This is a genomic window from Oleidesulfovibrio vietnamensis, from assembly GCF_055388115.1.
Genome location: NZ_AP042419.1, coordinates 3,062,244 through 3,177,586, shown reverse-complemented (window position 1 = coordinate 3,177,586; position 115,343 = coordinate 3,062,244). Strand labels below are relative to the sequence as shown.

The 115,343-nt window shown below is 59.3% G+C and carries 97 protein-coding genes, 2 tRNA genes and 1 pseudogene (1 of these 100 only partly in view); 31 read left to right on the top strand and 69 right to left on the bottom strand.

Annotated features, from left to right (window positions below):
- On the top strand, positions 1–673 hold the 3' end of the coding sequence (locus ACZ5D1_RS14250; protein WP_027182303.1) for a methyl-accepting chemotaxis protein. 1,139 nt of this gene lie to the left of the window's left edge; 673 of the gene's 1,812 nt are visible here — the last part of the coding sequence; the start codon falls outside the window, past its left edge; the stop codon is at positions 671–673.
- A gap of 276 nt (positions 674–949) precedes the next feature.
- Here the strand turns inward: ACZ5D1_RS14250 and ACZ5D1_RS14245 are convergent.
- Positions 950–1,025 (bottom strand) — tRNA-Thr (locus tag ACZ5D1_RS14245).
- Positions 1,026–1,229: 204 nt separating this feature from the next.
- Positions 1,230–1,306: transfer RNA gene (locus tag ACZ5D1_RS14240), tRNA-Pro, on the bottom strand.
- 205 nt (positions 1,307–1,511) lie between these two features.
- Between ACZ5D1_RS14240 and ACZ5D1_RS14235 the strand changes: the two genes are divergently transcribed.
- Both ACZ5D1_RS14235 and ACZ5D1_RS14230 read left to right on the top strand, forming a co-directional pair.
- The gene (locus tag ACZ5D1_RS14235) at positions 1,512–2,378 is read left to right on the top strand and encodes a rhodanese-like domain-containing protein (protein WP_464555219.1); all 867 of its coding nucleotides are present in this window, start codon (positions 1,512–1,514) and stop codon (positions 2,376–2,378) included.
- Between the two features lie 29 nt (positions 2,379–2,407).
- On the top strand, positions 2,408–3,394 hold the full coding sequence (locus ACZ5D1_RS14230; RefSeq protein WP_464555218.1) for a DUF362 domain-containing protein: 987 nt from the start codon (positions 2,408–2,410) through the stop codon (positions 3,392–3,394).
- 150 nt (positions 3,395–3,544) lie between these two features.
- On the opposite strand, the gene ACZ5D1_RS14225 is transcribed toward ACZ5D1_RS14230, so the two are convergent.
- From ACZ5D1_RS14225 to ACZ5D1_RS14170, 12 genes are all read right to left on the bottom strand, one after another.
- On the bottom strand, positions 3,545–5,350 hold the full coding sequence (locus ACZ5D1_RS14225; protein WP_011368989.1) for a methyl-accepting chemotaxis protein: 1,806 nt from the start codon (positions 5,348–5,350) through the stop codon (positions 3,545–3,547).
- A 151-nt stretch (positions 5,351–5,501) separates the two neighbouring features.
- A complete protein-coding gene (gene ldhH, locus ACZ5D1_RS14220) occupies positions 5,502–7,643 on the bottom strand; it encodes an L-lactate dehydrogenase (quinone) large subunit LdhH (RefSeq protein WP_011368988.1) in 2,142 nt (713 codons plus the stop codon).
- A gap of 3 nt (positions 7,644–7,646) precedes the next feature.
- Complete coding sequence (locus ACZ5D1_RS14215; protein ID WP_011368987.1) at positions 7,647–8,264, bottom strand: LutC/YkgG family protein; 618 nt, start codon at positions 8,262–8,264, stop codon at positions 7,647–7,649.
- Positions 8,265–8,280: 16 nt separating this feature from the next.
- Positions 8,281–9,342, bottom strand: a complete 1,062-nt coding sequence (locus ACZ5D1_RS14210) for a DRTGG domain-containing protein (RefSeq protein ID WP_011368986.1) — start codon at positions 9,340–9,342, stop codon at positions 8,281–8,283.
- Positions 9,343–9,442: 100 nt separating this feature from the next.
- The gene (locus tag ACZ5D1_RS14205) at positions 9,443–10,651 is read right to left on the bottom strand and encodes an acetate kinase (protein WP_011368985.1); all 1,209 of its coding nucleotides are present in this window, start codon (positions 10,649–10,651) and stop codon (positions 9,443–9,445) included.
- A gap of 33 nt (positions 10,652–10,684) precedes the next feature.
- Positions 10,685–12,799, bottom strand: coding sequence for a phosphate acetyltransferase (gene pta / locus ACZ5D1_RS14200; protein WP_011368984.1), 2,115 nt, complete (start codon positions 12,797–12,799; stop codon positions 10,685–10,687).
- A 156-nt stretch (positions 12,800–12,955) separates the two neighbouring features.
- Positions 12,956–14,248 carry a (Fe-S)-binding protein gene (locus ACZ5D1_RS14195; protein ID WP_011368983.1) on the bottom strand — a complete coding sequence of 431 codons (1,293 nt, stop codon included), beginning with the start codon at positions 14,246–14,248 and terminating at the stop codon, positions 12,956–12,958.
- A gap of 4 nt (positions 14,249–14,252) precedes the next feature.
- Positions 14,253–15,635: an FAD-linked oxidase C-terminal domain-containing protein gene (locus ACZ5D1_RS14190; RefSeq protein WP_011368982.1), complete on the bottom strand. Its 1,383-nt coding sequence runs from the start codon at positions 15,633–15,635 to the stop codon at positions 14,253–14,255.
- Between the two features lie 167 nt (positions 15,636–15,802).
- The gene (locus ACZ5D1_RS14185) at positions 15,803–17,515 is read right to left on the bottom strand and encodes an L-lactate permease (protein WP_011368981.1); all 1,713 of its coding nucleotides are present in this window, start codon (positions 17,513–17,515) and stop codon (positions 15,803–15,805) included.
- A 124-nt stretch (positions 17,516–17,639) separates the two neighbouring features.
- A complete protein-coding gene (gene nifJ / locus ACZ5D1_RS14180) occupies positions 17,640–21,293 on the bottom strand; it encodes a pyruvate:ferredoxin (flavodoxin) oxidoreductase (RefSeq protein ID WP_011368980.1) in 3,654 nt (1,217 codons plus the stop codon).
- Positions 21,294–21,738: 445 nt separating this feature from the next.
- Positions 21,739–23,166, bottom strand: coding sequence for a sigma-54-dependent transcriptional regulator (locus ACZ5D1_RS14175; RefSeq protein WP_011368979.1), 1,428 nt, complete (start codon positions 23,164–23,166; stop codon positions 21,739–21,741).
- 15 nt (positions 23,167–23,181) lie between these two features.
- A complete protein-coding gene (locus ACZ5D1_RS14170) occupies positions 23,182–26,637 on the bottom strand; it encodes a hybrid sensor histidine kinase/response regulator (protein WP_011368978.1) in 3,456 nt (1,151 codons plus the stop codon).
- Between the two features lie 138 nt (positions 26,638–26,775).
- Between ACZ5D1_RS14170 and ACZ5D1_RS14165 the strand changes: the two genes are divergently transcribed.
- The 3 genes from ACZ5D1_RS14165 to ACZ5D1_RS14155 all read left to right on the top strand — a co-directional run bounded on the left by ACZ5D1_RS14165 (position 26,776) and on the right by ACZ5D1_RS14155 (position 28,886).
- Positions 26,776–27,297, top strand: coding sequence for a hypothetical protein (locus tag ACZ5D1_RS14165; protein ID WP_464555215.1), 522 nt, complete (start codon positions 26,776–26,778; stop codon positions 27,295–27,297).
- 26 nt (positions 27,298–27,323) lie between these two features.
- Complete coding sequence (locus ACZ5D1_RS14160; protein WP_464555214.1) at positions 27,324–28,382, top strand: HDOD domain-containing protein; 1,059 nt, start codon at positions 27,324–27,326, stop codon at positions 28,380–28,382.
- 162 nt (positions 28,383–28,544) lie between these two features.
- The gene (locus ACZ5D1_RS14155; protein WP_027182324.1) at positions 28,545–28,886 is read left to right on the top strand and encodes a YbjQ family protein; all 342 of its coding nucleotides are present in this window, start codon (positions 28,545–28,547) and stop codon (positions 28,884–28,886) included.
- Between the two features lie 195 nt (positions 28,887–29,081).
- Here ACZ5D1_RS14155 and ACZ5D1_RS14150 read toward each other — a convergent pair whose 3' ends face one another.
- The 3 genes from ACZ5D1_RS14150 to pspF are packed head-to-tail and all read right to left on the bottom strand — an operon-like array spanning position 29,082 to position 32,671.
- Complete coding sequence (locus tag ACZ5D1_RS14150; protein WP_027182325.1) at positions 29,082–29,543, bottom strand: YbhB/YbcL family Raf kinase inhibitor-like protein; 462 nt, start codon at positions 29,541–29,543, stop codon at positions 29,082–29,084.
- Complete coding sequence (locus ACZ5D1_RS14145) at positions 29,540–31,540, bottom strand: molybdopterin biosynthesis protein (RefSeq protein WP_027182326.1); 2,001 nt, start codon at positions 31,538–31,540, stop codon at positions 29,540–29,542. Before ACZ5D1_RS14145 ends, ACZ5D1_RS14150 begins: the two co-directional genes overlap by 4 nt.
- 42 nt (positions 31,541–31,582) lie before the next feature.
- Complete coding sequence (pspF, locus tag ACZ5D1_RS14140; RefSeq protein WP_011368972.1) at positions 31,583–32,671, bottom strand: phage shock protein operon transcriptional activator; 1,089 nt, start codon at positions 32,669–32,671, stop codon at positions 31,583–31,585.
- Between the two features lie 168 nt (positions 32,672–32,839).
- Between pspF and pspA the strand changes: the two genes are divergently transcribed.
- The 3 genes from pspA (at position 32,840) to pspC (ending at position 34,331) form a co-directional block, all read left to right on the top strand.
- The gene (gene pspA, locus ACZ5D1_RS14135; protein ID WP_011368971.1) at positions 32,840–33,505 is read left to right on the top strand and encodes a phage shock protein PspA; all 666 of its coding nucleotides are present in this window, start codon (positions 32,840–32,842) and stop codon (positions 33,503–33,505) included.
- 137 nt (positions 33,506–33,642) lie between these two features.
- Positions 33,643–33,903: an envelope stress response membrane protein PspB gene (pspB, locus tag ACZ5D1_RS14130; protein WP_464555212.1), complete on the top strand. Its 261-nt coding sequence runs from the start codon at positions 33,643–33,645 to the stop codon at positions 33,901–33,903.
- Positions 33,900–34,331 (top strand): envelope stress response membrane protein PspC, encoded by a 432-nt coding sequence (pspC, locus tag ACZ5D1_RS14125; RefSeq protein WP_011368969.1) that lies wholly within the window; start codon positions 33,900–33,902, stop codon positions 34,329–34,331. Before pspB ends, pspC begins: the two co-directional genes overlap by 4 nt.
- Before the next feature lie 216 nt (positions 34,332–34,547).
- On the opposite strand, the gene ACZ5D1_RS14120 is transcribed toward pspC, so the two are convergent.
- From ACZ5D1_RS14120 to ACZ5D1_RS14080, 9 genes are all read right to left on the bottom strand, one after another.
- Complete coding sequence (locus ACZ5D1_RS14120) at positions 34,548–35,354, bottom strand: substrate-binding periplasmic protein (RefSeq protein WP_273192350.1); 807 nt, start codon at positions 35,352–35,354, stop codon at positions 34,548–34,550.
- A gap of 92 nt (positions 35,355–35,446) precedes the next feature.
- Positions 35,447–36,523 (bottom strand): 3-isopropylmalate dehydrogenase, encoded by a 1,077-nt coding sequence (leuB, locus tag ACZ5D1_RS14115; RefSeq protein ID WP_273192352.1) that lies wholly within the window; start codon positions 36,521–36,523, stop codon positions 35,447–35,449.
- Between the two features lie 42 nt (positions 36,524–36,565).
- On the bottom strand, positions 36,566–37,423 hold the full coding sequence (locus tag ACZ5D1_RS14110) for a damage-control phosphatase ARMT1 family protein (RefSeq protein ID WP_027182330.1): 858 nt from the start codon (positions 37,421–37,423) through the stop codon (positions 36,566–36,568).
- Positions 37,424–37,927, bottom strand: a complete 504-nt coding sequence (locus ACZ5D1_RS14105) for a 3-isopropylmalate dehydratase small subunit (RefSeq protein ID WP_011368965.1) — start codon at positions 37,925–37,927, stop codon at positions 37,424–37,426.
- Positions 37,928–37,943: 16 nt separating this feature from the next.
- Complete coding sequence (gene leuC / locus ACZ5D1_RS14100; protein WP_011368964.1) at positions 37,944–39,200, bottom strand: 3-isopropylmalate dehydratase large subunit; 1,257 nt, start codon at positions 39,198–39,200, stop codon at positions 37,944–37,946.
- Positions 39,201–40,724 carry a 2-isopropylmalate synthase gene (locus tag ACZ5D1_RS14095; RefSeq protein WP_011368963.1) on the bottom strand — a complete coding sequence of 508 codons (1,524 nt, stop codon included), beginning with the start codon at positions 40,722–40,724 and terminating at the stop codon, positions 39,201–39,203. It lies immediately after the preceding gene.
- A gap of 169 nt (positions 40,725–40,893) precedes the next feature.
- Complete coding sequence (gene pssA / locus ACZ5D1_RS14090) at positions 40,894–41,643, bottom strand: CDP-diacylglycerol--serine O-phosphatidyltransferase (protein ID WP_011368962.1); 750 nt, start codon at positions 41,641–41,643, stop codon at positions 40,894–40,896.
- A 36-nt stretch (positions 41,644–41,679) separates the two neighbouring features.
- On the bottom strand, positions 41,680–42,336 hold the full coding sequence (locus tag ACZ5D1_RS14085) for a phosphatidylserine decarboxylase family protein (RefSeq protein ID WP_011368961.1): 657 nt from the start codon (positions 42,334–42,336) through the stop codon (positions 41,680–41,682).
- 92 nt (positions 42,337–42,428) lie between these two features.
- The gene (locus ACZ5D1_RS14080) at positions 42,429–43,079 is read right to left on the bottom strand and encodes an HAD family hydrolase (protein WP_027182332.1); all 651 of its coding nucleotides are present in this window, start codon (positions 43,077–43,079) and stop codon (positions 42,429–42,431) included.
- A 64-nt stretch (positions 43,080–43,143) separates the two neighbouring features.
- Between ACZ5D1_RS14080 and ACZ5D1_RS14075 the strand changes: the two genes are divergently transcribed.
- The 3 genes from ACZ5D1_RS14075 (at position 43,144) to ACZ5D1_RS14065 (ending at position 45,239) form a co-directional block, all read left to right on the top strand.
- Positions 43,144–44,118, top strand: coding sequence for a YbgA family protein (locus ACZ5D1_RS14075; protein WP_011368959.1), 975 nt, complete (start codon positions 43,144–43,146; stop codon positions 44,116–44,118).
- 124 nt (positions 44,119–44,242) lie between these two features.
- Entirely contained in the window at positions 44,243–44,518 is a 276-nt protein-coding gene (locus tag ACZ5D1_RS14070) for an HU family DNA-binding protein (protein ID WP_011368958.1), read from the top strand.
- Between the two features lie 82 nt (positions 44,519–44,600).
- On the top strand, positions 44,601–45,239 hold the full coding sequence (locus tag ACZ5D1_RS14065; RefSeq protein WP_011368957.1) for a chemotaxis protein CheD: 639 nt from the start codon (positions 44,601–44,603) through the stop codon (positions 45,237–45,239).
- A 198-nt stretch (positions 45,240–45,437) separates the two neighbouring features.
- Here the strand turns inward: ACZ5D1_RS14065 and ACZ5D1_RS14060 are convergent, their stop codons facing one another.
- The 3 genes from ACZ5D1_RS14060 to ACZ5D1_RS14050 form a co-directional block, all read right to left on the bottom strand.
- Positions 45,438–46,283, bottom strand: coding sequence for a split-Soret cytochrome c (locus tag ACZ5D1_RS14060; protein ID WP_027182334.1), 846 nt, complete (start codon positions 46,281–46,283; stop codon positions 45,438–45,440).
- A 561-nt stretch (positions 46,284–46,844) separates the two neighbouring features.
- Positions 46,845–47,189 (bottom strand): DsrE family protein, encoded by a 345-nt coding sequence (locus tag ACZ5D1_RS14055; RefSeq protein ID WP_011368955.1) that lies wholly within the window; start codon positions 47,187–47,189, stop codon positions 46,845–46,847.
- Positions 47,190–47,296: 107 nt separating this feature from the next.
- Positions 47,297–50,032, bottom strand: coding sequence for a bifunctional acetate--CoA ligase family protein/GNAT family N-acetyltransferase (locus ACZ5D1_RS14050; RefSeq protein ID WP_027182335.1), 2,736 nt, complete (start codon positions 50,030–50,032; stop codon positions 47,297–47,299).
- 241 nt (positions 50,033–50,273) lie between these two features.
- Between ACZ5D1_RS14050 and acs the strand changes: the two genes are divergently transcribed.
- A complete protein-coding gene (gene acs / locus ACZ5D1_RS14045; protein WP_464555210.1) occupies positions 50,274–52,259 on the top strand; it encodes an acetate--CoA ligase in 1,986 nt (661 codons plus the stop codon).
- 168 nt (positions 52,260–52,427) lie between these two features.
- Complete coding sequence (locus ACZ5D1_RS14040; RefSeq protein ID WP_464555208.1) at positions 52,428–53,552, top strand: sensor histidine kinase; 1,125 nt, start codon at positions 52,428–52,430, stop codon at positions 53,550–53,552.
- Between the two features lie 217 nt (positions 53,553–53,769).
- On the opposite strand, the gene cydB is transcribed toward ACZ5D1_RS14040, so the two are convergent.
- From cydB to ACZ5D1_RS13955, 17 genes are all read right to left on the bottom strand, one after another.
- Positions 53,770–54,795, bottom strand: coding sequence for a cytochrome d ubiquinol oxidase subunit II (gene cydB, locus ACZ5D1_RS14035; RefSeq protein WP_464555207.1), 1,026 nt, complete (start codon positions 54,793–54,795; stop codon positions 53,770–53,772).
- A 46-nt stretch (positions 54,796–54,841) separates the two neighbouring features.
- The gene (locus ACZ5D1_RS14030) at positions 54,842–56,146 is read right to left on the bottom strand and encodes a cytochrome ubiquinol oxidase subunit I (RefSeq protein ID WP_011368950.1); all 1,305 of its coding nucleotides are present in this window, start codon (positions 56,144–56,146) and stop codon (positions 54,842–54,844) included.
- Between the two features lie 281 nt (positions 56,147–56,427).
- A complete protein-coding gene (locus tag ACZ5D1_RS14025) occupies positions 56,428–57,675 on the bottom strand; it encodes an iron-sulfur cluster carrier protein MrpORP (protein WP_011368949.1) in 1,248 nt (415 codons plus the stop codon).
- A 39-nt stretch (positions 57,676–57,714) separates the two neighbouring features.
- Positions 57,715–58,641, bottom strand: a complete 927-nt coding sequence (locus ACZ5D1_RS14020) for an ATP-binding protein (RefSeq protein ID WP_011368948.1) — start codon at positions 58,639–58,641, stop codon at positions 57,715–57,717.
- Entirely contained in the window at positions 58,638–59,588 is a 951-nt protein-coding gene (locus ACZ5D1_RS14015) for a nucleotide-binding protein (protein WP_234702968.1), read from the bottom strand. The genes ACZ5D1_RS14020 and ACZ5D1_RS14015 overlap by 4 nt, the downstream gene beginning before the upstream one ends.
- Positions 59,589–59,710: 122 nt before the next feature.
- The gene (locus tag ACZ5D1_RS14010) at positions 59,711–59,980 is read right to left on the bottom strand and encodes a hypothetical protein (RefSeq protein WP_273192379.1); all 270 of its coding nucleotides are present in this window, start codon (positions 59,978–59,980) and stop codon (positions 59,711–59,713) included.
- A gap of 34 nt (positions 59,981–60,014) precedes the next feature.
- Positions 60,015–60,374 carry a NifB/NifX family molybdenum-iron cluster-binding protein gene (locus ACZ5D1_RS14005; protein ID WP_273192381.1) on the bottom strand — a complete coding sequence of 120 codons (360 nt, stop codon included), beginning with the start codon at positions 60,372–60,374 and terminating at the stop codon, positions 60,015–60,017.
- A complete protein-coding gene (locus ACZ5D1_RS14000) occupies positions 60,371–60,637 on the bottom strand; it encodes a NifB/NifX family molybdenum-iron cluster-binding protein (RefSeq protein WP_155891402.1) in 267 nt (88 codons plus the stop codon). Before ACZ5D1_RS14000 ends, ACZ5D1_RS14005 begins: the two co-directional genes overlap by 4 nt.
- A gap of 336 nt (positions 60,638–60,973) precedes the next feature.
- Complete coding sequence (locus ACZ5D1_RS13995) at positions 60,974–62,458, bottom strand: sigma-54 interaction domain-containing protein (protein ID WP_464555200.1); 1,485 nt, start codon at positions 62,456–62,458, stop codon at positions 60,974–60,976.
- Positions 62,459–62,790: 332 nt separating this feature from the next.
- The gene (locus tag ACZ5D1_RS13990; RefSeq protein WP_011368942.1) at positions 62,791–63,996 is read right to left on the bottom strand and encodes an FprA family A-type flavoprotein; all 1,206 of its coding nucleotides are present in this window, start codon (positions 63,994–63,996) and stop codon (positions 62,791–62,793) included.
- Positions 63,997–64,166: 170 nt separating this feature from the next.
- Entirely contained in the window at positions 64,167–64,325 is a 159-nt protein-coding gene (rd, locus tag ACZ5D1_RS13985) for a rubredoxin (RefSeq protein WP_011368941.1), read from the bottom strand.
- A gap of 31 nt (positions 64,326–64,356) precedes the next feature.
- Entirely contained in the window at positions 64,357–64,737 is a 381-nt protein-coding gene (locus ACZ5D1_RS13980) for a desulfoferrodoxin (RefSeq protein WP_011368940.1), read from the bottom strand.
- 372 nt (positions 64,738–65,109) lie between these two features.
- Complete coding sequence (locus ACZ5D1_RS13975; protein WP_464555192.1) at positions 65,110–68,091, bottom strand: AIR synthase-related protein; 2,982 nt, start codon at positions 68,089–68,091, stop codon at positions 65,110–65,112.
- Positions 68,092–68,255: 164 nt separating this feature from the next.
- The gene (locus ACZ5D1_RS13970; RefSeq protein WP_011368938.1) at positions 68,256–70,814 is read right to left on the bottom strand and encodes an HDOD domain-containing protein; all 2,559 of its coding nucleotides are present in this window, start codon (positions 70,812–70,814) and stop codon (positions 68,256–68,258) included.
- An 8-nt stretch (positions 70,815–70,822) separates the two neighbouring features.
- Positions 70,823–71,791 (bottom strand): polyprenyl synthetase family protein, encoded by a 969-nt coding sequence (locus ACZ5D1_RS13965; RefSeq protein ID WP_011368937.1) that lies wholly within the window; start codon positions 71,789–71,791, stop codon positions 70,823–70,825.
- A gap of 47 nt (positions 71,792–71,838) precedes the next feature.
- Positions 71,839–72,600, bottom strand: a complete 762-nt coding sequence (gene mqnB / locus ACZ5D1_RS13960; RefSeq protein WP_234702969.1) for a futalosine hydrolase — start codon at positions 72,598–72,600, stop codon at positions 71,839–71,841.
- Between the two features lie 65 nt (positions 72,601–72,665).
- Positions 72,666–73,979, bottom strand: coding sequence for a nucleotide sugar dehydrogenase (locus ACZ5D1_RS13955; protein WP_273192397.1), 1,314 nt, complete (start codon positions 73,977–73,979; stop codon positions 72,666–72,668).
- A 111-nt stretch (positions 73,980–74,090) separates the two neighbouring features.
- Here ACZ5D1_RS13955 and ACZ5D1_RS13950 point away from each other — a divergent pair, with 111 nt between their 5' ends.
- Complete coding sequence (locus ACZ5D1_RS13950) at positions 74,091–74,321, top strand: DUF2065 domain-containing protein (RefSeq protein ID WP_011368934.1); 231 nt, start codon at positions 74,091–74,093, stop codon at positions 74,319–74,321.
- On the opposite strand, the gene ACZ5D1_RS13945 is transcribed toward ACZ5D1_RS13950, so the two are convergent.
- The 8 genes and pseudogenes from ACZ5D1_RS13945 to ahbB all read right to left on the bottom strand — a co-directional run bounded on the left by ACZ5D1_RS13945 (position 74,308) and on the right by ahbB (position 82,639).
- A complete protein-coding gene (locus tag ACZ5D1_RS13945) occupies positions 74,308–75,030 on the bottom strand; it encodes a ubiquinone/menaquinone biosynthesis methyltransferase (RefSeq protein WP_273192401.1) in 723 nt (240 codons plus the stop codon). The genes ACZ5D1_RS13950 and ACZ5D1_RS13945 overlap by 14 nt on opposite strands.
- A gap of 7 nt (positions 75,031–75,037) precedes the next feature.
- Entirely contained in the window at positions 75,038–75,214 is a 177-nt protein-coding gene (locus ACZ5D1_RS13940) for a hypothetical protein (RefSeq protein ID WP_011368932.1), read from the bottom strand.
- 248 nt (positions 75,215–75,462) lie between these two features.
- Positions 75,463–78,030, bottom strand: coding sequence for a hypothetical protein (locus tag ACZ5D1_RS13935; protein ID WP_464555190.1), 2,568 nt, complete (start codon positions 78,028–78,030; stop codon positions 75,463–75,465).
- A gap of 165 nt (positions 78,031–78,195) precedes the next feature.
- Entirely contained in the window at positions 78,196–78,588 is a 393-nt protein-coding gene (locus ACZ5D1_RS13930; protein ID WP_011368930.1) for a cytochrome c3 family protein, read from the bottom strand.
- Between the two features lie 240 nt (positions 78,589–78,828).
- Positions 78,829–79,578: a precorrin-3B C(17)-methyltransferase gene (cobJ, locus tag ACZ5D1_RS13925; protein WP_234702980.1), complete on the bottom strand. Its 750-nt coding sequence runs from the start codon at positions 79,576–79,578 to the stop codon at positions 78,829–78,831.
- Between the two features lie 27 nt (positions 79,579–79,605).
- Positions 79,606–80,736 (bottom strand): annotated as a pseudogene (locus ACZ5D1_RS13920) (cobalt-precorrin 5A hydrolase); the annotation flags it as partial.
- 101 nt (positions 80,737–80,837) lie between these two features.
- On the bottom strand, positions 80,838–82,106 hold the full coding sequence (hemL, locus tag ACZ5D1_RS13915) for a glutamate-1-semialdehyde 2,1-aminomutase (protein ID WP_420538518.1): 1,269 nt from the start codon (positions 82,104–82,106) through the stop codon (positions 80,838–80,840).
- Positions 82,107–82,162: 56 nt separating this feature from the next.
- Positions 82,163–82,639 carry a siroheme decarboxylase subunit beta gene (gene ahbB / locus ACZ5D1_RS13910; protein WP_464555188.1) on the bottom strand — a complete coding sequence of 159 codons (477 nt, stop codon included), beginning with the start codon at positions 82,637–82,639 and terminating at the stop codon, positions 82,163–82,165.
- Between the two features lie 157 nt (positions 82,640–82,796).
- Between ahbB and ACZ5D1_RS13905 the strand changes: the two genes are divergently transcribed.
- Entirely contained in the window at positions 82,797–83,789 is a 993-nt protein-coding gene (locus ACZ5D1_RS13905; RefSeq protein WP_273192410.1) for an NAD(P)H-dependent glycerol-3-phosphate dehydrogenase, read from the top strand.
- 45 nt (positions 83,790–83,834) lie between these two features.
- Here the strand turns inward: ACZ5D1_RS13905 and ACZ5D1_RS13900 are convergent, their stop codons facing one another.
- From ACZ5D1_RS13900 to ACZ5D1_RS13885, 4 genes are all read right to left on the bottom strand, one after another.
- Positions 83,835–84,134, bottom strand: a complete 300-nt coding sequence (locus ACZ5D1_RS13900) for an AzlD family protein (RefSeq protein ID WP_011368925.1) — start codon at positions 84,132–84,134, stop codon at positions 83,835–83,837.
- A complete protein-coding gene (locus ACZ5D1_RS13895) occupies positions 84,131–84,877 on the bottom strand; it encodes an AzlC family ABC transporter permease (protein WP_273192414.1) in 747 nt (248 codons plus the stop codon). Before ACZ5D1_RS13895 ends, ACZ5D1_RS13900 begins: the two co-directional genes overlap by 4 nt.
- A 101-nt stretch (positions 84,878–84,978) precedes the next feature.
- Positions 84,979–85,377 (bottom strand): secondary thiamine-phosphate synthase enzyme YjbQ, encoded by a 399-nt coding sequence (locus tag ACZ5D1_RS13890; RefSeq protein WP_027182352.1) that lies wholly within the window; start codon positions 85,375–85,377, stop codon positions 84,979–84,981.
- Positions 85,378–85,429: 52 nt separating this feature from the next.
- On the bottom strand, positions 85,430–87,001 hold the full coding sequence (locus tag ACZ5D1_RS13885) for an ABC transporter substrate-binding protein (protein WP_011368922.1): 1,572 nt from the start codon (positions 86,999–87,001) through the stop codon (positions 85,430–85,432).
- Positions 87,002–87,151: 150 nt separating this feature from the next.
- Here ACZ5D1_RS13885 and selB point away from each other — a divergent pair, with 150 nt between their 5' ends.
- The 3 genes from selB (at position 87,152) to rsgA (ending at position 91,267) form a co-directional block, all read left to right on the top strand.
- Positions 87,152–89,086 carry a selenocysteine-specific translation elongation factor gene (gene selB, locus ACZ5D1_RS13880; protein WP_464555186.1) on the top strand — a complete coding sequence of 645 codons (1,935 nt, stop codon included), beginning with the start codon at positions 87,152–87,154 and terminating at the stop codon, positions 89,084–89,086.
- A 570-nt stretch (positions 89,087–89,656) separates the two neighbouring features.
- A complete protein-coding gene (locus tag ACZ5D1_RS13875) occupies positions 89,657–90,193 on the top strand; it encodes a GNAT family N-acetyltransferase (RefSeq protein ID WP_011368919.1) in 537 nt (178 codons plus the stop codon).
- Positions 90,194–90,202: 9 nt separating this feature from the next.
- Positions 90,203–91,267, top strand: a complete 1,065-nt coding sequence (gene rsgA, locus ACZ5D1_RS13870; RefSeq protein WP_202795140.1) for a ribosome small subunit-dependent GTPase A — start codon at positions 90,203–90,205, stop codon at positions 91,265–91,267.
- 89 nt (positions 91,268–91,356) lie between these two features.
- On the opposite strand, the gene ACZ5D1_RS13865 is transcribed toward rsgA, so the two are convergent.
- From ACZ5D1_RS13865 to ACZ5D1_RS13820, 10 genes are all read right to left on the bottom strand, one after another.
- Positions 91,357–91,623, bottom strand: a complete 267-nt coding sequence (locus ACZ5D1_RS13865; RefSeq protein WP_464555185.1) for a hypothetical protein — start codon at positions 91,621–91,623, stop codon at positions 91,357–91,359.
- A gap of 387 nt (positions 91,624–92,010) precedes the next feature.
- Positions 92,011–94,263 (bottom strand): polyribonucleotide nucleotidyltransferase, encoded by a 2,253-nt coding sequence (pnp, locus tag ACZ5D1_RS13860; RefSeq protein WP_011368916.1) that lies wholly within the window; start codon positions 94,261–94,263, stop codon positions 92,011–92,013.
- Between the two features lie 155 nt (positions 94,264–94,418).
- The gene (gene rpsO, locus ACZ5D1_RS13855) at positions 94,419–94,688 is read right to left on the bottom strand and encodes a 30S ribosomal protein S15 (protein ID WP_011368915.1); all 270 of its coding nucleotides are present in this window, start codon (positions 94,686–94,688) and stop codon (positions 94,419–94,421) included.
- Between the two features lie 24 nt (positions 94,689–94,712).
- Complete coding sequence (gene truB / locus ACZ5D1_RS13850; protein ID WP_011368914.1) at positions 94,713–95,642, bottom strand: tRNA pseudouridine(55) synthase TruB; 930 nt, start codon at positions 95,640–95,642, stop codon at positions 94,713–94,715.
- Positions 95,643–95,646: 4 nt separating this feature from the next.
- Positions 95,647–96,654, bottom strand: a complete 1,008-nt coding sequence (locus ACZ5D1_RS13845) for a DHH family phosphoesterase (RefSeq protein ID WP_011368913.1) — start codon at positions 96,652–96,654, stop codon at positions 95,647–95,649.
- Between the two features lie 18 nt (positions 96,655–96,672).
- Positions 96,673–96,963, bottom strand: coding sequence for a DUF503 domain-containing protein (locus ACZ5D1_RS13840; RefSeq protein ID WP_027182357.1), 291 nt, complete (start codon positions 96,961–96,963; stop codon positions 96,673–96,675).
- 104 nt (positions 96,964–97,067) lie between these two features.
- A complete protein-coding gene (gene infB / locus ACZ5D1_RS13835) occupies positions 97,068–100,022 on the bottom strand; it encodes a translation initiation factor IF-2 (protein WP_464555183.1) in 2,955 nt (984 codons plus the stop codon).
- Positions 100,019–100,258: a YlxR family protein gene (locus tag ACZ5D1_RS13830; protein WP_011368910.1), complete on the bottom strand. Its 240-nt coding sequence runs from the start codon at positions 100,256–100,258 to the stop codon at positions 100,019–100,021. Before ACZ5D1_RS13830 ends, infB begins: the two co-directional genes overlap by 4 nt.
- Before the next feature lie 11 nt (positions 100,259–100,269).
- The gene (gene nusA / locus ACZ5D1_RS13825; RefSeq protein WP_027182359.1) at positions 100,270–101,559 is read right to left on the bottom strand and encodes a transcription termination factor NusA; all 1,290 of its coding nucleotides are present in this window, start codon (positions 101,557–101,559) and stop codon (positions 100,270–100,272) included.
- Between the two features lie 36 nt (positions 101,560–101,595).
- On the bottom strand, positions 101,596–102,111 hold the full coding sequence (locus ACZ5D1_RS13820) for a ribosome maturation factor RimP (protein ID WP_011368908.1): 516 nt from the start codon (positions 102,109–102,111) through the stop codon (positions 101,596–101,598).
- Between the two features lie 323 nt (positions 102,112–102,434).
- Between ACZ5D1_RS13820 and flgF the strand changes: the two genes are divergently transcribed.
- From flgF to fliW, 11 genes are all read left to right on the top strand, one after another.
- Positions 102,435–103,217, top strand: a complete 783-nt coding sequence (gene flgF, locus ACZ5D1_RS13815; RefSeq protein ID WP_464555180.1) for a flagellar basal-body rod protein FlgF — start codon at positions 102,435–102,437, stop codon at positions 103,215–103,217.
- A 27-nt stretch (positions 103,218–103,244) separates the two neighbouring features.
- Positions 103,245–104,030 carry a flagellar basal-body rod protein FlgG gene (gene flgG, locus ACZ5D1_RS13810; protein ID WP_011368906.1) on the top strand — a complete coding sequence of 262 codons (786 nt, stop codon included), beginning with the start codon at positions 103,245–103,247 and terminating at the stop codon, positions 104,028–104,030.
- 101 nt (positions 104,031–104,131) lie between these two features.
- Positions 104,132–105,085 (top strand): flagellar basal body P-ring formation chaperone FlgA, encoded by a 954-nt coding sequence (flgA, locus tag ACZ5D1_RS13805; protein ID WP_234702970.1) that lies wholly within the window; start codon positions 104,132–104,134, stop codon positions 105,083–105,085.
- Positions 105,086–105,118: 33 nt separating this feature from the next.
- Entirely contained in the window at positions 105,119–105,823 is a 705-nt protein-coding gene (locus ACZ5D1_RS13800) for a flagellar basal body L-ring protein FlgH (RefSeq protein ID WP_011368904.1), read from the top strand.
- Positions 105,824–105,835: 12 nt separating this feature from the next.
- Positions 105,836–106,948 carry a flagellar basal body P-ring protein FlgI gene (locus ACZ5D1_RS13795; protein ID WP_011368903.1) on the top strand — a complete coding sequence of 371 codons (1,113 nt, stop codon included), beginning with the start codon at positions 105,836–105,838 and terminating at the stop codon, positions 106,946–106,948.
- A 1-nt stretch (position 106,949) separates the two neighbouring features.
- Complete coding sequence (locus tag ACZ5D1_RS13790) at positions 106,950–108,116, top strand: peptidoglycan DD-metalloendopeptidase family protein (protein ID WP_011368902.1); 1,167 nt, start codon at positions 106,950–106,952, stop codon at positions 108,114–108,116.
- Between the two features lie 14 nt (positions 108,117–108,130).
- Positions 108,131–108,595, top strand: coding sequence for a flagellar protein FlgN (locus ACZ5D1_RS13785; protein ID WP_011368901.1), 465 nt, complete (start codon positions 108,131–108,133; stop codon positions 108,593–108,595).
- Complete coding sequence (flgK, locus tag ACZ5D1_RS13780; RefSeq protein WP_011368900.1) at positions 108,595–110,685, top strand: flagellar hook-associated protein FlgK; 2,091 nt, start codon at positions 108,595–108,597, stop codon at positions 110,683–110,685. The genes ACZ5D1_RS13785 and flgK overlap by 1 nt, the downstream gene beginning before the upstream one ends.
- A gap of 47 nt (positions 110,686–110,732) precedes the next feature.
- On the top strand, positions 110,733–112,247 hold the full coding sequence (gene flgL, locus ACZ5D1_RS13775; RefSeq protein ID WP_011368899.1) for a flagellar hook-associated protein FlgL: 1,515 nt from the start codon (positions 110,733–110,735) through the stop codon (positions 112,245–112,247).
- An 11-nt stretch (positions 112,248–112,258) separates the two neighbouring features.
- Positions 112,259–112,495, top strand: a complete 237-nt coding sequence (csrA, locus tag ACZ5D1_RS13770) for a carbon storage regulator CsrA (protein ID WP_011368898.1) — start codon at positions 112,259–112,261, stop codon at positions 112,493–112,495.
- A complete protein-coding gene (gene fliW, locus ACZ5D1_RS13765; protein ID WP_464555178.1) occupies positions 112,474–112,980 on the top strand; it encodes a flagellar assembly protein FliW in 507 nt (168 codons plus the stop codon). The genes csrA and fliW overlap by 22 nt, the downstream gene beginning before the upstream one ends.
- Before the next feature lie 78 nt (positions 112,981–113,058).
- Here fliW and ACZ5D1_RS13760 read toward each other — a convergent pair whose 3' ends face one another.
- Positions 113,059–113,820, bottom strand: a complete 762-nt coding sequence (locus tag ACZ5D1_RS13760) for a substrate-binding periplasmic protein (RefSeq protein ID WP_464555177.1) — start codon at positions 113,818–113,820, stop codon at positions 113,059–113,061.
- 1,032 nt (positions 113,821–114,852) lie between these two features.
- Between ACZ5D1_RS13760 and ACZ5D1_RS13755 the strand changes: the two genes are divergently transcribed.
- A complete protein-coding gene (locus ACZ5D1_RS13755) occupies positions 114,853–115,167 on the top strand; it encodes a hypothetical protein (RefSeq protein WP_027182363.1) in 315 nt (104 codons plus the stop codon).
- Positions 115,168–115,343 lie beyond the last annotated feature (176 nt).

Below are 115,343 nucleotides of genomic sequence, written 5' to 3'. Positions count from 1 at the left end.
TGCGGAGGCGGCCGAAGCAGGCATGCAGGCCGGTGAAAAAGCCAACGCGGGCGCCGACACCGTGCGTATGTCCATCAAATCCATGCTGCACACGCAGGAGCAGGCCGAACGGCTTAAAACCAACATGGCGCATCTGGGTACACAGGCTGAATCCATCGGCATGATTATGACCGTTATTGAAGACATAGCCGACCAGACAAACCTGCTGGCGCTCAATGCCGCCATCGAGGCGGCGCGGGCCGGCGATGCCGGACGCGGTTTTGCCGTGGTGGCCGACGAGGTGCGCAAACTTGCGGAAAAAACCATGGGGGCCACCAAACAGGTCGGCGATTCCATAGGGGCCATCCAGCAGGTGGCGCGTGAAAATATCGATTCCGTGGAAGCTGCCGTGGCCAGCCTGAACGAAGCCGTGGGCCTTACGGAAGAATCCGGCACGGCGCTTAAGGAAATCGTGGACAGCGTGGAGCGTACCGCAGGACAGATTCAGCAGATAGCCACGGCCGCGGAAGAACAGTCGGCCACCTCTGAAGAAATCAACAGAGCCATTGAGGAAATAAGCAACATCACCAGAGAGACATCCGAAGGTGTGAGCAGCACGGTTTCTTCTCTCAGCGACCTTGCAGAACAGCTGGACACGTTGAACAGTCTTGTTCAGGAACTGAAAAGCAGCTGACCGGAGCAGCATCTTTTGCGGCATACGGAGAGGCCGGTCCATGAACGGATACACGGCCGCACCCGCCTGAATCATACCGGAACATAGCACCATCAGGGGCGGACATCATATATTTGTGATCTTTCCCTAAAATACGAACCGCGAATGGTAGAGATTTCTGGGGGAAGGTCAGTCGGACTTGTTTATTTTTCGAAATTCTGGGCAAAGGAGGATAGCTTAAATATCGAGGTATAAAAATACCCTGCTTACCGGATAAGTAAACAGGGTGTTTTTGTATGGAGCTCTCAAGCAGAATTGAACTGCTGACCTCATCCTTACCAAGGATGCGCTCTACCTACTGAGCTATGAGAGCACCGTATATGCTTTGGCTATCTTTAGCGTTAGCGCCGTATATTTCCGGCACGCTCAACCTGCCACGGCCTTTAAGCCGGCGGGAGCTTCGTCGAAAGCCTTAGCGACGGATACCGTCGGTCGGGTGCTGTGCGGCACGGCCGCAGCAGACTAAAAACCAGCCCCCCGAATTTTCATTCGAGGGGCTGAGGGGTTTAGGCGATAATGGTCGGGATGAAAGGATTTGAACCTTCGACCCCTTGAACCCCATTCAAGTGCGCTCCCAAACTGCGCTACATCCCGACGTCGCGAGAACAGGTGTTTACGTCGGGAGCGTTCCGGTGTCAACATAAAAAATGAAAAAAAGATATTTTTGTCTGCGCACCTGACATGGACGGGCAAATAAGGCGCTGTTACTGTATGCGGCAGGTGTGCCGGTGCAGCGCAGTGCTACAGCGCATCGCAATTCATAACCGGCCGGCAACGGCCGCAACCTGTCGGAGAAACAATGCATTCACAGGAAATAAGAGCTGCGAGGGTATCTGCAGAGGGGTTGCGGCAGCTTATGGCCCGTCGCCGCGAAGGCGAGTACACCATTGTGGACGTGCGCAGTGCCGACGAGTACCGTCAGGGGCATATTCCGGGTGCGGTGCATATTGCCGTTACCGAGCTTGAACAGCGCATCGGCGAGCTGGATGCCGCTCAGGAGCACGTCTTTTACTGCCACAGCGGCAGCAGGTCTGCCGCGGCAGCGGTGCTGGCGGCAGAAAGCGGCAGGCTGCGGGGGCCGCTGTACAATCTGGACGGCGGCATACTGGCATGGGAAGGCGCATCCGTGGCGGATGTGCCCCGCATTGCGGTATTTGACGACGTGAAAGATATGCGGGGGCTGCTGCTGCGTGCCATGGACATGGAGAAAGCGGCGTTTCTGCTGTACTCCCGCGTACGCGGCGCGGTAGCCCATGCCGGAGTGTGTTCGCTTATGGACAGGCTGGTGAATATGGAAGAAACCCATGCGCGGGTGGTGTACAGCTATCTGAAACGTCAGTGGGATGACATTCCTGATTTTAAGGAACTTTTTGAAAGCCTTGAGGGGCGGGTTCTTGAGGGCGGGCTGACCATGGACGAGCTGGAGCCGTGGATCCGAGGTGCCGGTACCGGTGACTGCACGGAAATAGCCGATCTGGCGCTGGAGGTTGAAGCCAACGCGCTTGACCTGTACCGCACTCTGGCACACAGAGCCGGCCGCGGCGGACAGGATGGCGGCATTGCATCGGATGAAGCGGTCAGCGCTTTTACCGATCTGGCACAGCAGGAAAAGCAGCACGCCCGTCTTATACTGCAGCATATGGAGGCATTCGGCGGACAGGATTGAGGCTGCGCCGGATGCGGAGACACGACTCAATGACATTTAGTGCAAAGAATGCAGCCGGAGAAACCACCGGCGGAGTTTTTACTGTGGCGCTGGACCGCTGTGCCGCATACGGGCGTGCGTCATCGGGGACGGTTTGCGGTTCGCTGCTGGAATCTGCGGGCTGGCGTCCTGCCGCAGGCAGCAGAGTGCTGGTAAAGCCCAACCTGCTGCGTGCCCAGCCGGACGGCCTGTGCTGCACACACCCTCAGGTGGTGCGGGCTGCGGTGGAGTATGCGCTGGACTGCGGTGCGGTTGTGACAGTGGGCGACTCTCCTGCCTTCGGTTCGGCGGAGCGCGTGGCGCAGGCAGTGGGGCTGACGGACGCGTTGCAGGGGCTGGGCGTGCGGGTGGTTACACTGGATGATCCTGTGGACTGCCGGTTCCCTTCGGGGCTGCGTGTCGGGGTGGCCCGCGCGGCGTTGGAAGCAGATGCCCTGCTTAATGTGCCCAGAGTCAAAGTGCATTGCCAGATGCGTCTCACACTGGCAGTGAAGAATCTTTTCGGCTGCGTTTGCGGTGTACGCAAGGCGGTTGCCCATACCCGCCACGGCGACAGGGGAAACCGTTTTGAAGCGCTTATCGTGGAACTGGCGGAGCGCCTGCCGCCTTCCGGTGTGCTGCTGGACGGCATAACCGCCATGCACCGCACCGGCCCTTCCGGCGGTGATCCCTATCCGCTGGACCTTCTGGGGGCTTCATGCAGCAGCGTGGCCATGGATACCGCTGTCGGCACACTGCTGGGCGCGGCTCCTGAAACAATACCTTTGTGGGCTGAACTGAGGCGCAGAAAGCAGCCCGCAGCGTTTGTGGAAAACCTGCATTTTCCTGTACTGTCTCCCGCCGACTTCAGCCCGCAGGGCGTGACGCCCGACGGGTTCTGCATACCGCAGGTGCTGAAGCCGGTCAGTTTTCGCCCCGCAACGTTGCTCCGCAGTCTGGTGCGCCGGATGTGGCACCGCTACGGACCGCCCGCGTAACAGGCCCAAAGGCGGCAGACGCGGCATGCAGGGCACAGAACAAAGCGGCCACCCCGAGGTGGCCGCCTGAATTGTGCGGTGTGCAGGTGCGGACGGCTTCTGCTGCGGACAGCGCCGTACCGCCGTGTGCCTGACCGGTCCGGAAACAGGTTATTTTTTAAGCTCGTCCACAAGGCTGCGCAGCGTGACTGCCTGCTCGGCCAGCTGCCCGATGTCCTGCACCGATTCTGCGATCATACGCCCGTTGTCCTGGGCAAGGGTGTTCACTTCTTCCACACTGCGGGCTATTTCCTCGCTCGCTGCGGACTGTTCTTCGGCTGCGGTGGCAATGGACTGCACCTGACCTGCGGCATCCTGCGCCAGACGGACTATTTCTGAAAGCATTTCACCGGAAGATGCCGAACGGGCTACGGCCTTGTCGATGGCCTGAGAGGCTTCTGTCATGCCGTCCACGTTTGTTTTTGCCAGTTGCTGGATAGCCACAATGCTGTCACCCACTTCCTTGGTGGCATTCATGGTCTTTTCGGCCAGTTTTCTCACCTCGTCGGCCACCACGGCAAAACCGCGTCCGGCATCACCCGCGCGGGCGGCTTCAATGGCGGCGTTAAGCGCCAGCAGGTTGGTCTGGTCGGCTATGTCGTTGATCACACTCATCACATGGCCGATGGATTGCGACTGGTCGCCCAGACGGTGCATGTTTTCCTTCAGCCCGTCAGCGAGCGCTTTCAGGTCATTCATGGCATTGATGGTGGCAGATACCGCCTCGGCCCCTTCCTGCGCCTTTATGCGCGAAAGATCGGTCTGTTCCGCTGCCTCGGCGGCGTTGCGCGCCACTTCCATCACGGTGGCGTTCATTTCTTCCATGGCTGTGGCGGTTTCATTGATGCGCGCCATCTGCATGTCGGTGCCGTGGCTTATTTCGTTGCTGCGGGTGTCCAGATCGCCCGTGGCGGCGGTAATGGCGGCCACCACACCCTCCAGACGCTGTGCCGCGGCATTCATGCCGTCGCGGGTGGCGGCCTCTGCGCGGGCCATGGCTTCCTTTGTCTGTTCGGTTGCCTGATGCGCGGCTTCGGCCTGACGGTTGGCTTCCGCTTCCTTCTGCTTCACAGTTTCTATGGTGGCCACAAGTTCGCGTACCATGCTGTTAAGCGAGCTTTGCAGACGCGCCACTTCATCTTTGCCGCTGTCGTCCAGCGTGATGTCCAGATTGCCCTGTGCAATCTGGTGCGCTGCCTCGGTGGCGCTGCGGATGGGTCTGACAATGCTGACAATGATAAGCGCGCACACAGGCAGCACCAGCAGTATCAGGGCTGCGGCTATGGACCCCGTCAGCGTGTAAACGGCGCTGCTGACCATGTCGCCCGTGGCTGTTTCCAGCCGTTCTCGTTCCGCGTCAATATTGTCTATGTATACTCCGGTCCCTATCCAGTACGGCGTACCGGAAATGGGGCGGGCGTAAGCCAGCTTGGGCTGCAGGCCCTGCCCGGGTTTGTCGAAGACATAGCGGACAAAACCGCCGCCCGAACCGGCGGCCTTGCTCAGCTCATGAACGTAACGCACTCCGTCACTGTCCGTGACCGAGCTCAGATCCTGCCCGATGACGGATTTTTTGATGGGCAGTGCGACTACCGTTGTCCCTTCGTACACAAAAAAGTAGCCGGACTTGTCATCCTCAAAGCGGACGTTTTCCACCGCGGTGCGGATGAATTCCAGCTGTTCTTCCTTGCTTGCGGAGTCACTCAGTATGTCGCCTATGGTTGTGGCTATGCTGTCCGTGGCGACTTTGAGTTTGGTCCGTTCGCCTCTGAGCATCACGGCTTCAGTTTCTTTGATGTTGTACGCAACAACTGAATCCTGCATTTTCAGCGAGGCTGAAATAATGCCCACGATGCACAGCACCAGCAAGGCGACAAGAGCGATTACTCGCGTTCCTATAGAGTATTTCCTGAGCATAGGTCCTCCGCAGGGACTGTATGATAGTGTATGTAAGTGTTAACTAAAGAATATCTGCAGTGATTTCCAGTGTAAATAAAATAATAGGCCGGAAAATAATAAAAAAGGCCACTACACTGTAGTGGCCTTTGTATGTTTGGCAGTGACGCGACTATTTAAGCTTGTCTGCAAGCAGCTCGGCTACGTGGCGCACTTCAATGTCGCGGCCGGACGATTTGCAGCCGCCGCGCAGCTGCATGATGCAGCCGGGGCAGTCGGCGACCATTTTTTTGGCGCCGGTGGCTTCAATGTTGGTCAGCTTTTTGTCCAGCAGCTTTTCGGAAAGTTCGGGGAACTTGACCGAGAAGGTGCCGCCGAAACCGCAGCAGACCTCTTCTTCTTCCGCCTTGGCGTATTCGGCGGCCATGTTGATGAGGTTGCGGGGCTGTTCGGTGACATGCAGGCCGCGGCACAGGTGGCACGAAGCGTGGTAGGCCACTTTTTCGTCCGACTTGTTGAACTCTTCGGCCTTTACGCCCAGTACGTCATGCGCAAAGGAGCTGAAGTCGATGACGCGCTCGGAGAACTGCTTGGTGCGGATGGCCAGCTCGGGCTTGTCTGCCAGAATGTTGGGGTACGATTCCTTGAGCTGGGAGCCGCAGGAAGCGCACAGCGTGACGATGTAGTCATACTTGGCAGGATCGAACGCCATGACGTTCTGTGCGGCCACGTCAATGGTTGCCTGACGCTCACCCATCATCTGCACGGGCAGACCGCAGCAGCTCTGATCCATGGGGAAGTCCACATCCACTCCGTGGGCGGCGAAAAGCTTAACGGCGGCTTTCATCTGCTCGGGGTAGACAAAGTCCTGCACGCAGCCTGCAAACAGCGCCACGCGCAGCTTGGCGTTGGCCACTTTGGGCTTGATGGATTCAAACTCGTCGCGGAATGCCTTTTCGGCCACGGAGGGGAACCGGCGGAAGCCCTGATCCTTCATGAACATGAGGGGCAGGTGGCGCAGGAAGGGACCGTCCTGCACCGGCTTCTGAGCCCACTTGCCGAAGCGCAGCAGGGTGTGGAAGAGCTTGCGGTTTTTCAGCACCTTGCCCAGCAGGGTGGTTTCGATGGGCATGTCGCCTTCTTCGTTCAGGCGTGCGCGGATGTCCTTGATCAGACGGGGCAGGTCGATGCCGCCGGCGCAGATGTTTTTGCAGGCTTCACAGTTGATGCAGTTGTGCACCAGGTTCTTTGCCTTGTCGGAGCCGTGGAAGAAGTAGGTGAGAATAAGACCGATGGCGCCGATGTAGATATGGCCCATTTTGTGTCCGCCGACCAGACGGTACACGGGACATACGTTGGCGCAGGCGCCGCAGCGCACGCAGCGCAGTACCTGCGAGTACAGCGGGTCGTCGGCCATGGCGCGGCGGCCGTTGTCCAGAAACACGATGTGCATTTCTTTTTTGCCGTCAGGACCGGTGGCGCATTCGTTGGCACCTGTGATCCATGTGACGTACGAGGTGATGGCCTGACCCGTGGCGTTACGGGGCAGCACCTTGAGCGTGCGCAGAGCGTCGTGCATGGTGGGCACCAGCTTGTCCAGACCTGCCAGAGCCACATGTACGCGGGGCAGGGTGGAAACAAGGCGTGCGTTGCCTTCGTTTGTCACCAGACCGATGGTGCCGGTGGAAGCCACACAGAAGTTGGCGCCGGTGACGCCCATTTCGGCGGTGGCGTATTCTTTGCGCAGTTCGCGGCGGGCCACTTTGGTCAGCTTCTGCGGATCGTTGTCCTGCTTCTGCTTGGTCACGTCGCTGAACAGATCGGCCACCTGATTACGCGAAAGGTGGATTGCGGGCATAACCATGTGAGTGGGACCTTCGTGGCGCAGCTGGATGATCCATTCGCCAAGGTCGGTTTCCACCACTTCAAACTCATTTTCAACCTGATGGTTGAACTGAGTTTCTTCACTGGTCATGGATTTGGATTTGACAATTTTTTTCACGCCGGCGTCGCGTGCGATCTGGGCGATGATTTCGTTGGCTTCCTGAGCTGTCTTGGCCAGATGCACCTTGACGCCGCGTTTTTCAGCTTCGGCCTTGAACTGGGCGTACAGCTGATCCATCTGCTTTGCTGCGGCGTCTTTGGCATCAGCCACTTCGGCGATGAGCGACTGCACGTCCATGCCCTTGAACGCATTGGCGCGGCCCACGGGGTAGGCAACGGCAAATTTGTCCATGGTGGAGCGCAGAAAATCGTTATCCAGCGATTCGCGCAGTTCGGCGCGGTATTCTTTCAGATTCTTCGCGTTCTGCATTGATTAATCCTCCAGCAGCAATACGTGCAGTTCAAGGGGACCGTGGGCGCCCAGTGCAAGGGTGCGTTCGATGTCTGCGGTACGGCTGGGACCGCTGATGAATGCGGTATAGGCCGGGCCCTGCATCAGTTCGGCCAGCAGCGGTTCTGCATCGTACGAGTCGGCCACAATGCGCGACTTGGGCAGAACAGCCACATGCACTTCGCTCACCATGGTGGCGAGACGCACTTCTTCGCTGTCGGATTTCAGAACGATGGTGCCGGTTTCGGCGATGCCTGCGTCACAGAACGTGAAGCCCACATCAATGCCGGCAAGGTGGTTGCGCATGCCTTCTTTGATCAGACGGATGCCGCGTTCTTCAGCCATGGCAGCCAGCTTGGCGAACTCGTCGTCAGCCAGCGCAGGGGCGGCCATGATTTTTTCCTGCTTGGTTTCGCACAGGGCTTCCGCCTCTGCCGAAAGATTCTGCTCGCAGCCGGAGATGAGCAGCTGGCATGCTTCTTTTTTGTCACACAGATCCACGGTGTAGGCATATGCCTCTTCGATGGATTTTACCTCTGCCACCGTGGCAGCCACCAGTTCGGCTTTCTCACGCATAAGCCGGGACAGGTCTTGGGACATGTGGTGTTCTCCTGAATTAGAAGCCGAGTTGAGCCTTCAATGCGGGGTAGTCCATGGTGTTATCCACCATCTGGGCGGCACGGCGGATTTTTACAAGTTCCCGCAGTTTCTGGCTGTTAAGGATTTCTTCCATTTTGCGGGCAACGGTGTATGTGTCTTCGCGGACAACGATAACCGGTACCCCGCGCGCCTCGGATCGGGTGCGGATGATTTCATCGGGGGTGATGTTGCCGGTCAGAATAAGGCAGGGACACTGGCCTTCCAGTGCCACCAGCTGCAGATCCGTCCGGTCGCCGCCCACGATGGTGGCCGAGTTTGCGTGCTGTTTGAAATGGGACATGAAGTTGTCCACCTGCATGGTGCCGATCAGGAAGTCTTCCACAATCCGGCCCGATTCCCTGTTGCCGGAAACTATCCTGCCGCCCAGCCGCCATGCCAGCTCCACCGCCTTGATGGCGTTGAGCAGCCTGTCACGCGGCACAATGCCGAGGGCCGGTATGCCGTGCTCGGAAAGATAGGGCACAAGCATTTCCTCTGCATCACGCAGGTAGTCTTCGGGAACATCGTTGAACAGCACGCCCGCAAGGGCGTCTCCGAGGACTTCACGGTATCCCAGCAGCGCGTCGTAGTGCAGCGCGCCGTCGTATCTGTCCACCACCAGAGCCTTAAGCCCCAGCCGGCGCACAAGTGCGGGACCGCTTATTCCGGCGTGTCTGCCGGAATGCAGGAATTCTCCGCAACCGCCCACAAGCATGATGTCCCGCCCCCGGGACAATGTCTCGTACGCTTCGCGGACGCGTTCCATTTCGTTTTTCCGGTCTGCCAGCGAGCAGGTGCGCAGGTTGGCAGGGGTGATGACGGGAGTGACCAGCGCGGGATCGTCTTCCAGCCCCAGCACCTCCTGTACGAAAAAGGCGTCTTCATCGCCGACTATTTCGTCCACGGTCTTGGGGCGGGCGCCCAGCGGTTTCATGTAGCCCACACGCAGACCTTCACGCTGCAGCCACAGCCCGACGGCCATGGCAGCAAGGTTTTTGCCCGCCCAGGGGCCTGTGGAACCGATGTACAATCCCTTCATATGTGTCTCTCTGCATCCGTTGCCGGAAGAAAAAGGGGGGCGGAGCTGCCGGAGCCCCGCCCCCGCGTCTATGTCATGCCTTGCGGCACAGGTCCGGTTGTTAGCCTTTGAGCACGTTCACAGCAGCCTGAGCAATTTCCAGCTCTTCGTTGGTGGGTACCACCAGCACGGCCACTTTGCTGTTTTCTGCGGCGATGTTGCGGGGTTCGCCGGAGCGGATCTTGTTCTTTTCCGCATCCAGAGCGATGCCGAACACGTCCATGTTTTCGCATACTTCGGCACGGACGATGTCGTCGTTTTCACCGATACCGGCGGTGAATACCACGGCATCCACACGGCCGAGGGCTGCATAAAAGGCACCGATGTATTTTTTGATGCGGTAGACAAACATGTCCAGCGCCAGTTTGGCTTTTTCGTCACCTTTTTCCACGGCGGCGTGTATGTCGCGCATATCATTCATGCCGCATACACCCTTAAGGCCGGACTGCTTGTTCATCAACGTGTCGGCTTCTGCGGTGGTCAGACCTTTCTTTTCCATCAGGAAGGGCACGATGGCCGGGTCGATATCGCCGCAGCGGGTGCCCATCATCAGGCCTTCCAGCGGGGTGATGCCCATGGTGGTGTCTACGCACTTGCCGTTTTTAACGGCAGCCATGGAGCAGCCGTTGCCCAGATGGCAGGTGATGATATTCACTTCATCCAGCGGCTTGCCCAGAAATTCCGCTGTCTTTTTGGTGACGTAGCGGTGCGAGGTGCCGTGAAAGCCGTAGCGGCGGATTTTCATCTCTTCGTACAGTTCCAGCGGCAGGGGGTACAGGTATGCCTTGGCGGGCATGGTCTGATGGAATTCGGTGTCGAAAACGCCCACGGAAGGCACGCCGGGGAACAGTTCCTCGGCCACTTCGATACCGGCAAGGTTGGCAGGGTTGTGCAGGGGGCCCAGCGGAATGTAATCGCGGATGACGCCCTTTGCCCATTCGTCAATCTTGACGGATTCCTTGATTTCTTCGCCGCCCAGCAGCACGCGGTGGCCGATGGCGTAGATTTCGGACTTGTCTTTGATGACGCCCTTTTCAGGGTCGGTGATCAGCTCGACAACCTTTTTCATGGCTTCCACATGATTGGGGAAGGGCTGTTCCAGCACGATCTTTTCTTCGGAGTCGGTATCGGGGGCGATTTTGTGGGCCAGCTTGCCGGTGGCTTCGCCGATGCGTTCCACCAGACCGGCGCACAGCACGCCTTCGGATTCCATATTGATCAGCTGGTATTTGCACGAAGAGCTGCCAGCGTTGATAACCAGTACGTTCATTCTGCTATATCCTCTTTTACTCTATGAAATGGCCTAGCGAAGGCCTTTTTCCGCCTGAGCCTGAATGGCGGTGATGGCGACGGTGTTGACGATGTCAGGCACCAGACAACCGCGGGACAGGTCGTTGACGGGTTTGTTCAGGCCCTGCAGCACGGGGCCGATGGCCACGGCGCCTGCGGCGCGCTGAACCGCCTTGTAGGTGTTGTTGCCGGTGTTCAGGTCGGGGAAGATGAACACGGTGGCCTGACCTGCCACATTGCTGTCGGGCATTTTGGTGCGGGCCACATCGGCGTCGATGGCGGCGTCGTACTGCAAAGGTCCTTCAAGTGCAAGTTCCGGTGCGCGCTCTTTGGCGATGCGGGTGGCTTCGATGACCTTTTCCACATCTGCACCCTTGCCGGAAGAACCGGTGGAGTAAGAGAGCATGGCAACCTTGGGCTCGATGCCGAAAATGCGTGCCGTATCCGAAGAGTTGAGAGCAATCTCGGCCAGCTGTTCGGCAGACGGGTTGGGGTTGACCGCGCAGTCGCCGAACACGTGCACTCTGTCTTTGAGGCACATGAGGAACACGCTGGACACGATGGAAGCCGTGGGCTTGGTCTTGATGAATTCAAACGCGGGGCGGATGGTGTGCGCGGTGGTGTTGATGGCACCGGAAACCATGCCGTCTGCGTCGTTTTTGTGCACCATCATGGTACCGTAGTAGGTGGGGTCGGACATGATGTCGCGGGCCTGTTCCATGCTGATGCCTTTTTTCTTGCGGGCTTCGTAGTACGTCTGCACATAGTCTTCGAAGTTGGGTGCAAGTTCAGGCTGGATGATGGTCACGCCGTCAAGGTCCAGTCCCAGATCGCCGATTTTTTTGCCTACTTCGTCGGCATTGCCCAGCAGAATCAGGTCTGCCACGCCGCGGCGCACAAGAATGTCGGCTGCACGCAGAATGCGTTCTTCGGCACCTTCGGGCAGCACGATGCGCATTTTGTGTTTTTTGGCCTGTTCGATGAGATTGTACTCGAACATTTTGGGCGTAATGCGCGAAGAGCGGCGGCTGATGATGCGGTTGCTTATTTCGGCGGTGTCCACGTTCTGTTCAAACACGCCGAGAGCCGTGGCTATCTTGCGGTCGTCTTCGGGGTCTATCTTGCCGTACAGATCGTTGAGTATCTGCGTGGTCAGGTAGGTGTGTTCCTTTGCGCACAGCACGGGCACGGGCACACCGGTCCAGCCTTCGATAAGGCGGTGCACATTGGCCGCAGGCTCCAGCCCGCCGGTCAGCAGAATGCCGGAAATGTCGGGGTAGGAGGAAGACAGGCGCGAGGCAAGGCTGGCCAGAATGATGTCGGACCGGTCGCCGGGAGTGATGATGAGGGTGCCCTGTCCCAGATAATCCAGGAAGTTGCCCACCTGCATGGCCGCAATGATGTAGTCGTCAACCAGCGTGTCAAGGCGGCCGTGGCCGTACAGCACAGAGGCTCCCAGCCACTTTTTCACGTCGCCCATGGTGGGTTTGCCGAGGGTGGGCTCTTCGGGCACCACGTACACGGCCAGCGGGTTGGCGCAGTTCACCTTGCACTCAAGGCTTTTGATGATGTTGTCTTTTTCAGCGGGGGTAACGCTGGCGCGGTTGACCACGGCGGCCACCACGTCAAGGCTCTTTTCGTCCAGCTGGTCGATGGTCAGCTGGGTGGAGCCGATGATTTCCTCGCTGTTTTTGTCCAGACCGTTGGCCACCACCAGCACAGGGCAGCCGAGGTTGGCGGCGATGTCGGCATTCAGGTCAAACTCGAATGCCGCGTCTTTGCCCAGAAAGTCGGTGCCTTCGCACAGTACGAAATCGTACTCTGCTTCAAGGGCTTTATACTTGTTGAGAATGTTCTCAAGCAGGGTGGCGTGTTGCCCGTTGTTGATCAGCTCTCTGGCTTCGTGAAGCGAGTAGGCGTAGGTCTTTTCGTAGGGAATATCCAGACCGAAACGCGTCAGAATCAGATTGATGTCGTGGTCGCGGACTTCCTTGCTGGTGTTGTTGATGATGGGGCGGAAAAACGCGACTTTGCGGACATCGCGAAGCAATAGCTGCATCATTCCCAGCACGATGGCGGACTTGCCGCTTTTGGACTCCGTCGCTGTGATGTACAGGTTTTTGGACACGTTGGACTCCTTGCATATCCATTTCATCTGCCCCGGGTCGGGCATCCGGGGAGTATACGGCCTGACGGAACCGCTCCGCCACAGCCCGAAAGGCCCGCCCAACGGGCGGGCCTTAAGATACGCTGTGCACGGCGCCGAGACGCCTGCGGTATATCTCTAGCCGAGGGTTTCAGCGTAGAGTTCGATGCAGTGACGCACCTGTACGCTGTCGTTGTTCTGCGACAGCAGGTCGGTCATCTGCATCATGCAGGCGGGGCAGCCGGTGGCTACAACCTGTGCGCCGGACGCGACGATATTGTCGCGCTTGCGCTGGCCGATCTTTTTGGAAAGATCGTAGTGGTAGAGGTTGAACGTACCGCCGCAGCCGCAGCAGCGGTCGGCTTCGCTCATTTCCACCAGTTCATAGTTTTTGTTCATGCGGATGAGGTCGCGGGGCTGCTTGAACACGCCCAGTGACTTCTTCAGGTGACATGAATCATGGAACGTCACCTTTTTACCGCCGGTGGAGACAGACTCGGGATTCACGCCCAGAACGTCCACCACAAATTCGCTGATGTCCATTGCCTTTTCAGCAAAAGAGGCGATTTTGCGCTTCAGTTCCTCGGGGTAGTCGTCTCCCATGTGGCCCCACAGCTCCTTGATGGTGGAGGTGCAGGAACCGCAAGGCGAGATGATGTAGTCGAACTCGCCCTTGCTGAACAGCTCCACATTGTACTTCACAAGTCTGTCGTAGGCTACCCTGTCGCCGGCAGAAAGTGCGGGTATGCCGCAACATGCCTGAGCGTCGGGCATGTACACGCCCACGCCGTGGTGTCTGAACACCTTGAGGCAGGCTTCCGCCATGGATGTGTACATCTTGTCACCCACGCAGCCGGGGTAGAACAGCACGCGGATGCCGCTCTTGCCGGTGGGGATATCCAGACTGCCGTACTTGCTGTGCAGCGACTTTTTGGCCAGCGGCGAGAAGTGCCGGTCACCGATGATGGGCGACATGATTTTGGAACACGAGGAACCAAGCAGTTCGTTGGCCTGAGAAGTGAACAGACCCTGAAACTTGGAACCGATGTCCAGAAGCATGTTGAACAGTCTGGGGTTTGCCACCATGCCGCGCAGGATTGCCTTTTTGGCAGGCGAAAGGCCCACATACGTGTTCACGATGACGCGCGCACGCAGGAATATGTCCATGATCTGCACGCCGGAAGGGCAGTTGGCGGCACACGAGCCGCACAGCAGACACTTGTTCACGCGTTCCTGCACGCTCTCGGGATCCTTGATCATTTCATGAGCAAGGTTTTCCAGCAGCGCAATCTTGCCGCGGGTCACGTCTGCTTCGCGCATGGTTTCGGCAAAGACGGGACACACAGCCTGACACATGCCGCATTTCATGCAGGCGACCATCTGGTCGTCCAGTTCCTGCAGCATTTTGGCAAGTTTATTCAGATCGGCCATTGCATTAGCCTCCGATGATCTTGCCGGGATTGAGAATGTTGTTGGGGTCGATGGCCCGCTTCATGTTCAGCGAGAAGTCAATGGTGGCTCTGGAAGTTTCCTTTTCCATCCATTTGGACTTGGCCATGCCGATGCCGTGTTCGCCGGACAGCGTACCCTTGAGCGACAGTGCCACGTCGAAGATTTCGTCCACGGCGTGTTCCACGCGTTCGAATTCCTTTTTGTCTCTGCGGTCGCACAGAATGGTGGGGTGCAGGTTGCCGTCGCCGGCATGGCCGAAGGTACCGATGTTGATCTGGTACTTGGCGGCGATGTCGTTGATGGCCTTGACCATGGCAGGAATCTGCGACCGCGGCACGGTGGCGTCTTCGAGTACGGTGGTCGGTTTGGCACGGGCGAGGGCGGGCAGCGCATTGCGGCGTGCTTCCCACAGCTTGAACTTTTCTTCGGCGTCCTTGGCCACCTGAATTTCGGCACCGGTGCTCTTGAGCACCTGTTCCACGCGGGCGGCGTCGTCTTCCACCTGACCGGGGTGACCGTCCACCTCGATGAGCAGGATGGCTTCGGCGTGTACGGGCAGTCCGGCCTTGGTGTAGTCTTCCACGTAGCGGATGCTGGCCTGGTCCATGAACTCAAGGGTGCAGGGCACAACGTGCGCGGCAATGATGCCGGCAACGGCTTCGGATGCTTTGTTGATGTCGTCGAAAACAGCCATCATGGCCTTGGAGGCGCGTGGCGGCGGAACCAGCTTCAGAATGATTTCGCTGAACACGCCCAGGGTGCCTTCGGAGGCAGCCATCAGGCCCGCAAGGTTGTAGCCGGTGACGCACTTTACAGTGCGGGAACCGGTTTTCACCAGACCGCCGTTTACATCGTAGAATTCGATGCCCATGACGTAGTCTTTGGTCACGCCGTACTTCAGACCGCGCAGACCGCCGGCATTTTCCGCCACGTTACCGGCGATGGTGGAAACAGCCTGCGAACCCGGGTCGGGCGGGTAGAAAAGGCCGCGTTTGGCCACTTCGGCAGCAAACTTGGCGGTGACCACACCGGGCTGAACAACGGCGTACAGGTCCTGCTCGTTGATTTCCAGAATTTTGGTCAGGCCGTTGGTCAGTACAACCACGCCGTCGCGCGGGTCGGGAATGGTGCCGCCGGACAGGTTGGTACCTGCGCCGCGCACGGTGATGGGCAGACCGTTTTCGTTGCACAGCTTGACCACCTGACCGATCTGAGTGGTCTCGGTCGGGCGCACAACCAGTGCAGGGACAACGGCGTCAAGCACGGCAGAGTCGTACGAATAGCACTGGCGGTCTGCTTCGTTGTCGAAAACGTTCTCGTCACCGACGATGGTTTTAAATTCCTTGATAAGGGATTCACTGAGCATGGAGATGCTTCCTCCGAAAGGGGTTTCTTCCTCTGCACCGGGGCGGCGTGACCCGCGCCCTGTGAGACAAAAAACGGAGCAGGTACCGTAGTTCGCTCCGTCGCCTATATGGTTTCATGCCGCAAAAAGGGGGGCGGAATTCGCGCATTCCGCCCCCTTGGTGCGGGTTAGAACAAGTTGGGGAACATCACGAAGGTGAGGACGGAGGCAACAACGCCCACCACCAGACCGTACAGCAGGAAAGGCCATGCGGTACGCTTCAGGATTGTTCCTTCCATGCCGGACAGGCCGACAACTGCGCAGGCTGCCACGATGTTGTGGATGCAGACCATGTTACCCATGGCGCCGCCCACAACCTGTGCTGCGACAATGATCTGACGCGGCATATCAAGCTGCTGTGCCACGCCCCACTGGAATTCTGCAAAGAGCAGGTCGGAAACAGTGTTGGAGCCGGTGATGAACGACCCGAGGCCACCCACGAACGATGCGAACATGGGCCATGCGTTGCCGGTGATGGCGGCCACTGTTTTGGCCATGGCCAGCGGCATGGAGGGGTAGCTGTTGGGGTTCAGTGCGGCATCAACAATGCCGGAACCGCGGAAGATGGAAACCAGACCAACGGCAAAGAACAGCGCGATGGCGGGGTTTTTCATCTTGGCGATGGATTCGGTCCAGGCGCGCTTGGCTGCGTCGCCCTTCATGCCGTGAATGAAGATGGTCAGCACGGCGATGAGTACAAAGGGAATGGTACCGGGCAGGTACAGGTAGGCGATGCTGGCGTTGACGCTCTTGTAGCCGAGGATTTCAGTGAAGGAAATCTTCTGGCCGGCCAGCAGGCCCTTGAGGCCCAGTTCGGGAATACGGGTGATAACAAGGATGGCGCCGATAAGGATGTAGGGCAGCCATGCCTTGAACTGGCTCATGTGAGCCTTGAATTCCGTGGACTGTCCGCCCTTGATTTCACCGGTCCACTCAGGATCCCACTTTTCAGGATCGCCGAAGTCCCAGCTCTTTTCAGGTACGCAGAAACCGCGCTTGGCGCCTGCCACAACGATGCCCAGACCAACCAGACCACCGATCAGCGAGGGGAACTCGGGACCGACGTACCATGCAAAGATCAGGTAGGGAATGGTGAAGGACACAGCAGCGAAGATGCAGAACTTCCATGCGGCGAAACCTTCGGACCAGCTGCGGTTGGGGCCGAAGAAACGGGTGATGAAGCCCAGCATGAAAATGGGCAGCACGAAGATCATGATGAGGTGCATCACGGTGGCCCACTGACCGATAACCAGGTTGAACGTGTCAAAGCTGGTGAAGTTCAGTGCGGCGCCGTTGGTGGCTATGGCTTTTTCCACCAGCCCCTTGAGCGGGGTCATGCCCAGTACGATGGGGGTACCCACAGCACCGAAGGACACGGGGAAAGAGTTGAACACAAGGCAGAGCACGGCGGCTGCCAGCGGGGGAAAGCCCAGCGAAAGCAGCAGCGGGGCGGCCAGAGCAGCGGGCGTGCCGAAGCCGGCGGCACCTTCGATGAACGCCGCGAACAGGTAGCCGATGATGATGGCCTGAACGCGGCGGTCACGTGAAATATTCTGCATGCCGTACTGGATGGTTTCCATACCGCCCGAGTACTGCAGCGTGTAGAGGATGATGATGGCACCGAATACGATGATCAGAATGCCGATGGCCGTAATGAAGCCCTGCAGCGTAAGAGCTGCCACATAGGAGGCAGGCAGCTGCCATGCGAACATTGCGCCCAGCGCGCAGACAAGCCATGCAAGGGGCATGGCCTTGGTGGCGGGCCAGCGCAGGCCTACCATCAGAACAAGAGCTACCAGAATCGGCAGGAGGGCAACAAGTGCCAACAGTTCCACAGACATACAACGCTCCTCTGAGTTTGCGGTGTTGCAGCGGCGAACCACATGCCGCTGCGGTTAGCGGTTATGGGGTGCCGGAAGGGCTTCCGCTCCCTTCCGGCACCCCGGCTATGCACAGGCCGGAGGCTTATTTGCCGTTACGGCCGTCGTTGCAGGCTTCACCCGCGGCAGCATCATGTGCGTGCTCGGGGGTTGCGGTCACTTCGCAGGCATCGCCGGCGTCGGGACCTGCAGGCACGGGTGCGGATGCTTCGGCCTTGAAGCCGGGCATTTCAGCCAGTGCCTTCATGTATTCATACCGCTCCTTGTATTCTTCCTCGATCTGCATGCGCAGACGCTTGGATTCTTCGGGAGCCATCTTTTCGAGCAGGGCGTAACGGTTTTCACCGGAGAGGAACTCCTGGATTTCGCCGTTGGGAGCCTTGGATTCGAAGATGAAGGGGTTTTTGCCTTCATCAGCCAGCTCGGGGTTGAAGCGGTACAGAGGCCAGTAGCCGGTTTCCACGGCCAGCTTGCCTTCTTCCATGGACTTGCCCATGCCCTTGCGGATGCCCTGGTTGATGCAGGGTGCGTAGGCAATGATCAGCGAGGGGCCCTTGTAAGCTTCAGCTTCCTTGAAGGCCTTGAGTACCTGCTGCTTGTTGGCACCCATGGAAACGCTTGCCACGTAGACGTATCCGTAGGTCATGGCCATGCGGCCCAGATCCTTTTTGGACGTCTTTTTGCCGGATGCGGCAAACTTGGCAATGGAACCGAGGGGGGTAGCCTTGGAAGACTGACCGCCGGTGTTGGAGTACACTTCGGTGTCCATGACCAGAATGTTGATGTCTTCGCCGGAAGCGAGCACATGGTCCACGCCGCCGAAGCCGATGTCGTATGCCCAGCCGTCACCGCCGAAGATCCAGACGGACTTCTTGGTGAACATGTCGTGCATGCCGTAGACTTCGTCCACCAGCGGGCTGTCGCCCAGCTCGTCGATGTAGGCCAGCACTTCTTCGCCGAACTTTCTGGACAGTTCTGCGTCGTCCTTGTTTTCCAGCCAGCCCTTCAGAGCGGCCTTCAGTTCTGCGGATTCAGCAGCCTGCAGAGCTTCTTCGCACAGCTGAGCCAGTCTGTTGCGGCGCTGTACGTAAGCCATGTTCATGCCGTAGCCGAATTCGGCTGCGTCTTCGAACAGCGAGTTGCCCCAGGTGGGACCGTGGCCGTCCTTATTGACGGTGTAAGGCGTGGTCGGAGCGGATGCACCCCAGATGGAGGAGCAGCCGGTTGCGTTGGCAACAACCATGCGTTCGCCGAACAGCTGGGTAAGCAGCTTGACGTAGGGGGTTTCGCCGCAACCTGCGCAGGCGCCGGAGAATTCCATGAGGGGCTGATGGAACTGCGAACCCTTCAGGGAGTCGCGGCTCATCACGTTGTCCTTCACGGAGATGTTTTCTTCGGCAAAGGCAAGGTTGGGCACCTGTGCTGCCAGCTGGGTTTCGATGGGCTTCATCACCAGCGCCTTGTTCTTGGCGGGGCAGACGTCTGCGCACGAACCGCAGCCGAGGCAGTCCTGAGAGTAAACCTGCATGCGGTACTTCAGGCCCTTGAGTTCCTTGCCCTTGGCGTCCACGGTCACAAAGGACTCGGGTGCGCCTTCCAGTTCTTCTTCGGTGGCCAGCACGGGGCGGATGGCCGCGTGGGGGCACACATAGGAGCACTGGTTGCACTGGATGCAGTTTTCAGGCAGCCACTCGGGCACGTTGATGGCAACGCCGCGCTTTTCAAAAGCTGCGGTGCCCACGGGGAACAGGCCGTCCGGTTCAAAAGCGGAAACGGGCAGCTTGTCACCCTGCTGCGACAGGATGGGACGGACCACATCCTTGATGAAAGAAGGCACGTCGTGACCGTTGCAGCAGCAGCCTGCGTCGGCGGCTTCTGCCCACGATGCGGGGTACTGCACTTCGGTCAGAGCGTCCATGGCCTTGTCAACGGCGGCAACGTTCATGTTGACGATCTTGTCGCCCTTCTTGCCGTATGCCTTTTTGATGGAGTCTTTCAGCAGGGCAATGGCCTGCTCAAAGGGCATCACGTTGGCCAGCTTGAAGAACGCGGTCTGCATCACCATGTTGATGCGGCCGCCGAGGCCTACTTCGCCGGCAATCTTGACGGCGTCGATGTTGTAGAATTTCAGCTTTTTGGAAGCGATGGTGCGCTTCATGGAAGCCGGCAGTTCCTTTTCCATGTCTTCAAGCGACCAGTGCGAGTTCAGCACGAACACGCCGCCGTCCTTGATGCCTTCCAGCACGTCGTACTGGTTGACGTATGCGGACTTGTGGCAGGCCACGTAGTCGGCACGGTTGACAAGGTAGGTGGACTGGATGGGGGACTTGCCGAAACGCAGGTGCGATACGGTGAAGCCGCCGGACTTCTTGGAGTCGTACGCAAAGTAGCCCTGAGCGTACATGTCGGTGTTGTCACCGATGATCTTGATGGCCTGCTTGTTGGCGCCCACGGTGCCGTCTGCGCCCAGACCGAAGAACTTGCACTGAACGGTGCCTTCGGGAACGGTGTCCAGAGCGGCGCCCACTTCCAGAGAAGTATTGGAAACGTCGTCAATGATGCCCACGGTGAAGTGGTTCTTGGGACCTGCCACCTTCATGTTGTCGTATACGGCAACAACGTCGGCGGGGGTGAATTCCTTGGAACCGAGACCGTAGCGGCCGCCGAGGATGGTCGGGGCTTCGCCGTGTTCCATGAAGGCGGTGCACACGTCGAGGTACAGAGGATCGCCCAGCGCGCCGGGTTCCTTGGTACGGTCGAGCACGGTGATGGTGTGCGCGGTGGCGGGCAGTGCTGCCAGCATGTGTTCGGTGGAGAAGGGACGGAACAGGCGGACCTTGATCAGACCCACGCGCTCACCCTGCTTCACAAGGTGGTTGACCACTTCTTCAATGGTTTCACAGGCGGAGCCCATGGCGATGATGACGCGCTCGGCTTCGGAGTGACCCACATAGTCAAACAGCTTGTACTTGCGGCCGGTTACGCCTTCAACCTTCTTCATTGCAGCCAGAACCTGCGTGGGAACCTGCTCGTAGAAGGGGTTGCAGGCTTCGCGGGCCTGGAAGTAGATGTCGGGGTTCTGGGCAGTACCGCGGATGTGCGGGTGCTCGGGGTTCATGGAATTCTGGCGGAAAGCTTCCACCTTTTCCATGTTCACCAGACCCTTGATGTCTTCGTAATCGATGACTTCAATCTTCTGCAGTTCGTGCGAAGTACGGAAGCCGTCGAAGAAGTGACAGAAAGGCACGCTGGTTTCAATGGCGGCCAGATGAGCCACCAGAGCCATGTCCATTGCTTCCTGAACGGAGTTGGAAGCGAGGAAGGCAAAGCCGGTCTGACGGCAGGCCATCACGTCCTGATGGTCGCCGAAGATGGACAGTGCGTGGGAAGCAAGGGCGCGTGCGGAAACATGGAAAACACCGGGAAGCAGTTCACCGGCGATTTTGTACATGTTGGGAATCATCAGCAGCAGGCCCTGCGACGCCGTGAAGGTGGCGGTCAGCGCGCCTGCGGCCAGCGAACCGTGCACAGCACCGGCGGCGCCTGCTTCGGACTGAAGCTGACGCACTGAGACGGTCTGGCCGAAAATGTTCTTTTTACCGGCGGCGGCCCAGTCGTCGGCCACTTCGCCCATGTTGGAGGAGGGGGTGATGGGGTAGATGGCGGCGGTGTCGCTCAGCGCGTACGCGATGTACGCGGCGGCGGTGTTACCGTCCATCGTCTTCATCTGCTTGGCCATGAGTATAAACTCCTTTTTCTAACCTTGAAGCATGATGTTATTGAGTGATCGTCAAAGCGGATTCGGGCGTCCGTGACAACCTCATGCGCTGAAGAATGACCGTGCGGCCTGCGGCCCTGAGCGGTCTGCTTCAGCCCCTTTGTTAAACAAAAAGTATGCCATGTGTGTCTTGTGGTTCAAAGCATGTGTTTACAGCCGGTTACCTCCTTCTCCGGATATGGTGCGTGTCCGGAGGATCGTACAGTGTCTGAAAAAAAGGACAGCGGCGGAGCCTGAATGCAGCGCCTCTATCTGGAAAACGTGTGCGTGAACGTGATGAAACTGGCTTGCGGCGGGCGGTTGCAGTGTCTGAAAAAGCGGACTGGTGTCGTGTCTGAAAAACAGGACAGCACATGTTCACGGGAACGTCCGTCAGGTACAGCATACAACAGCATGGCGCCAACAATCAAAGCACAATGTTGTTCTTTTTCAGCAACGCATAAAAATGCGAACGGGACAGACCGGAAGTCTCCAGAATCGCGGGCAGATCACCTTTGTGGCGCGCTATGACGCTTTCCAGATATTTTCGTTCCATCATGTGCTTGAACGACCGCATGTCCGGCAGCGGACAGGGCAGCCCGTCGGCATCCTGCTGATTGCGGGCGCAGCCGGTCTGTCCGCGGGCGGGCAGTTCGTCCGGCTGTTCGCGCAGCAGGTGCGCCTTGGCCGCCTTGATGCGCAGGTCCTGCGGCAGATGCATGGCGTACAGCATGCTTTCCAGCCCGGAAGCCACAAACGCCCGCTCCAGCACGTTGAAAAGCTCGCGGACGTTGCCCGGCCAGTCATGGCGTGCAAGCAGGGTGAAAAAGTCGGAGCTGAAACCCTTGTTGGGCACGTTGTACTGCTCGCACAGTTTGTCGATGTAGTACATGGCAAGGGGTTTCAGGTCGGTCAGGCGCTGTCGCAGCGGGGGCAGCACCACGTGCAGCGTCTTGAGCCGGAAAAGCAGGTCCTTGCGGAACTCTCCGCGTTCCACCATGGCATCCAGATCTCTGTTGGTGGCCGAAATAAGCCTGAAGTCGCTTTTCACTTCCTGTGTGCCGCCCACCGGTCTGAAGGTGCGTTCCTGCAGAAAACGCAGAAAGGACCGTTGCAGCGAAAGGGGCATTTCCCCTACTTCGTCCAGAAAAAGAGTGCCGCCGTCGGCCAGTTTGGCCAGCCCTTCCTGATCAGCTTCGGCCCCTGTGAAAGCGCCTTTTTTATGCCCGAACAGTGTTGATTCGATGAGGGTTTCCGTCAGTGACGCGCAGTCCACCACCACGAAAGGGCCGCCGGCACGTCCGCAGTTTCTGTGTATGGTGCGGGCGAAAAGCTCTTTGCCGGTGCCTGTTTCGCCGGTGATAAGCACATTGGTGTCAGTGGATGCGGCACGCGCCACAATGTCGAACGATTCGCGGATGCGTTCGCTGCTGCCCACCACGCCGTCCAGATTAAGCGCCACGGGCGGCGCCGCCTGTTTGTTCAGTTTTTCCTGCCGGTACTGCAGCGCCCTGTTCAGGGTAAGGGTGGTCTGCTTGATGGGCGTGGGTTTGACCAGATAGTCCCACACGCCGCCCTGTATGGCCAGCTCCGCTCCGTCGGGGTCGCCTTCGCCGGTCAGTATTATTACTTCCGGGCTGTTTTCGTGACTGCGGATTCGCGGCAGAGCCTCCAGTCCGTTACCGTCGGGCAGGCGCACGTCCAGAAACACCACGTCAAATTCTTCCGCGGCAAGCAGCTGCAGACCCTGTTCCAGCGTATGGGCCGAGCGGCTCTGGTACTGCAGGCGCGAAAGCAGGCTTTCGATGGTTTCGCAAACGATGGTGTCGTCGTCTATGACCAGTATTCTGGGCATGGTGCGTTCCGTTGATTACCCGAGAACCTTGCGGATGGTTTCGGAAAGGATGTTGCGGTTGTACGGCTTGGGAACAATGGCTTTGATGTTGGGAAATGCCAGCGCGCCTTCTGCGGCCACGTCGCGGCCGGAGACCATGATGACGGGAACTCGGGGGGCAATATCGCCGATTTCGTCCGCCAGTTCAAGGCCGTTGGTTTCCGGCATGTCAAAGTCGGTTATGACCAGATCGTAGGCCGAAGGATTTTCGCGCAGCAGCTGTGCGGCATGCGAGGGGCTTTTCAGCGCGCGCACGGTGAACCCCAGCGATTCGAGCACACGGGGTATGGTGTGCAGCTGGTCGTCGTCGTCTTCCACAAACAGAATGCGTTCATCGCCCCCGCGCAGGTCTCCCGCGTCGGAAATGGGCAGCGGGGCGCCTTCGGCGTCAAGCATGGGCAGCCAGACCTCGAATGCAGTGCGCCGGAAGGGGTCGGAGCTGACGCGCACAGCGCCGCGGTGCGCTTTGACAATGCCGTGCACCACGGCCAGTCCCAGACCTGTTCCCTCGGTTTTGCCTTTGGTGGTGAAAAACGGATCAAAAATTTTATCCAGAATTACCTGCGGGATGCCGGGGCCGTTGTCGCTGACAGTAAGCTTGAGGTAGTTGCCCGCTGATATGGCCAGTTCCTGCGCCGTTTCTTCCGGTACCGGTTCCTGTTCCAGATTGATGTCCATGGCACCGCCTGTTTCGCGCAATGCCTGAAACGAGTTGGTGCACAGATTCATGATAACCTGATGTATCTGTGTGGGGTCGGCATGGATAAACGAGGGGCGGGGCGGTACCGCGAGGCGTATTTCTATGTTGCGGGGCAGTGATGCCTTGATCAGCCCCACGGCTTCGTTCAGGGCTTCGTTGATGTCGGTGGTCACAAAACCTTCCACAGACGGGCGGCTGAACGTGAGAATCTGTTTGACCAGATGGCTGCCGCGCTGTGCGGCCTTCAGGGCACGCATCAGGTCGTTGAATGTGATGGAAGCCGCCTCGACATCACTCAGTGCCAGTTCAACGGAGTTGATGATCGAAGTCAGTATATTGTTGAAGTCATGGGATATGCCGCCTGCAAGCGTACCTATGGCTTCCATTTTCTGCGACTGCAGCAGCTGGCGTTCCAGATTTATCTTCTGGGTTACGTCTTCCGCCGTGGTCAGCAGGCCCACCACATGGCCCTGTTCGTCATGCAGCGGCACGCGGTTGGTTTCCAGCCATACACTTTTTCCGTCGGCCGCCGTGGTGGACCATTTATAGCGGTAGCGGGGCGTGTTGCTGCGGATGACTTCCTCGTCCTCTTCACGCAGACGCAGCGCCTGCGCTTCATCGGGCAGAATTTCCACGTCGGTGCGGCCTATGGCGTCTTCCAGTTCGGCAATGCCGAAAAACTGGGCAAAGGAACGGTTTGCGCCGATGTACCGCAGCGAGGCGTCTTTCCAGCTTACCAGCTGGGGAATGTTATCAAGCACCAGCTGCAGCATGCGCTGTGATTCGCTGAGGGCCTGTTCCGCCAGTTTCCGCTGGGTGACGTTTTCGGCGTATCCTTCCAGCAGCACGATATCGCCGTTGCGGTCGCGTGCCACACGCAGGGTTATGTGGGCGGTTATGGCTGTGCCGTCGCCTCTGGTGAACGTGTGTTCAAAGTCTATCACATCGCCGGAAGATGAGCTTGTGGCGGCCATCTGCTCCAGCAGCCGGTCGATATCCTGCGGCAGGGTCTGCACAAGCTGGTCCGGATTTTCAAACCCGGCCATGCGCGCCAGCGCAGGGTTGAGATCGATGAAGCTGTCTCTGGGGCGGATGCGGAAAATACCCAGCGGCGAGCCTTCAAAGATGGAACGGTATTTTTCTTCCGCGGCACGCAGACTGTCTTCGGCACGCCGCCGGGCCGTGTAGTCAAAAACCACTCCCACCAGTCCCACCACTTCGCCGCGGGCGTTGTTGTGCGTCGCCTTGTGCAGGATGATGTTGCGCGGCAGACCGTCGGGGCCTTCGATGGTCTTGTCGTAGATTTCCACGCTGGGTCTGCGCAGCATGTCCACGTCCACAGGATCGGTCAGAGCGCGTACCGCCAGATTGTCCGGATTGCCGGCAAGGCCCAGCAGGCTCTGGCGGTCCACCCCGAAAAAGTCTTCAAACGCTTTGTTGCACTGCAGAAAACTGCCCGTGGTGTCCTTGGTGAAGATGGGCAGGGGAATGGTATCCATAAGCAGCCGCAGAAAAGACAGCTGATCTTTGATTTTCTGCTCCACACGGCGCTTTTCCAGTATGTTCATCACCAGCACCACCAGAATGACGGAAAGCAGCACCATGGAGATGATGATGGTCCAGAAAACCTGCTTGTTCAGCTCATAGAAGCGGCTGGGCTCGTTGATCAGACGTGCGCCTGCGGGCAGCTGTTCCTGCGTGATGAACAGACGGCGCAGCTCATTGTAGTCAAAGATAAATGCTTCGCTGTCTGCGGCTTCGGGGTCGGACATGATGGGAATGTCGTCCACCGGTGTGCCGTCCAGCACCTGCATGGCCATGCGCGCGGCCACCATGCCGTGGCGCACGCCGGAAATCAGCTTGCCGCCCACAATGCCGTGGCCCAGCAGAAATTCCCAGTTGGAATAAAGGGGCGCGTCGGAATTGGCATGAACTTTTTCCAGCAGTTCCTGCGCGGAATAAAACTGGCCGTCGATGTCGCGGTACATGGGGATGAAGTAGAAAAATGTGTCCGGCCCCTGATGACGCACTTTGTTCAGCATGTCTTCCAGCCGGTACTCGTACCAGAATTCAACTTCCAGCTTGTCCTGCACCACGGGCAGTGCTTTTTTGATCTGGTTGCTGATGGCCACGCCGGTTACCGACGTATCGCCGATGACGACCATGCGTTTCATCTGCGGGTGCAGCCGCATGGCCAGCTCAAGGTTGGCGGCCACGTCGTATTCTTCTGTAACGCCGGAATATCCTTTAAGAGACAGACCTTCGCGGTGGAAGTCGTTCAGTCCGCTGAAAATCACGGGAACCCCGGGAAAGAGCGTGTCGCGGAACTGCTGCAGAAAGTTGAATGAGATATTGTCGGAAGATATTATGACATCAAAATGCTTGCCGCGGAATTTATCGCGGTACAATCTGAAGAGGGTCTGCACGGTGTCTTCATAATGAAACTTTTTCGAGTCCATGTATTCGACCTGCAGCACGATGTTATATCTGTCCTGCGCGGCAAAGACATCCTTGACCCCTTCCAGAATCTTGTCCGACCACGAATACCCGTTGTGGTATGAATTGAGAAAAAGAACGTTGCGCCGTCTGTCCTGCTGGGCACAGGCGGTGGAGACCCAGAATACGGTAACAAGCAGGAACAGCACAAACACCGCCGTTGCGCAGACTGCACGGCGCGGCGTGGCCGGCTGGCATGGTGCGTGCCGGAAAACATGGTTTGCGGTTCTGGTCATATGGAAAAATATGCTGCATGCCGCAGGCGTTCTGGGGTATTGAGTGGGGAACCAATCTACGTGCGGGCGGGTTTCCCGTCAAGCACAGCAAAAAAGGTCACTTGCAACCGGTGATGATATTCCTGTAGGAACTGGGTTATGTTTGGAAAAAACTCTTCCGATGTCTTTCCTGCGGCCATCAATGTGCTGGATATCGACCCCGATGCCGACTCCATCCGGCAGGAGTACGAGTACATGCTGAGCGTGCTGGAAACAGGCGCAGAGGTGTGGAAAAGCCTGCAGGGGCAGTTTGCCGTGCTTAACCAGCGGACACAGTCGGTGTTTGCCATCGGGGCGCTGCTTATTTCGGTGACGGGCTTTTCGGGCCATCGCATGGTGGCGGCCGGAGTGCTGAGCGGCATTCCCCTTATCATCGGATTACTGTTTGTGCTGGCCAGTCTGGGCACGGCGTTGTTCGGGGTGACGCGCCTGCACTGGATATCGGCCATGCGACGCGGCACCCGTGCGGAAAGCATGCGGCTGGTCATTGCCATGCGTAACAGAAAAACACTGCTTTTTCTGCGTTCGCTCAAATGTATGCTCATCGGCATGGTCTGGTATGTCGGCGCGGTCATCAACTATCTGTATCAGGCTTCAGCGGGCACAATGCCCCTTTTGTAACGAACTGCCCACGCACGGAGATCAGCGTGAACGAAACCTCACACTCTCTGGAATATGAGGCTTTTATCGAGGAAGCGCGTCATGTGGTGGAGGCCCGTTTCGGCCACACGGGGACAACCGGCGAGGTGCCCCGTCTGCTGCTGCGTCACGGCACGGTGCGCATGGCCAGAGACATGGCCCGCGGAATACGTCCCTGTCAGGTGAAGATGCCTGATGTCTCCGGCCTGCAGTACGGCGATTTTGCCCCGCTGGACCCGCTGGCGCTGCTGCGTGACGAGGTTAAACTGCCGTCGCTGCCGGCGGTGGTGGCCGAACTGCGCGATGTGCTTTCCAGCCAGAACAGTTCCGCGGCTGACGTGGCGCGGGTGATCAGCCGCGATGCGGGGCTGTCGGCATTTCTGCTGCGCATGGTCAACAGCGCTTTTTACAGCTTTCCTTCGCGTATAGACACGGTATCGCGTGCCGTGGCGCTGGTGGGGCGGCAGCAGCTGTCAACACTGGCGCTGGGTGTCATGGTCATAGGGGCCATGCGCGATCTGCCCGTGGCGCATCTTGATCTGTCGCTTTTCTGGCAGCACAGCATCGCCTGTGCCGTGGTGGCCGGCCAGCTGGCAGAGGCTGCGGGCATGGAGGAGCCGGAACGCTTTTTTGTGGCCGGTCTGCTGCATGATATAGGCAGACTTGCGGTGTTCAGCCTGTTACCCGACCGTGCGGCGGCCATTCTTTCCATGTGCAGCGATTACGGCATGCCGGCGCAGGACGCCGAACTGCGGGTGCTGGGTTTTGACCATGCCACGCTGGGAGGCATGTTGCTGCGCAAGTGGAATTTTCCCATGTCGCTGGTTTTTTCCACCCTGCATCATCATGTGCCGGAACGGAGTGTCCGCCATGTGGAGCCTGCGGTGGTTCATGTGGCGGATGTGGTGGTGAAGGGACTGGGCATAGGTGTAAGCGGCATGCACCAGCTGCCGGGATTCAAGGAAGATGCGTGGCAGCGTCTGGGGGTCTCTGTGGCGGTGCTGGAACAGCTTATTGACGGGCTGGAAGAGCGTCTGCGCGATACTTCGTCGCTGCTGCTCGAATAGGCGTCGGTTTTCCGGCACATGGTGAAGGGTCTTTTTGTTACTGCGCTGTAAATATTGAATTAAATTGAATGGCAGAACCTTTGCATAGCAACGGGTACGAATACAATACTGTACCCGCCGCTGCGGCAGAAGCGGAACGCGGCGGTGTGAAGGAGGCCTTTCATGTTGTTTCTGCTTGGCGGTAATGAAAAAAAGAGCAAAAAGCCCGAGCCGCGCTGTGTCGAAAACGTCGAGGTTGTCAAGGAACTGTTCCGCAACGGGCGTTTTCCCGTGGTGACCACGGAAAGTATGGAAGGCCGGACCATCGGCAAGGTGCTGGGATTGGTGGCCTGCCGCGCCTATGACTCCGAAGAGGCTTTTTTCGGTATGGCTGCGCGTGCCGTGAACAAAGGAGCTCAGGCCATTGTGGGCTATCAGGAAAACGTGGCCTTTCATCCCGACGGCAGCAAATTTTTTTCCTGTTACGGCACTGCGGTACAGTTTGAAAAAGGCAGAAGAGCCTAGCGGGTATGTGCGCCGCAACGCGGGGCGACATGCCGGTGCCGGAGTTTCTGCCGGAATTTTTGCCGGTGCCCCACGCGGCATAAAAGCCGCCGGTCATCTGACCGGCGGCTTTTTTATATCATTCCGTGGTGCGTTCACCGGCTGTTTTTCCGGACGCGTATCCGGCCGCAGGTTCTGCGCCAGCTGCCGCAGGAGTTATGCGGTATGGGCGCTGCCGACCACGGTTGTCAGACACGCTTCGGAAATAATATGGCCTTCCATGGCGCGAACCAGCTGCCCCCGCGCAATGCCCGCCTTCAGCGAAAGGCGGCTGTCAAGCGCATACAGCCTGTAGTATACCCGTCTGGGATGACAGGATGGCTGCGGGGCATCGTATCTACAGTTGCCTCTGGTGTTGATACCGTGAGCGGCCCCTTTGAGCGGGGCAAAATCGTCGGCGATGCCGGCCTCAAGCGACCGCAGGTCTGCGGGCAGATTATACAGCATCCACAGCGTGGCCGTGCCGCCGTCGGCATCGGGGTCGTCGCACAGCAGCACAAAAGATGCCGTGCCTTCCGGCACATCTTCCCACGCAAGAGGCGGTGATTCTCCGCCGTGTTGCGGGTTGGCCGCGGGCAGCAGTTCACCTTGTTCGAATATGGGACTTTTCAGTTTCATCTGCCGTGTTCTCCCAGTGCGGTACCGGCCTGCATGACCTGTCCGGTGAGTGTTGTCTCGTATCCGCCCAGCGCTTCTATGCGTGCCAGAAAAGCGGGCGAGCCCAGCAGCTGCATGACGGCCATGACGCGCGGGTCTTCCATGAACTGTTCGGGGATAAGCAGGTCGTAGCGTTCGCGCGCCAGCGGAACAAAATCCAGCCCCAGCGCTTTGGCGGCGGCCCGTATGCCCAGCCCGCAGTCGGCACTGCCGGTCAGCACATTGGCTGCCACGGCCATGTGGGTGTATTCTTCCTTGCCGTAGCCGCGGATTGCATCGGACTGCAGCCCGCATTGCTTCAGGTGCCAGTCAAAAAGTATGCGGGTACCTGCGCCGCGCTGTCTGTTGATGAAGCGCAGCCCTTGCCGGGCCACGTCTTCTATGCCGCGGATGTTGTGGGGGTTGCCCGCCGGTACGATGAAACCCTGATGCCGTATGGCAAGATTGATCAGTACGGCGGGTGTTTCCGGCAGGTATTTGCGGATGAACGGCATATTGTAGTCGCCCGAATCGGGGTCGAACAGATGCACTCCGGCCATGTGGCACGAGCCGTTTTTGACCGCCATGATGCCGCCCATGCTGCCCACATGGCTGGAGGCGAGACGGCATGGGGTGTCCAGTCCCATCAGTTCATCGGCCAGCGCGTCCAGCGTGTTGTCGTGGCTGCCCACACATACCAGAGTACGTTCCAGCGCCGTGCGCGATACCATAAGCTCGGCAGGTACGGACTGCCCCTGTTCGAGACCTTCGGCGTTGGCGGGTATGCGTGTGACGGCCTGTGCCCGCGACAGCGTGGTGATGCAGCCTGCCCCGCGTCCCAGCGGAGTGGCCATGTATTTGTGTCCTACGCGTCCCACGGAAAGGCGCAGAAATTCTTCCACTCCCAGCTTGGAGGGGACTTTGCGCGTCATTTCCACGGTGACGCTTTCGCGGCGGGGTGCCTCGCCGCGTCCCAGCCAGGCTATGAGCGGGGCGAGCAGTTCTTCAAAACAGATGACCGAGCTTACAGGATAGCCCGGTGCACCTGCCACCAGCCGTCCCTTGCACAGCCCCAGCAGTGAAGGTTTGCCGGGCATGGCGGCTATGCCGTGCACCAGCACTTCACCCAGTGCCGCAATGGTGGCGCGTGTGTAATCCTTGCTGCCTGCCGACGAACCGGCACAGATGACCGTCAGGTGCACGTTGTCGTCCAGCGAAGCGGTAACCGCCTGCCGGATGACTTCGGGAACGTCGGGCACCGGTGCCACCCTTTCCACTTCGCAGCCCAGGCCGCGCGCCAGAGTGGCCAGCACCTGTGAATTGCTTTCAATGACCTGCCCGGGACCGGGTTCCGGACGTGCCGTGAAGTCCAGCACTTCGTCTCCGGTGGGGATAATGCGGACTCTGATGCGTTCATACACCCGTACTTCCCATATGCCGCCGGAAAGCAGCGTGCCCACGTCGTATGCGGTCAGGGTGTGCCCCTGCGGAAAAAGCAGTTCCGTCGCCACGATGTCTTCACCGATGCGGCGTACATGCTGCCACGGAAAGGCGGGTGCTTCTATGGAGATGCTTTGCGGGGCGGTGCTGTCGGGCAGGGCGGCAACCACATTTTCAATCATGATAACGGCATCGGCACCTTCGGGCAGCGGGTGTCCCGTGTTGACCGCCACGGCGTGTCCGGCCTGCAGCGGCCCTTCGGTCCGGGCGGTCTGCACCTGCAGCGTCACCGCCGCATCTTCGCGCGCGGCAAAGGTGTCGTCGGCGCGCACGGCAAAACCGTCCATGGCTGCGCTGTGAAATGTGGGGGAGGAAAAACGGGCGTACACGGCTTCGGCAGTCACCCTGCCCGCGGCCTCGTGCGAGGCGACGCGCTGTGTGCGTACGAGCGATTCGCGGTCGAGCGCCCCGCGTACGGTTTCCACAGCCTGCGGTATGGGAACTGTCTTCAGGTAGACATTGCGCTTGAAGGAAGACATGGCATTACTCGCTTGTGTGCTGTTGTGTGCGTGTTTACATCCTTACGGGTCAGCGACAATATCCTGTTTATGTTTGCGGAACAACCCGCGAAACTGGTGGTAGGTCAGGCCCAGCAGCTCTGCGGCCTGCCGCTGATTGTGGCGTGTGCGTTCCAGCGCGGCGCGCAGGTATTCCTGCTCCAGTGCATGGGCGGCCCGCTGCAGCGGTATGGAAAGATCGGGCACGGAAGAAGGAAAGGGCGCGGTGTCCCCTTGCGGGCAGGGCGCCTGCGGACGTTGTGAAGGAGGGTCCGGATTTTCTGTGCCGTGGTGTTCCGGATATGGTGCCGCAAGCCCCTGCCGCCAGGGAGAGACAAAAGGGTCTGTTTCTATGGTATCTATGAGAGCGCCGTCAGAGTGAAACACGGCGCGCTCGACTGTGTTTTTCAGTTCGCGCACGTTGCCGGGCCAGCTGTGATTTTTCAGGGCGGCTTCGGCGTGCGGGGTAAACCGCGGCGTTTCCGGTCTGCCCAGTTCCGCGGCCATGGAAGCGGCAAAACGCCGTGCCAGCAGCATGATGTCTTCACCCCGTTCCCGCAGCGGGGGCAGCGTGAGCACCTCAAATGCCAGCCTGTCCAGCAGATCCCGTTTGAACCGGCCTGCATCGGCCATGCGCGCCAGATCAACATTGGTGGCGGCCACTATGCGCACGTCTGTCTCCACGGCGTGTGAACCGCCGACGCGCTCGAAAACGCCGTATTCGACAACGCGCAGAATTTTTTCCTGCATGGCCGGCGGCATGTTGCCTATCTCGTCCAGAAACAGGGTGCCGCCGTGCGCCTGCTCGAATCTGCCCCGGCGCTGTCTTTCGGCGCCGGTGAAGGCACCGCTTTCGTGGCCGAAGAGTTCCGATTCCATGAGGGCAGGTGATATGGCCGCACAGTTCAATGTGACCAGCGGCCCCTGCCAGCGCGACGAAAGGTAGTGCAGCCGGGTGGCGGCCAGTTCCTTGCCGGTGCCGCGTTCGCCCAGCAGCAGCACGGGCCTTTCCACCTTTGCCGCACGGGATACATGTTCCTGAAATGCCAGAAACACATCGGAACTGCCCAGTGCTTCCACGTGGGCGGCATGTGGCTGTGTACGCCTGCTCATGGTTTTTTATGCCATAATATGGTTTAAATTGCTACTAAATGGTTTTGCATACCACATTGCGTGTTCGTGCCCGATATAAAATAAACTGTAAAAACAGAATGATGTGTCAGTTGAGCGCCTCTGGCACAGAAGGTGCTTATTTACTGCCAACCAACCAAGGAGGATGCCATGGGTATTTTTTCCCGGTTCAAGGATATCGTGAGTGCCAACATGAGCGCCATGCTGGACAAGGCAGAAGATCCTGAAAAACTGATCAGGCTTATGATTCGCGAGATGGAAGAAACGCTGGTCGAGCTGAAGGCCAACTGCGCCGGTACGATGGCTGAAGCCACCCGTGTCGGACGCGAGCTTGACGTGGTGGAAAAGGCCAGAGAGCGCTGGGCACAGCGGGCTGAACTGGCTGTCAGCCGCGGGCGCGAAGATCTGGCGCGCGAAGCGCTGCTGGAAAAACGGCGCGAACAGGAACGTGCGGATGCGTTGCTGCGCGAGATGGCCGGTTGTGAGGCTCTGGTGGCCGAGGCGCGCAACGATATAGCCACGCTGGAAGAAAAGCTGGCATCGGCACGTGAAAAGCAGCGCCTGCTCATGCAGCGCCATGCGCATGCCAGAGTGCGTACGCAGGCTCGGCGTGATGTGAACCGCGCTGTTTCGCTGGACGCCATGCGCCGTTTTGACGAGCTGGAACAGCGGGTCGAGTTTATGGAAGCCGAAGCCGAGATTGAAGTCCCGCAGCGCAAGCCCGACCTTGAGGACCGGTTTGCCCAGCTGGAAGGTGCGGATGAAATAGAGCGTGAACTGGATGCCCTGCGCCGCAAGGTGAATCCTTCCGCGTAAAAAAAAACGGGCAGGGCGTGCGGGGGCTGGTGGTTGTATGCCGCGCCGTGCTGGGGTAGCATGGCTGGCCTGTATGTTGCCACCCGCTGCCGCGGCTTTGTCTGCCGTTTTTCAGATAACAGGGAGTCTACGTCACCATGTTTCCGCACACTGCTTCTTTTGGCATGTTCTGGTTTATGATACTGCCGCTTATAGCCATAGCCGTTGTACTGGTGCTGCTGCTGCGCCTGCTGCGCGACAGACGCCCCGGTGCCGATGCGGACGCCGCCACGGATGAAGCCCGTATGATTCAGGAATTGTACAGGGGCATGAGCCGTATGGAACAGCGGGTTGAAGCATTGGAAACGCTGCTGCTGGAGCGTGATGCGCGGTCCGCCCGCAGGGAGGATGAGCGATGAGAAGATTTGGTCCTGCAGGCTGCCGCGGCGGCCGCAATCACAATACCTGTCCGCCGCCGGAAGGCAGAACGCTGTACCGCGCGCGTGACGGAAAGATAATGGGTGTGTGCAAGGGGCTGGCCGAATATTTTGAAGTCGAGCCGGTCTGGATACGCCTGTTTACCATTCTCGGTGCGCTGGCGACAGGTATCTGGCCTGCGCTGGGAATTTATATTCTGGCCGGGCTGCTGATGAAGCCTAAGCCCGTCATGCCGGTGCGCGATATCCACGAGGGAGAATTCTATTCTTCGTATGTATCTTCGCGCAAGGCGGCACTGGCGCGGCTTAAGGAACAGTTTGCACGTCTTGACAGGCGTATCCGCCGTATGGAGGATGCTGTGACCAGCCGCGATTTTGACTGGCAGCGGCGGTTTGACGACAGACGCTGACCGCCCGGCGCGGTGTGGCGTCTTTTCGTCCGCAAAAGTGTTTTTCCGTGATTTCTCAGCGTTGTCCGGCGGTGCCTGTCTGCTGCGCGGGCAATACCTGCTGCCGTCAGCCGGCAGATGAATTTTGTATGCAGCAGAAGGTGCGGCCGTAAGGCCGCATTTTTTTTCCGGCCGGTCGTCCTGCGTGCGGCGCCTGTCTGGTCCGTCGTTTCCGGCCTACAGGCCGGAGGCCTGAACACGGCGGGGGGCAGGAGGCCGCGGCAGATTGGCGATGGCGTTGGGAGTAAGCCCGTACCGCAGCCGGATGCGGTCGTAGCAACCGTCGCGGTGCATGATGGCCAGCCCTTCTTCCAGCGCGGCAAGCAGCTGCGTGCTTCTGTCATTGGTGGCAAGCAATGCTGCAAAGACAGGGCGAGAAGCAAAAGGCGGACAAAGCAGACGTATACCCTGTTGTTCAACGGCGGAAAGTCTGTTCAGCGATTCCAGCAGGGTGGCCTCGGTGTCCAGAATGGCGTCCACACGGCCGGTGAGCAGCTTTTTCATGTTGCTGTCTTCATCGGGAGCCTGTTCCACGCGGGAAAAACCTCTACGCAGTAATTCCGGCCCGAACATGCTGTCTTTCACCACTCCCAGCGTATGCGCGGCTGTGGGGCCGGGCGCACCGGCCGGCGAACCGGCAAGCACGGCAAACATGCTGTCGATGCGCAGCAGGCCTGATGAGAGCGTGTAGCGTTCGCGGTTGCGGGGTGAATCGTACACGGCCAGCAGCACATCCATGGAGCCGTCAGTCACTTTGCTGACGGCCCGCTGCCACGGCAGCACACAGGTGTGCGCTACATAGCCGGCATGCTCGTAAGCCTGTGTGATGATATCAATAAAAATGCCGGAACCGGCAGCGGAAATATACGGGGGCCATTCGCCGGCGGCTATGCGCACTTCGCGCGGTGGTTCCTGCGACATTGCCGGAGGCCCCCATGCTGTGAAGCATGCGGCCAGAGAAAGAAAAATAACGGCAGCTCGCATAGATACCTCCGGTGTCGGCCCGATGGTACACTCACTGCCCCACCAAGTCCATAGCGCCCGTGCCCCGTTGGCGGGACACGGGCTGCGGGTTGTCAGATGCGTTCGTTGACAAGGTTGCCCATGGTGTTGCATCCCACCAGCGTGCCGCCCTGATCCATTATGTCACCGGTGCGGTAGCCGGCTTTAAGTACCTGTTGCACGGCGCCTTCGACGGCTTCGGCTTCTTTTTCCAGCCCGAAGCTGTGGCGCAGCATCATGGCTGTGGAAAGAATGGTAGCCAGCGGGTTGGCTTTGTTCTGCCCGGCGATGTCGGGGGCGGAGCCGTGGATGGGTTCGAACAGGCCGGGTCCTCCGGCACCCAGCGAAGCCGATGGCAGCATGCCAATGGAACCGGTGATGACCGAAGCTTCATCCGAAAGAATGTCGCCGAACAGGTTGCCGGTCACGATGACGTCAAACTGCGATGGGTCGCGCACCAGCTGCATGGCCGCGTTGTCAACATACATGTGCGAAAGCTCCACGTCGGGGAATTCATCGGCGTGGGTGGCTGTGACTATCTCGCGCCACAGACGCGACACGGCCAGCACGTTGGCCTTGTCCACCGAGCAGACCCTGCCGGAGCGCTTGCGGGCGGCTTCAAAAGCCACGCGGGCGATGCGGCGGACTTCTTCTTCGTTGTACACCATGGTGTTAAAGGCGGTCCGCAGGCCGTCACGGGTTTCTTCACCGGCCGGAGTGCCGAAATAAATGCCGCCGGTCAGTTCGCGTACCACCATGACATCAATGCCGTTGGCAACTATGTCGGGCCGCAGAAAGCAGGCGCTTGCCAGTTCGGGAAAAAGTTTTGCGGGGCGCAGATTGGCAAACAGGCCGAGAGCTTTGCGGATGCCGAGCAGACCGGCTTCGGGTCGTTCGGCGCCGGTCAGGTTGTCCCAGCGGGGGCCGCCCACAGCACCCAGCAGCACGGCATGGGCCGCTTTGCAGGCTTCCACGGTTTCCTGCGGCAGGGGATCGCCTGTTTCGTCAATGGCCGCTCCGCCGATAAGCGCATCGGTAAATTCCATGTCGTGGCCGAATTTTCCGGCCACGGTTTCCAGCACCCGCACGCCCTGTTCCATTATCTCCGGCCCTATGCCGTCACCGGCAAGCAGGCATATGCGCATTTCCATGATATGGTCTCCTTGACCCTGTCCGTACCGGAGAGTTCCGGCTTACGGTTGTTGAAGCAAAAACATCGAGGTGCCCTGCGGCACGTCCAGCATCTGTGCCACCACGGCGCATTTGGCCTTGAACGCGAACCATACGGGTCGCAGGTGGCCCCGCAGGCCTTCAAAATTGCCCTGCCCTTTGGCCAGCACCACATCTGCCTGCATCAGGGTGTGTGTGAATCCGGCGGAAAGCGATTCCGGATATGCTCCGGGGCTGTCCGCGCCGGAATCAACCACACGGCACAGCTGTGTCATGCCGCAGCCAAGAGCGTCTTCCATGGTGGCGTCGTTGAGCACCGGTGCCCCGCGCACCGCGTAGGTCACGTCAAGACCCAGTGCGTTCAGCTGTTCCACCAGCAGGGTGTCCAGCACTATTTCGCCGCAGTTGTCGCCCAGTATGACCACCGTGCGTGCGGTCTGCAGGGCCGTGCGGAAGGAAGGATACCAGCGGGCGGACCAGTCTGCCCGGTTTTCGGTTTCCAGCGCGCCTTCCCAGTCGAATTCTATGCCTGTGCCCGCATCCATGTAATTGCCTATGATGGCAATGTTCAGGGCGGTATGCAGCGGATCGGCCGCTGCCGAAACCCTGCTGCGCAGACCGGGCAGCAACTGCGCCGCCCGCCTGTTGGCGTGTTGTTTTACCTGTGCAAAAGGGTCTGCGGTGCCTGTAAGCCGCGGCACTGCGGCATACAGCGGACGCAGCATGGCCGGCGGACTGCCGGTCAGGCCGTGCCGTGCCACATGGTCTGCAAACACCCTGACCACGTTCTGCTGCACGGCTTCATCGTCCGGGGCGGCCAGCCGGGCTACCCTTACAGCCTGCGCCATCATGCAGGGCAGGCACTCCATGGCGGCCTGCATTTATGCGTCTCCGGCGGCCAGACGTTCGCGCACGTAGGGCACCAGTCCGCCTTTGTCCAGAATGTCGTGCATAAAGGGCGGCAGAGGCGGGCAGCTGATCACATCGCCCGTGGTGTGATTGGTGATGCGCCCGTTTTCCACATCCACGCTCAGAACGTCGCCGTCGTGTATTCTGTCCGCGTCGTCGCCGATTTCTATGAGGATGAGTCCCATGTTGAAGCCGTTGCGGTAGAATATGCGTGCAAAGCTGTGCGCCACCACAACAGGCATGCCCGCACCGAGTATGGCAATGGGGGCATGCTCGCGCGACGAACCGCAGCCGAAGTTTTTGCCGCCCACCATAATGTCACCCTGCTGCACGCGGGACACCCACCCGTGTTCAAGGCCTTCCATGCAGTTGGCGCCCAGCTGCGCGGGGTCTGTGGTAACCAGAAACCGTGCGGGGATGATTGCGTCTGTGTCTATGTGGTCGCCCACCTTGCGGGCGGTGCCGTTGTATTGCATCGTTGTCTCCTTGCTGCTACAGGCCGCGCGGGTCGGCTATTTCGCCTGCCACGGCGGAAGCCGCGGCCACGGACGGGTTGGAAAGATACACCTCTGATTCAAGGCTGCCCATGCGGCCGCGGAAGTTGCGGTTGGTGGTGGCTATGGCGCGTTCTCCGTCGGCAAGAATCCCCATGTGCCCGCCCAGACAGGGGCCGCAGGTGGCGGGGCCCACTATGCAGCCTGCATCCATGAAGGTTTCGATAAGCCCTTCGCGCAGGGCCTGCTTCCAGATGCCCGGGGTGGCAGGCAGCACGATGCAGCGTACGCTTTTGTGCACCTTGCGCCCGCGCAGCACGGCTGCCGCCTCGCGCAGGTCGCTTATGCGGCCGTTGGTGCACGAGCCGATGACAGCCTGATGTATCTGCACGCCCTGCACTTCGGTAACCGGGCGAACATTTTCGGGCAGGTGAGGGCAGGCTATCTGCGGTGCAAGGTCTGAAACGTCGAATGACAGACTGCGTTCGTATACGGCGTCCTGATCGGCGCTCAGCTTTTCGTCGTTGCGGCCTCTGGCGGCGGTGTAGGCCAGCGTCAGGTCATCGGAGGGAAACAGCCCGCATTTGCCGCCGGCTTCAATGGCCATATTGGCAATGGTCATGCGGCCTTCCACGCTCATGGCATCCACCACGGGGCCGTCAAATTCCAGCGCCTTGTACAGCGCTCCGTCAACGCCGATATGCCCGATGAGCTGCAACACAAGGTCTTTTGCTCCCACGTGGGCAGGCATGGTGCCGCGGTAGGAAACGCGTATGCTCGGCGGCACCTTGAACCAGGTTTCGCCCAGCGCCATGGCTCCGGCCACGTCGGTGGAGCCGAGACCGGTGGCAAATGCGCCCAGCCCGCCGTAAGTGCAGGTGTGGCTGTCTGCGCCCACCACAATGTCGCCCGGACCCACAAGGCCGAGTTCGGGCAGCAGGGCATGTTCCACACCGGCCTCGCCGCCTTCGTAATAATGTGTTATGCCCATCTGCGCGGCAAATTCGCGCGTGTTTTTTACCTGAATGGCCGAATCGATATCTTTCTGCGGGGTGAAGTGGTCCATGACAAGGGCCACTCTGTCTTTGTCAAACACCTTGCCGGCACCCATTGCCCTGAAGGACTTGATGGCCAGCGGAGCGGTGATGTCGTTGGCCAGCGCCATGGAAACGCGGCAGCGCACTATCTGCCCTGCTTCGCCCACCTGCTGGTCTGTGTGCTTCTGCAGTATCTTCTGCGCAAGCGTATGAGCCATCTATTTGTCCTCCTGTTCTTTTTTGGCAAGCCTGTTCAGCGCATTGAGATACGCTTTTGCACTGGCTGTGATGATATCAGCATCGGCACCGCGGCCTACCGCGGCACTGCCGTTTTCCTGCAGCTTGACTGTTACCTCGCCCTGCGCGTCGGTGCCGCCGGTGATGGCGTTGACCGAATAATGCCGCAGCTGCGGGGCACGTCCCACTATCTGTGATATGGCATTGAATACCGCGTCAATGGGACCCACGCCGAAGGTGGTGTGCTGACGGCGTTCGCCGCCCACTTCCATGACAATGGCGGCGGAAGGGGGAACTCCCGTATCGCTGGCCTGCACGCTGAGGTGCACAAGCCGGAACATGTCGGGTATGCGGAACACCTCTTCAAGCACCAGCGCTTCCATATCTTCGTCGTAGATCTGTTTTTTCCTGTCGGCGAGCTTCTTTACGGCATCGAACACCAGCTGGGTCTGTTCCGGAGTCAGGCGGTAGCCGAGCTCTTCAAGCTTGCCGTTGATGGCGTTGCGGCCCGAGTGCTTGCCCAGAACGATTTCCGTCTTGGTGCGGCCCACGGATTCCGGCGTCATTATTTCGTATGTCTCGCGGTTTTTCAGCATGCCGTCCTGATGGATGCCTGACTCGTGCGCAAAGGCGTTGGCCCCTACAATGGCTTTGTTGGCGGGTATGGGCTGCCCGATGATCATGGAAAGCAGGCGGCAGGCAGGGAAAAGCTGCTCTGACTTTATTCCTGTTTCCATGTCGTAGTAAGCATGCCGTGTCCGCAGGGCCATGACAAGTTCTTCCAGCGCGGCGTTGCCGGCACGTTCGCCTATGCCTGATACGGTGACCTCTGCCTGCCGTGCGCCTGCTTTGAGCGCGGCCAGCGTGTTGGCCACCGCCAGACCGAGGTCGTTGTGGCAGTGGACGGAAAAGACGGCCTTGTGGCTGTTGCGCGCGTTTTCCATGACATAACGCACCAGTGCGCCGAATTCGTCCGGTTGCGCATAGCCCACGGTGTCGGGAATGTTGATGGTGGTGGCACCGGCGTCAATGGCGGTTTCCACAACGCGGGTAAGAAAATCCCAGTCGGAACGCGATGCGTCTTCGGCGCTGAATTCCACATTGGAGCACAGGCCTGCGGCATAGCGCACTGCGTCGCGCGCCATTTCCAGCACCTGTTCGGGCGATTTGCGCAGTTTGTACTGCATATGCACCGGCGAGGTGGCGATAAAGGTGTGAATACGCGGATGTGCTGCGTTTCTGATGGCTGCCCATGCGTGGTCGATGTCGGGCTGCACGGCGCGGCACAGACCGGCGACCTGTGCATTTTTCACGGTGGCGGCTATGGTTTTCACAGCTTCAAAGTCGCCTTTGCTGGCAGCCGGAAAGCCGGCCTCCATAATGTCCACACCGACCATTTCCAGCTGGCGGGCCAGCTGCACCTTTTCATGAATGTTCATGGTGGCGCCGGGCGACTGTTCGCCGTCGCGCAACGTGGTGTCGAAAATGTACAATCTGTCAGCCATGGGATACTCCTACGGCTATGCGGCTTTATGTGCCGCTATTTCAGGGCTTGGAGGAGTCGGGTTCGTCTTCCCTGCATCACGTGGCCTGCGGGCTTATGATGCGCGTAGAGTCCCGGGAAGACTCCGCTTCCGGGTATCTGACGATGCGCTTGCTATCGGACAATCCTGATTAGGATAGGTCGCGTAGCAGCTTGGGATGACGGCGGGGTAGGATAATGAGAGTGTATACGGGGCCGGAAATGAGATAGCCCGCGAATACGAGGAACCCGAGGAGTTTGGGATCCGAAATAATGAGAACGAACAGCAGAATGGCCGAAACCATGGAGCTGAACGGATGAGCCTTGATAAGGCCGTATTCTTTGAATGATGCGTACCGGAACCGGCTGACCATCAGGAAGCCGAGAACGAACGTGATGCCGAGGCAGAATGCGGGGAACGCAGCTGCAAAGGTCTCGGGCACGTAGATGCTGAAGAATACCAGCGAGGAAAGGGTGCATCCGGCTGCGGGTATGGGCAGCCCGATGAAGAATTTTTTGGGTGTGACAGCCGTGGAAATATTGAAACGGGCAAGGCGCAGCGCACCGCAGGCCGCAAAAAGAAACGCCACGGCAATGCCGAGCCGTCCGTACGCGTGCAGCTGCCATGAGTACATCATGAACGCGGGCGTGACCCCGAAAGCCACAAGGTCTGCCAGCGAGTCGAACTGCACGCCGAATTCACTGGCGCTGTTGGTCAGGCGGGCAACCTTGCCGTCCAGCCCGTCCATAAGGGCGCTGAAGAGAATGGCCAGAGCACACATTTCCACACGTCCTTCCGCAGCCCACAGAATACCGAGGAAGCCGGCGAACAGGCTTGCCGTGGTAAACAGGTTGGGAAGAATGTACACCCCTCTGCGGGTGGGTGTGGTCTGTGTGTCCATTGTCTCGTTATTCCTTGCGGGGTGTTGTCCGGCGCACTATTCCGCCGGTTGCTCCTTTTTTGCGGCCAGTACTGTCTGCCCTGCAAAAACGGTTTCACCCACTGTGACCTTTGGTTCATACTCTTCCGGCAGGTAAACGTCAACCCGCGAACCGAACCTGATCATGCCGCAGCGTTCGCCGCGTCTGAGCGTGTCGCCTTCTTCCACCCTGCATACTATGCGTCTGGCGATGAGTCCGGCTATCTGCACCATGCTCCAGCGCAGGCCGTCGGCGTCCACTATGTCATAGGCGCAGCGTTCGTTGTCAGTCGAAGCTTTGTCCCACGACGCATTGAAGTACTTGCCCGGATGGTAGGCAATGCTCTGCACGGTGCCGCTGACCGGAAAGCGGTTTACATGCACGTTGAAGACATTCATGAAAATGCAGACGCACATGCGCGGTTCTCCGGTGAAAGGGTCGGGCATGGGCTGCACTTTTATGATGCGGCCGTCTGCGGGGCTCACCCCTGCGCCGGGGGCCGAAGGCACCACCCTTTCCGGATCGCGGAAAAAATGCACGCTGAACCAGCACAGCAGCAGAAACACAACGGCCATGAACCAGCAGTCGATGATGGCGAAGACCAGTGCGGCAAGCGCGGTCAGACCGATGACGGGAAAACCTTCAGGCGTTATGGAATGGGTAGCTTTCTGCATGATGATGTTCCTGCCGGAACCTGTCTCCGGCACAGCTGTGTGAGGTTGAACGGTAGCAATCGGTATGTCAAAACGCGGCAAAAGGCAATGCGTTATCGTGCGCAGGCTTCCAGCCGCAGTTCCGGTATATGTGCGGTAAGCCCTTTGTAAAACGCCTCGTAGCTGGTATACAGCAGGGTGTTGAGCCCGCGTGATGCCGCTCTGCCGATGTGTCCTGCGTTGTCGTCGATAAAGAGCGCGCGGTCCGGCCGTACGCCGGTGCGCTGGCAGATGAAGTCGAAAAAATCTGTGCTGCGCTTGTTCATGCCCACACGGTATGAATTGAATACCAGATCGAACTGTGCGTAGATGCGGTGTGCGGCGTCCAGTTCTTCCAGCCAGTTTGTCTGGTCGCTGGCGATGACGGCGCGTATGCCTGCGCAGCGCACGGCGTTGACGGCATCAAGCATGTACAGGCGGATGAGAAACCGCGAGAGTATGGCCTCACGCAGCTCTTCGTCCGGTGCTTCAATTCCGGTGCGGCGGCGCAGTTCCTGCCAGAATCCGGCCTCTGTCATCTTGCCGTTGACGTAGCCGCCGTTGTAGCAGATGTCCGTGGCATGGGCGAGCAGCTCTCCGGAGGCTATTCCGAAACGGTTTTCCAGCGCATGCAGGCCGTTGACGAAACCCTCTTCGGCAATGACGCCCCCGAAGTCGAAAAATACAACATCAAGGCCGTGGCGGGTGGTATGGTCTGCGCACATGGTGCATGATCTCCGCTTGCTGGTGGTTTTGCCCCAGTATAACCCATAGCAGGAAAAGCGCAACATGACTGAACGCATACGCATCGGTATCAGTTCGTGCCTTCTGGGCAACAAGGTCCGGCACGACGGCGGACATAAGTTCGACTCGTACATAGTGAACGTGCTGGGGCGGTATCTTGATTTTGTTCCCGTGTGTCCCGAGGTGGAATGCGGGCTGCCCACCCCGCGTGAACCCATGCGGCTGGCCGGTGATGTGCACAGTCCGCGTCTGATGACCAGCAAGACATGGCAGGACAAGACGGAACAGATGCAGACCTGGGCGGACAGCAAGGTGCGCGAGCTGGAAGGACAGGGCCTGTGCGGATTCATATTCAAACGCGGCTCGCCTTCTTCCGGCATGGAGCGGGTCAAGGTGTATCCTTTCACCGACCCGCGTGAGGTAAAGAACGTGGGCGCGCCCGTGCTCAAAGGCTCGGGGCTGTTTGCCAGAACGTTCATGGAGCATTTTCCGCTGCTGCCCGTGGAAGAGGAAGGCCGGCTGAACGACCCCGTGCTGCGTGAAAACTTCATAGAACGGCTGTTTGTGGTGCGCCGCTGGTACGACCTGCTGGAATCAGGCATGGCACCCGGTGCGGTGGTGGAGTTTCATACACGCCATAAACTGCTTCTGCTGGCACATTCCACACAGAAATACCGCGAAATGGGCAGGCTGGTTGCCGCCGTGCGCGAATACAGCCCGGAGCAGTTCCGCACGGAATACCGCAGGCTGCTTATGGAAGCTCTTTCGGTACGTGCCACCGCGGGCAGGCATGCCAATGTGCAGCAACATATAATGGGCTATTTCCGCAGGCAGCTTACAACAGATGAAAAGCAGGAACTGGTCGAAATCATAGACCGGTACCGTAACGGCCTTGTACCGTTGATAGTGCCTGTAACCATGCTGAATCATTATGTGCGTAAATACGGTGACGAGTATCTTGCCGGGCAGTACTATCTTAACCCGCATCCGGTGGAACTGAAGCTGCGTAACCACATCTGACGGGTGCCGGAAAAAAAATGCACCGGAACGCTTATAGTTTCACTATCCTTCTTGTCATGAATACTTGAACCATGTATGTAGTTTATAGTGGTACTTGCGGTAATTGACTCTTAGGAGGAACCTTGTGAACAAGAGCGAACTGGTAAAGACACTGGCTGAGGACTACAACCTGTCTCAAGATGAGGCCGTGGCGGTGGTCAACACCTTTTTCGACTCCGTGCGCGAAGCACTGGTAGCCGGAGACAGGGTTGAAATCCGCGGCTTCGGTTCCTTCAAGGTCAAGGAATACAAGGGCTATGTGGGGCGCAACCCCAAAACGGGAGACAGCGTGAAGGTGTCGCCCAAGCGTCTGCCCGTATTCCGTGCCGGTAAAGAAATGAAGGAACTGGTCAACCCCTGATTCCGGCCTTACTCCGCGCGCCTGCCGTTTTGCGGTGCGTGCCGTGTCTGTCCGGTCCGGTATCGGGAAAGGGCTTCCTGTCATGTCCGGATACAGTGCGGAACAGCGCGCCGCCATGCAGTGCATGTCGCTGGCCCGTCATGGTTTACCCCATGCGCTGGCCGACTGCGGACTGCCTCATGTACATCTGAAGATAGGCGAGGGCATCGTCACGCGGCGGGCATTGCTTATCTCCACTGTGCTGGGGTCTTGTGTTTCGGTCACGTTTTTTAGCCGCAGACTGCAGCTGGCGGGCATCTTTCATGCAATGCTGCCGGTGATCACGCAAAGCTACCGGCCCTGTAACGAGCCGTGCCGGTTTGTTGATTCGGCCATAGAGGCGGTGTACGGCAACTTTGAAAAGCGCGGCCTGCATCCCGAAGAGGTGGAGGTGAAGCTGTTCGGCGGCGCCTTCAGCATGGGGCTGCGCGAAGAACATCCTGACCGGTGCATGATAGATGTGGGCGGGCGTAATGTGCTGACCGCGCGTGAGGTTCTGGCCGCCAAAGGGCTGGAGATACGCAGCGAACAGGTGCAGGGCACGCGTGGCCGCAAGCTGCTTTTCAATACGCGTACGGGCGAAGTGTGGGTGAAGCTGCTGAACAACGCGGCCAACCAGCTTGCCCGCAGGCAGGAAGAACAGGCCAGAGCGCAGAGCGCCCGCGGATGTTCTCTGGACTGACGTGCGGCTGGCGCGCGTATTATGCGACAGAAATACGAAAGCCCGTCCGGAGTTTCCGGACGGGCTTTTTGTGTACGGCAGCGGGCATTGCCGGAGGTTCGGGTATGCAGAAACCGGCCGTGTACCGGTGCTGCGCCGCAGGCGGGGACTGCCTGTTCTGCCTGCGGACGTATGTCACCGGTAGCGGGCGGAATGATCTTACGGGTGGTTGTTGTATTTGTCCTGTGTGTGTTCGCTGCCGGAGTGGCAGGGAGCACAGTCCATCTTGCCTTTCACTATGGGCGATTCTTTGCCGGCACCGTGGCAGCTGCCGCAGTATTCCACCGATTCAGGTGTCTTATGCTCGACCACAAATGCGCCTGTCTGTTTGGCGTTCATTATTTCAACTGCTTTTTTGGCCACGTCGGCAGTTATGCGTGCACAGCGTTCGCTGCGCTCTTTGCTCTTTTCGGCTATGCCGGTTTCGTAGCACCACTTGCTCACAGAAACGTGGCACAGCGGCGAATGGGCTATGCTGGTGGGCAGGTCGCCGGCAAAGCCTTTGGCTGCGGTGCCGGGGTTGTAAATGGGGAACGCGGTCTGCTCGTACCAGCGGTACAGTTCGGTCACCATGGGGTCGCGTTCCTTGCGTCCCCAGAACAGAGCGTATGCGCTGGCACCGCCCAGAAGGGCGCCGCAGATGGTTGCCCATCCTGAAATTCCGCTTTTGCCCACTTCGAGCATGCTGAAGGGGAACTGGTTATACGGTGCGCCGTATTTTTCGGCCATCATGCCTACAATGCCGTAGAACACGCCGTAACCGCAGCCGAAACCTTTGTGCCAGTAACCGTCATACGCGGCAACGGCGCATTCTTCAGGGTCAAGAATGTGCGGCTGCCACGAAAACGGCTGTTCCTCGAACTGAAACCGTGCCGCGGTGCCGGGTGCCGCCGCATGCGCCTGTCCGGTCATGCCGCCTGCCACCAGCGTTCCGCCTGCCACTGCACCAGCCATCAGGCTGCCGCCGACTACACCAAGAGCCTGTCGTCTGCTTATTTTGGTCATGTTGAGTCTCCCTTTGCTCTGAATCAGCTTCCGGCGGGCACCGGAAGGTAGTGATTTGTGCAAGGGAATGTGCAACGTGCGTGCCAGCTTGTGAAAAATATGAACAAGCGCGGTATTTCATGCGGTTAGCGTATATTTTTTGATACAGAGGCGTTTTCCGGTGCCGTGTTGCCTGCATAGTCAGTATGACACATGCAAACAGTTGTTTGCATTTCAGGGGTGAAGCCGTGGTATAATCATCATAAATGGTGCTGTTTTCTGTCGTAGAGAGGAAAAGAGGCAGGAGTTGAATCATTGTGCAACGAATATGTGCAATCTTGTGTTTGCAGTGTGTGCTTTTTTCGTCGCATGTGCTTGTGAAAAAGGTAAAGATCGGTGTGCTGAATTGGGGGCGGCGCCATTATATCCGGCAGGCGGACGGGGCGGTCCGGTCCGGAAATAGCTCATGGCGGTCAGACGGGGGCTGCGCCGGTTCCGGCTGCTGATGCGGCGCGGCATGCCGCACCGCATCAGCGGAAGTTATTCATGGCAGGACGGAGTATCCGGCAATACCGGTAAAGGTCAGAAGGTAAGCTGCTTCCAGTCAGACTGAAGCATGTGCGTCACCGCTTCTCCCACATACAGTACGTCCAGTCCCAGAGTTTCCAGCCTTCCTGCTATTCCGTAGCTTTCTGCGCAGGCGCGGCAGGCCCACAGTTCTACTCCCGCATCCTGCAGACGCGGCAGTTCTGCCTGCACGGAAGGGTCTTCCGCCAGCAGGCGGGCACTGGGGCCCCAGGCTATGAGACGCACGTGGTCCCACCAGCCTTTGCGCAGACTGTTGACCGCGTACATAAAGACAAGATTGTGAGCTGTTTCCGCATTGCAGCTGCTCCAGATGATAAAAAGTTTTCTGCCGGTATCCATGTGTTCTCCCTGTGGGTGCGACATGCTGCCTGTTGTGCTGTCCGGCGGCTGTGCATGGCCTTTTTGTCCTGCCGCATGGCCGCCGGAGCCGCGGAAAGAGTATGCGGTCAGCAGGTGCTGTCGGCGGATGTGTCCGGGGCTGCGTCGCGCGGAGTAAGGCGTGTGCCGTCCAGCGCCATGTCAAAGTGGTAGATGTCTTCATCAAAGTCTTTGGTGACGGTAAAACCGAGAGCCCGTGCCAGTTCCGTCATGCCTTTGTTGTCCGCCAGCGCTTCGCCCACTATGCGGCCTGTGCCCCGGCTGTGCAGATAGCGGATGATTTTATCCATCAGCAGCCTGCCCAGCCCGGCGCGCTTCAGGTCGGAACGTACGGCCACTGCGAATTCGGCGCGGGAGTTGTCGGGGGCTATCATGGCACGGGCCACTCCCAGAGTTTTCAGTCCGCCTTCCGGCGCCTGTCCTCTGGCAATGAATGCCATTTCACGGTCGTAGTCTATCTGTGTCAGCTTGACCATTTCGGAACGGGGCAGGGTGCCCACGTTACCGAAAAAGCGGAATCTTCTGTCCTGCGGGCTCATATGTTCAATGAATTCCCAGTGGTCAGGTTCATCTTCCGGCCGGATGGGCCGCAGGTCGACCACCGAGCCGTCCTTGAGACGGGCACATTCCTCCAGTTCGCGGGGGTAAGGGCGGATGGCCAGCTGTTCGGTGCCTGTGGCGGTAGACCAGGCTATGCGCACATGCGCATCCAGCGCCACCACGCCGTCTTCATCTGCAAACAGCGGGTTGATTTCCATTTCAAATATTTCGGGTATGTCGATGATGAGCTGCGAAACCTTGACCAGTACAAGGTGCACGGCATCAACATCGACAAGCGGACGGCCGGCGGCATCGTGCAGACGGGCGGCCACTCTGGTGCGCGAAACCGCCTCGCGTGCCAGATTCATGTTGAGCGGCGGCAGCGCGGTGCTGACATCCTGTGCCAGATCGGCGCCTGCGCCGCCCTGACCGAAGCGGACCACCGGTCCGAATACGGGGTCGGTGGCGGTTTCGACCATCAGCTCAAGGGCGGTGGCCCTGCGGCACATGCGCTGCACCGTGTAGCCGGTGATGCGTGCGGCGGGCATCTGGGTTTTCAGCCGCTGCATCATGGCCGAAGCAGCCTCCAGCACATCACCGTCGGACTCCAGATCAAGCGCAACGCCGCCGGCCAGTGTCTTGCGGCGGATGTCCGGCGATTCCACCTTGAGCGCAACGGGATAGCCCATCTCTTCCGCGGCACGCACTGCGGCGTGTACGTCGGGCACGGTGCGTGTTTCCGGTATGTTTATGCCATACGCTTTCAGAATGCCGGTAGTTTCGGCTACTGTCAGTACCTGACGCTGCTGGTCCAGAGCTTCGTTGACCACCAGACGCGCGCGTGAAACGTCAGGCTGGAATGTGTCGGGCAGAGAAGGAGGCGCTTCCACAAGCAGGTCCTGGTTGCGGCGGTACTGTACCAGATTGAGAAACGCACGCACGGCGTTGTCGGGCGTGAAAAACGAAGGCAGCCCCGCCTTGCGGAAGGTGCTGCGGGCCCCTGCTGCATCATCTATTCCCAGCCAGCTGGTGAGCACGGCTTTTTTGGTTCTGCGGCACGCGCGCACAACGCCTTCGGCCACCTGTCCGCTGTCGGCGTAAATGCTTGGCACGTGCATGACCAGCACTGCATCCAGACTTTTGTCATCCAGCAGCACTTTAAGGGTGCGGGCGTACATGTCGGCGTCGGCGCCGCTTTTGATGACCAGCGGGTTCCAGTACGACCAGTCACCTTTCAGTTCGTTGTCCAGTGTCTGGCAGGTTTCTTCGCTCAGTTCCGCCAGACGCCCTCCGCCGGCCAGCAGTGCGTCGGTGGCCAGAAATCCGGGCCCGCCCCCGTTGGTCAGTATGGCCAGCCTGTCACCTTTCAGCGGTGCCGCACGGGCCAGTGTCTCCACGGTGTCAAACAGGCTGTCGATGTCGAACACGCGCAGCATGCCCGCTCGGCGGAAAGCGGTGTCGTATACATCGTCCGAGCCGGGAGGCATGCCGGAATGTGCGGCGGCCGCAGTGGCTGACGCTTCCGATTTGCCCGACTTCATCACCAGCACGGGCTTGTTGCGGGCCAGCGCTCTGGCGGCGGACATGAAACGGCGCGCTCCCGATATGGTTTCAAGATACAGCAGAACGGCACGGGTGCCGGGATCGTTGTTCAGGTAGTCGAGAATATCCGCGAAGTTGATGTCGTACCTGTCTCCCAGTGAAATGAAATGTGAAAAACCGACGCCTTTCGAGGTCGCCCAGTCCAGCACCGAGGTGAACAGAGAATCGGATTGCGAGACAAAAGCTATTCTGCCGGGCAGCGCTTCGCGGTGGGCCAGACTGGCGTTGACGCCTACGGAAGGGTTGATGAAGCCCAGACAGTTGGGGCCCAGAATGCGCATGCCGTGAGCCTGCGCAATATCCATGACGGTGGCGCGCTGCACCTCGCGTCTGTCTCTGTCGAAACGGAAATACCCGTGCGAAAGCAGTACGGCAGCCTGTGTGCCGCGTTTGCCGAGCTCCGCAAGATAAAAAGGCGTGCTGTCTGCGTCTGTGCAGATGATGGCCAGATCGGGGGTGATGGGCAGCGTGTCTATTTCGCTGTAGCTTTCCAGCCCCATGACCGGCTCGCGGGTTTCATTGACAGGCAGCACCGGTCCCAGAAAAGCCCCTTTGAGCAGGTTTTCCATGACAATGCGGCCGGGCTGTCCGGGAGTGTCTGTGGCGCCGATGACAGCAATGGATGTGGGCTTGAACATCTGCTCCAGAACGGAAGAATTCACATCTCACCCCGCGTGCGTAGAAGGTTGCGCCGCCGGCTGCGGCGTAAGGACCATTCACGGGCCATATTTTCACGGTGAAAGGCATAAAGTCAATTTGAACGGGCGTAATCGACCGTTCACCGAAAAGAGGGTCTGTCAGTCTTCGCACACAAGCACAGGCGGTGTATACGTTGAGCCAGCGGTATGTTTTTTTTGCCGTAAGAAAAACCCCGAATACATAGTCAGGCAGAAGGAGACCCGTATGAGCCAGACCAATATTGAAAGCATGCTGGATGAAAAAAGAGTGTTCGAACCGCCTTTTGCCCGACGCGACAACGCGCACGTACGCAGCATGGAACAGTACCGCGAACTGTGCAGCAGGGCCGACGAAGATCCCGAAGGCTTCTGGGCCGAAAGAGCGGTGAAGCTGCTGGACTGGTTCCGGCCGTTTGATTCGGTGTTGGACGCCGACATGCAGCAGGCGGACATCCGGTGGTTTTCCGGCGGCAGGCTCAATGTGGCATACAACTGCATTGACAGGCACCTGACACGCGGCAGACGCAACAAGGCGGCAATCATCTGGCAGGGCGAGCCGGAAGAGGACGTGCGTGTGTACACGTATCAGATGCTGCACGATGAAGTATGCCGTTTTGCAGCGGTGCTGCGTTCTCTGGGGGTTAAAAAGGGCGACAGGGTGTCGCTGTATATGCCCATGATTCCCGAACTGGCCTTTGCCATGCTGGCCTGTACGCGTATCGGGGCAGTGCATTCTGTGGTGTTTGCCGGGTTTTCGGCCGTCAGTCTGCAGAACCGCATTCAGGACTGCGAGGCGAAAGTGCTGGTTACGGCCGATGCCGTGCTGCGTGCCGGACGTCGTATTCCGCTGAAAAACAATGTGGACGAAGCCCTGCGCCAATGTCCCAGCGTGGAAAAATGCATTGTGGTACGCCGTGCGGGTGTTGATATTCCCATGGAGGCAGGCCGCGACCTGTGGTGGGACGAACTGGCTGCCGACCCCGAACTGGATGCCGTGTGTCCCTGTGAAGAGATGGAATCGGAAGACCCGCTGTTCATTCTGTACACCAGCGGTTCCACGGGACGGCCCAAGGGGGTTGTGCACACCACCGGCGGGTATCTGACCTATGCCGCCCACACCACGCAGTGGGTGTTCGACCTGCAGGATGACGATGTTTACTGGTGCACGGCGGACGCCGGCTGGATTACCGGACATTCCTACATTGTGTACGGGCCGCTGGCGCTGGGCGGCACGTCGCTGATGTTCGAAGGCGTACCCACATGGCCGTCACCGGACCGTTTCTGGCGTATCGTGCAGAAATTCCGCGTCAATATTTTTTATACCGCTCCTACAGTTGTGCGTTCGCTCATGCGGGAAGGCGTGGAGTGGACACAGAAGCATGATCTTTCATCGCTGCGTGTGCTCGGCTCGGTGGGCGAGCCCATCAACCCCGAGGCATGGATGTGGTACCACAACTATATCGGCGGCGGAAAACTGCCCATTGTGGATACCTGGTGGCAGACAGAGACGGGCGGCATCATGATTTCCGCTCTGCCTTACGCCACGCCGCTCAAACCGGGGTCTGCCACGTTTCCCCTGCCGGGCATTGACGCCGCGGTGGTGGATGCCGAAGGCAATGCCGTGGAAGCCAATCAGGGCGGTTATCTGGTTGTCCGCAGACCGTGGCCCGGCATGCTGCGCGGCGTGTACGGCGATCCGGAACGCTTCAGACAGACATATTTCGAGCGTTTTGCAGGCATGTATGAATCCGGCGACGGTGCACGGGTTGATGAAGATGGCTACATATGGGTCATGGGGCGCCTTGATGACGTGGTCAATGTGTCCGGTCACCGTATGGGAACGGCAGAGGTCGAGTCCGCTCTTGTGGCGCATCCCGCCGTGGCGGAGGCAGCTGTGGTGGGCATGCCGCATGCTGTGAAGGGCGAAAGCATCTATGCCTATGTCACTCTTGCGGCTGACGAGGATGAGTCTGAAGAACTGCGCGCCGAACTGCGTACATGGGTGCGCAAGGAAATAGGTCCCATCGCCACGCCGGAGGTCATTCAGTTTGCCGACGGGCTGCCCAAAACGCGCAGCGGCAAGATCATGCGGCGTATCCTGCGCAAGATCGCTTCCGGTGAAACCAGTGAATTCGGCGATACTTCCACGCTTTCGGATCCCGGTGTCATCACCGACCTCATCGACGGACGTCTTGAACTGACGGGACGCTGATGTGGTATGCCGCCGGCAGACGGCGGTCCGGCACTGCACATATCAGGGCCCGCGGCAACATTGCCGCGGGCCTTCTTTTGCCGCTTGCGGTCTGTATTGTGCTGTGGCGCTGTGATATGCTGGTGTCACGGTCACAGACCGGGGTGCCGAAAAGGAAGGAGGATTCCCGTGCTGCCTGCCAACCCGCTTTTTGTGGAGACCATTCTGACACGTATGCCCGTGGGCCTGATGATTCTGGACTGTGACGGAAACATAGCCCGCACCAATCCGGCGCTTTCCGCCATGCTGGGCATCGCACCGCATGAACTGCAGGGCCGCGGCTGGGCGGAAGTGTTCATGGCGGAGGGCAATAATCTGGAATTCAATCAGGTCATAGTGGACGTGGTGCACAATGAACTGGAATTTCTCAGCCGGTCTGTGCCGTTTGTCGATCCGGCGGGCAGTCGCCGCGAGCTTGGAGTGCTTTCCTGTTTCATCAGACAACAGGATAGTGTTGCCGGTATTGTCCTGCTTTTTCAGGATATGACCGAACTTGCGCGCATGCATGATGCCGAACGGCGCATTTATCGGGAAAAGCTGCGGCTGGAGCGCGAGCGCGAGGAAGCCCTGCGCCTGCTGGCTCAGGCTGTGGCGCATCAGGTGCGCAATCCGGCCACGGTTATAGGGGGCGTTGCGGGTATGCTCATCCGTCAGCATTCCGGCGAGCCTGCACTGGGCAGAATGCTGGATGTCATCCGGGAAGAAACTCTGCGGCTGGAAGCCATGGTGGCGGAAGTTTCCTCTTTTGCGGCAATCTCCGCCGGAGTGTTGCACCGCGTCGACTGGCATGCCCTGCTGCATGGCTGGGCGGCGGACAGGCTGGCAGAAGCGGACGAGGCGGACATTGTGCTGCATGCCTGTACAGGCATGGGCGTTGTGTATCCCGATCTTGTGCGCCTGCTGCTGGACGAGCTGTATGACAACGCCCGCCGGTTTGCGCACACGGACAGGGCGCTCAAGGTGACGGTGTCCGTAAGCCACGAAGACGGATGGACGCGGCTGGTCATGCAGGACAACGGCAGGGGGATGGGGCGGGACTCGCTGCCGTATGTGTTTGATCCGTTTTTCACCTCGCGCAGCGACGGAGTGGGAATGGGCCTGTGCAAGGTGAAACGCTGCATGATGCTGCACGGCGGAACTGCCGCGGCGGAAAATGTTCACGGCGGCGGGGCGCGGTTCATCATGCGCTTTCCTCCGCGCAGCGCTTCGGCGGAAAACGGCGATGTGCCGCCGCCCGAAAACGGGCTGCGCTGACGGCCTCCATTCCCGCACGGGCTTTATGCTCCGGCGGATGGCGCACCGCGGGCTGATGCGCGTTACTGCCGGAGCAGCTTTTCTGCCCGGCTGGCGTTTGTTTTCCGGCAGTTCCTGTGCTGTCCGGTATGCCTGCGTGCTTTTCTGTATCGGGTGCATGCGGGCATAAAAAAAACGCCCCGCGGTGCGGGGCGTTCTGTTGTTTAAAGGTGCCGGACTAGTAGGCGTGGGGCGATTCCAGATCCTTGTCGGTGATCTTGAAAGAGAACACCGAGAACACCCATGCCTGATAGCCTATGACCACAGGTACACAGGTCAGCGAAACACCCAGCATGATCTTGAGCGTCAGCGGACTGGATGCCGCATTGGCTATGGTCACGCTGTAAGCCGGATCAAGGCTGGACGGAATGAGTGCGGGGTACATGCCCAGCACTCCGAACAGCGTCACGCACACTATGGTCACAGAACTGCATATCCATGCCATTCCGGCCGATTCTCCGTGGATGAAGAAGCGGGTGGTGAGCATCATGCCCACGGCGAGGAAAAGCACCACCAGCAGCGGCGGGAAGCTGAGGTAGTTGCTGTACAGGTCGGTGTATACGGCCGTGGCGGCCAGAAAGGCCACCGCAGCGATGAGCAGATAGGGCCACAGACCCCGTGCGGCGGCGATGGCGCGGTCATGAATCATGCCGGTGGACTTGATGGCCAGCCACAGTGCACCGTGTACGGCAAACATAAGCACAAACAGCACGCCGCCCAGCAGTCCGTAAGGATTAAGCAGCGTGAACAGTGTGCCGTGGTACACGCCGTCCGCATCCACGGGAATGCCCATGAACAGGTTGGCAAAGGCCACGCCCAGCAGCAGGGCGGGTACGACGCTGCCGAGGAACTGGAACACGTCCCATACCTTGCGCCAGCCGTCGGAATCTATCTTGTTGCGGAACTCAAACGAGACTGCGCGGAAGATAAGTGCGAAAAGCAGAACGAACAGCGGGGCATACAGCGCGCTGAACATCACCGCATACGCTTTGGGAAATGCGGCGAAGGTAACCCCGCCGGCCGTGATCAGCCACACTTCGTTGCCGTCCCAGAAAGGACCGGCCGCATTGTAGATGGTGCGCCGTTCAGTTTCATTTTTTGTGATAAAGGGCAGCAGCGTACCCATGCCGAGATCGAACCCGTCCAGCATGAAGTAGATGGCCCAGAGAACACCCCAGATAACAAACCATGTGGTTTCCAACATATTCTAATTCCTCTGGTGTACTGGTTCTTCAGGTTATCCCTTCCGCCTAGGCGGGCTGGGGGCCTTTCCTGGCGTATTTCTTCAACAGATAAATGTCGAGAATGCCGAGGAATGAATAGATGATCACCATGGCGATGACGGATGTGGCCACTGAAGCGGCAGGAACCGGCGACACCGCGTCTGATGTGCGCATCATGCCGTAGACAATCCACGGCTGGCGGCCCACTTCTGCCACGTTCCAGCCTGCCATGATGGTGATGTACGGCAGCGGAATGGTGTAGATGAGAGCTTTGAGCAGCCATGTCTTCTGTTCCAGTTTGTTGCGCCACAGCCATGCAAGACCGGCCAGAATGGGGAACAGTGTACCCAGACCGACCATAAGCCGGAACGAAAGGAAGGTCAGCAGCACGGGCGGACGGTCTTCCTTGGGGAATTCCTTCAGCCCCAGCACTTCGGCATTGGGATCATTGAATGCCAGCAGCGAGAGCACATTGGGAATGCCAAAGGCTTCGATGGCGTTCTTTTCGTTTTCCTGATCGGGCAGTACCAGCAGGTACATGGGAGCGCCTGCCTTGGTTTCCCAGTGCGATTCCATGGCTGCCAGTTTGGCCGGCTGCAGTCTGGCCACGGTGTTGCCGTGGTTGTGGCCCTGTACAGCCACCAGCACGGCGAACAGCAGGGCAAACACTGCGCCCAGCCGGAAGGAGCGGTTAAAGAAATCAAGCTCGTTCTTGCGCATGATGTGCCATGCGGAAACACCCAGCACAAAGAAACCGGCAAGCATCCACGAGGCGAAAATGGTGTGGAAGTACTGGCCCCACGCAAATACGTTGGTCAGCACTTCGTAGAAGCTGTCCAGTTCTGCACGGCCGTTGCGCAGCACATAGCCCACGGGGTTCTGCATCCAGCCGTTGGCAAGGATGATCCACAGGGCGGATATGTTGCTGGCAATGGCCACGGCCCAGATGGCGAACAGGTGAACTTTTTTGGATACTTTTTCCCACCCGAAGTGCCATACGGCAAGAAAGGTGGATTCAAGGAAGAAAGCGACGGTCGCCTCGATGGCCAGCAGCGAACCGAAAATGTCGCCGACATATTCGGAATAGCGCGACCAGTTGGTGCCGAACTGGAATTCCAGCGTGATGCCGGTGACAACTCCCAGTGCAAAGTTGATGATGAACAGCTTGCCCCAGAACTTGGCCATACGTTTGTACACTTCATTGCCGCTGCGCACGTACATGGTTTCCATGATGGCAAGCATCACGGAAAGGCCCAGAGTAAGCGGCACGAAAATGAAGTGGAAAAAAACGGCTATGGCAAATTGCAGCCGTGACAACAGGACGACATCCATACGAGCCCCCTTTGCGGTTTGCGGGTCGTGGCGTAAAGCCGCAGCCGCCAAGGTTAAAGGTGAAAAAAACAGCTCCATGAAGAGCAGGCAAACTTTTATTAAAATGAGTTATTATTAGCAAATAGCTTCTGTTGCAAGCTCTTTCGGAGAAATTCCGGATATTCCCGCACAAAGAAAGGAATAACTTTTGTAGTTATAACAAGTTTTCTGAAAAGTGCTAATAAAAAAAGTGGCCGCAAGGGCCACTTATGATCAGAGGATAACAGGCAGAAGAGAAGGGATTAATGGTCGCAGGTGTTTGCTCCGGCAGTCAGCGAGCCCTGCATCCATGCGCTGACCACCTCATGGGGCGAGCCGCCGCTGATGCCGGTAACCACGTTGATGCCCTGTCCGGTGAACAGTGACTGGGCGCGGGCGCCCATGCCGCCGGCCAGCACCACGTTGACGCCCTGTTCGGCAAGAAAACGCGGCAGTACGCCCGGTTCGTGCGGGGGCGGGGTGATGTTTTCGGTACCCAGCACGGTTTTTGCCGTGGTGTCAGCCGTAACAATGGCAAACTGTTCGCAGTGGCCGAAATGCTGGCACAGGCTGCCGTTGGCCAGCGGCAGAGCCACCTTTACGGTGCCTTCGGCCTGCGGTGCCGGCACTGCGCCTTCGCGTTCATGCAGGGTGCCCGCGTGCGCCAGCAGCGGTTTGACAATGCGGCCTATGGCCTCGGCCACGGGATTTTCGGGCTGTGCCTGCACAAATACCAGACCCTTGTCGCCGCAGCGGCTCATAAGAGATGTGGCAGGCACAGCCCCCAGGAACGGAACATTGGTTTCTTTTGCCAGCGCTTCGCCGCCCCCCTGTCCGAACAGCGGTTCCACATGGTCGCACTGCGGGCAGGCAAAGCCGCTCATATTTTCGACAACACCGGCAATGGGGTTGCCCAGCTCGCGGCAGAAGCCGATGGAGCGGCGCACGTCGTCCACGGCCACCGCCTGCGGGGTGGTCACAATAACGGCGCGGGCGTCGGTGCCCAGCAGCTGCAGTACGCTCAGCGGTTCGTCGCCGGTGCCGGGAGGGCAGTCGACAACCAGAAAGTCGAGATCGCCCCACGCAACTTCGGAAAGCATCTGTTTGATGAAGCCCATTTTGACGGGGCCGCGCCAGATGACAGCCTGCTGCGGGTCGGGAATCATGAAGCCCACAGACATGACGGACAGGTTGGCGTTCCACGGCACGGGCAGCAGCGAGCGTTCTTCCATGCGAATTTCGGCTTTATCCAGACCGAGCAGACGCGGAATGCTGGGGCCGTGTACGTCCACGTCCAGCAGGCCCACCTTCTGACCGGCCAGAGCCAGCGAGACGGCAATGTTTGCGGCAATGGTGCTTTTGCCCACGCCGCCCTTGCCGGACATGACCACAACTTTGTTGCGGATGCGCGACACCGAGCTTTCCAGCCTCAGATCTTCAGGCGATTTGTTTTCATGGCATCCGCCGGAGGAGCAGTTTCCACCGGCGGAGCAACCGCAAGATTCACTCATGGGTTTCTCCTTGGAGTAATGAATACGCAAGCCGGATGTCTAGCCCGCCACCCGCTGCATGACGGGGATGTGCGTCTCTGCGCGGGGGGCCGGATTTTCAAGCATATCCAGCATGGTTGTCCACAGATTTTCAAACACCGGCCGCCATCGGTCGGGGTCGGTTTCGGTTATGCTTCTGCCCTGCAGCTGCGCCTGCGTCACGGCGGTGTCGTAGGGCAGTTCGGCCAGTACGGGCACTTTGTGTTCCAGACAGAAAGCCCGTACCTCATCGGCCGTTTGCCGGTGCACGTCGCTTTTGTTGAGCACGCAGGCGCATGGAAGCGAAAAATGCCGCGCAAGCTGCACCGCGCGTTCCAGATCGTGCAGTGCCGAAACAGAAGGTTCCGTCACCAGCAGGGCCATGTCGGCATTGCTCATGCAGGCAATGACCGGACATCCTATGCCGGGAGGTCCGTCGGTCAGGAGTACCTGAGCGCCTTCCTTGTGCGCCATGGCGGCGGATTCGCGGCGTACGGTGGTGACCAGTTTGCCGGAATTTTCCTGCCCGATACCCAGTGCCGCGTGCACCATGACCCCGTGCCGCGTGTCCGAAACGAACCACTGCCCGCATTTGCGGTCGTTCATGGTGACCGCCTGCGCGGGGCAGACGTGCAGGCATACCGCACAGCCTTCGCAGAATTCGGGCCGTATCTGCCATTTGCCGTCGGCTGCCACCGTTACGGCATCAAAGCGGCAGTGGTCGGCGCACGACCCGCAGCCGATGCACAGCAGAGGGTCAACGGAAGCCAGCTGTCCGGCATAAAAATCGACAGTGCGCCGCACTTCGGGCTGCAGAATCAGATGCAGGTCTGCGGCGTCCACATCGCAGTCGGCCAGTACTTTGACCGGTCCGGTGGCGGCCAGCGCCGCGGTGACGGATGTTTTTCCCGTGCCGCCCTTGCCGCTGATGACTATTATTTCCTTCATGCGGTCTTCTCCTGTCCGTGCTGCGCCGCGTTGTGTGCATGCCGCAGCACGGTATGCAGCAGTCTGTCAAAGCAGCCTGTCATGCCGTCCACGGCATCAATGAGCAGCCTGCCCGAAGAAACAGCCTGTGCCGCCTGTGGCGAGTGAGGTACGGTGCCCAGCAGGGGAATGCGGTGCCTGTCCAGATATTCGCGCACGCGGCCGTCGCCCATGCCGTCGCGGTTTATGACCACGCCGAAGGGTCTGCCGAGCGTGTGCAGCGTTTCCACCGCAAGGCGCAGGTCGTGCAGTCCGAAAGGCGTGGGTTCGGTCACCAGCACGCTGTAGTCGGCGTTTTCCACGGTGGATATCATGGGGCAGGATGTGCCGGGAGGGCTGTCCCAGAAAGTGAGTCCGTTGGGGGTGCCGGCAGAAACGGCGTGGGCCTGCTGCTTTACTTCGCGTATGAGCGGCGGTGCCATGGCTTCTGAAATTCTCATTCTGCCGGAAACCAGCGTAAGGGCGGCCGCACCGGCGGAGGCACCGGCGGGTACGGGCAGCTGCGGTGTGCGTATTTCCACGGTGCCCACGGGGCGTGTGGTTTCCGTAATGGCGCCGGAAGGGCATATCATCATGCACAGCCCGCAACCGTGACACAGTTCTGAAAAGGCCATGACACCCTTCATCCATGTAAGAGCCTTGAACCGGCACTCTTCGACACACTTGCGGCAGCTGTCGCCAAGGCATTTGGCCTTGTCCACGGCGGGTACCGGCAGCGAATGCGTCAGTGTCATCACAGGTTCGCCCGGCATGAAAAGGTGAGCGTTGGGTTCTTCCACATCGCAGTCGGCCAGAACCGTGGGGTGACCGCTGCGTGCGGCGTGCACGGCCAGATTGACCGCAAGGGTTGTCTTGCCGGTGCCGCCTTTGCCGCTGGCTATGGCGATATGCATACTTTTCCTCGTCATGGCCCCGCCGGCGGAAATGCGGGGCCGTATTGTGTCTGGTGTGCAGAACGGCTTCATGGCTGTTCCGTGTGTTTCATTCCGGCATGCGGCATGCTCCGGATGTCCGCCGGTGTCGTGCCGGTTCAGCCTGCATCGTCAAATGGCGGCTGGCGGCGTTGCATGCTTCCCTGTGCAGAACGGTTCTGCCTGCCGTATCCGTTGCGGCACATGCCGCCGCGGCCGTTGCCGGCAAAACGCCCTCTGCCGTATCCCATGCCGCATCCTGTGCCGCCGGCACCCCGGCAGCCGGGCTGCAACGGGCCGGCTGTTTCCTGCTGCATGCCGTCCTGAGCGTACAGACCTCTGCGGCCCATACCGCGGCCCATGCCGCGTGCGTCAATGATGGTTGTCATGATGACCTCCTTGCGGCGGCCGTGCGACCGCCGGTTACCAGTGGCCCTGTTTGTCGGCCTGATCGGCGGGGCTGAGCATGCCCTGCCGGAAAGCCTCCAGAGCATCATGCACGGTGGGGCTGTCGGTCAGGTACACCGCCACGTTGCCCTGCTGCAGAGCCTGAAATGCCTTGGGGCCCACATGGCCGGTGATGACAGCCGAAGCTCCGGCATCGGCCACGTTCATGGCGGCCTGAATGCCTGCTCCCTGCGGGGCGTTCAGATTCTGGGTGTTGTCCTTGTAGCTGAACTGTCCGGTTTCGCTGTTAAACAGCACAAAACCTGCGGCTCTGCCGAAACGGGGATCCAGTCCGCTTTCCGGAGACTGTCCGGAAGCGCTGATGGCAATGATCATGTGGTGCTCCTTTTTACGGTTTGTTTTGTCTGCCCCTGTCTGGCGCGGCAGCGCGGCTGCTGGATGCGCGGGCAGCCGGGCATGATGTGCGGCCCTAGATTGTCATGCATCCATGCGCGTATGATGTCCTGCACGCCGCCGCACAGCCACGGCACAACGATGATGCCTGCCTGCGAAAGCTGCCTGCGGTGACAGCCGCATATGCCTCCGCACAGCAGGTGGGTAACATCTGCCCCGGCCAGAATGGAGGCACGTTGGAGCATGTCCTGCGCGGGCAATGGAAGCATTCCGGCCGGAGTGCAGATGTCACCTTGAGGGAGGAACAGGGCACACTCGGGTGCCGATTCGAACAATGCGGCCAGACGGGGGCCATATACAGCGAGTGCAATCATAACCAGTACGGGCGCATAGGGCTGCAGCGTCATTGCCGCAGGTGCTGGCGCCTGCACTGTATTAGGCAGGAATGATGCCGACTTGTTATAGTTGTTTTATAACAGTAGCTTGTGTGGTTGTGTGGGAGGCGGCAGCAGATTTTCGGGCGTGAAACGCGCCCTATGATGGCGTATAATACGCCCAATGCGGAGCGCTTCAGGCGTGTTTTACGCCTTGTCAGGCTGGTTCAGAATGCGGCGCAGCGTGTCTTTGCTGATATCAAGGTCGCGGCAGGCGGCCATGCGCCGTCCTCCGTGCCGTGCCAGCGCCTGCAGCACAGCCTGCTTTTTTATGTCCCGCATGGACATGGTCCGGTCAGCGGCGTTCTGCGGTGTAAGCGCCTCCTGCGGGACGGATGGCGGGAAGGCCGCATGCCGGTGCGCGCCGTTTACACTATCGGGAGCGGATGCAGCGGGGGGCAGCGAGCTTGTCGTGCCGGGGGTACGCGGGGCGGGGTGTGCCGCGCTGTCAGGCCCGATACCGCCCGAAGCCGCAGTGCCGTGCTGCAGGTAATCAGGCAGGTGCTCCATCTGGATGAATCCGGAGGAGCAGAGAATGAATGCGTATTCGATAATGTTTTCCAGCTCGCGTACGTTGCCGGAAAATTCGTGCCGCATGAGTGTGGCCAGAACGTCTTCGGACAGTCCCTGAACCTGTTTGTTCTGCAGGGTATTGAACCGCTGCACGAAATGGGCGGCCAGAAGGGGGATATCGCTGCGCCGTTCACGCAGGGCGGGCAGTTCCATGCGCACTACATTCAGCCTGAAATACAGGTCACGCCGGAAGCCGCCCTGTTCAACAAGTTGTTCCATATTGCTGTTGGTGGCGGCGATTATGCGAACGTCGGCTTCTTCCGGTGCAATGCCCCCCAGAGGATCAAATTTTTTCTCCTGCAGCACGCGCAGCAGTTTTGCCTGCAGCGGCAGAGGCATGTCTCCTATTTCATCCAGAAAAAGCGTTCCGCCGTGTGCCAGTGCCAGCCTGCCGGGTTTGTCCTTGCGCGCATCGGTAAATGCGCCTTTTTTGTAGCCGAACAGTTCAGATTCGAGCAACGCCGGAGGCAGTGCCGCGCAGTTTACCGCAATGAAGGGCTGCTGTGCCCGTTCGCTGTGGTTGTGCAGTGCGCGGGCGAACAGTTCTTTGCCGGTGCCGGATTCTCCGGTCAGCAGCACGCTGCTGCCGCTGCGTGCCACGGGGGGCAGAATGGCAAAAATCCGCGAAAGTGCCGGACTTTTGCCTACTATGTCCTCAATGCCGTACTGGCTCTGCATTTCCTTGCGCAGCAGAGTCACTTCAGAAAGATCGCGGAATGTTTCTACCCCGCCGATAAGTTCTCCCTGCGGGTCGCGCAGCGGGGCGGCACTGATGGATATGGGCACACGGGTACCGTCGCTGCGGACGATGAAAATGGACTTGCCCGACACGTTGACATTGCGGTGCATGCAGGCATCAAGCGCGCATTGCCCGTCGCACAGGCTGGAGCGCAGAACTTCCCAGCATTTGCGGCCCACGGCCTCCTGCGCGCGGATACCGGTTATGGATTCCGCTGCGGAATTGAAAAAAGTGATGTTCCACTGAAGGTCAACCGTGAAAACACCGTCCGCAATGGACTGCATGATGGTTTCGCACGGTATGGTGAGCGGGGCGGTCACGGGTATGGTCCTTGGCCGGTGCGGCGGTATGAAGTCAGCGATTGCTGACAATGGTACGCCAACTGTGCGCGGGGGTAAAGTGGCTGCGCAGCCTGCACGCAAGCGGGGTGCAGGCGGACACATGATCTGAACGTGCGTGTGATGCGCTGATGCGGTGGCGCCGGCGGTGCGGGCAGGCTAAGGGCCGGCGTTTGAGAGACGAGACCCCGCCTCCGGGCCTTCTGTTATCTGGCGGCCTGCACGGCCTGCAGATGCGGTACCGGAGGCTGCGGGGCTTTGAGGTAAAAAAGTAAAGAAAAACGCCCCTGCAGAGCAGGGGCGTCAGGGCCGGTCTAGGCTTCGCACTTGGCTTTGAGCGCCTGAGCGACTGCCTTGCCAAGATTGTAGCATTCTTCATACGTTTCGTGCTTGGGCACATGTTTGCACTTCACGCCTTCAGCGGGCACTTCAAAGCCCATGTCTTCCAGCCATCCGGTGATGTTTTTGACGGATTCACCGGACCAGCCGAACGAACCGAACGCTGCGGCCACCTTGTTCTGCGGACGCAGACCTTTCATGTAGGTGAGCATTTTTGCCACGTTGGGCATGATGCCGTTGTTGTGGGTGGGCGAGCCGACAATCACGGCGCCGCAGTCTGCCAGTTCTGTCATCACGGCGCTGTGGTGGTTGGCCTTCAGCCACATCAGGCGGGCAGGCACTCCTTCGGCTTCCAGCCCGTCGGCAATGGCGCGGGCCATTTTCTCGGTGGAATGCCACATGGTGTCAAATACGATTACAGCCCGTTTGCGGGGCTTCTGCTGGGCAAAGCTGCGGTACGAGTCCAGTGCATACTGCACGTCTTCGCCGCGGAAAATAAGACCGTGGTCGGGGGCCAGCATGTCTATGTCCAGCTTCAGTTCGGCCAGCAGGTCCAGCGTCTTGATGACAATGGGCGAGAAAGGCAGCACGATGTTGTGGTAATATTCCTTCATGGCGTGGGCCAGATGGGCACGGTCGATTTCATCGGCGAACCGTTCGGTGCAGGCTATGTTCTGGCCGAAGGCGTCGTTGCAGATGAGCAGCTTGTCCTGCGGAATGTAGGACACCATGGAATCAGGCCAGTGCAGCATGCGGGTTTCCACGAACTGGATGTCACGCTTGCCGATATTGATGGAATCGCCTGTTTTGACCACTTCCACGGGCCAGCCGGTGGTGTCGAAGTGCGCTTCCATGGAACGTTTGCCCATGGGCGAGCAGTAAATTTTTTCGGGCTTGCAGCGTTCGATGAGTTCGGGCAGGCAGCCGGCATGGTCGGGCTCAAGGTGGTTGCAGACAATGTAGTCTATCTTTTCCAGCTCGGTCACCTGAGACAGGCGGCACAGCATGGTGGGCAGAAAGCCTTCTTTCACGTTGTCGAAAAGAACAGTTTTTTCGTCTTTAACCACGTAGGCATTGTATGTGGTGCCCTGCGGCGACAGCGAATATCCGTGAAAGTCGCGGCTGTCGTAATCCACCGCGCCTACCCAGAACACGTCCTTTTTTATTTCCAGTGCTTTCATTGTTTCGTCCTGTGTATGTGTTTTGCTGCTGATAATGCGTGCAGCTTGCATAATTTCCTGAGGCCGTCATAAAAAAAAAGGCAGCACGGGCAAGGGCGCTGCGGCGTTCTGCTATGCGGGAGGCCGTAAAACGCCCCTCCTGCCGTATGCGGGAGGGGCGCAAAAGAACCTTATGCAGGTTCGAATTCGCTTTTGGGCGCGCCACACACGGGGCACAGCCAGTCAGAAGGAACATCTTCCCATGCGGTGCCGGGAGCTACGCCGTTGTCGGGGTCGCCTTCGGCGGGGTCGTATTCGTAGCCGCAGATGTTGCAAACGTATTTCTGCATTGTTCTCATCCTTTACACGTGTTGAGTGGTATTACAGTTCGGTTTTCCAGTGGCCGTGCAGGTTGCAGTACTCGCGTGCGGTCACTTTGTCAGCCTTGATACAGAATTCGGCTTCGGGGGTTTCGCCGGGGTTCAGGAATTTGGTGTAGCTGCGGCCGTCGGCAATCAGCTCTATCCACTGAATCCAGTGCTTGTCTGTCATGGGATGCTCGACGGCGCCCACTTTCACAAGGAAGCCGTTCGCGGTCTTTTCGATGACGGGGACGTGCTTTTCCTTGGCGGCGTCAACGGTGCCTTCCACCTGCAGTTCCATTTCTTCGCCACAGCAGACCAGCGGTGCGCCGCCGCCTGCCATAACTTCAACCATGTTGCCGCAGTGATTGCACTTGTAGATTTCGAGCATGTTAGGCATTTGGGCCTCCCGTTAATTTTGGTGCTTATTACCGTGTACTTCAGGATCATCAGGCAACGCGGACATTCCGGTGCGGAGCACGGGCCCGCGTTACCGGCTATACGTGACATTACCTGTAACAGTACTCGTTTCCGAACATCAGTTCAAGCCCCTTTCTGACTTTTTAGTGATAAGTCCTCTGTGAATTTTGTCCAGAAGAAAAAGATGTTGCGTTGTGTTGCGGCAGCCGCACCGCAGCAGCCGCGGGCGTGCGCACGGCAGGCACCGTACTGCCGTGCACCCGAAAAAGGACGGCCGCCTTTTTGCCGTTGAGTACAAAAAGGCGGCCGCCGGAAAGACGCAACACCGCGGTACCGCGGCGGTGCCTGAATACTAGAAGTTCAGCGTGCCTTTAAAGCTGCGCGCCAGTTCTTCCACAGGTTCGGCAAGCAGTACGGAGTCTCCGGAGAGCACGCGCAGGGAATCGTGTGCGGTCACCTGTCCGATACGGGTGCAGTGCTGACCTTTGAACATCTGCTCAAAGGCGTTCTGCTGTGCTGCCGGCACAGTGACCAGCAGGCGCGATGCCGATTCGGAGTAGAGCACTTCAGCCTTGTTCAGGCTGCCTGCAAGAGCCACTGCGTTCAGGTTGACATCGGCGCCCGTGCGTCCTGCCAGAGCCATTTCGGCCACAGCCACAGCCAGACCGCCGTCGGACAGGTCGTGGCAGCCGGAAACAAGTCCGGCACCGATGGCTTTGTACAGCGTGCGGTAGCGCAGGAGTGCCGGAACGGCGTCCACATGCGGCACATCGGCGGAAAGAATGCCCAGCTCGTCTGCCAGTTCCGATCCGCCCAGTTCGCGGCGGGTGACACCCAGCAGGTATATGCCGTCTCCGGCTTGTTTGAAGTCGGAAGTGACTGTTTTGTTCACATCGGGGATGACCCCCAGAACGGAGAACAGCACCGTGGGCGGAATGGATATTTTGGTACCGCCGCCGGTGTAGTCATTTTTCATGGAATCTTTGCCGGATATGCAGGGTACGCCGTAGGCCTGACAGAAATGGGCCAGAGCTTTGTTGGCGCGTACCAGCTGCGCCAGCTTGTACCGGCCGTCGGGAGTTTTTTCCGACTGCACGGGGTCGCACCAGCAGAAGTTGTCCACACCGGCCATATGATCAATGTTGCCGCCCACTGCAACCGCGTTGCGCACCGCTTCGTCAATGGCGTTGGCCATCATCCAGTAGGTGTCGATATCGCTGAATTTGGGGCAGATGCCGTGCGAGAGCACTATGCCTGCCTCGTTTTCCAGCAGGGGGCGCATGACGCCCGCATCGGCGGGGCCGTCACGCAGAACGCCCACCAGCGGTTTGACGACGCTGCCGCCCTTTACTTCGTGGTCGTACTGGCGGATGACGTACTCTTTGGAGCAGATGTTCAGCCGTCCCAGCATTGTTTTAAGCAGGCTGCCCTGATGGGCGTCGTCCACGTCTATGGCCGGTGCCGGCAGCTGCGGGCGTTCCCACACGGCGTCAAGCTGCATCTGCGGAACACCGTCATGCAGGAACTCCATGGAAAGGTAGGCCACCGGCTTTTCGCCGTAGGTCACATGAAAGTAGCCGGAGTCAGTGAATTCGCCCAGTGCTGTGGCCTCAACGTCCATTTCGCGTGCAAGGGCGAGAAACTCTTCTATTTTTTCAGGCGGTACGGCCAGCGTCATCCGTTCCTGCGCTTCGGAAAGCAGTATTTCCCACGGGCGCAGTCCGTCATATTTGAGCGGTGCGCGCGAAACGTCTATGCGGCAGCCGCCGGTGTCTTCGGCCATTTCGCCCACGGAAGAGGAAAGCCCTCCGGCACCGTTGTCTGTAATGGCGTTGTACAGGCCTTTGTCCCGTGCGCGCATGATGAAATCATACGTTTTGCGCTGTGTGATGGGGTCACCGATCTGTACTGCCGTGGCGGGAGAGCCTTCGTGCAGTTCCTCGGACGAGAACGTGGCGCCGTGGATGCCGTCCTTGCCTATGCGTCCGCCGGCCATCACCACGATATCGCCCGGCAGAGCCTTTTTTTCGTGACCGGGTCTGCCCGCCACCGTGGCCGGAATCATGCCCACTGTACCGCAGTAGACCAGCGGTTTTCCCAGGTACCTGTCGTGGAACACAATGGAGCCGTTTACCGTGGGAACACCGGATTTGTTGCCGCCGTGCTCCACACCTTCGCGCACGCCTTCAAGCACGCGGCGCGGATGCAGCAGGCGGGGGGGCAGTTTTTCTTCATAAAAGGGCGAGGCAAAACAGAACACATCGGTGTTGCACACCATGTTGGCGCCCATGCCGGTGCCCATGGGGTCGCGGTTTACGCCCACAATGCCGGTAAGCGCTCCGCCGTAGGGGTCAAGCGCCGAGGGCGAGTTGTGGGTTTCCACCTTTATGCAGACGCTGTGCGTGTCCGTAAAGGATATGACACCTGCGTTGTCCTTGAAAACGGAAAGGCAGAAGTCTTTTTTGCCCATGCGTTTGCGCAGCAGGCTTGTGGAACCCTGAATACAGGTTTTGTACAGGCTGTTGATGGTCTCGCCGGTGCCGGTTTCTTCGTTGCGGTACCGGATGCGTGCAGAGAAAATCTTGTGCTTGCAGTGTTCGGACCATGTCTGGGCAAGCGCTTCCACTTCGGCATCGGTGGGACGTGCGGGCAGGCCCATTTTTTCGCGGGCGGCTTTTACGTCCGGTTGCGCGTAATGGTCGCGTATGCAGTGCATTTCTTCCAGACTGAGAGCCAGCGTGTTGTCGCGGCTGAAAGCGGCCATGGCCGCGTCGTCCATGGTGTCCAGCGGGATAAAGGCCACTTCGTCGCAGGCCTGTCCCAGTACCTGCGCGGCAGCGGCGGGAAAGCCCGGCTCGGCCTGCCACTGGGCGCGGCTTTTGACGGAAAAGCGCTGGATGAGTTCGTTGGCAAGCAGATCGCGTCCTATGCGTTCCACATCATCGCGCGAAAGATCGCCGCTGATGCGGTACTGGTTGGCCACATACACGTTGACCGAGCGACGGTCGCTGATGCCCAGCACAATGGCAATGGTTTCGCGGGCGGTGCGGCCTTCGTTGTCCGTCACGCCCGGGCGCAGGCCCACTTCCAGATACCAGTCGGCATCGCCCGCGGCGGGGGCGGCAGATGCCTCCTGCAGAACGGGGTCGTGCAGAGCTCCCTGTTTCAGCACTTCGTCAAGCTGCTGCTCCGAAAGCCCGTCAATGGTGAACACTTTGACTATCTGCACGGACTCGGGAGTGATATCCAGAGATTCGGCAATTTTGTTGCAGACCTTGCGGCCCACGGTGTCCGCGACATGGGGTCGCAGACCAACTTCAATGCGGCGTAGCATGAAAGACTCCTGCGGTATTGCGGTGGTCGGGTTGGGCTTTCCTTAATGGCAAACGCGGCGTTTGCAAAGGGTAAAAACAGAATGTTGCGCCGCGGGGCACAGCGGCCCTGCGGACAAAAAAAGAGGCGCAGCCCCGTGCGGGGGGTGGGCGGCGCTGTGTTCTGTCATGCGGAACCGGGATGCAGGGGGGCTTGAGCAACCTGCCGTCCTCCGGCTTTTTTTGCGGCGTAGCTTGCGGTGTCGGCCCGCTGGACAAGACTTTCCGCAGAATCCTGCGATTGCAGAAGGGCAACCCCCACACTGGCGCTTACAGCACCTGATGTGCCCGATTCAATGGCGTCCAGTATGCGGGCGGACATGGCGGGTAGCGCGTCTTCTTTGAATTCCGTCACGATGACGGTAAATTCGTCGCCGCCGTAGCGGCAGGCAAAATCAGTTCCTTTGCGTATGCAGGAGCGCAGGGCGTTGGAAACCTGACGCAGTATTCTGTCGCCTTCGCGGTGCCCTTGCGTGTCGTTGATGGCTTTGAACCCGTCCAGATCAAGGAAGATAAGTGCCAGAGGATGCCGTGTGCGATGGCAGCGGGCTATTTCTCTGTCGAGCAGCATGTGAAAATGCGTATGGTTGAAAAGCCCTGTGAGGCCGTCAAACACTGCCTGCATGCGCATTTTTTCTTCCATGCGCCGGATGCTGGTCAGATCGCGCCCCACGATGATCCAGCGCGCTGTTTCCGCCCGCGTTTTGAGCGGCGAGACTGAAAGCTCGTACAGTGCGCTGCTGCCGTCGGGCAGTTTTATGGCGACTTCCACCGGTACGGGCGTCTGTTTTTCCTGCGGGTGTGCCGTCTGCTGTTCCGCAGTGTCCGCCTGCCGCTGCACAGGCAGATGATCGGCCCCCCACGCGGCACCGGGCGTTGTGGCGGCGGCGATGTCAAACAGCATGGCACCGGCCTGCAGCAGCATGTCCGAGCTGGTCCACAGCACTCTGCCGGTGGCGTCGACGGTGAACACAACCTCCTGCATGGCCTCCATGAGACTGCTCAGAAAGTCATTTTGTTCCAGCACTTCGGCTTCCAGTGCGGAAACCTGTGTTATGTCTTCGATACGTACCAGAAATGCCCCCTGCTCAGGCAGGTTGCGGAAGATGCTGAGCAGAGCGCAGGTACGGGCTGCTCCCTGCGTGGTGCAGTATGTAAAAATTTTGTTTGCGGCATTGTTTTGTGTTTCCGCCGTGATCTGCCGCCATACTGATTCGGTCTCAATGCCGTATGCATTGCGCAGCACGTCGCTTAAAGCATGCCCGCGCGGGTCGCTGTCCTGCCCGGCAAGTGCAAGAAAGGCCGTGTTGGCTTCGCGTATGATGCCTGTGGCGTCCACCTGCGCCACCATGTTGGGCAGCGAATCAAGCAGACGGGCTTTACTGCGCAGTCCGCTCTGTTCCGTATAGAATATTTCCAGCCCTTTTGAGAGAAATCTGGCGTATACGGCCAGGCTGCCTTCTTCCTGCAGTCTGGTTTTGCTGCGCGGCACGTTCATGCTGCCGTACACGTCACCCTCGGCAGCCAGCGGCAGGCGCACACCGCCTCTGCTCCACGGCAGGGCGTCAACCTCGGCACTGCTGGCAACGGGCTGCACACCCTGTTCGGGCACAGGACGGAAAAGCACATATCTGTTTACGGAAGGATCGCGCAGAGCCACTTCCCATTTTTTCATGTTCCACAGCCAGTGCAGCTGTCTGCCGGTCATTTTGACGGCTTCTTCGTACGAGGCGGCGCGCTGCAGTTCTGTGCTCAGAAAATGAAAGCGCTGAATGTCTTCAAGCGTCTGGGTGTAGAGTCTGTCGGAAAGCGGGGCGTCTTCTATGCCCAGAGAGCTGAGCAGAACGCGGAAGCGGGTGGCACAGTCGGCGCGCAGCGCTTCCATACCCGGCCCGTCAAGCTGTAGCAGCCCGGCCATCAGCATTTCATGGCGGATGAGTTCCGCATGATCGCCCTGTCCGGTCTGCAGCAGTTCGGCCCAGCGGGTGGCAAGCGCGACGCACAACGTGAAGGGGTCCAGCCCGTTAAGCGTCGGGGCATGATGGTGGCGCACCGCGTCGACAAAGCGTTGCGGCATGTTCCATGTGCTGAACAGTTCTGCGGAAAGCTCCTGATGCTCTTTGCCCCAGTGGACCTGTTCGGATGTGGCGTGGGCGCGGGAATATTCCGTCAGATAACGGCGGCGGGCAAGCACGGGGTCTGAACTGCGGGTGCACTGTCTGATAAAAATTCCCAGATCTTTGAGCAGTGCGGCAAGATAGGCCAGAGCCTCGTCGCCGGGTGCCAGCTGGGCCGACAGTTTTTCTGCGGCAATGGCGCTCCACAGTGCCATGCGCCAGTCGGGAAAAAGTTCGGTTGGTTTGCGGTGCAGTGCGCCGGTCACGCGCTGCTGGTAGGCTATGGACAGGGCTATTTTGAGAATTTCCCGCGAGCCGAGTACCACTACGGCCCGCTGCATGTCGGACACGGGATTGCGCTGCCCGTAGTAGGGTGAGTTGACCAGTTCCAGAATGGTGGCCGCAAGAACCGGGTCCATGGCCAGCAGCTCGGCGATGACAGAAAAATCAGGCTCCGGCTGGGCAAGCGCCTGCAGCAGTTTGACCATCACAGGGGGAAACGTGAGCTGAAGACACTCGGAGTACCACTCCATGGTCTTACTGCGGTCAGCTGCTTCTTGCGTGGTCATGGGCCTTCCTACCTGCTGCGGTTTTTCACATAATCCACCGTTTGCCTGAGCACGGTTTTTTCCCTGCTTTCGTCCAGCATGTGCAGTGCGTCTGCGGCTTTTTTCAGATAGGTGTCGGCAAGGTCTCTGGTGGCTTTGTCCAGCCCCTGTCCGCGCACCGCTCTTGCCACGTTGTCCACATCGGCATCGGAAAAGGTGCCGGTGGTGAATTTGTGCAGAAACTCCTGCCGGTCGGCGCCTTCCAGCCTTTCCAGATACATGTGCAGCGGCGGGGTAAGCTTGCCTTCGCGCAGGTCGCCGGCCACCGGCTTGCCGGTTTCTCCGGCAGAAGGTGAAAAGTCCAGCGCATCATCCACTATCTGGAAGGCTATGCCCAGATTCATGCCGAAGTCGCAGGCTGCCTGCTCCTGCTGCGCCGTGGCACCGGCCGCAATGGCACCCAGCTGACAGGAAGCCTGAATCATCCACGCGGTTTTGCCTTTGATAATTTCTATATATGTTTCCTGCGGGTGGCCTGTGCTGCGCAGGTATTCGATTTCGGCAATTTCACCGGTGGCTGTTTCAATGATGGCCCGTGCGATGCATTCGGTAAGCCTCGTATCACCATAACGTGAAACAATGAGGTTGGCGAGGGCCAGCAGCGCATCGCCTGCAAGGATGGTTCTGGTGCTGCCGAAAAGTGTGTGCGCGGCGGGCAGACCACGGCGCAGCGCGGCGTCGTCTATGATGTCGTCGTGCAGCAGTGTGGCCGAGTGCAGCAGCTCGACGGAACAGGCCAGCGGGTATATATCGTCGCCGCCGCGGCCCAGGGCACGGGCAAAAAGTATGGCCAGCAGCGGCCGCAGGCGTTTGCCGCCGGCGCTCAGCACATGAGTGGCCACAGGTTGCACCATGGTGTTCAGAGTGCCGGTTTCCGCGGCCAGAGTCTCATTCACTTTGGGCTGGATGGCGCCCAGATATTCCAGAAGTTCTTGCATGAGCCGTATTGTTCCGTTTTTCAAGCCGCTAGGCAAGTGTATCTTTGTCAGACAAACAGGGCGCGGGCGGCCTGCCCCAGCGAGGCGAATGCATCGTCCACGGCCCAGTCATGCGCTGCGCGCGAACCGACCACATTGGAAACCGTGCGCAGTTCCAGAAAAGGCACACCCTGCCGCAGACAGCCGAGCGCCAGCGCAAAGCCTTCCATATTTTCTGTCAGGGCATGATGCGTCTGCCGCATGGCGCAGGCGCGTTCCGCCGTACCGCTGGCGGCGGCCACCGTCAGGCTGCCGCCAGTGCGGCAAAGGGGCGGCGGGGTCAGCTGCAGCACGGCCAGTACCGGCGCGGGGTTCAGCTCTATACTGTTCCAGACCGGATTGACGGCATCGTCCGTCTGGCCGAACCCGATTCCCATGGGGTCGACCCCCTGTGCCGTATACAGGCCGTAATCGGCCCATGTTTCACGCGTGGCCAGCACAGTGCTGCCCAGCGGGGCGGCATCCGGGTCAAATGTGCCTGCTATACCCAGCGAGATAACCCCGTCGATGTTGCGGTGTTCGCCCAGCAGCCGGCCCAGTGTAAAGGCCGCATTCACCGGTCCCACACCGGTCACGGCCAGCAGACACTGACGTTCGTTGACGGGCGATGCGCATACTTCACCCTGACGGGGCAGCACGCAGCCTACGCGGCCCCTGCCGTTGAACCCTTTAAGGACGGCTTCCATTTCTCTGGTGGTGGCGGTGGTAATAATCAGCGTCATCTGGTGGTAGGTATAACGGGTTGCAGTTCCTGTGCTTTTATAGTGCACCGCCCCTCCTGTAAAGCGAAGGGGCGGTGTGCGGGGGCATATGCGCCGCAAACAAAACGGTGCCGTTACAGGCGCCAGTAGTCAAAACCGGCGTCAGTGAACGCGGAGGGCGACTTTGCGCCTTTGATATCCAACAGCAGGGCTTTTTGCGGATCGCGGAACCAGCCGCGGATATCCTGTGCCTGCAGTGCGTCGTATTCCGCGTGCGGTACGGCCAGAATAACAGCATCCAGCTCGCGCAGGGTGTCCAGACCGGTCAGGGTCAGGCCGTATTCTTCGTGGGCTTCCGCGGGGTCGGCCTGCGGGTCGTGCACCAGCACATGCACGCCGTAGTCGCGCAGTTCGTCAATCACGTCCACCACGCGGGTGTTGCGCAGGTCGGGTACGTTTTCCTTAAAGGTAAGCCCCAGCACGCCCACGCGGGAACCGGCCACCACGTTGCCTTTGCGGATCATTTTTTTCACGCAGGTTTCGGCCACGAATTTGCCCATGCCGTCATTGATGCGGCGTCCGGCAAGAATGACCTGCGGGTGGTGTCCCAGCGCTTCGGCCTTGAAGGTGAGATAGTACGGGTCGACGCCGATGCAGTGGCCGCCCACGAGACCGGGACGGAACGGCAGGAAATTCCATTTTGTGCCGGCTGCTTCAAGCACTTCCAGCGTGTCGATGTCCATGCGGTCGAACAGCAGCGCCAGTTCGTTCATAAGAGCGATGTTCAGGTCTCTCTGGGTGTTTTCGATGACCTTTGCTGCCTCGGCAACGCGGATGCTGGATGCGCGGAATGTTCCGGCGGTGACCACTGTGCCGTACATGCGCTGCAGCAGGTCCGCCGTGGCTTCATCGCTGCCGGAAACAACCTTGACGATGGTTTCGAGGGTGTGAACTTTGTCGCCCGGATTGATGCGCTCGGGCGAATAGCCCACGGTGAAGTCGGTGCCGAATTTCATGCCCGATTCTTTTTCAAGAATGGGCACGCAGATTTCTTCGGTAAGGCCGGGGTATACCGTGGATTCGTATACCACCACGCAGCCTTTTTTCATGGTGCGGCCCACAGTGCGCGAGGCGCTTTCCACCGGAAAAAGATCGGGCCGGCGATTGCCGTCGATGGGCGTGGGCACGGCCACGATGACAATGTCCGCCTGACCTATGCGCGCGGGGTCTGCGGTAAATTCTGCCTTGCACGCCGCCAGCCGGGAATTTTCCACTTCGCCTGTGGCGTCTTCACCTTTGATGAGGGCATCCACGCGGCGTTGCGAAATGTCAAAGCCGATCACGCGGAAGTGTTCGCTTAAGGCCACGGCAAGAGGCAGCCCAACATAGCCGAGACCCACAACGGCCACGGCGGCATTTGCGTCGGTAAGTTCTTCAAACCTGATCATTGCGGTTTTCTCCGAAAAAAAAAGCATTGTCCGGTCGGGGTGTTCAGAGTCTGTCCTGCACTGCCGCGCGGGAATGTCCGTGCAGCCCGTGCTGGACATGGACGGCGCGGTATGAAAAAGAACGCCCTTATGGAATTCACAAAACAGTTACTTTCTGCTGCGGTCGGCCTGTGGCTTTTTGCCGAAGGCATTACTTTTTTTCTTGGCGCCGAGCGCCTGAAGCCGGTGCTGCGCGCCCTTGCGGAAACCAGAACCGCCCATCTGCGCATTACCGGTCTGGTCATGATGCTGCTGGGCGTCGGGGCTGTGGCGCTGGCCCGTTATTATTTCATTTCCGGTTAGCCTTCTGCGCCACATGCAGCTGGACTATGCCCGAAGTAAGCGGCCGGTGAAGCACCCGTGCAAAACCGGCGTCACGCATTTCCTGCGCCAGTTCCCGCGCATCGGGAAAGGCGATGATGGTGTCGGCCAGATAGCGGTACGCGCTGTCGTCGCCTGAAAAAATTTTGCCGATGCGGGGCAGGGCGTGTTGCAGGTAAAAATTGTACAGCCCTTTCCACACCTTGTTTTTGCCTGAACCGAATTCCAGCACACAAAGCCTGCCGCCGGGTACCAGCACCCGCAGAATTTCGCGGAAGGCCTCTTCACGGGGAATGATGTTGCGTATGCCGAAGGCTATGGTGGCGCAGTCTACGCTGTTGTCCGAGAGCGGCAGATGCCTGCCGTCGCCCTGTGCGGGATAGACTCCGGCGCCTTTGAGACCGCGCAGCTTTTTTTTGCCCGTGGTCAGCATGGGCAGGCAGTAATCCAGCGCGGCAACCCGCATGTGCGGGTACTGTCGTCTTATTTCCAGCGAAACGTCGTACGTGCCCGCGGCCAGATCAAGCACCCGCCCCGTGGGGCCGGGTATTATCTGACGCACGAGTTCGTAACGCCACCAGTAGTCCATGCCGACGCTCAGAAAATGATTGAGAAAATCGTAGCAGCCTGCAATGCGGCCGAACATGCCTGAAACATTGCAGGCGTGTTCCTGACTGTCTGTGTGCTTCATCGACGGATTATTCCGCGCTTTCGCGCTGGGGCTGGCTGCTGCCGGCGCAGATGGTTTCAAAGACCACGTTGTATACAGCGGGGAACATTTCTCCGAAGTTGTTGGGAGAAACGCGGCCTGTCTCAATGAATTTGACCATGATCTCTTTAGCTACCTGCAGGGCTTCTTTCTGCATTTTTTCCATCGGAACCTCCACAGCGATGTGCTCGGCGTGAAAAATCAAAAAAACCCGCCCGTGGGGGATGGTCTTGACCTACGAGGTGAAAACCGGGCGGGGAAAAGAGGAAGAAACCGATAAGCCACTCCCTGTTTTTCGCGGCTTCTATAGCATTATGCGGTATGAACGTCGAGGAGAAACAGCGACGCCCCGCGCATACAATAACGCGGAACCGGCAGAGCCGGTTCCGCGTCGGGATATCTGTGTTGCCGCCCTTATTCCAGTTCTCTGGCAAGCGCTGCTATTTCTTCGCGCAGAACCTTGGCGGCGGCTTCGCTGGCAGTGGCTTCCAGCTGTGCCGAAAGCTGTTCGGAAACCGTGTGCACTATGGCTTCGGTGTCGGGCCGGCCGGCAAGTTCGATTTCATCCAGTCGCGCGGCGAATGCTGCGTCGTCTTTGTCCATGCGGGCCAGCTGCTCTTCAAGCGCGGCCAGACGTTCTTCGTAAAGCGGGCGGACAGCGGCCACGGCGCTTTCCGTTGCCGCGGCAAGCAGACTGCGGAAAACAGGACTGTCTTCGCCCAGCAGACGCTCCACGACGTCCTGCACGGGTTCCTGCACTTCCGGCTCTGCCGCGGCTGTTTCCAGCGCGGCTATGCGTTCTTCAAGCAGCATGAGCTGGGGCAGAGGGGCTGCGGCGGGAGCAGCTGCGGCGGGAGGGACGACCTCATGTCCGGCCGTCTGCTCTGGCTCCGGTTCCTCGGCTTCAGCCGCGGGGGGCTGACGGGTTTCGCCTGCTGTTTCGCCATGTCCTGCGGCAGAACCAGCATCATGAGCAGGGGTATCATCCTTTGCTGCTCCGGTGGCTTCATCCTGTGGCAACACTTCGTCTGATGCGGTTTCTTCAGGCGGCGAATCCTGCGGCTGCAAATTTTCGGGCTGCATATCTTCGGAACCGGCTCTGCCGGGCATTCCTGTGTCGGGCATTTCTGTGTCGGGCACTACGGCTTCAGGTGTCACTTCTTCGGGCAGCTCCGTGTCCGTTGTCACGGTGCCTGCCGGTTCCGCGCCGGCCTCTTCTGTTCCCGACTCTTGCGGGCCAGCCTCTTGCGTTCCGGACGGCATTTCTGCTGTTGCGTTATGCTGTTCAGCTGCAGGCTGTGCGGGGGCGGCGTCCCCTTCTTCCTCTGCCGCAACGGTTGCCTGCGGGGCTGCGTCGTGTGCGCTGCCCATTACCTGATCAAGCACATCGTCCAGATCGTCCAGCGGCATTTCCTGCTTGCCGGCGGCAGCTTCCTGCGCTGCAGATTGGGCGGGCTGGGTGTCGGGCGGCTGTATATCGTCTATCAATGCACCTATTTCATCAAGATGTGCGGTATCTTCAGGTTCTTCGACACCGGCGGAAGCCTGCCCGATAAGCTCATCCAGATCGTCGATGTCGGGCGCACCGGCATCGTCGTCAGCCCCGCCGCCGTTAGCGGCGTCTTCTGCTTCGGGAGCCGCCGCGTTCTGCTGCGTTCCGGCGGAAGCCTGTTCCAGCAGGGCGTCGATGTCGTCGGCGGAAAGCGGATCATCGTTTTTCTGTGCGGCGGGTGTCTGCGGCTGCTCCGGCACGGCTGCGGCAGCCTGTTCGATAAGCGCGTCCAGATCGTCGATGTCGGGCGCACCGGCATCATCGTCAGCTCCGCCGCCGTTAGCGGCGTCTTCTGCTTCGGGAGCCGCCGCGTTCTGCTGCGTTCCGGCGGAAGCCTGTTCCAGCAGAGCGTCGATGTCGTCGGCGGAAAGCGGATCATTGCTTTTCTGCGCGGCGGGTGCCTGCGGCTGCTGCGGTGCGGCTGCTGACGCCTGTTCGATAAGCGCGTCCAGATCGTCGATGTCGGGCGCACCGGCATCGCCGTCAGCCCCGCCGCCGTTAGCGGCGTCTTCTGCGTCGGGAGCCGCCGCATTCTGCTGCGTTCCGGCGGAAGCCTGTTCCAGCAGGGCGTCGATGTCGTCGGCGGAAAGCGGATCATCGTTTTTCTGCGCGGCGGGTGTCTGCGGCTGCTGCGGTGCGGCTGCTGATGCCTGTTCGATAAGCGCGTCCAGATCGTCGATGTCGGGCGCACCGGCATCATCGTCAGCTCCGCCGCCGGTACCGGCGTCTTCTGCTTCGGGAGCCGCCGCATTCTGCTGCGTTCCGGCGGAAGCCTGTTCCAGCAGGGCGTCAATGTCGTCGGCGGAAAGCGGATCATCATTTTTCTGTGCGGCGGGTGCCTGCGGCTGCTGCGGTGCGGCTGCTGATGCCTGTTCGATAAGCGCATCCAGATCGTCGATGTCGGGCGCGTCCGTTTCATCGCCGGTGCCTGAATCCGGCGCGGCAGGTTGTTCTTTTTGCGCGGTGTCCTGCACCGCTTCGTCCATGGCTCCGTTCAGCAGGGCATCCAGATCATCCAGATCGTCATCCTGCGAGGGTGCGGGAGCACCCACATCGCCCAGAAGATCATCCATGTCAGACATGTCAGGCATCTGCAGTTCTTCGTTGGGGTCGACCACGGGTGAACCTCCTGATGCTGAACCGGCGCTGCCGGCAGAGGGGGCGTCCTGTTCCAGATCATTCAGCAGGGCATCTATATCGTCTTCATCGTCTGCGGGTTTCCTTGCGGACGGGGTGGTGCCGCTGTCGATCTCCAGATCATCGAAGCCTTCGATGGAATCAAGACCTGCATCGTTATCCAGCAGGTCTTCCAGCTCTTTTTCAAAATCAGCGGCATCGCTGTCCGTACTGCCGGGAACAGATCCTTTTTCGACGATTTCCGTCAGTTCGATGATATCGTCTTCTTCGTGCAGGGGGCCCTGTGGTGACATGGCGTACCTTCAATCTGAGGTTGAGGGTATCCGTCCGGCTGCCGGAGCGCCGCGGAGCGGAAAACAGCAACAATCTGTATCGTCAAAAAGATAAGCATACATCGCGCCGTAACGCAAGAGGCCGCCCTTTCGGGCGGCCTCGAACAAGCAAATCCGGACCAGTGCCTAGGGGTGGCACTTGGACTTTTTGCAACCGGTCAGTTCCTTTTTCAGGTCCTTGTCGCTGCCTGCAGCTTCAAGGTGGCAGGACATACAGGTGGCAACAGTGGTGGCCTTTCTGTCGTGGATGATTTTGTAGTAAGAATGGACAGACTTGTCCTTCTTGTCAAAAACATCGTGACAGCCTGCGGTGGCACACTTGGCAAGATTTTCCTTGCCGTCAACGGGGTGGTGGCAGTCGGCGCACTGGTAGCTGGAGTGGCTGGAGTGGTTGAAGATCACCGGCATTTTGGTGTTTTCCATCTTCAGACCGTCGGCAGGTGCTTCCGCGGCGATGACGGGCAGCGCAAAAGCGGCTACCAGTGCCAGCACCATTACGGCAAACAGCGATTTCCTCATAACTGTGATACCTCCTTCACAAGGTATGTTAAATAATTTGGGCAATCCTAGAGCTACACCCCACTTCTGTCAAGCAGGGGCGCTGGTTAGCAAAGGGTCTGCGCGTGAAAAAAAGTGCAAGCGACCTTGAGGGGCATGACCTGCGCTGTGCCCGCGGGGGGCAGATGCGCGTACCTGCGGCGGGCCGCGCAGGCTGCATTGCGCGGCGTGCAAAGCGCAGATGCCTGCGCCGTGTCCGGCTCAGCGGTATTTTTTCATGTATCCGCGGGGTGTCACCATGTTGCCCCGTATTATTCTGGTGGTGCTGTTGCCTATGATCACAATGGAGAGCATGTCCACCTGCGCCGGTTCGAAAACCGACAGAGGGGCAACCGAAACAGCCTGTTCCGGCCTGTTGGCCTGCCGTACCAGTCCGACAGGGGTTTCGGGCTGTCTGTAGCGGCGGGCCGTTTCCAGCGCATGCTCCAGCTGCCAGTCGCGTTTTTTTGAGCGCGGGTTGTACAGCACCACAACGAAATCAGCTTCCAGTGCGTTTTGCAGGCGCTTTTCGATAACTTCCCAGGGGGTGAGCAGGTCACTCAGGCTGATGCAGGCGAAATCGTGCATCAGCGGTGCGCCCAGCAGCGCCGCAGCCGCAGAAAGTGCAGGCACTCCGGCGATGACGTGCACGGGCAGATAGGCGTCCATTTCTTCGATCAGTTCATAGATAAGTCCGGCCATGGCATAAATGCCGGGATCGCCGGAGCACACCACTGCCGTGGCCCTGCCGGAAAGAGCAGTTTCAATGGCCTTGGCGCAGCGTTCCATTTCGCCCATCATGCCCGTGGCAATGATTTCGCGTCCGGCAAGAATATCGTCCGGCACCAGTTCAACATAGCGGGTGTACCCTGCTATGACTTCTGAAGCCCGCAATGCGTCCGCAGCCTGCGGGGTGAGCAGCTGCGGGTCTCCGGGGCCCAGACCGACGATGTAAAGAGGTGCGGGGTGCATGGTGTATTGCTCCTGTGCCACGGCAGCGGTCACGTCGCCGTCGGCTGCTTTGGGTATGATAAGATGTGCCGCGGCATGCTGTGTGCAGCGGCATTCATTGTTTGTCCGCGCTGCCAGCAGGGCGGCAGCCTCCGCCACGGAAGGGGTGCCCACGGCTTTCAGCGGTCTGGACGACGGGTTGGGTACCGCAATTGCGGCCAGTGCGGCAGAGGAAAAAAAGATAACGGGCACCCCCAGCCTGCGGGAGGCCTCGTGCATGGCCGGTTCAGCCCGTTTAGCTTCCACGCTTGCCAGCGATGCCAGTGCCAGCGGAGTGATGTCATGCGCTTCCAGCAGCCGCAGCAGGTGTTCAGCCGCTCTTGGCGCGGGCACGTTTTTGCGGCAGCCCAGACCTGCATGAAGAATGCGCGGATGCAGTACCAGCCTGTCTGCAGGAGCGCGCCGGGCAGCCGATGCATGGATTGTCACCAGTACGGAGGGTAGTGCCGCGTACCGGTTGTCCAGACTGTGTTCGTCGGTGTGAATGAACAGGCCGCAGGGGTGATTTTTCAGCTTCAGCAGGTCGTGGCGGTCGGCAACGGCCACCTGCCGCCCTTCCAGCAGTGCGGCGTTGACGTGCCGTACTGCGGTCAGCCGGGCTATGGCCATGTTGTTTTCCGCCGCCAGCAGATCGAGTGACGGCAGTCCTTCGGTATCAGTGGCGGTGGTGATGACAGGTGTGCCGCCGGTCATGGCGGCTATGCGGCAGGCAAGGGCGTTTGCTCCGCCGAGATGTCCCGACAGCAGGCTGACGGCGTGGAGCCCCTGCTGGTCCAGCACCACCACGGCGGGGTCGCGGTCTTTGCCCTGCAGCAGCGGCGCTATGCTGCGCACGGCTATGCCGCATGCCGCGATAAAAATCAGACCGTCATAAACTGAAAACGCATGCCGCACGGCATCGGCAAGCCGGAGAAAACGCTCTGTGCGGGGGGCGGTTGTGCTGTCTGCAAGACCGGCAAGCCGGTGCGGCAGAAACAGGTCTGCCTGCAGATGCGGGCAGAGCCGCGCGGCCAGCTGTATTCCCTGAGGAGTCAGTGCAAAAACACACAGCCGTGACGTATGTGTGCCGCCGGAATCTGTGCCGGAGACGTCGTGCAGGGAACGGGGTGTGCTGTTCATGATGTTGCCGTGCGCAAAGGTGAAAAAAGCCGGAGCACCGTTCAGGCGCTCCGGCAGCATAGCATTGTTGCGGGGGCGGGACCATACCCGCAGGATTTGCCCTAGAAGGTGACGTTGCGCACTGCTGCGAGCATGGCCGCAAAGTCGTCTTCTGTGTGGGCCAGCGACACCATGGCGCATTCAAAACCGGACGGGGCAAGGTAGATGCCCTGATCACGCATCTGCTGGTAAAAGCGGGTGTAGAGCGTGCCGTCGGCTTTTTTGGCGCTGTCATAGTCAGTCACCGGTTCTCCGGTGAAGAAGATGGTGAACATGGAGGCCAGACGGTTGACTGTCACGGGTACGCCCTTGGCCTTGAGAATGGCTTCTATTTCAGAAGCAAGCGCGTCCACACGTTTTTCCAGTGCGGGATAGTCGGCTTTTTTCAGTTCCGCCAGCGTGGCGATACCTGCGGCCATGGCCACAGGGTTGCCTGCCAGAGTGCCGGCCTGATACACATCGCCGCAGGGAGCGATGCGCTCCATTATCTCGCGTCTGCCGCCATAGGCGCCCACGGGCATGCCGCCGCCGATGATTTTGCCCAGTGTGGTCAGGTCGGGGGTGATGCCGAAATACTGCTGTGCCCCGCCGTAGGACAGCCGGAAGCCGGTGATGACCTCGTCGAAGATAAGCAGCGCGCCGTAGCGGTCGCACAGATCGCGCAATCCCTGCAGAAAACCGGCGGCGGGCCGTACCAGTCCCATATTGCCCGCCATGGGCTCCACGATGACTGCGGCGATGTCTGCGCCGTGGTTTTCAAACAGGGCTTTTACGCGTTCAAGGTTGTTGTAGGGTGCCAGCAGGGTGTCCGCCACCACTGTGTCGGGCACGCCGGGGGTTCCCGGAATGGAAAGCGTTGCCACTCCGGAACCTGCGCTGGCCAGAAAAGCATCGCCGTGGCCGTGGTAGCAGCCCTCAAATTTAATCAGTTTGTTGCGGCCGGTGTAGCCGCGCGCAAGGCGCAGGGCAGACATGGTGGCTTCTGTGCCGGAGCTGACCATGCGTACCATCTCAATGCTGGGCACGGCGTCCACCACGGCTTCTGCGAGGCGGATTTCGTCTTCGCAGGGTGCGCCGAAACTCGACCCCTTGTCCACGGCTTCGTGGATGGCCTTGTTGACGGCGGGGTGGGCATGGCCCAGCAGCAGCGGCCCCCACGATTCCACAAAGTCGATGTATTCTCTGCCGTCAACGCTGTACAGCTTGCTGCCCTGCCCGCGTTCTACAAACACGGGGGCGCTGTCTACGCTCAGACAGGCGCGCACGGGGCTGTTCACCCCGCCGGGAATAAGTTTCTGGGCGCGTTCGAAAAGATTTCTGGAACGTTCCATGATGCGGTATCCTTGTCATGCCCGCGATTGTGCAACCGCGGATTTGCTCCTCCGCGCTAGAAATAGGTCATGGAGGTTTTTTTCAGTTCTTTCAGGCTGTTCAATACAGCATATTCTTCCAGCGCAGTTTCTTTGCGCAGGGTGTCAATCACTTCAAGATATTCGTTTTCGTGCCGCCCGTGGATCATGGTGTACAGCGTGTAAGGCCAGTCCTGCGCGGTACTGGGGCGGTAGTAGACATGCGATATGAGCCGGTGCTCGGCGGCCTGTCTGCCCACTTCGTCCACGGTGTCTTTGTCGACAATCCATGCTACCATGGCGTTGTGCGTGTAGCCTGCCTTCTGGTGCTTAAGGCTGGCGCCGAAACGGCGGATGGAGCCTTCTTCCTTCATGCGGCGCAGCAGAGCAAGCACTGTCTGCTCGTCGGTGCCTGTCTGTTCGGCGATATCGGCATACGGCGTTGCGCTGTCCGGCAGGTTCTTCTGCACAATGCGCAGAATGGCGCGCTCGGTGTCTGTAAAAGTCTGAGCCATCTCGCGTCCTCGTGATAGGGTTGCGGTTCACGCTGTTGATACCTGTTCAGGCGCGGTGTTGCAACCATGCAGCCGCACTTGAGCCCGGACGCTGTTTGCAGTATGTGCCGTGTGCGTGGCACCGCCGCTGCATAACTCTGCAAAAACGGGGAGACCCATGAAAATAGCCGTAGCCGGAGGCGGAAGCTGGGGGAGCGCTCTTGCCCATCTGCTGGCCGCCAATGCCTGTGACGTGACGCTGCTGGTGCGCGATGCCGTACAGGCCCGCCGTATCAATGCCGACCATGTGAATCCCGATTATCTGCCGGATGTGGTGCTGCACAGTTCTGTGCGGGCCACTGTGGATGATGCTGAAGCGCTGGATGGTGCCGGTCTGCTGCTGATGGCCGTGCCGTGCCAGCATTTTCGCAAGGTGCTGCAAAGATTGCGGCCGCTGCTGCCGCCGGAGCCGGTTGTGGTGTGCGCCAACAAGGGCATAGAGGTGGAAAATCTGTGCACGGTTTCAGAGGTTGTGGCGCAGGAACTGGAAGGCACCGGCCACACTTTTGCCATGCTTTCCGGACCGTCTTTTGCCGCCGAAGTCATGCGCGATATGCCCACCGCGGTGGTGCTGGGCTGCAGGGATGCCGCCACAGGACGCCGGCTGCGTCATATTTTTTCGTACGGGCTGTTCCGCACGTATTCCAGCACGGACGTACGCGGAGTGGAGCTGGGCGGGGCGGTTAAAAACGTCATCGCCATTGCGGCCGGTCTGGCAGACGGGCTGGGGTTCGGCCATAATGCCCGTGCGGCGCTTATCACCCGCGGGCTGGCAGAAATGAGCCGTCTGGGTGTGGCCATGGGCGCGCGGGCTTCCACGTTTATGGGGTTGTCCGGCATGGGCGATCTGGTGCTGACCTGCACCGGAGACCTTTCCCGTAACAGGCAGGTGGGGTTGAAGCTTGCGCAGGGCATGACTCTGGAAGAGGTGACCAGAAGCATGCGCATGGTGGCGGAAGGCGTGAAGACCACCGAGGCCGTGCACACTCTGGCGGCGCGGCTGCAGGTTGATCTGCCCATTACTTCGGCCATGTATGATGTGCTGCACAGCGGTAAAAATCCGCGTGATGCCGTGCGCGAACTGATGAGCAGGGAGCTCAAGGAAGAGTAGGGCGCCGGATACGGATTGCTGCCGTGCTGCATTGCCCGCCGCGGGTTACAGCGCGCGGCTGAGCGCCATGATAACCACGCCGCTGAGCATGGCTGCCAGCACATTGCCGGTCAGGCGCATGCATGCGATGGTGCAGGCGGAGGCAAACCACCCCCAGGGGCCGAGGCTGACCGAGGCCGGCACCACAATGGACAGCAGTATGGTGCCCGGCAGTGCATCCATGAACCGGCGCGCCCTGCCGGTATCCGGAAGTTTGCCTGCCAGCAGCAGCCCACCGAGGCGCAGGGCGTAGGTGGCTGCCGCAGCCAGTATGACGGCCAGAAAGGCCGCGGTGTTTTCCGTCATGTCTGCTTTCTGTCCTTTCCCGCCGCGTGTGCGGGCATCAGTGCGGCGCACAGGGCGCCGCTCAGGCCTCCGGCGGGTATGTACCATTTGCTGCCGGGAACAGCCTGTTCCACAATCAGAGCCACGGCCGCGGCAGTCAGCCACGGCAGCAGGTCTCTGCCGCCCCGCCAGAAGCTGCACAGCAGTGCGGTGAACACGGCTGTAAACGCGAAATCAAGCCCCAGACGCTCGGGGTTGCCCAGCAACGCCCCCACCTGATTGCCGAACAGCGAACCGGCACACCATGCCATCAGAATGCACAGGCCGCCGCCGAGCATGAAGTATGTGTCCACGGGACGCTTTGAGGCCGCAGCCAGCGTGACGGCCCAGTTTTCGTCGGTGACCAGATGCATGACAAGAGCCTTGTGGGTCAGTGTGGTTCCGGCAAAAAGCTGACGCAGTGATGCCCCGATGAGCAGATAGCGTGTGTTGATGACCAGAACCGCCAGCGCTATTTCCGCCACCGGCAGGGGCGGTTGCCACATATCCACCATGACAAACTGTGCAGACCCGGCAAAGATGGTCAGGTTCATGAACAGCAGCTGCCCCCAGCCGATACCTTTCTGGGCTGCCAGCAGGCCGAAAACGCTGCCGTAAGCGGCTACGCTGGCCGCCACGACGAGGTTGGCGGCAAAGCCTTTTTGCAGCTGGGAAAACGGAGCGGGCAGCGGGGATGAAGGGGATGGCGGGGATGAAGGCTGCAACGGATATCCTTCCGTGTGTATGTATTGGCAGAAAAAAGTCTGCCGCGGCATGAGCGGATAAGAGCATGCTGGGGCAGGGGATTATCGCAGCGGGACAGCTGTCAGCTGCCGGCCATGAACTGCATCCATACCGTGCGTTGCCGCGGGCCGTCAAATTCGCAGAAATACACTTTCTGCCATGTTCCCAGCATGATGTCACCGTCTTCAACAATAAGCATCTGTCCGCACCCGAACATGCCTGATTTGATGTGCGCGTCGGAATTGCCTTCGGCGTGGCGATAGTCGCCATGCCGCGGAACGAGCTTGTTCATGTTTGCGGTGATATCGCGCGCGACATCCGGATCGGCCCCTTCATTTACTGTTATGGCGCCGGTGGTGTGAGGGCAGTATACAAGCAGCGCCCCATGGCGCCAGCCCTGTTCGCCTGCCAGTCTGCGGATGTGGGCGGTGATGTCTACAAGCTCTTCGCGGCGGTGTGTCTGAACGTGGAATGTTATCAAAACAGAATCCTTGTGTGATTTCGCCCCGCTGCGGCTGCTGTGCTGCGGCCGGTCAGTCGTGGCGGACGTGGGCGCCGTAAAACCGCACAACGCCTGTGGCGTCCAGGCGCAGACCGGTAACGTCGACGGAATGCGCCAGCAGTTCGCGGTTGTAGACCAGCGGAATCCACGGGGCGTCATTTCTGATAAGCCGTTGTATGCGCCGGTAGTGTTCCTTGCGGATTCCGGGGTCTGTTTCCTGCTGGGCTTTTTCTATCAGCCGGCTGACTTGGGGGTTGGTATAAAACGCCCTGTTCTGGGCATGGGGTGTCACGGCATTGTGAGGATGGAACAGCGGGTAGAAGAAGTTGTCGGGATCGCTGTTGTATCCGCCCCAGCTGATGATGCACATATCGTGCTCCGCGTTGCCGGTGGCTTTCAGGTGTTCGGTCCATTCGGTGTAGCGGATATCCAGACGCACGTTGACGGCTGCCAGTTCATTTCTGATAAGAGCTTCGATTCCTTCGGGGTAAAAAGGGCGCGGACAGAAATACAGCGTGGCGGTGAATCCCTGCGGATAACCGGCCTGTGCCAGCATGTCACGCGCGGCCGCGGGATCGTAGACATAGGGGGGCAGGGTTTCGTCATAGGCCCATACCGTTTCGGGAATGACATTGTGCGCCACCACGGCGGTGTTGCCGTAGATCAGAGTCTGCATGGGGATTTTATTCACGGCCATGTTCAGAGCTCTGCGCACTGCCGGATTGTCAAAAGGGGGCTTTTGCGTGTTCATGGCCAGATAGGCTATGCGCAGACCGGTACGGCTGGAAAGCTGTATGGAGCTTTGAGCTGATGCATGGCGGGCTATGTCGCTGGTCACTCCGTCAAAGGCATCAATGGCGCCGACGTTAAGTGCGGTAAGCCTGTCCGATGCTTTGGGTATGACCTCCAGCACCACGGTATCCAGCTGAGGGGCGCCCCGCCAGTATTCCGTGTGGGCCTTCAGCACTATTCTTCTGCCTTTTTCCCACGTATGCAGACGGAAAGGCCCTGTACCGGCGGGAATATCACCGCCGGCAGGACTGATGACCGAAGCGGTGGCCATGGACATATTGTGCAGAAAAGGCGGGAACGGCGCATCCAGCGTTATGAGCACGGTGTGGTCGTCGGGGGCGCTGACGGCGGTGATGTGGCGGAACGTGAACCGTGACACGCCGGAATCTCCGGCGAAATCAGAACGTTCCGGATCGATCTGCCGCATGAACGACTGCACAACGGCCTGTGCGGTAAGCGGCGTGCCGTCGTGAAACACGACCCCGTGCCGCAGGTGGAATGTCCAGCGGGTACCGTCGGCGGAGCTTTCCCACGAACGGGCCAGCGCAGGCACTATTTCCGTGCCGCTTTCTGCCACGGTGACCAGCCCTTCGTATATGTTGGCGATGACCTTGGTGGATTCAAGGTCCGGTGCGCGCGCCGGGTCCAGAGTCACGGCATCGCTGGCCCGCGCAAAAACCAGCGAACCGGCCGCGGCCGCGGGCTGCGGGGCGAACGCCGCAAAAACGGTCAGCATTGCCGCAAATAGCGCAGCAATGCCCATCATGTGCCGCGCCGCCGCAAAGTGAGGACGCGCTGTGGACTCAGGCATGTGTGCTTCCTGTTTTTTTTACTCTAGCCCGCGGGTGCAAGTGGCGCCATGATATTGCCGGGCAACCAGCGGTTGTTACCGGCCCGAATTTCTCATACAACCGTAAAGGCCGTTTCATCAAGCGGCACGGACGCATAGCAGGAGGAATGCATGCCTGTAGTCATGGGTACGGCTGGACATATCGATCATGGCAAGACAACGCTGGTCAGGGCGCTGACGGGTATAGACTGTGACAGGCTGGGAGAAGAGAAACGGCGCGGCATAACCATTGAACTGGGGTTTGCGTTTCTTGACCTGCCGGATGACAGACGCCTGAGTATTGTCGACGTTCCGGGGCACGAAAAATTTGTCAAAAACATGGTGGCCGGAGCATCGGGCATAGATTTTGTCATGCTGGTCATTGCCGCGGATGAAGGGGTGATGCCCCAGACGCGGGAGCATCTTGAAATCTGTTCGCTGCTGGGCATACGCACCGGGCTGGTGGCACTGACCAAAGTGGATATGGTGGACGAAGAGTGGCTGGGGCTGGTGCAGGAGGATGTGGCGGAGTTTCTGGAGGGGAGTTTTCTGGAGGGGGCTCCGGTTTTTCCTGTTTCCGCCGCTGCCGGTACCGGAATGGATGCACTGCGCGGGCATCTGGCGCAGATGGAAAAAGAACTGCGTCCCGAACGGCGTTCCGACCTTTTCCGGCTGCCCGTCGACAGGGTGTTTACCATGCGCGGCCACGGTACGGTGGTTACCGGTACCATGATTTCCGGTTCCGTGACTCTCGGAGACGAGATAGAGCTGATACCCGGCGGCAGGCGTACCAAGGTGCGCGGGTTGCAGAGCCACGGTGCCACGGTGGAGGTTGCCCCCGCGGGCAGGCGTACGGCAGTGAACCTGTCGGGTCTGGACGTGGATGATATCCGCCGGGGCGATGTACTGGCGCTGCCGGACACGCTGCATCCTTCCGAGGTATGGGACGTGCGCATGACCTGTCTTTCTTCTGCCTCCACTCCGCTGAAGAACAGAACAGAAGTGCACTTTCACCATGGTTCACGCGAACTGCTGGCGCGTCTGTATTTTCCGGACAGAGACCGCCATATGCCGGGCGATACCTGTATCTGTCAGGTGCGTTTTCCCGAACCGGTGGCCGCCGTGTTCGGCGACAGGTGCGTCGTCCGTTCGTTTTCTCCGCTGCGGACAGTGGCCGGGGGCGTGGTGCTGAATCCGGCATCTGCCATGCTGCGCCGCCGCGATGCACGGTTTGACGAAAAGCTGGCGCTGCTGGAAGAGCTGAATGATGCCGACAGCGAACGGCGCATTGCCATTCATCTGGAACTGGCCGGAGACGCCGGTTGCAGTTTCAGCCTGCTGCGTGTGCTGACGGATATGGAATCGAAACGGCTTGAAAAGACGCTGGTCAAACTGGGCAGTTCACAGCAGGCTTTTGTTTTTGATAAAGAAGACCGGCGGTATGTTTCCGGTGGTGCGGTGGAGCGTCTTTCCTCTTCGTGTGTGGACTATCTGGAGGCGTATCATCGCCGCGAACCGCTGCGGCAGGGGCTGGTGCGCGGAGAACTGGCTTCCGGCTGGGGCCGGGGGCTGCATCCCAGACTGGTACACTTTATCACCGAAAGGCTTATCCGCACCGGCAGGCTGGTGGCCGAGCAGGACCTGGTGCGGCTGCCGGGGCATACCGTGTCGCTGGCGGCCGATCAGCAGGGGCTGCGCGAGACTCTGGCGGCGGCCTATCGTCAGGGGGCCACGGCTCCGCCCAATGTGAAGGATGTGCTGGATCCGCTGGGGCTGACGTATAAAGAAGCCGCCGGTGTGTTCAAGCTGATGCTGGACGAAGGGGTGCTGATACGTGTGAAGGACGGGTTGTTCTACGATGCCGGCGCCATGGAGCAGCTGAAGGCCATGCTGGAAAAATGGTTTACGGCCAATGAAGATATCGGCCCCAATGAATTCCGCGAGCTTACGGGCCTGTCCCGCAAGTACGTCATTCCGCTGCTGGAATATTTTGACAGGGAACGCGTGACCATGCGTATAGGTGATAAGCGTGTGCTGCGCAGAAAGACCCGGAATGATCCTGCATGAAAAACAGTGAGAGCATGATATGACCACGGGCTGCGGGGCGAAACTCCGCAGCCCGTTCTGCCTGTGCCGCGCGTGGTGGTGTGTCTGCCCGTGCGGTCGGGGCTTGACCTGCCTGCCGCTTTACTGTGTAGATTCGGCACAGGGAAGCTGCGGGAATGTGCGGGGGACCGCTGATGACGGCGCTGCCGCTGCTGTATCAGCTTCCGTATCTGCTCAGAGGGGCCGCACCCGCCGGATGCGGTGCGGCCGCGTTGTACCGTTTTATAATGTGGCTGCATGTCTGCCGTCACGTATGTCCGGACATCTGGTCGCACGTCTGGCCGCACGTCTGGCCTGATATGGGCCTGATACGGGCCTGATACTGGCAGGGCATTCAGCCGGATGACTGGCCTGATACGGGCCGGATAGCTGGCCGGAAGACTGACCGGATGACTGGCCGGACATTTAGCCGCACGTATGTCCGGACATCAACGCATGATGATTGAGTTGGTTTTTGGTTTTCGCAGCGAGCGGCCAAATCGTGCGGACGGTCCTGATTGGCCGTAACCGCTATACAACAGGGTGGTTCTGATGGATATTACCGTGCATCGCACCGGAAGCAACGAGGCCATAATCAATCTTTTCACCCGTACGTTTGCAGATTCGGAAGGTGAAGCGGAAGGACAGGTGATAGGCGGGCTGGTGCATGACCTGCTGACGACTACGGCGGAAGAAGATATTTACTGCGTCACCGCAACTGAAGACGGTGAAGTTGTCGGGTGTATCATTTTTACCCGTCTGACATTGACAGACGGCCCCGTGGCATTCCTGATGGCTCCTGTAGCTGTTCTTACCGGCTGTCAGGGAAAAGGCACAGGGCAGATGCTGATAAAAAGCGGCCTTGAAAAATTGAAGGAGCACGGGGTGGAGCTGGTTTTCACATACGGCGATCCTGATTTTTACGGCAAAACCGGTTTCAGACCGGTGAGCGAAGATGTTGTCCGTGCTCCGCTGAAACTGACCTACCCTGAAGGCTGGCTTGGACAGTCTCTTGCCGGTACCGGCATCCGGCCTGTTGCCGGCAGATCATACTGTGTTGAAGCGTTTAACAAAGCAGTTTACTGGTGATTTATGGATATGATGCAGGCGCAATGCGATCTCGCCCGTCTGGGGTGGGGGCCTTTTTTTCAGCAGCAGCTGAGTATTGAAGAGTGGGAGGAGGCTCTGCCCGCGCGCGTGGCGGGGCTGAATCGTCATATACTGGGTCTTGTGACGGAAAACGGTCCGGTTCAGGCGGCTGTGCCGGGCAGCTGGTACACCGGCGGGCCGGAAGACGTGCCCACAGTGGGCGACTGGCTGCTGCTGGACCGCCGGACAAGCCAGCCGGTGCGCCTGCTGGAGCGTAAAAGCTTTCTGCACCGCAGAGCGGCGGGGCGCGAGGCAAAAATTCAGGCGCTGGCAGCCAACATAGATACACTGTTCATAGTTACTTCATGCAACGATGATTTCAATCCTTCGCGCATAGAACGGTATCTTACACTTGCCATGGGATCGGGGGTGACACCGGTTCTTGTTATTACCAAGGCTGATCTGGTTGCTGATGCGGATGAATTCATCGGGCGGGCAAAAGCCATCAGGCAGGATCTGGACGTGTGCGTGCTCAATGCTCTGGATGCCGGTTCTGCGGCCGTTCTGGAAAACTGGTGCGGCAAAGGGCAGACTCTGGCGCTTGCAGGGTCGTCGGGTGTGGGCAAGTCTACGCTGGTCAACACCCTGCAGGGAGAGCATATCCAGTCCACCGGTGCCATACGGGAACACGATGCCAGAGGGCGCCACACTACCACCGGACGCAGTCTGCATATGCTGCCTTCCGGAGCTGTTCTCATTGATACTCCGGGCATCCGCGAGCTGCAGCTTGCCGATGTCGGACAGGGACTGGCATCGGCATTTGACGATATCGAGCAGCTGGCTGCGGGGTGCCGTTTCAATGACTGCACCCACGACCATGAGTCCGGCTGTGCTGTTCAGGCTGCGGTGCTCAGCGGCGAGCTGGAACTGCGCAGGCTTGAAAACTACCGCAAAATAAGGGCGGAGCAGCAGCACAATGCGCTGAGCGTGGCGGAAAAAAGGGACAAGGCCCGGAAGTTCGGCAAGATGTGCCGGAACGCCGTGGCCATGCAGCGGAAAAAACGCCTGCGGTGATACATGGGGCTGTCGTTGCGGGGCAGCCCGCCGGGCCATGACCCTGCAAGCCGCTATGGCAGACGTACGGCCGCAGGCTTGCTGCACCCTTACAGCAGCAGGCTGCGGATAGTGGTCAGAATGCCGGTTTTTAACGATCTGCGGGGCTGCGGAACGGCAGCTGCAGGGTCGGGGCAGGCATCCAGCCGCCTGCGCAAAGCCTGAAATTTATCTTCAAGGCGCTGTTCGGCGCGTTGACGGCGGCGGGCGGAACGTTCGTGTTCCTTGCGTATGCGCTGCATGGCTTTCTCGTGGGCCTGTTGCAGCGGGGCAATGACATCCGGTACGGAGTCGTGTGCGGCAGTATGTCTATCCATCTCCAAACCTCGCAAGGCTGACTTTCGCCGGCTGGCATCGGGGCCCCCCCCTAGATGTGGCTTTCGCACATCTGCCTGCGCCTTTCGGAGAATCAATTATAATCCAGAGCCGTGATGTTATTCAAAAGAGCCGCGGTGTCAATGTATAAGACCGTGTCACCGCGGCGTCTGCATCTTCTGCAGGCTTTCGCATATGGCCGAAAGCCGGTGTCCGGCGTGCCATTAATCTGAAAAAAAAGAACTTCCGCTCGGCGGGTGGTCTGTGAGATGCGAACGGGACGTGCAGACGGACCGGTGCGGTATGTTGAGACAGATTGCAGCGCGGGCTGCACGAAAAAGGCGCGGAGCATGCACTCCGCGCCCTGTTATTGCAGTGCGCTGCCGCTGTTAGCGACGGTCGCGACGATCGCCGCCGCGTCCGTTGCGTCCGCCGCGGTCACCACGGTCGCCGCGTCCGCCGCGGTCTCCGCGGTCGTCACGGTCGCGGGGTTTGCGCGGGGGGCGTGCGGTGTCGGCCGGATCCCATTCCACGCCCTGCGCTTCCAGCATGACTGCCTTGCGCGAGGCGCGTACGCGTCCGTCATTGATCTCGATGACCTTGACTTCCACGTCCTGTCCCAGCTGCACAACGTCCTCGGTTTTTTCCACGCGCGAGGTGTCCAGCTGCGAGATGTGAATCAGCGCTTCACAATTGGGCAGAATTTCCACAATGGCGCCGATCTCCATGATCTTGCGGACTTTTGCGGTGTAGTTTTTACCCAGTTCGGGGCGCTGGTCGTAGTACATGACCATTTCGCGGGCCATATCCATGGACTCTTTGGTGGGGGCAAAAATGGAGATTCTGCCGCTGTCCTCGATGTCGATAGATGCACCCGTGGCCGAGGTGATGGCTTTGATGTTTTTGCCGCCGGGGCCGATGATCACGCGGATGATTTCGGGGTTCACTTCCACCACGCTCAGCTGGGGAGCGTATTTGGAAAGCGCCTGACGCGGCTCGGGCAGCACCTTGGCCATTTCATTCAGAATGTGCAGACGTGCTTCGCGGGCCTGAGCCAGTGCGCGGCCCATCACTTCGGCGGGCAGGCCGTCGATTTTGATGTCCATCTGCACGGCGGTGACGCCTTCTGCGGTGCCGGCGATTTTGAAGTCCATATCGCCCAGAGCGTCTTCATCACCCAGAATGTCGGTAAGAACGATGAACTGGTCATCTTCCTTGATGAGACCCATGGCAATGCCGGCCACCGGAGCCTTGACGGGCACACCGGCGTCCATCAGCGAAAGGCTGCCGCCGCATACTGCGGCCATGGAGGACGAGCCGTTGGATTCCATGGTTTCGGAAACCACGCGCAGTGTGAAGGGGAAGCTGTCGGGCGAGGGCAGTACGGGGCGCAGAGCGCGTTCTGCCAGCGCACCGTGACCGATTTCGCGGCGGGAAACGCGCACGGGCTTCACTTCACCCACCGAATAGGGCGGGAAGTTGTAATGCAGCATGAAGCGCTTGGTTACGTCACCGGTAAGGGAGTCCATGCGCTGTTCGTCGGTGGTGCTGCCAAGAGTGGTCACCACAAGGCTTTTGGTCTCGCCGCGCGAGAAAATAGCCGAACCGTGTGCGCGGGGCAGGGCACCTGCCTCGATGATGATGGGGCGCACGGTTTTGGTGTCGCGGCCGTCGATGCGCAGGCCTTCTTTGAGTATGCGCTGGCGCACGATGCGTTTTTCAAGGCTGCTCAGAATATCGCCCAGAGCGGCAAGGCGTTCGGGAGTTTCGGCAAAGGCGGGGTCCTGCAGCAGGGCGGCCTTCACTTTTTCCTTTACGGCCTTTTTGGCTTCCTTGCGGGCCATTTTTTCCCTGACCTGCAGTGCGGCTGCCAGATCTGCGGTGGCAAGGGCTTCGGCCTTTTCCTTCAGTTCAGTGTCTTCTTCAGGAGCCACGAACTCGATTTTGGCCTTGCCTGCCAGTTCGCGCAGCTTTTCCTGCATGTCGATGATGGGCTGCACTTCGCGGTGCGCCCATTCCAGAGCCTGCGCAATCACTTCTTCGGGTACGAAGTCGGCTTCGCCCTCAACCATGACCAGAGCGTCGCGGTTGGCGGCCACAACAAGGTTGAGGTCGGCCTTTGCCGCTTCGGTGATGGTGGGGTTAAGCACAAATTCGCCGTCGATGCGGCAGACGCGGGCACCGGCCACGGGAGCTTCAAAGGGGACACTGGACAGCATGACGGCGGCGGAGGAACCGCACAGCGCCAGCACGTCGGAGTCATTTTCCTGATCGGCGGAAATGACATTGGCCAGAATCTGGACTTCGTTGGTGAAACCCTTGGGGAACAGCGGACGCAAGGGACGGTCGATGAGGCGGGAAACAAGAGTTTCGCGCTCGCTGGGGCGGCCTATTTCGCGGCGGAAAAAGCTGCCGGGAATGCGGCCTGCCGCGTACATCTTTTCGGTGTAGTCAACAACCAGCGGAAAGAAGCTGATTTCGCGTTCCAGAGGCTGCGTGCACACGGTGCACAGCACAACGGTGCCGCCGCACTGAATCCATACCGCGCCGTCGGCCTGATTGGCCAGTCGCCCGGTTTCCATGATGATTTCTTTACCGCCCACGGTGGCGGTGAGGCGCTTGGCGCCGAAGAGATTTTCCATAACGTAAGAATCCTTTTCTCGTGAAGGGGATTCCGGGGAGAAGGCCATGCCCTGACAGGGCGTTCTTCCCGGACCCCCCTTTCACTTGCGTTGGGCGGCTGTGCCGCCGGGGTGTACAAAGCAGGGGAACCCCTGTCGGGGTTCCCCGTGTGAACCTACTTCCTGAGGCCCAGCTTCTGAATGAGAGCGCGGTAACGCTGAACGTCCTTTTTAGCAAGGTACTTCAGCATGTTGCGGCGCTGCCCGACCAGCTTGAGCAGGCCGGTACGGGAGTGATAGTCCTGTTTGTGGGACTTGAAGTGTTCAGTCAGGTATTCGATACGTGCAGTAAGCAGGGCCACCTGCACTTCGGGAGAACCGGTATCGCCTTCGTGCTGACCGTATTCTTCAATGATGGACATCTTCTTTTCAGGAGTCATTACCACAGCAAGTTACCTCCAAGTAACATATTATGTATTCCACAGCCCCCGCAGAACCGTCCAGACGGGCACCTGATTTCTGTAGGCTGTTTCCGCCAGAGCCAGCGGGTCACCGGCCGGGTCGAGCAGTACGGCTCTGATACCTTCGGTAAAAGGCATGCTGGCCATTTCTGCCGGATCATACGGATGGGGCATGCCGTTTTTCACACGGGCTTCGTCAGCTGCGCTCAGGCGCAGCTTGGGCCAGTGCGGCAATGCCTTGTCCAGCGGTATGACCCTGCCGGCAAGTTCCGCCGGTTCTGCCAGAACGTCGTCCAGATCATGGGCTTCGTCCAGCGAGAACGGGTGGCTGTACTCCCGGATGAGTTCGGTCAGCACAGCGCCGCACCCTAGACGGTTCCCCAAGCTGTGGGCCAGGGATCGTATATAGGTGCCCGAACTGCAATGAACCCGGAAGCGCACAAACGGCAGCTCAACAGCGAGCGTTTCCGCCTGTGAAATTTCTATACGCCTTGTTTTGACAGGCGTTTCCTTACCTTCGCGTGCCAGCTTGTACAGGGGCTGTCCCTTGTGCTTGGCCGCGGAATATGCCGGAACCTGCTGTTCCGACGAACCTGTCCACAAGTCGACAGCGCGGACCACGTCCTCTTCGGTTACGTGCGTCCAGTCTGCTGTGGAAAGTGTTTCGCCTTCGTCGTCCCACGTGTCTGTGGTGCGTCCCAGTTCCAGCGTGCCGGAGTATATTTTTTCTCCGCCTTCCATCAGATAGCCGGAAATCTTGGTGCACTGGCCCAGCAGCACCAGCAGCACGCCCTGAGCCATGGGGTCCAGCGTGCCGGCGTGGCCTATTTTTTTCTGCCCCAGCCGTTTGATTCTGGCGATGCAGTGAGCCGATGTGGGGCCTTTAGGTTTGTTAAGTACCAGTACCCCGTGCTGCTGTGCAAGTTTCGAATCAGCCATACAGTTAAGCGCCCTCGGCGTCCAGTGCAAGATTGCGCGAGACGGATGAAAGTATTTCCTGCACGGCGGATTCCAGCGGCATGTCCAGTTCGGCACCGGCGGCATTGCGGTGCCCGCCTCCGCCGAAGCCGGCGGCAACCCGCTGTACATCGGCCGTGCCGTTGGAACGCAGGCTGGCTTTGGAACGTCCGGGACCGTGTTCGCGCACGGTGACGGCCACCTGTACACCACGGATGCGGCGCATGTAATTTATAATTCCTTCGGCATCGGCGATGGTGGTGCCGGTTTCTTCCAGCACGGCGGAGCTGATGCCCAGCGCCGCAATGCGTCCGTCTGCACTCAGGCGCACGGCACCCATCAGTCTGCCCCACAGCTGCATCCGGTTCAGGCTCCAGTTGTTCTGCATTTTCGGGCCGAAATCGCCAAGATCAAGCCCGCAGCGCAGGATGTCGGCTGCAATTTCAAGCACCTGCGCCGTGGTGTTGCCATAGCTGAACGAACCGGTATCGGATACCAGCGCAAGGTAGAGAGCTTCGCCCACGGGGCCGTCGGGCACTGCGCCCAGCTCACGGCCGATAAGCGCGACCATCTCGCCGGTGGCGGCGCAGGAAGAATCAACCCAGTTCACATCGGCGAACTGGGGATTGCCCAAGTGATGATCAATGTTGATGCTGGGAACAGAAGAAAGCAGTGAACGGATTTCCTGGCCCGGGCGGCGGTCATCGCCGCAGTCGAGCACCACAAGCCGGCGCGGAGCAAAGCTGTCTATCTCGTCCAGCGCGGTGACGCAGGGGGCGCCCATATCCAGCCAGCCGAACTGGTCCGGCACGCCGGACTCGTTGTACAGCATGACCTGTTTGCCCATGCGGCGCAGCATGTGCGCAAGAGCGGCCATGGAACCTATGGCGTCTCCGTCCGGATTATAATGACTGGCAATGAGAAAGTCGTCTTCGCGGCGCAGTATTTCGGCAATGCGTGCCGCGGGCATGCCGTGGTTTGTGCTTTCCCGCATGGCGGTGTTCCTTTGGCGCTACTCGGCGCCGAAAAATTCCATATCGCTGTAGGTCATTTCTTCGGGGCAGGCTGCTTCCATCATGCTCAGGCACTTGGTAAGTCTGCTCTGCAAGTGCTTTTCGCTGTTGCTTACGGTGACCACGGCCAGCGAAAGACGTGTAAGCGAATCCTGATTGGCAATTTCTGCAATGGATACGTTGAACTTGGCGCGGACCTTGGCTTTCAGGCTGGAGGCAACTCTGCGTTTGCCTTTGAGCGAGTCGTTGCCGTGCAGCGTGTACTCTACTGTCAGAATACCGATGACCATGGCATGTCTTTCCGCGGACGCCGCTGTGCCTGCCGTGTACAGGTTACGGCAGCGCGGCATGGTATAATCCTGCGGGGCGCCGCAGCGCCCCGCAGGGGGAGTGTTTAATCGAGGGTCGCTGCTTCTTCGACTTCTTCAAAGGCTTCGATGATGTCGCCTATCTTGATGTCGTTGTAGTTTTCAAGACCCATGCCGCATTCAAAGCCCTTGGCAACTTCCTTGACGTCGTCCTTGAAGCGCTTGAGCGAGTTGATGCGTCCGGTGTAGATGACCACGCCGTCGCGCAGCAGGCGCACCTTGGTGTTGCGGATGATCTTGCCGTCGGCCACATGGCAGCCGGCAACGGTTCCCACCTTGGGCACGCTGAAGGTTTCGCGCACTTCGGCCTGACCGAGGTACTGTTCTCTGACCACAGGGGCCAGCAGACCGGCCATGGCGGATTTGATTTCTTCCGACAGCTTGTAAATGATGTCGTAGAAGCGGATTTCCACCTTTTCCTGTTCGGCCACATCCTTCACTTTGGCGGTGGGGCGCACGTTGAAGCCGATGATGATGGCGTCCGAAGCGGAAGCCAGCAGAATATCGGATTCGGTGATGGCACCGGCGCCGCTGTGGATGATGTCCACTTTGACTTTTTCGGTCTGCATTTTACGCAGCGCATCGGTGATGGCGCCCACGGAACCCTGCACGTCGGCCTTGAGCACGAGGTTGAGGGTCTGCGTTTCGGCATCGGTTTTGCGCCGTGCAAGGAATGTTTCCAGGGTGACCTTGCTTTCGCGTGCCAGATCGCGTTCGCGCTGTTTGATGGCGCGCTGTTCCGCAATGCGGCGGGCAACCTTTTCATCCTTGACGCAGATGAACTCTTCACCTGCCACAGGTACGCCTTCAAATCCCTGCACTTCGACAGGAATCGAGGGGCCTGCCTGCTTGGCTTTTTTACCCTGATCATTGAACATGGCGCGCACACGCCCGCTGAAAACGCCGCAGACAAATGCGTCGCCGTGTTTCAGCGTGCCTTCCTGAATGAGCACGGTACCCACGGCACCGCGGCCCTTGTCCAGTTTGGCTTCCACAATGCGTCCGCGTGCGGGCTTGTCGGGGTTGGCTTTCAGTTCCAGAACTTCGGCCTGCAGTGCCAGCATTTCCAGCAGATCGTCCAGACCTTCGCGGGTCTTGGCCGAAACATACGAGAAAATGGTGTCGCCGCCCCATTCTTCGGGCACAAGGTCCTGCTCCGCCAGTTCACGCATTACGCGGTCTCTGTTGGCGCCTTCCTTGTCTATTTTGTTCACGGCAACCACAATGGGCACACCTGCGGCCTTGGCGTGGCTGATGGCTTCACGGGTCTGTTCCATCACGCCGTCGTCCGCGGCAACCACCAGAATGACAAGGTCGGTCACCTGTGCACCGCGGGCACGCATGGCGGTGAACGCCTCGTGACCGGGGGTGTCAAGAAACACGATGTCGCCGCGCTTGGTGCTTACGTGGTATGCGCCGATGTGCTGCGTGATGCCGCCCGCTTCACCGGTGGTGACACTGGATTTGCGGATGGCGTCGAGCAGCGAAGTCTTGCCGTGGTCAACGTGCCCCATGATGGTGACAACAGGGGGACGGGGCAGCAGCAGTTCGTCGGCATCCACTTCCTTGGGCAGGAGGAACTCATCTTCAGAGAAGCCCACCTTTTCCACTTCGTAACCGAATTCTGCGGCAACCACAGTCGCGGTGTCGATATCCAGCGACTGGTTGATGGTGGCCATAATGCCCAGCGACATCAGAATTTTTATTATTTCCGGTGCCTTCACACCCATCTGGTGGGCAAAATCGGACACGCGGATAGCTTCATCCACTTTGATTTTACGCTTGGCCGCGCGCTGGGGCTGCGTGGACACGGGCTTTGTTTCGGGCTTGCGTTTGCCCTTTTTGCCGCGGTTCCAGTTGCCGCCCACATCTTCGCGCATTTTTTTGCCGCCTGCGCCCTTGTCGCCGAATTCCACCGTACGGCGGCCTTTCTGGCGTTTCTTCTTGCTTTGTCCGTCGGCAAAGGGAGAAGAATTTTCGGCCTGAGCGGGCTGTCCGAAACCGGCCGCGGGGCGGGCACCACCCGGACGCGGAGCGCCGGAGCGGGGTGCGGGACGGCCATCGCCGGGACGCGAGTCACCCTGACGGGGACCGCCGGGACGGGGACCTGCGGGGCGTGCGCCGGCCGGCCGGGGACCGCGGTCAGGACGTTCTGCCCTTTCTTCGCGGGCCTGAGCCGCAGCTGCGGCCTGAGCCTGCACGGCTGCAGGGTCGGGGCGCGAGATGACACGGACCTGAGGCCCTGCGGTTTCTTCGCGTTTCTTTTTCTTTTTCTTTTTCCTGCCGCCGTCAGCGTCGCCATCGGCTTCGGTGTCGGCCTGCACGGAGTCTTTTTCAGGTTCCATTGAAACCTCGTAACGGCGCTTTTCTGCCGGCGCCTTTTCAGCCGCGGGTTCAGCCGGAGCGGATTCGGTTGTTTCCGCCTGTTGCACCGGTGCACCCGCATCATGTGCTTCAACTTTTTCAGGCGCGGCAGACTGCGCTTCCGGTGCGGGCTGCGCGGGCGCGGCCGTTTCGGGAGCGGGTTCTGCTTTTTCCTCCGCCTGAGGGGTGGCTGGCCGGATGATGCGCGCTCTGGGCGCTTCTGTCCGTGCTTCCGCCTTGCGTGCTTTGGCAGGCGCGGGCTTGGCTGCGGGAGCTTCTTCAGCTTCGGCTGCCGGTGCGGCCGCCTTGGCTTCGGGCTGCTCGGGAGAGGCCTGTGCCTCTGTTTCGGCAGGGGCTGCTTCTTCGCGGGCAGCCGGCTTTGCGCCGGAGCCCTTGCGGCGTCTGCGGATGATGACATCCGAAGCGCCGTCTTTGCGTCTGGCGTCGCCCGATGCTTCCTGCACCTGACCGCGCACCTTGCGCGCTTCTTCTGTAGTCAGCGTGCTGGTGGCGTTTTTCGCCGGAATATCCAGTTTCTTGGCCGCTGCCAGCACTTCTTTCGGAGCGATGTTCAGCTCGGTGGCCAAGTCCTTAATTTTGATTTTAGTCTCGCTCATGCGTGAACCCCCTTGCACTTTCTCCGCCAGCCCCGGAACTTCGGGAACCGTTGCCTGCATTGTTCACTACTGCAAACGTAGTAGCCTCTGCCCGGCTGGGTCTGAGCTTCGTCGGCCACGGGGTCGCCGCAAGGCTCACCCGGGGGGCAGACGTAGCGCAGGAGATCGCTCTTTGCAAACCGTCTCCTGCAGATGACGCAGGTGCGTATCGGAATATGTTTTTGTCCGTCAGTCATCGGCTTCCGGACTATTCGGCGTTTTCCCCGTCAGCGGCTTCTTCTTCCTCTCCGTCTTCAGCGCTGCGCTGTACAGGGGCAAGGAAGTTGATGGCAGCCCGCAGATCCGAGATCTTTCCGGGAGTAAGGCCTTCCACGGCCATCAGCTCTTCGTCTGTGGCGTCGCGCAGCTCTTCTATGGACGAGAAGCCCGCGGCCACAAACTGCTCGATGGGCACTTCGGCCACGCTGGCCAGCTGTTCGAGACCGCGCCCTATGGCGTTGGCTTCGTTGTAGCGGGTCTCGGTGTAAATATCTATTTTCCAGCCCAGCAGTTTGGATGCCAGTTTGACGTTCTGACCCTTTCTGCCGATGGCATTGGTCAGCTGATCGTCAGGCACAACCACTTCGAGCATGTTTTCCTCTTCGTCCACAATGATGCGGCTGATCACGGCGGGGCTGAGGGCGTTGCGTGCATAGGTTGCGATGTCGGGACTCCACACCACTATGTCGATGCGTTCGCCGCGCAGTTCCTGCACGATATTCTGAATGCGCGAACCGCGTATGCCCACACAGGCACCCACCGGATCGACATCGCGGTCCCGCGAGGTGACAGCCACTTTGGCGCGGCTGCCCGGATCGCGGGCAACACCCATCACCTGAACGGTTTCGTCATCCACTTCGGGCACTTCGCGTTTGAACAGCGCGGCCATGTAGTCGGGGTGCGAACGGGATACCACAACCTGCGGGCCGCGGCCTTCCTTGCGCACTTCTATGATGATGGCCTGCACGCGGTCGCCGCGCTTGTAGTGTTCGCGCGGAATCTGTTCGTCTTTGGGCAGCAGCGCTTCGGTACGGCCCAGATTGATGATCCAGCCGGTTTTGTCTCTGCGCTGAATGATGCCGCTGGCGACTTCGTTCAGGCGGTCCTTGAATTCTTCGTATATGATTTCCTGCTCGGCATCCCGCATGCGCTGGATGATGACCTGCTTGGCGGACTGGGCGGCAATACGGCCCAGATCTTCGATTTTCAGGCGAAAGCCCATCTCGTCGTCAAGCTGGACGCTGGGGTCGTGTGCGCGGGCGTCTTCCAGAGAAATCTGCGAAGCCTCGTCCTCCACTTCTTCCGTCACGATTTTGAACTGGTAAACCTCGATTTCGCCTGTTTCTTCATTGAAGTTGACTTCAAGGTCCAGCTCATCGCCGTATTTGCGGATGACGGAGGTACGTACCGCTTCTTCCAGCGTTTCGACCAGCAGTGCCCGGTCCAGCCCCCGGTCTTTGCTGATCTGGTCTATGGCTTTTTTCAATTCCATGCTCATGGGGAATTCCTCCGACTCGATATGTCCGGGCGGCCGTTAGCGCTTCTGGCCTTTTTCGCTGTCAAAATCGTAGATCAGTCTGGCTTTTTTCACATCGTCCCAGTGCGCGCTGAGTTCTTCCTGCAGGTTGTCGCCGCCTTTCAGCGGGTCTATCTGCAGAGTGAAGTTTTCGCCTTCCACGTTTCCGACAACGCCGGTAAATTTTTTCCGTCCGGGAAACTGCGCACAGGGGGCGCGCAGCACCAGTTCTGCCTTGTGTCCTTTATAGGCGGCAAGCTGTGCCGCGCTGAACAAAGGCCGTTCCAGTCCCGGGGACGACACCTCGAGGTTGTAAGCCCCGGCAATGATGTCTTCGACTTCCAGTGCCAGCCCGATATGCCGTGAGACAGTGGCGCACTGGTCGATGGTAACGCCGTCGGGTCCGTCAATATATATACGCAGAACGGCCTTGCCGCCCTGAATAAAGTCCATGCCCCACAACTCAAGGTCGAAGGACCGGATGACGGGGGTGATGATTTCCAGCAGTTGTTCGTGAATTGTTGTGACGGTCATATGCATCGTACCATGCGGTCTTGCCGCAAAAAAAAGGGGGCCTTGCCGGCCACCCCGCGTTCAGCCGCTTAGCGGCCACAGGATGTATCAATGTCCGCCGGTGATAATCCGGTCTGCCTGCACGGCGTAGGCCAGAACAGGTAGCATCCACGTGGGAACCGCACATTTGAATCGCTATCGTATATGTTGCTCCCGAGACGTTGTCAATGGCCGCAGACCAAAAAACCGGCGCCGCCGGTTAAAAGAAGGCTGAACAGGCTGGCCCGCATGTTGCATCGTGACCGGCTGTGCGGGCGCCTGTGCGCCGCGCCAAGGAGGCTGCCATGCAAGACAGTATGTATAGCGCGTTATTCGGGGCGCTTACCAACGAACACCGGCTGAACAACATCGCCAACAATCTGGCGAACGTGAATACCACCGGGTACAAACGCGACGTGCTCGCGTTCAAGGACACTTTTCTTTCCTTTGCCCATGACGAGGTGATGGAACCCATACCCAATGTGCGTTCCAAGAAGATGTTTCCGGAGCCGATACACATTGCCAAACCGCGCATAGCGCTGGCCAAGACCGATTTCAGTCAGGGCAGCCTGAAGCTGACAGGCGGTACGCTGGACATGGCCGTGCACGGCGACGGCTTTTTCAAGGTGCGTACCCCGGACGGCGAGTTCTACACCCGTAACGGCAACTTCCGTCAGACTTCCGACGGTCAGCTGGTGACGCAGCAGGGCTGGCCCGTGCTGGGAGCAGGCGGAGACATACAGATTCCGCCGCGTGCCAATCTGACAGTGGCGGAAAACGGCACCATCTATGCCGACGGTGAAGAGATAGGTCAGGTGCAGGTGGTCACGCTGGACAATCTGGATGCGCTGGAAAAACAGGGAAGCAACCTTTTCCGACTGCGTGAGGGAGCGGAGGCGCAGGAGGTTCCTGTGGAAAACCCCGTGGTGCTTCAGGGGTATCTGGAAACGGCCAACGTCGAGGTTGTTACTGAAATGGTCAACATGATCGAAGCCAACCGTCAGTTTGAAGCTTATCAGAAAATTATGCAGACCACTGATGCCGTGGACAAAATGGCCACCACTCAGGTGGGCAGAGGCCGTGCGTAACGTGCGGCAAACCGGAGGATATCCGTCATGATGCGTTCTCTCTGGACTGCTGCTACAGGTATGATCGCCCAGCAGCTTAATATTGACACCATTTCCAACAACCTCGCCAACGTGAACACACTGGGCTTTAAAAAGAGCCGCGCCGAGTTTGAGGACCTCATGTATCAGAACATGAAGATCGCAGGCTCGGTTACCGGCAACGACCAGCGTATTCCCACGGGTATTCAGGTGGGTCTTGGTGTGCGTCCCACCACCGTGCACAAATTTTTCACTCAGGGCGACTACTCCAACACGGGCAACCCGCTGGACCTCGCCATTGAAGGTGACGGGTTCTTTCAGGTTACCGTGAACGGCGAACCGGCTTACACGCGCGCAGGTGCTTTCAAGCTCAATCAGGACGGCACCGTGGTCACGGCCAACGGTTACCCGCTGGAGCCGGAATTCACCGTGCCGCCCGAAACAAAAAACGTGGTGGTGACCGAAAACGGGCACATCGCGGCGCTGGATAAGAACGGTGAAGAGCTGGCCGCGGCTGATATCCCGCTGTACACGTTCATCAACCCCGCGGGACTGCAGGCCGCCGGACGTAACCTGTACCTTGCATCGGAGGCTTCCGGTGTGGCTGTGGAGGGCGTGCCCGGCGAAGACAATGTGGGCACCATCGCGCAGGGCTTTCTGGAAATGTCCAACGTGGAAGTGGTGGACGAAATGGTCAATATGATTGTGGGGCAGCGTGCGTACGAAATGAACTCCAAGGCCATTCAGGCTTCGGACAACATGCTGCAGACGGCAACCCAGCTCAAGCGCGCCTGATGCGTCTGCGGGGGATCGTGCGTATGTGGATGTCCGTTGCAAAACCGTATTCAGGCGCCGCGGCAGAGTCTCTTTCGCGGTGTGGCCTGCGGGGCCTGCACATGGTGCTGCTGGCCGTGCTGCTGGCCGTGCTGGCTGCTGTTCCCGCCGGAGCTTCTCTTACGGGTACGTGGCGTCTGCAGCTGCGCGATGCGGCGGTGGTGCACGGAGATATGGTGCTGCTGGGTGAAATAGCTTCACCCGTGGGAGAAATGCCGCCGGAACTGTGGCAGCAGCTTGCCCGCCGGCCGTTGTGGGAATCACCGGATAAGACCGGCAGAACCATGAGCATAACCGGCCCGCGGCTGAAGCGTGCCATGCGCCGGTACCTGCCGGAACACCACCGCAAATGCCTGTACCCCGCTTCCATGGCGGTGCAGAAAGGGGGCGGCCTGTATGACGAGGCCGCTTTGCGCAAGGTGGTGGCGGACTCGCTGACTCCGCGGCTGGCCGCACTGGAAGGCGAAGCCTCGCTGCGGGATTACAGGCTGCCTGCGTTCATGTTTGTGGAAGACCCGCTGAACACTGTCATGCTGATGACGGACGATGTCCGTGCCGGAAGGCTGTCGCTGAGGCTGGCCGAAGTGCGGCCCACCGGAGACGTGGTGCGTCAGGCCACGGGCAGTGTGTTTGTGGATGTGTGGACGGGGGTTCCGGCTGCGGCGTTTCCTGTTAACAGGGGCGATCTGCTGGGGCCGGATGCTGTGACCATGGTGCGCAAGAACAGGGCGTTCATGCGCGGAGACCCGTGGGACGGCAAAGGCGGCCCGTGGCGCCTGACGCGGGCCGTGGGGCAGGGGCAGGTCATCTATGCAGCCGATCTTGAAATAATGCCCACTGTGGCGCGCGGAGACAGGGTTGATCTGGTTTTCCGCGGCAGCCGCATTCTGCTTACCGTGCCTGCAGAAGCGCTGGCAGACGGTGCCGCCGGAGATTCCATTCCGGTTCGGAATTTGCAAAGTCGCAGGCAGGTGTATGCCACCGTCAAAGATCCGACCACCGTCATTGTGCAATAGCCGGCCGCACCGGCGTCCGGAGGAGTGGATATCATGAGATACGCAGTCATATGCATGCTGCTGCTGGCAGCTTCCGGCTGCACGGCCGCCAGACAGGCGCCGTCGCCCGAACCCGGGCTTGTGCCGCCGCCTGTGGTCACCACGCCGGAGGAAAAAGCCGAAAATCCCGGTTCGCTGTTCAGCGATGAAAACGCAGACCTGCTCTATGCCGACTACAGAGCACGCCGCGTGGGGGACATTGTCCTTATAAATATAGTGGAAAATTCCAAGGCCGAGAACAAGGCATCCACCTCCACCAATAAAGAATCCACCGGCGAGTACGGCGTTTCTTCGTTTTTCGACCGCAGCAAGGTGGGCATCATTCCCGGGCAGACGCTGCTCAGCGGCCGCACTGGCGATGTGCCGCTGCTCAAGTTCAGCTCTGTAAGCGATTTTTCCGGCGACGGAGAGACAACCCGCGAAAACACTGTCACCGCCACCATTGCCGCAAGGGTGACACGGGTGCTGCCCGGAGGTCTGATGCAGGTCGAGGGGTCGCGTGAAACCAGAGTGAACGAAGAAACCCAGATAGTGACGGTGAGCGGGCTGGTGCGCACTTCGGACGTGGCGGACGACAACTCCGTCATGTCCACCCAGATGGCTGATGCCCGCATTTCCTATTACGGCAAGGGTGTCATTTCGGACAAACAGCGTGTGGGCTGGTTCACCCGGCTCATGGACAACCTCTGGCCGTTTTAGGAGCGCACACACATGACCTTTTTTACCCGTTGCTTCCGCCGTGGCGCGCTGCTTTTTCTGCTGGCTGTCCTGCTGCTGCCGTCGCCCGCCCAGGCTGTACGCATCAAGGACATAGCCTCGTTCGGCGGTGTGCGCGACAACGACCTCATGGGCTACGGGCTTGTGGTGGGGCTTGGCGGTACGGGTGACAAAAAATCATCCACGTTCACCATAAGCTCCATGGTGAACATGCTCGACAAGATGGGCATAGCCGTGGACCGCACCAAGCTGACACCTAAAAACGTGGCCGCTGTGATGGTGACCACGCGCATGCCCGTGTCGGCCCGTCCGGGTTCGCGTCTGGATATTACGGTATCATCGCTGGGAGACGCCACCAGTCTGCTGGGCGGCGTGTTGCTGATGACACCCATGAAAGGGGTGGACGGCAAGGTGTATGCGCTGGCACAGGGACCGCTTGCCCTGGGCGGTTTTTCGGCGGAAGGCGATGCGGCGCGGGCGCAGAAGAACATCACCACCGTGGGCCGCATTCCCGGCGGTGCCGTGGTGGAGCGTGCCGTGCCGTTTGAATTCAACACCCAGAACAAGCTGACGCTGCATATGAACGTGCAGGATTTTTCCACAACCATGCAGGTGGTGGACAGGCTTAATGACAACATGGGCGGCCAGTTTGCCAGTGCGCGCGATATAGCCACCGTGGACATCATGGTGCCGCCCGCCTACAGGGGCAATCTGGTGCCGCTGATGGCTTCGCTGGAAAACCTGCCCGTAACGCCGGACAGCCCCGCCCGTGTGGTGGTGGATGAAAAGACCGGAACCGTTGTGGTGGGTAACAGTGTGCGGATTTCCAAGGTTGCCGTGTCGCATGGCAACCTGCAGATAGTGGTGCAGGAAAATCCGCAGGTTTCGCAGCCCGGAGCCTTCAGCCCCGGACAGACCGTGGTCACTCCGCAGACGGATATAGCCGCACAGGAAGAGAACCGGCGGCTGGTGATGATGGAAGGAGCCACGCTGCAGGAACTTGTGGACGGCCTGAATTCCATAGGCGCCACACCGCGCGATCTTATTTCCATACTGCGCACGCTCAAGGCGGCGGGCGCGCTGCACGCGGAGCTGGAGGTCATCTAGCATGAGCGGCCCTTTGTACGATTCCGGCATGGCATCTTCCGCCCTTGAAGGGCAGGAGCTTGTGCGGCGCAAGCGCGAGATGGACGCGCTGCGTCAGCGGCTGGGCGACAGCAAGTCGCGCGAGCAGCGTCTGCGCGAATCGTGCGAAGGCTTTGAATCACTGTTCATTCAGAAACTGTGGCAGCAGATGCGCGCGACCGTGCCCAAAGAAGGTTACCTGCACAGCCGCGACGAAGAAATGTACCAGTCCATGTTTGATCAGGAGCTGGCCAAGAAAATGGCTTCGGCAGGCGGCATAGGGCTGGCAGATATGCTGTATGAACAGCTGCAGGGAAGGCTGGAGGATGCCAGCCGCACCACATCGCCCGGCGCCATGACAGGTGCCGCGGCAGTACGCCCGCTCTCTCTCAGAGACGGTGCCGCAGCGGTGCCGGAAGATGCCGCGGCGTTACCGGAAGATGCGGCGGCCGGTGATGCGGTTCCGCAGGACGGAGACGAGGCCATGTACACGCCGCTGGAACAGCCGCAGGCCGGTGCGGGCAAATCTGTCTTGGCGGATTCTGCTCCGGCGGAGCATCCGCCTTTGTCATCGGTTCCTCCCGCGTTTTCTTCTGAAGACAAAAAGATATTTACACAGGTGGAGGCGCTTGCCCGGCGCATACGGCAGAATGCCGCACCGCAGGATGCCCCGCAGCAGGTTGAAGCCGCGGGCGGCATGGGCGGCCCCGCACAAAGCGATGCCGCTCCCGTCTCGCTGCACTGGCCGCTGCCGGGCAGAATATCGTCCGGTTTCGGCTGGCGTCCGGACCCGTTTACAGGTGAACGGGAATGGCACGCGGGGCTTGATATCGCCGGAGAAGAAGGCGAACCCGTGGCAGCCTGCTGGGACGGAAAGGTGGTTTTTGCCGGAGAAAAGGGAGACTACGGCAAACTGGTGGTGCTGGAACACGCCGGCGGGTGGCGCAGTTATTACGGTCACAACAGTGAACTGAATGTGGAAGTGGGGGATGTTGTCACGGCTGGCAGGAAAATTGCTGAAGTAGGTGACACAGGCCGCTCCACAGGCCCCCATCTGCACTTCGAACTGCGTCAGGGTGAACTTGCATGGAACCCCGAGCAGATCAGAAACCGGCTGATGGCGGGGCTTTCCATAGGTAAACGCGGCTGACGGAGGTAAAGGATATGACCGGTTATCTGCTCGGCAATCTTGTCCGCCAGAAAGGCGCGCTGCACTATCTTGAAACACTGCTTGAGGAAGAGTTTTCCCACCTGCGTGAACGTCGTCCCGATGATGTGAGCCATGTGGAGATGATGATTCATGAACTGGTGCGTCAGGTGGCTTCCGAGCGTGTGGAGCTTAAGGAAGCCATGAACGGCGTGCGTCTGCAGGAATACTGCGACAGTCTGGATGAAGAGACGGCGGCTCCTGTGCGTGATGCCCTGCAGCGCATCGACGAACTTGAGCAGACCTGTTCGCGTATGGCTTCGCGCAATGCAGAGCTGGCGCTGGCGCTTATGGATCAGAGCCAGAAAATGCTTTCTTTCATGCATGAACGTATCCAGCCGGATACCCGTATGACCTACGGCGGCCGCGGGCGCTACACCACCCACAGACCTCAGGCCGCACTGCTCAGCGGGAGGCTGTAATGACGCTTAACTCGCTGCTCAGCGTGGGCAAGGATGCGCTGTTTGCGTCGCAGAGCGCCATCCAGACCACAGGTAACAATATCGCCAACGTGAACACCCCCGGGTATTCGCGTCAGGCCGTACGTTTTGAAGCCAAAACCCCCATCGACTGGAAACCCGGCCAGATGGGAACCGGCGTCAAGGCGGCGGAGGTTTTCCGGTACTTCAATACCTTTATTGAACAGGAATACCACGATCACTTTGCCACCGAGCAGCGGTGGAAAGCGCAGCATCAGATGCTGCAGAGCGTCGAGAGTCTTTTCAACGAATCCAATTCAAAAGGCATAAACGCCGCGCTTTCGCAGTTTTTCACCGACTGGCAGCAGCTGGCGCAGCGTCCCGACGATAAGGCCACGCGCGAAGCTTTGCTGGCACACACCCAGAGCCTGACAAGTCTCATCAACAGTACAGCGGATTCCATGAATCAGCTGGAACACCAGATGGATGAGTACATCCGGCAGGATGTGGACAAAGCAAACAAGCTTATCAAGGATATCGCCGAGCTGAACCGTTCCATTCAGGTGCACGATATTCCCGGATCAAACAACGCCAACACGCTGCTTGACCAGCGCAACCAGATGGTACGCGAACTGGCGGCCATCATGGATGTGGATGTCATCGACAGAGGCAGCGGTGACTTTGTGGTCAACACCAAGGCCGGGCATACGCTGGTGGACGGAGAGGAATCGTTTGAACTGAAATTTGAAGGCCCCAAAACCAGCGCCGTGGTCAAGGGCGTGCCGCCTTTTGACGGCGAGATTGTCTTTGAAGGTTCTTCGGCCCGTGAATACACGCTGGAGATTGTTTCCGGCGGGGCCGTGGGCGGCGGCGCCACGTTCAAGGTTTCGTACGACGGTGGCCGCACATGGCTGACGGACGAGACCACGGGGCTGCCCAAAGAGTTTCAGGCCAATGCGCAAACCGGCAAAGTGCATGTGGACGGTCTTGATATATACTTCAATGCCGGTGCCAATGACCTTGCCGCAGGGGACGAATTTACCATCGTGCCCAAAAGCGGCCTGTACTGGGTGCGGCCCACCACTGAACCGCTGAACATAACCCCCATGGCGTTTGCCGAGGGCGGCGACAATCCGCGGCGCCTTGTGGGCGGTACTCTGGCCGGCTATTTCAGCTTCCGTGATGCCAATCTGGGAAAATATCAGGAAAAGCTGGATGCTTTTTCCCGCGAGCTGGCGTGGCAGGTCAACTATCTGCACAGTCAGGGTGCCGGTCTGGGCCATCTTGACTACACACGCGGCGGCGACAGTGTGAACGACCCCGCGCTGGCGCTGGGCGATGCGTCTTCCGGTCTGTCCTATTTCGACAAGCTGAAGTCCGGCAACCTCACGATGTACTTTTTTGACTCTGCAACAGGCGAACTGGCCTCCGGGGCCTCTTTCGGCCCGCTTGATTTCGGCGGCGGAGCCAACTTCGATCCTTCTGTGCATACGCTTGACGATGTGGTGAATGCCATAAACACATCGTGGGGCGGGTATGTCACCGCGTCCATAGCAGACAACCAGCTGGTGCTGGATGCCGCCGACGGCTACCAGTTCGGCTTTGCCGACGACAGCACGGGATTGCTGGCTGCACTGGGCATCAATACATATTTTCAGGGTGATTCGGCGGTGACGCTGGGCATGCGTCCCGAAGTGCTGGCCGATGTGAGCCGCATCAACGCCGGACGCATCAACGGCGGCGGAGAAGCCAATGTGGGCGACAACGACACCGCCACGGCCATCAGCGGACTGGCAACCAAAAAGCTCGATATTCCCACAAGCTACGAACAGGGACGCAATCAGTCACTTTCGGAATATTTCAACACCATTTCCGCCAACGTTGGTTCGGATACGGCGCAGGCCAAGTTCGGGTCGGATTTTTACGGCACGCTGGCCGACGACCTGAGTGCGCGACAGGATTCCGTTGCCGGGGTGAATCTGGACGAGGAGATGAGCAGCCTTGTCAAATTTCAGCATTCATACAAGGCGGCCGCCAAGCTGGTGACCACGGCCGACGAAATGCTGCAGGTGCTTCTGGGACTCAAGCAGTAGCGGCACATGCGGGAAGCTGCCACGGCAGCCCTGCGGAGGAATGAATCATGCGGGTATCACAGCGCAGTCTTTTTGATAACTTCATCAGCAACATGAACATGTCGCTGTCTAACCTGATGGACTCCAACATTCAGGCTTCCAGCCAGAAGCGCATCAACAAGCCTTCGGATGATCCTGTGGGCGCGGCGCGGGTGATGGGGTACCGCGATTCTCTGGCCGCCATCAAGCAGTACCGCAGCAATGTGGACACCGCCACCAGCTGGCTGGCAACCGCGGACCAGACCCTGACACAGGTGAACACCGTGCTTACGCGCATCAAGGGGCTGGCGGAACAGGCAGCCACGGGCACGCTGGACGCCAACAACCGCGAGCAGATAAGCTTTGAACTGCGTCAGCAGTACGAGCAGCTGATCAACCTTGCCAATACGCGGGTGGAAGGAAGGCACATTTTTGCCGGTCACAAGACGGACCAGCCCGCATTTGTGCAGGGGCTCAATGTTTCCACCATTGATACGGCTTTTTCCGGCGCGTCGTTTTCGGTAAGCGGCAGTCTGGAAAAGACCATGCTCATCCAGTTTACCAGCAACGGTCAGGTGGGTACCGACGCGCTGAGCTACCGGTATTCCAATGACGGCGGCGATACATGGCAGACGGGCACACTTTCTGCCGGCGGCACGACACTGACCGCCGGCAGCGTGCAGGTGGAACTGCCCGCGGGCCGCACCGTTTCCGCTGTGAACCCCGACAACCCGCACGAGACCGACAACGGTACATGGCTGTATGTGCGTCCCACCGCCGTGTACAAAGGGGATGACAACGACTCCACCACGGTGCAGTCATACGGCAATAATCTGGTGAATGCGTCGGGCAACGGTTATTTCAAAAGCGATGTGATGGTGCGGATTGATTCCGGAACAGACCTTGCGTCCGGCATCACATATTCGTACAGCACGGACAACGGCAGTACCTGGGTGGAGGGCAATACCACCTCGGGCACCGGCAGTTCCGCCTCGCTGCTTATTCCCGGCGGTTTTCTGGAGCTGAGTTCCGGTGCCGGTTCGGCTGTCAATCCGGGCGACCAGTTTATACTGCGGCCCCACCGTGCGGACATCCAGCTTGAAATTTCTCCGGGCGAACATCTGACCATCAACAGCGTGGGCAAGGATATTTTCGGCGGAATATATAATCCGCCGGACGGTTCGGGCCCGCAGGTGGCCATGGGCGGCGGCACCAGCAACCTGTTTGAGGTGGTGGGCGAACTGGTGGCCTTTGCCGAGACCAACAATCAGGCCGGAATTCAACGTTCGCTTGCTGCTCTGGACGATGTGGGGCAGCATGTGATGACACAGGTGGCCAGCATAGGCGGCCGTGAAAACCGGCTGGACGTGGCCAAAAATGTGTTGACAACCGCGGAGCTGGACGACAAAAGCCGTATGAGCGACATTGAAGATGTGGACGTTGCCGAGCTGATGACACGCCTTGCGCAGCAGCAGCTCATCTATAACAGCGTGCTCAAGTCGTCCTCCATGATCATGCAGATGAACCTGACCAATTACCTGTAAACGAGCAGCGTATGCTTATATTGACGCGCCGTCCGGGAGAGAGCCTGTACCTGGGCGATACCATCAAGATCACTGTCCTGAGTGTGCAGGGCAAGCAGATCAAGATAGGTCTCGATGTGCCCGGAGACATGACCGTGTACCGGGAGGAGGTATACATGCGCGTTCGTGACCAGAACCGTCAGGCACTTGAAACCAGCGATGCGGACCTGCTCGCAGCGACTCAATTATGGCACGCGAAAAAGAAATAGAAATCCAGACTCGTCTCGGAAAGCAGCGCATCCTGCCCAGCAAGGTGATCTATTTTCCGCGCGGTATCATGGGCTTTGAAAATCAGCACGAATTCACGCTGCTTAAATTGCGTGAAGACGCGCCTTTTCTTGTGCTGCAAAGCATTGAAGACGCCCGCCTGGGGCTGCTGGTCGCCGACCCGTACAGTTTTCTCAGCGACTATCAGATAAAGGTGAGCGATGCAGAGCAGAAACTGCTGCGCCTGCGCAACATCAGACAGGTTGCCGTGCTGGTCACCGTATCCATTCCCCCCGGTCAGCCCGACAAGACAGCGCTCAACCTCAGCGGTCCCATTCTGGTGAACCATGAGGCAAAGCTGGGCCTGCAGGTGCCGCAGGTGGAAGGAAAGTATCCGGCGCAGGTCTATGTGCATCCGCAGAATGAAACCAAGGTGGCTGCCGCAGATGCACGTCATCCCGATGACGGCGGCGCGGAAAACTGGTGAGCTGTGTACAATAACTGATTTTACGGGCGGGCTGCATCATGCGGCCCGCTTTTTTTTGCGGCCGTTACTGCCGCGGTGCTACAACCGGTCTGCTTCGCGCAGAAGAGCGCGGAACGAGCCGTCCTGCTTCATCCGGCGGATTGCCTCTTTCAGGCGGGGAGCCAGATCTGCGTGTCTGGCCGCCAGATAGATGTAGCCCGGCATCTCGACAGCTTTGCCGGTTTTGATGACGGCGGGCTGTGCATCGTTGCGTGTCGCCAGCATACAGTCCAGCACCGTGGCTGCACCTATAAGCATGTCTATGCGGCCCGCGCGCAGCATGTCTATGCCCTGCGCGTAGGTGTTCAGTCTGTAAATGGTGTGGCCCGCGGCAAGGGTCTGCGCGGCTATGCGTCCTGTGACCGAACCGCGTATATAGCCTACCTGCAGCGCTCTCGTGCCGGGGCGCGTCAGTCTCTGCAGCGTGGAGATATCCTGCAGCTCAGGGTCTGTGACATACAGGCTGTAGCGTATGTCAAAAACAGGTTCGTCCACCTTCACCAGCATGCCGTTCAGGTTGGTGCCGTCGTCCGCCCTCAGAAAATCTCCGTCCAGCTTGCCGGATTCGACAAGTTTTTCAAGGCGCTTGAGAGGCAGCGGCCTGATGGAGACATCGCGCTGCACATGGGCGAAGATGGCGGAGTACAACTGTCCTACCAGCTGAACATGTTCCTGCCGGCACATCTCCGCTGCTCCCAGAACCAGCGTGCCGTTGCCTGCCTGCGTCCGGGGGACTGCGGAAAAAAGAACCAGCAGGATGGCGCCGGTAAAAAACAGGAGCATGGGGCGGGTATGAGGCATTGAGTTCATCCTGTGTTGTATGACCTGACTTGAAGGGGCACCGGCGGGGCACCCGCCGGAAGGACAGAGAGCATAACGGGGCATGTTGCCGCTGTCCATTATTGCCGTGCAGCAATGCGGAAGGCAGTGGCGGATGGCTGAACCTTGCCGCCGGCTGTACGGGACATGGCATGGGGGGGCACCGCTGCTCTGTATGATCGATTTTTTTTGTGCCGGAAATCCCGTCTTTGAACCGAAGCCGCTCCGCCGGTCTGTTGGTTGCGTCTATTGAACCACGTTCATGCAAGGGTTGCGGCCAATGGTGCGGCCAATGTTTGCGGTTGGTCGGGCGGTTACCCGCATAGCGGAAAGCCGGACGTGCGAATGCCCTGCGTGCAGACGTACGCAGGATGTGCCGTCGTTTGGTAAGAACAAGTGGCAGCTGTTCTTGACGGAAAAGTTTACGCACTTCTGTGTGGCAGGAGCGACTCAGGGGTGATGATGCAATGCTGCGGGATGGCGAAAGACGTTCTTACGCTTGCTGGACGTGTATCCACAGCACGGGAAACTCTTTGTTCAATTATCGGCTTGCGGGGGGGGATTACCGGAGAAGTTGATATGAAAATGAATCGTTTTTCGATCTGTTTGTGATTGACATGACCTGTCAATGATGATGAAATTCTTTATCGATTCAGGTTTGCGATAATTATCACCGAGTTCTTTATGGCGAAAGTGAAGTTTTCTTTACGCCAAACTGAAATCTATCTTATTTTGTTGATAGCCTTCAGTGATCGATGCGTGTCTGCTTTGGTAAGGCAGGAATACGCTTGTTCCGATCAGGTGATAATGAAAGGCATGGTCATTTCAGACTGGAGTTTTTTTAAGGATGCAGGCGACAGCAGGAGTCTGTGAAGTTTTGAAACTATACAATTCAGATGAGTGGGCATGGTGCGTAGCACGCAAGGGGGGGAAGCACGCAGAAAAGCTGATGGTGCAATGTGCGCGGTTCATATCTGTTCTGTTTCTGTCATGTTTATGGAAAAGAGGTGAAGGATGAAAATGAATAAGGTTTTTTTAGGATTGGTTGCAAGTTTCTTAGGGCTTCTGCTTTATTACCTTGTAATGCACCGAATTGAAGGCCCTCAGGCCATTTATAAATATAGTTTCCTGATCGTGGCCATGTTTTCGCTTGCCACAATGGTTATTCAGACAGGAAAAAGTGCTGAAAGGGGTTCTGTTGCCCAAAAAAGCGAGGCTTCGGCTTCTGCTTCGGCCACAAAGGAGCCTTCGTATCGTAGCACAGCATGCACTTTTTTAATTTGTGTCACTTTTATATTCAGTTTTTCAATGTTCCTGAATACCTGGTGAAGGGTAATCCCCCCTCAATTTTAGGAAGCTTGAAAGTGGAGGCTATGCAGGTCTGTCCGCGATTGGTTCCGGCAGTTGCGTATCAGTGGGATATCTGGAAGCAGGGATATCTGGAAGCATTGTATAGCCGGAAAAGGTGACATGCCTCGCTAGGCTAGCTGAGTCCGGGCGGCTTC

Excerpts from the sequence above, each read along its gene's own strand:
- ACZ5D1_RS14175 (WP_011368979.1), bottom strand. The coding sequence starts at position 23,166 with ATGCCCAGAATACTGGTCATAGACGACGACACCATCGTTTGCGAAACC.
- ACZ5D1_RS13955 (WP_273192397.1), bottom strand. The coding sequence starts at position 73,979 with ATGATCAGGTTTGAAGAACTTACCGACGCAAATGCCGCCGTGGCCGTT.
- ACZ5D1_RS13970 (WP_011368938.1), bottom strand. The coding sequence starts at position 70,814 with ATGACCACGCAAGAAGCAGCTGACCGCAGTAAGACCATGGAGTGGTAC.
- infB (WP_464555183.1), bottom strand. The coding sequence starts at position 100,022 with ATGAGCGAGACTAAAATCAAAATTAAGGACTTGGCCACCGAGCTGAAC.
- ACZ5D1_RS14215 (WP_011368987.1), bottom strand. The coding sequence starts at position 8,264 with ATGTCCCAAGACCTGTCCCGGCTTATGCGTGAGAAAGCCGAACTGGTG.
- ACZ5D1_RS13845 (WP_011368913.1), bottom strand. The coding sequence starts at position 96,654 with ATGCGGGAAAGCACAAACCACGGCATGCCCGCGGCACGCATTGCCGAA.
- ACZ5D1_RS13930 (WP_011368930.1), bottom strand. The coding sequence starts at position 78,588 with ATGAGGAAATCGCTGTTTGCCGTAATGGTGCTGGCACTGGTAGCCGCT.
- ACZ5D1_RS14205 (WP_011368985.1), bottom strand. The coding sequence starts at position 10,651 with ATGAACGTACTGGTTATCAACGCTGGCAGCTCTTCGTGCAAATACCAG.
- ACZ5D1_RS13800 (WP_011368904.1), top strand. The coding sequence starts at position 105,119 with ATGAGATACGCAGTCATATGCATGCTGCTGCTGGCAGCTTCCGGCTGC.
- ACZ5D1_RS14195 (WP_011368983.1), bottom strand. The coding sequence starts at position 14,248 with ATGGCCGATCTGAATAAACTTGCCAAAATGCTGCAGGAACTGGACGAC.
- ahbB (WP_464555188.1), bottom strand. The coding sequence starts at position 82,639 with ATGGCTCAGACTTTTACAGACACCGAGCGCGCCATTCTGCGCATTGTG.
- ACZ5D1_RS14025 (WP_011368949.1), bottom strand. The coding sequence starts at position 57,675 with ATGAGTGAATCTTGCGGTTGCTCCGCCGGTGGAAACTGCTCCTCCGGC.
- pssA (WP_011368962.1), bottom strand. The coding sequence starts at position 41,643 with ATGGACACACAGACCACACCCACCCGCAGAGGGGTGTACATTCTTCCC.
- ACZ5D1_RS13795 (WP_011368903.1), top strand. The coding sequence starts at position 105,836 with ATGACCTTTTTTACCCGTTGCTTCCGCCGTGGCGCGCTGCTTTTTCTG.
- truB (WP_011368914.1), bottom strand. The coding sequence starts at position 95,642 with ATGGCTGATTCGAAACTTGCACAGCAGCACGGGGTACTGGTACTTAAC.
- cobJ (WP_234702980.1), bottom strand. The coding sequence starts at position 79,578 with ATGCACCCCGCACCTCTTTACATCGTCGGTCTGGGCCCCGGAGACCCG.
- pspF (WP_011368972.1), bottom strand. The coding sequence starts at position 32,671 with ATGAGCAGGCGTACACAGCCACATGCCGCCCACGTGGAAGCACTGGGC.
- pspA (WP_011368971.1), top strand. The coding sequence starts at position 32,840 with ATGGGTATTTTTTCCCGGTTCAAGGATATCGTGAGTGCCAACATGAGC.
- ACZ5D1_RS13950 (WP_011368934.1), top strand. The coding sequence starts at position 74,091 with ATGAAAAAGAACGCCCTTATGGAATTCACAAAACAGTTACTTTCTGCT.
- ACZ5D1_RS14170 (WP_011368978.1), bottom strand. The coding sequence starts at position 26,637 with ATGACCAGAACCGCAAACCATGTTTTCCGGCACGCACCATGCCAGCCG.
- pspB (WP_464555212.1), top strand. The coding sequence starts at position 33,643 with ATGTTTCCGCACACTGCTTCTTTTGGCATGTTCTGGTTTATGATACTG.
- ACZ5D1_RS14225 (WP_011368989.1), bottom strand. The coding sequence starts at position 5,350 with ATGCTCAGGAAATACTCTATAGGAACGCGAGTAATCGCTCTTGTCGCC.
- rd (WP_011368941.1), bottom strand. The coding sequence starts at position 64,325 with ATGCAGAAATACGTTTGCAACATCTGCGGCTACGAATACGACCCCGCC.
- rsgA (WP_202795140.1), top strand. The coding sequence starts at position 90,203 with ATGATGCAGGCGCAATGCGATCTCGCCCGTCTGGGGTGGGGGCCTTTT.
- nusA (WP_027182359.1), bottom strand. The coding sequence starts at position 101,559 with ATGAGCATGGAATTGAAAAAAGCCATAGACCAGATCAGCAAAGACCGG.
- cydB (WP_464555207.1), bottom strand. The coding sequence starts at position 54,795 with ATGTTGGAAACCACATGGTTTGTTATCTGGGGTGTTCTCTGGGCCATC.
- pnp (WP_011368916.1), bottom strand. The coding sequence starts at position 94,263 with ATGGAAAATCTCTTCGGCGCCAAGCGCCTCACCGCCACCGTGGGCGGT.
- ACZ5D1_RS13965 (WP_011368937.1), bottom strand. The coding sequence starts at position 71,791 with ATGCAAGAACTTCTGGAATATCTGGGCGCCATCCAGCCCAAAGTGAAT.
- selB (WP_464555186.1), top strand. The coding sequence starts at position 87,152 with ATGCCTGTAGTCATGGGTACGGCTGGACATATCGATCATGGCAAGACA.
- ACZ5D1_RS14085 (WP_011368961.1), bottom strand. The coding sequence starts at position 42,336 with ATGCAGAAAGCTACCCATTCCATAACGCCTGAAGGTTTTCCCGTCATC.
- ACZ5D1_RS14110 (WP_027182330.1), bottom strand. The coding sequence starts at position 37,423 with ATGCAGGCCGCCATGGAGTGCCTGCCCTGCATGATGGCGCAGGCTGTA.
- ACZ5D1_RS14005 (WP_273192381.1), bottom strand. The coding sequence starts at position 60,374 with ATGATCATTGCCATCAGCGCTTCCGGACAGTCTCCGGAAAGCGGACTG.
- ACZ5D1_RS13785 (WP_011368901.1), top strand. The coding sequence starts at position 108,131 with ATGACCGGTTATCTGCTCGGCAATCTTGTCCGCCAGAAAGGCGCGCTG.
- pspC (WP_011368969.1), top strand. The coding sequence starts at position 33,900 with ATGAGAAGATTTGGTCCTGCAGGCTGCCGCGGCGGCCGCAATCACAAT.
- ACZ5D1_RS14155 (WP_027182324.1), top strand. The coding sequence starts at position 28,545 with ATGTTGTTTCTGCTTGGCGGTAATGAAAAAAAGAGCAAAAAGCCCGAG.
- ACZ5D1_RS13875 (WP_011368919.1), top strand. The coding sequence starts at position 89,657 with ATGGATATTACCGTGCATCGCACCGGAAGCAACGAGGCCATAATCAAT.
- ACZ5D1_RS14105 (WP_011368965.1), bottom strand. The coding sequence starts at position 37,927 with ATGCAATACAACGGCACCGCCCGCAAGGTGGGCGACCACATAGACACA.
- ACZ5D1_RS14190 (WP_011368982.1), bottom strand. The coding sequence starts at position 15,635 with ATGCTCAGTGAATCCCTTATCAAGGAATTTAAAACCATCGTCGGTGAC.
- acs (WP_464555210.1), top strand. The coding sequence starts at position 50,274 with ATGAGCCAGACCAATATTGAAAGCATGCTGGATGAAAAAAGAGTGTTC.
- ACZ5D1_RS13940 (WP_011368932.1), bottom strand. The coding sequence starts at position 75,214 with ATGGAAAAAATGCAGAAAGAAGCCCTGCAGGTAGCTAAAGAGATCATG.
- flgF (WP_464555180.1), top strand. The coding sequence starts at position 102,435 with ATGCAAGACAGTATGTATAGCGCGTTATTCGGGGCGCTTACCAACGAA.
- ACZ5D1_RS14030 (WP_011368950.1), bottom strand. The coding sequence starts at position 56,146 with ATGGATGTCGTCCTGTTGTCACGGCTGCAATTTGCCATAGCCGTTTTT.
- ACZ5D1_RS14145 (WP_027182326.1), bottom strand. The coding sequence starts at position 31,540 with ATGTCTTCCTTCAAGCGCAATGTCTACCTGAAGACAGTTCCCATACCG.
- ACZ5D1_RS14015 (WP_234702968.1), bottom strand. The coding sequence starts at position 59,588 with ATGACGAGGAAAAGTATGCATATCGCCATAGCCAGCGGCAAAGGCGGC.
- ACZ5D1_RS14020 (WP_011368948.1), bottom strand. The coding sequence starts at position 58,641 with ATGAAGGAAATAATAGTCATCAGCGGCAAGGGCGGCACGGGAAAAACA.
- ACZ5D1_RS14055 (WP_011368955.1), bottom strand. The coding sequence starts at position 47,189 with ATGGATACCGGCAGAAAACTTTTTATCATCTGGAGCAGCTGCAATGCG.
- ACZ5D1_RS14000 (WP_155891402.1), bottom strand. The coding sequence starts at position 60,637 with ATGCTCCAACGTGCCTCCATTCTGGCCGGGGCAGATGTTACCCACCTG.
- nifJ (WP_011368980.1), bottom strand. The coding sequence starts at position 21,293 with ATGGCCAAGCAGATGAAGACGATGGACGGTAACACCGCCGCCGCGTAC.
- ACZ5D1_RS14185 (WP_011368981.1), bottom strand. The coding sequence starts at position 17,515 with ATGTCTGTGGAACTGTTGGCACTTGTTGCCCTCCTGCCGATTCTGGTA.
- ACZ5D1_RS13840 (WP_027182357.1), bottom strand. The coding sequence starts at position 96,963 with ATGGTCATCGGTATTCTGACAGTAGAGTACACGCTGCACGGCAACGAC.
- ACZ5D1_RS14210 (WP_011368986.1), bottom strand. The coding sequence starts at position 9,342 with ATGAAGGGATTGTACATCGGTTCCACAGGCCCCTGGGCGGGCAAAAAC.
- ACZ5D1_RS13755 (WP_027182363.1), top strand. The coding sequence starts at position 114,853 with ATGAAAATGAATAAGGTTTTTTTAGGATTGGTTGCAAGTTTCTTAGGG.
- ACZ5D1_RS13885 (WP_011368922.1), bottom strand. The coding sequence starts at position 87,001 with ATGCCTGAGTCCACAGCGCGTCCTCACTTTGCGGCGGCGCGGCACATG.
- ACZ5D1_RS13820 (WP_011368908.1), bottom strand. The coding sequence starts at position 102,111 with ATGACCGTCACAACAATTCACGAACAACTGCTGGAAATCATCACCCCC.
- flgG (WP_011368906.1), top strand. The coding sequence starts at position 103,245 with ATGATGCGTTCTCTCTGGACTGCTGCTACAGGTATGATCGCCCAGCAG.
- ACZ5D1_RS14235 (WP_464555219.1), top strand. The coding sequence starts at position 1,512 with ATGCATTCACAGGAAATAAGAGCTGCGAGGGTATCTGCAGAGGGGTTG.
- ACZ5D1_RS14010 (WP_273192379.1), bottom strand. The coding sequence starts at position 59,980 with ATGACAACCATCATTGACGCACGCGGCATGGGCCGCGGTATGGGCCGC.
- leuB (WP_273192352.1), bottom strand. The coding sequence starts at position 36,523 with ATGGAAATGCGCATATGCCTGCTTGCCGGTGACGGCATAGGGCCGGAG.
- ACZ5D1_RS13790 (WP_011368902.1), top strand. The coding sequence starts at position 106,950 with ATGAGCGGCCCTTTGTACGATTCCGGCATGGCATCTTCCGCCCTTGAA.
- ACZ5D1_RS13980 (WP_011368940.1), bottom strand. The coding sequence starts at position 64,737 with ATGCCTAACATGCTCGAAATCTACAAGTGCAATCACTGCGGCAACATG.
- ACZ5D1_RS14120 (WP_273192350.1), bottom strand. The coding sequence starts at position 35,354 with ATGCGAGCTGCCGTTATTTTTCTTTCTCTGGCCGCATGCTTCACAGCA.
- ACZ5D1_RS13990 (WP_011368942.1), bottom strand. The coding sequence starts at position 63,996 with ATGAAAGCACTGGAAATAAAAAAGGACGTGTTCTGGGTAGGCGCGGTG.
- leuC (WP_011368964.1), bottom strand. The coding sequence starts at position 39,200 with ATGGCTCATACGCTTGCGCAGAAGATACTGCAGAAGCACACAGACCAG.
- csrA (WP_011368898.1), top strand. The coding sequence starts at position 112,259 with ATGCTTATATTGACGCGCCGTCCGGGAGAGAGCCTGTACCTGGGCGAT.
- fliW (WP_464555178.1), top strand. The coding sequence starts at position 112,474 with ATGGCACGCGAAAAAGAAATAGAAATCCAGACTCGTCTCGGAAAGCAG.
- flgL (WP_011368899.1), top strand. The coding sequence starts at position 110,733 with ATGCGGGTATCACAGCGCAGTCTTTTTGATAACTTCATCAGCAACATG.
- ACZ5D1_RS13975 (WP_464555192.1), bottom strand. The coding sequence starts at position 68,091 with ATGCTACGCCGCATTGAAGTTGGTCTGCGACCCCATGTCGCGGACACC.
- flgA (WP_234702970.1), top strand. The coding sequence starts at position 104,132 with ATGGTGCTGCTGGCCGTGCTGCTGGCCGTGCTGGCTGCTGTTCCCGCC.
- ACZ5D1_RS14095 (WP_011368963.1), bottom strand. The coding sequence starts at position 40,724 with ATGGCTGACAGATTGTACATTTTCGACACCACGTTGCGCGACGGCGAA.
- ACZ5D1_RS14150 (WP_027182325.1), bottom strand. The coding sequence starts at position 29,543 with ATGAAACTGAAAAGTCCCATATTCGAACAAGGTGAACTGCTGCCCGCG.
- ACZ5D1_RS14075 (WP_011368959.1), top strand. The coding sequence starts at position 43,144 with ATGACTGAACGCATACGCATCGGTATCAGTTCGTGCCTTCTGGGCAAC.
- ACZ5D1_RS14165 (WP_464555215.1), top strand. The coding sequence starts at position 26,776 with ATGTTTGGAAAAAACTCTTCCGATGTCTTTCCTGCGGCCATCAATGTG.
- hemL (WP_420538518.1), bottom strand. The coding sequence starts at position 82,106 with ATGGAACGTTCCAGAAATCTTTTCGAACGCGCCCAGAAACTTATTCCC.
- ACZ5D1_RS13945 (WP_273192401.1), bottom strand. The coding sequence starts at position 75,030 with ATGAAGCACACAGACAGTCAGGAACACGCCTGCAATGTTTCAGGCATG.
- flgK (WP_011368900.1), top strand. The coding sequence starts at position 108,595 with ATGACGCTTAACTCGCTGCTCAGCGTGGGCAAGGATGCGCTGTTTGCG.
- ACZ5D1_RS13760 (WP_464555177.1), bottom strand. The coding sequence starts at position 113,820 with ATGCCTCATACCCGCCCCATGCTCCTGTTTTTTACCGGCGCCATCCTG.
- ldhH (WP_011368988.1), bottom strand. The coding sequence starts at position 7,643 with ATGCAGAACGCGAAGAATCTGAAAGAATACCGCGCCGAACTGCGCGAA.
- ACZ5D1_RS13830 (WP_011368910.1), bottom strand. The coding sequence starts at position 100,258 with ATGACTGACGGACAAAAACATATTCCGATACGCACCTGCGTCATCTGC.
- ACZ5D1_RS14080 (WP_027182332.1), bottom strand. The coding sequence starts at position 43,079 with ATGTGCGCAGACCATACCACCCGCCACGGCCTTGATGTTGTATTTTTC.
- ACZ5D1_RS14230 (WP_464555218.1), top strand. The coding sequence starts at position 2,408 with ATGACATTTAGTGCAAAGAATGCAGCCGGAGAAACCACCGGCGGAGTT.
- ACZ5D1_RS13935 (WP_464555190.1), bottom strand. The coding sequence starts at position 78,030 with ATGTCACCACAGGGCCCCCTGCACGAAGAAGACGATATCATCGAACTG.
- ACZ5D1_RS13905 (WP_273192410.1), top strand. The coding sequence starts at position 82,797 with ATGAAAATAGCCGTAGCCGGAGGCGGAAGCTGGGGGAGCGCTCTTGCC.
- ACZ5D1_RS13900 (WP_011368925.1), bottom strand. The coding sequence starts at position 84,134 with ATGACGGAAAACACCGCGGCCTTTCTGGCCGTCATACTGGCTGCGGCA.
- ACZ5D1_RS14065 (WP_011368957.1), top strand. The coding sequence starts at position 44,601 with ATGTCCGGATACAGTGCGGAACAGCGCGCCGCCATGCAGTGCATGTCG.
- ACZ5D1_RS14060 (WP_027182334.1), bottom strand. The coding sequence starts at position 46,283 with ATGACCAAAATAAGCAGACGACAGGCTCTTGGTGTAGTCGGCGGCAGC.
- ACZ5D1_RS13865 (WP_464555185.1), bottom strand. The coding sequence starts at position 91,623 with ATGGATAGACATACTGCCGCACACGACTCCGTACCGGATGTCATTGCC.